The organism is Exiguobacterium sp. s28 (assembly GCF_018618135.1).
Taxonomy (GTDB): Bacteria; Bacillota; Bacilli; order Exiguobacteriales; family Exiguobacteriaceae; genus Exiguobacterium; species Exiguobacterium mexicanum_A.
In genome coordinates, this window is the sequence record NZ_JACSLL010000005.1 from 1 (window position 1) to 113,374 (window position 113,374).

General features: G+C 52.9%; 118 protein-coding genes, 1 other RNA gene, 3 pseudogenes and 2 riboswitches. Of the genes and pseudogenes, 56 read left to right on the forward strand and 66 right to left on the reverse strand.

What is annotated here, in order from left to right:
- Positions 1-215: 215 nt before the first annotated feature.
- The 13 genes and pseudogenes from KNP78_RS07040 to KNP78_RS07100 all read left to right on the forward strand — a co-directional run bounded on the left by KNP78_RS07040 (position 216) and on the right by KNP78_RS07100 (position 8,714).
- Entirely contained in the window at positions 216-650 is a 435-nt protein-coding gene (locus KNP78_RS07040; protein ID WP_214823509.1) for a hypothetical protein, read from the forward strand.
- Between the two features lie 92 nt (positions 651-742).
- Positions 743-1,429 (forward strand): hypothetical protein, encoded by a 687-nt coding sequence (locus tag KNP78_RS07045; RefSeq protein WP_214823510.1) that lies wholly within the window; start codon positions 743-745, stop codon positions 1,427-1,429.
- Between the two features lie 25 nt (positions 1,430-1,454).
- Complete coding sequence (locus KNP78_RS07050; protein WP_214823511.1) at positions 1,455-1,736, forward strand: hypothetical protein; 282 nt, start codon at positions 1,455-1,457, stop codon at positions 1,734-1,736.
- A gap of 14 nt (positions 1,737-1,750) precedes the next feature.
- Positions 1,751-2,527, forward strand: a complete 777-nt coding sequence (locus KNP78_RS07055) for a TetR family transcriptional regulator (RefSeq protein WP_214823512.1) — start codon at positions 1,751-1,753, stop codon at positions 2,525-2,527.
- A gap of 240 nt (positions 2,528-2,767) precedes the next feature.
- Positions 2,768-3,010: pseudogene (locus KNP78_RS07060) on the forward strand (DUF2750 domain-containing protein); the annotation flags it as partial.
- 54 nt (positions 3,011-3,064) lie between these two features.
- A complete protein-coding gene (locus KNP78_RS07065; RefSeq protein WP_214756637.1) occupies positions 3,065-3,598 on the forward strand; it encodes a DUF2199 domain-containing protein in 534 nt (177 codons plus the stop codon).
- A gap of 90 nt (positions 3,599-3,688) precedes the next feature.
- Positions 3,689-4,372, forward strand: a complete 684-nt coding sequence (locus tag KNP78_RS07070) for a hypothetical protein (protein WP_214756636.1) — start codon at positions 3,689-3,691, stop codon at positions 4,370-4,372.
- Positions 4,373-4,397: 25 nt separating this feature from the next.
- Positions 4,398-4,907, forward strand: coding sequence for a GNAT family N-acetyltransferase (locus tag KNP78_RS07075; RefSeq protein WP_214823513.1), 510 nt, complete (start codon positions 4,398-4,400; stop codon positions 4,905-4,907).
- A gap of 606 nt (positions 4,908-5,513) precedes the next feature.
- On the forward strand, positions 5,514-6,308 hold the full coding sequence (locus KNP78_RS07080; protein ID WP_214756632.1) for a hypothetical protein: 795 nt from the start codon (positions 5,514-5,516) through the stop codon (positions 6,306-6,308).
- Positions 6,309-6,320: 12 nt separating this feature from the next.
- Positions 6,321-6,803 carry an SRPBCC family protein gene (locus tag KNP78_RS07085; RefSeq protein WP_214756630.1) on the forward strand — a complete coding sequence of 161 codons (483 nt, stop codon included), beginning with the start codon at positions 6,321-6,323 and terminating at the stop codon, positions 6,801-6,803.
- A gap of 7 nt (positions 6,804-6,810) precedes the next feature.
- Positions 6,811-7,287, forward strand: coding sequence for a GNAT family N-acetyltransferase (locus KNP78_RS07090; RefSeq protein WP_214756628.1), 477 nt, complete (start codon positions 6,811-6,813; stop codon positions 7,285-7,287).
- A 19-nt stretch (positions 7,288-7,306) separates the two neighbouring features.
- A complete protein-coding gene (locus KNP78_RS07095) occupies positions 7,307-8,287 on the forward strand; it encodes a Gfo/Idh/MocA family protein (RefSeq protein WP_214756626.1) in 981 nt (326 codons plus the stop codon).
- 61 nt (positions 8,288-8,348) lie between these two features.
- On the forward strand, positions 8,349-8,714 hold the full coding sequence (locus KNP78_RS07100) for a hypothetical protein (RefSeq protein ID WP_214756625.1): 366 nt from the start codon (positions 8,349-8,351) through the stop codon (positions 8,712-8,714).
- Here the strand turns inward: KNP78_RS07100 and KNP78_RS07105 are convergent.
- The 3 genes and pseudogenes from KNP78_RS07105 to KNP78_RS07115 form a co-directional block, all read right to left on the reverse strand.
- Positions 8,708-9,004 (reverse strand): annotated as a pseudogene (locus KNP78_RS07105) (P-loop NTPase family protein); the annotation flags it as partial. The gene KNP78_RS07100 and the pseudogene KNP78_RS07105 sit on opposite strands and share 7 nt — an antisense overlap.
- Positions 9,005-9,277: 273 nt before the next feature.
- Positions 9,278-12,658 (reverse strand): dynamin family protein, encoded by a 3,381-nt coding sequence (locus KNP78_RS07110; protein WP_214823514.1) that lies wholly within the window; start codon positions 12,656-12,658, stop codon positions 9,278-9,280.
- 17 nt (positions 12,659-12,675) lie between these two features.
- The gene (locus tag KNP78_RS07115) at positions 12,676-13,296 is read right to left on the reverse strand and encodes an NAD(P)-dependent oxidoreductase (RefSeq protein ID WP_082665700.1); all 621 of its coding nucleotides are present in this window, start codon (positions 13,294-13,296) and stop codon (positions 12,676-12,678) included.
- Between the two features lie 172 nt (positions 13,297-13,468).
- Between KNP78_RS07115 and KNP78_RS07120 the strand changes: the two genes are divergently transcribed.
- The gene (locus tag KNP78_RS07120) at positions 13,469-14,560 is read left to right on the forward strand and encodes an FUSC family protein (RefSeq protein WP_214823515.1); all 1,092 of its coding nucleotides are present in this window, start codon (positions 13,469-13,471) and stop codon (positions 14,558-14,560) included.
- A 43-nt stretch (positions 14,561-14,603) separates the two neighbouring features.
- On the opposite strand, the gene KNP78_RS07125 is transcribed toward KNP78_RS07120, so the two are convergent.
- The 3 genes from KNP78_RS07125 to KNP78_RS07135 are packed head-to-tail and all read right to left on the reverse strand — an operon-like array spanning position 14,604 to position 17,283.
- The gene (locus tag KNP78_RS07125; protein ID WP_214802614.1) at positions 14,604-15,650 is read right to left on the reverse strand and encodes a DUF58 domain-containing protein; all 1,047 of its coding nucleotides are present in this window, start codon (positions 15,648-15,650) and stop codon (positions 14,604-14,606) included.
- A 5-nt stretch (positions 15,651-15,655) separates the two neighbouring features.
- The gene (locus KNP78_RS07130) at positions 15,656-16,582 is read right to left on the reverse strand and encodes an AAA family ATPase (RefSeq protein WP_214712781.1); all 927 of its coding nucleotides are present in this window, start codon (positions 16,580-16,582) and stop codon (positions 15,656-15,658) included.
- A complete protein-coding gene (locus KNP78_RS07135) occupies positions 16,582-17,283 on the reverse strand; it encodes a hypothetical protein (RefSeq protein ID WP_214712779.1) in 702 nt (233 codons plus the stop codon). The genes KNP78_RS07130 and KNP78_RS07135 overlap by 1 nt, the downstream gene beginning before the upstream one ends.
- 188 nt (positions 17,284-17,471) lie before the next feature.
- On the opposite strand from KNP78_RS07135, the gene KNP78_RS07140 reads away from it, so the two are divergent.
- The 3 genes from KNP78_RS07140 (at position 17,472) to KNP78_RS07150 (ending at position 20,228) form a co-directional block, all read left to right on the forward strand.
- Positions 17,472-18,143, forward strand: coding sequence for a WGR domain-containing protein (locus KNP78_RS07140; protein WP_214823516.1), 672 nt, complete (start codon positions 17,472-17,474; stop codon positions 18,141-18,143).
- Positions 18,144-18,216: 73 nt separating this feature from the next.
- On the forward strand, positions 18,217-18,726 hold the full coding sequence (locus tag KNP78_RS07145; RefSeq protein ID WP_214823517.1) for a PH domain-containing protein: 510 nt from the start codon (positions 18,217-18,219) through the stop codon (positions 18,724-18,726).
- The gene (locus tag KNP78_RS07150; protein WP_214823518.1) at positions 18,723-20,228 is read left to right on the forward strand and encodes a PH domain-containing protein; all 1,506 of its coding nucleotides are present in this window, start codon (positions 18,723-18,725) and stop codon (positions 20,226-20,228) included. The genes KNP78_RS07145 and KNP78_RS07150 overlap by 4 nt, the downstream gene beginning before the upstream one ends.
- A gap of 134 nt (positions 20,229-20,362) precedes the next feature.
- Here KNP78_RS07150 and KNP78_RS07155 read toward each other — a convergent pair whose 3' ends face one another.
- From KNP78_RS07155 to KNP78_RS15745, 4 genes are all read right to left on the reverse strand, one after another.
- Entirely contained in the window at positions 20,363-21,505 is a 1,143-nt protein-coding gene (locus KNP78_RS07155) for a sensor histidine kinase (protein WP_251128485.1), read from the reverse strand.
- Complete coding sequence (locus tag KNP78_RS07160) at positions 21,495-22,175, reverse strand: response regulator transcription factor (RefSeq protein WP_214823520.1); 681 nt, start codon at positions 22,173-22,175, stop codon at positions 21,495-21,497. Before KNP78_RS07160 ends, KNP78_RS07155 begins: the two co-directional genes overlap by 11 nt.
- A gap of 20 nt (positions 22,176-22,195) precedes the next feature.
- Entirely contained in the window at positions 22,196-22,756 is a 561-nt protein-coding gene (locus tag KNP78_RS07165) for a VanZ family protein (protein ID WP_214823521.1), read from the reverse strand.
- A 370-nt stretch (positions 22,757-23,126) separates the two neighbouring features.
- Complete coding sequence (locus tag KNP78_RS15745; protein ID WP_256440867.1) at positions 23,127-23,249, reverse strand: hypothetical protein; 123 nt, start codon at positions 23,247-23,249, stop codon at positions 23,127-23,129.
- 286 nt (positions 23,250-23,535) lie between these two features.
- Here KNP78_RS15745 and KNP78_RS07170 point away from each other — a divergent pair, with 286 nt between their 5' ends.
- The 8 genes and pseudogenes from KNP78_RS07170 (at position 23,536) to KNP78_RS07205 (ending at position 30,008) form a co-directional block, all read left to right on the forward strand.
- Entirely contained in the window at positions 23,536-24,798 is a 1,263-nt protein-coding gene (locus KNP78_RS07170) for an NCS2 family permease (protein WP_214823522.1), read from the forward strand.
- A gap of 63 nt (positions 24,799-24,861) precedes the next feature.
- Complete coding sequence (locus tag KNP78_RS07175; RefSeq protein ID WP_214823523.1) at positions 24,862-25,470, forward strand: Imm64 family immunity protein; 609 nt, start codon at positions 24,862-24,864, stop codon at positions 25,468-25,470.
- A gap of 77 nt (positions 25,471-25,547) precedes the next feature.
- Complete coding sequence (locus tag KNP78_RS07180; protein ID WP_214823524.1) at positions 25,548-26,033, forward strand: DUF3916 domain-containing protein; 486 nt, start codon at positions 25,548-25,550, stop codon at positions 26,031-26,033.
- Positions 26,034-26,647: 614 nt separating this feature from the next.
- Positions 26,648-26,941: a hypothetical protein gene (locus KNP78_RS15695; RefSeq protein WP_251128486.1), complete on the forward strand. Its 294-nt coding sequence runs from the start codon at positions 26,648-26,650 to the stop codon at positions 26,939-26,941.
- A pseudogene (locus KNP78_RS07190) lies at positions 26,938-27,725 on the forward strand (AAA family ATPase). Before KNP78_RS15695 ends, KNP78_RS07190 begins: the two are co-directional and overlap by 4 nt.
- A 2-nt stretch (positions 27,726-27,727) precedes the next feature.
- Positions 27,728-28,789, forward strand: coding sequence for a DUF58 domain-containing protein (locus KNP78_RS07195; protein WP_214823525.1), 1,062 nt, complete (start codon positions 27,728-27,730; stop codon positions 28,787-28,789).
- A gap of 29 nt (positions 28,790-28,818) precedes the next feature.
- Positions 28,819-29,280 (forward strand): DinB family protein, encoded by a 462-nt coding sequence (locus KNP78_RS07200; RefSeq protein WP_214823526.1) that lies wholly within the window; start codon positions 28,819-28,821, stop codon positions 29,278-29,280.
- Positions 29,277-30,008 (forward strand): hypothetical protein, encoded by a 732-nt coding sequence (locus tag KNP78_RS07205; RefSeq protein WP_214823527.1) that lies wholly within the window; start codon positions 29,277-29,279, stop codon positions 30,006-30,008. Before KNP78_RS07200 ends, KNP78_RS07205 begins: the two co-directional genes overlap by 4 nt.
- Positions 30,009-30,242: 234 nt before the next feature.
- On the opposite strand, the gene KNP78_RS07210 is transcribed toward KNP78_RS07205, so the two are convergent.
- Positions 30,243-30,953: a GntR family transcriptional regulator gene (locus KNP78_RS07210; protein ID WP_214823528.1), complete on the reverse strand. Its 711-nt coding sequence runs from the start codon at positions 30,951-30,953 to the stop codon at positions 30,243-30,245.
- 162 nt (positions 30,954-31,115) lie between these two features.
- On the opposite strand from KNP78_RS07210, the gene KNP78_RS07215 reads away from it, so the two are divergent.
- Both KNP78_RS07215 and bglA read left to right on the forward strand, forming a co-directional pair.
- Positions 31,116-33,005, forward strand: a complete 1,890-nt coding sequence (locus KNP78_RS07215) for a beta-glucoside-specific PTS transporter subunit IIABC (RefSeq protein WP_214823529.1) — start codon at positions 31,116-31,118, stop codon at positions 33,003-33,005.
- 12 nt (positions 33,006-33,017) lie between these two features.
- The gene (gene bglA / locus KNP78_RS07220) at positions 33,018-34,472 is read left to right on the forward strand and encodes a 6-phospho-beta-glucosidase BglA (protein WP_214823530.1); all 1,455 of its coding nucleotides are present in this window, start codon (positions 33,018-33,020) and stop codon (positions 34,470-34,472) included.
- Positions 34,473-34,522: 50 nt separating this feature from the next.
- On the opposite strand, the gene KNP78_RS07225 is transcribed toward bglA, so the two are convergent.
- Together KNP78_RS07225 and KNP78_RS07230 are read right to left on the reverse strand one after the other, a co-directional pair.
- The gene (locus KNP78_RS07225; RefSeq protein ID WP_214823531.1) at positions 34,523-35,389 is read right to left on the reverse strand and encodes an AraC family transcriptional regulator; all 867 of its coding nucleotides are present in this window, start codon (positions 35,387-35,389) and stop codon (positions 34,523-34,525) included.
- Positions 35,390-35,478: 89 nt separating this feature from the next.
- Positions 35,479-35,694: a hypothetical protein gene (locus KNP78_RS07230; RefSeq protein WP_214797489.1), complete on the reverse strand. Its 216-nt coding sequence runs from the start codon at positions 35,692-35,694 to the stop codon at positions 35,479-35,481.
- A 109-nt stretch (positions 35,695-35,803) separates the two neighbouring features.
- Between KNP78_RS07230 and KNP78_RS07235 the strand changes: the two genes are divergently transcribed.
- Positions 35,804-36,067, forward strand: coding sequence for an excalibur calcium-binding domain-containing protein (locus KNP78_RS07235; RefSeq protein ID WP_214797490.1), 264 nt, complete (start codon positions 35,804-35,806; stop codon positions 36,065-36,067).
- Positions 36,068-36,100: 33 nt separating this feature from the next.
- On the opposite strand, the gene KNP78_RS07240 is transcribed toward KNP78_RS07235, so the two are convergent.
- Together KNP78_RS07240 and KNP78_RS07245 are read right to left on the reverse strand one after the other, a co-directional pair.
- A complete protein-coding gene (locus KNP78_RS07240) occupies positions 36,101-36,640 on the reverse strand; it encodes a hypothetical protein (RefSeq protein WP_214823532.1) in 540 nt (179 codons plus the stop codon).
- Entirely contained in the window at positions 36,637-37,497 is an 861-nt protein-coding gene (locus tag KNP78_RS07245) for an alpha/beta fold hydrolase (RefSeq protein WP_214823533.1), read from the reverse strand. Before KNP78_RS07245 ends, KNP78_RS07240 begins: the two co-directional genes overlap by 4 nt.
- Before the next feature lie 194 nt (positions 37,498-37,691).
- On the opposite strand from KNP78_RS07245, the gene KNP78_RS07250 reads away from it, so the two are divergent.
- On the forward strand, positions 37,692-38,450 hold the full coding sequence (locus KNP78_RS07250; RefSeq protein ID WP_214823534.1) for a glucose 1-dehydrogenase: 759 nt from the start codon (positions 37,692-37,694) through the stop codon (positions 38,448-38,450).
- 32 nt (positions 38,451-38,482) lie between these two features.
- Here the strand turns inward: KNP78_RS07250 and KNP78_RS07255 are convergent, their stop codons facing one another.
- Complete coding sequence (locus tag KNP78_RS07255; RefSeq protein WP_214823535.1) at positions 38,483-39,283, reverse strand: helix-turn-helix transcriptional regulator; 801 nt, start codon at positions 39,281-39,283, stop codon at positions 38,483-38,485.
- Between the two features lie 140 nt (positions 39,284-39,423).
- Complete coding sequence (locus tag KNP78_RS07260) at positions 39,424-39,684, reverse strand: DUF1294 domain-containing protein (protein ID WP_232939616.1); 261 nt, start codon at positions 39,682-39,684, stop codon at positions 39,424-39,426.
- Positions 39,685-39,892: 208 nt separating this feature from the next.
- On the opposite strand from KNP78_RS07260, the gene KNP78_RS07265 reads away from it, so the two are divergent.
- Positions 39,893-40,675: a LysM peptidoglycan-binding and 3D domain-containing protein gene (locus KNP78_RS07265; protein WP_034777617.1), complete on the forward strand. Its 783-nt coding sequence runs from the start codon at positions 39,893-39,895 to the stop codon at positions 40,673-40,675.
- Positions 40,676-40,798: 123 nt separating this feature from the next.
- On the forward strand, positions 40,799-42,265 hold the full coding sequence (cls, locus tag KNP78_RS07270) for a cardiolipin synthase (protein ID WP_214823536.1): 1,467 nt from the start codon (positions 40,799-40,801) through the stop codon (positions 42,263-42,265).
- A 46-nt stretch (positions 42,266-42,311) separates the two neighbouring features.
- On the opposite strand, the gene KNP78_RS07275 is transcribed toward cls, so the two are convergent.
- The 6 genes from KNP78_RS07275 to KNP78_RS07300 form a co-directional block, all read right to left on the reverse strand.
- Complete coding sequence (locus tag KNP78_RS07275; RefSeq protein WP_214797495.1) at positions 42,312-43,289, reverse strand: hypothetical protein; 978 nt, start codon at positions 43,287-43,289, stop codon at positions 42,312-42,314.
- Positions 43,286-44,314: a DUF58 domain-containing protein gene (locus tag KNP78_RS07280; RefSeq protein ID WP_034777619.1), complete on the reverse strand. Its 1,029-nt coding sequence runs from the start codon at positions 44,312-44,314 to the stop codon at positions 43,286-43,288. The genes KNP78_RS07275 and KNP78_RS07280 overlap by 4 nt, the downstream gene beginning before the upstream one ends.
- Position 44,315: 1 nt before the next feature.
- Entirely contained in the window at positions 44,316-45,224 is a 909-nt protein-coding gene (locus KNP78_RS07285; RefSeq protein ID WP_214797496.1) for an AAA family ATPase, read from the reverse strand.
- A 109-nt stretch (positions 45,225-45,333) separates the two neighbouring features.
- Positions 45,334-45,507, reverse strand: coding sequence for a hypothetical protein (locus tag KNP78_RS07290; RefSeq protein ID WP_214823537.1), 174 nt, complete (start codon positions 45,505-45,507; stop codon positions 45,334-45,336).
- A gap of 110 nt (positions 45,508-45,617) precedes the next feature.
- Positions 45,618-46,313: an amino acid ABC transporter permease gene (locus KNP78_RS07295; RefSeq protein ID WP_214707772.1), complete on the reverse strand. Its 696-nt coding sequence runs from the start codon at positions 46,311-46,313 to the stop codon at positions 45,618-45,620.
- Between the two features lie 6 nt (positions 46,314-46,319).
- The gene (locus KNP78_RS07300) at positions 46,320-47,168 is read right to left on the reverse strand and encodes a transporter substrate-binding domain-containing protein (RefSeq protein ID WP_214797497.1); all 849 of its coding nucleotides are present in this window, start codon (positions 47,166-47,168) and stop codon (positions 46,320-46,322) included.
- A gap of 592 nt (positions 47,169-47,760) precedes the next feature.
- On the opposite strand from KNP78_RS07300, the gene KNP78_RS07305 reads away from it, so the two are divergent.
- Positions 47,761-48,156 (forward strand): hypothetical protein, encoded by a 396-nt coding sequence (locus tag KNP78_RS07305; RefSeq protein ID WP_214797498.1) that lies wholly within the window; start codon positions 47,761-47,763, stop codon positions 48,154-48,156.
- 71 nt (positions 48,157-48,227) lie between these two features.
- Complete coding sequence (locus KNP78_RS07310; protein ID WP_214823538.1) at positions 48,228-48,770, forward strand: GNAT family N-acetyltransferase; 543 nt, start codon at positions 48,228-48,230, stop codon at positions 48,768-48,770.
- Positions 48,771-48,927: 157 nt separating this feature from the next.
- On the opposite strand, the gene KNP78_RS07315 is transcribed toward KNP78_RS07310, so the two are convergent.
- The 3 genes from KNP78_RS07315 to KNP78_RS07325 are packed head-to-tail and all read right to left on the reverse strand — an operon-like array spanning position 48,928 to position 50,737.
- Entirely contained in the window at positions 48,928-49,377 is a 450-nt protein-coding gene (locus KNP78_RS07315) for a GNAT family N-acetyltransferase (protein WP_214823539.1), read from the reverse strand.
- Positions 49,378-49,394: 17 nt separating this feature from the next.
- The gene (locus KNP78_RS07320; RefSeq protein ID WP_214823540.1) at positions 49,395-50,111 is read right to left on the reverse strand and encodes an MBL fold metallo-hydrolase; all 717 of its coding nucleotides are present in this window, start codon (positions 50,109-50,111) and stop codon (positions 49,395-49,397) included.
- Between the two features lie 14 nt (positions 50,112-50,125).
- Positions 50,126-50,737 (reverse strand): NUDIX hydrolase, encoded by a 612-nt coding sequence (locus KNP78_RS07325; RefSeq protein WP_034777626.1) that lies wholly within the window; start codon positions 50,735-50,737, stop codon positions 50,126-50,128.
- A 166-nt stretch (positions 50,738-50,903) separates the two neighbouring features.
- On the opposite strand from KNP78_RS07325, the gene KNP78_RS07330 reads away from it, so the two are divergent.
- Positions 50,904-51,410, forward strand: a complete 507-nt coding sequence (locus KNP78_RS07330) for a DinB family protein (protein ID WP_214823541.1) — start codon at positions 50,904-50,906, stop codon at positions 51,408-51,410.
- 60 nt (positions 51,411-51,470) lie between these two features.
- Here the strand turns inward: KNP78_RS07330 and parC are convergent, their stop codons facing one another.
- The 3 genes from parC to KNP78_RS07345 all read right to left on the reverse strand — a co-directional run bounded on the left by parC (position 51,471) and on the right by KNP78_RS07345 (position 56,378).
- Complete coding sequence (gene parC / locus KNP78_RS07335) at positions 51,471-53,876, reverse strand: DNA topoisomerase IV subunit A (RefSeq protein WP_034777628.1); 2,406 nt, start codon at positions 53,874-53,876, stop codon at positions 51,471-51,473.
- Positions 53,877-53,878: 2 nt separating this feature from the next.
- Positions 53,879-55,846, reverse strand: coding sequence for a DNA topoisomerase IV subunit B (gene parE / locus KNP78_RS07340; RefSeq protein ID WP_214753285.1), 1,968 nt, complete (start codon positions 55,844-55,846; stop codon positions 53,879-53,881).
- Between the two features lie 127 nt (positions 55,847-55,973).
- Positions 55,974-56,378 carry a CoA-binding protein gene (locus KNP78_RS07345; RefSeq protein WP_138859418.1) on the reverse strand — a complete coding sequence of 135 codons (405 nt, stop codon included), beginning with the start codon at positions 56,376-56,378 and terminating at the stop codon, positions 55,974-55,976.
- Positions 56,379-56,730: 352 nt separating this feature from the next.
- On the opposite strand from KNP78_RS07345, the gene KNP78_RS15805 reads away from it, so the two are divergent.
- Together KNP78_RS15805 and KNP78_RS07355 are read left to right on the forward strand one after the other, a co-directional pair.
- Positions 56,731-57,786, forward strand: coding sequence for a GGDEF domain-containing protein (locus KNP78_RS15805; RefSeq protein ID WP_214823542.1), 1,056 nt, complete (start codon positions 56,731-56,733; stop codon positions 57,784-57,786).
- A 15-nt stretch (positions 57,787-57,801) separates the two neighbouring features.
- Entirely contained in the window at positions 57,802-58,812 is a 1,011-nt protein-coding gene (locus tag KNP78_RS07355) for a tyrosine-type recombinase/integrase (RefSeq protein WP_214823543.1), read from the forward strand.
- A 63-nt stretch (positions 58,813-58,875) separates the two neighbouring features.
- Here the strand turns inward: KNP78_RS07355 and KNP78_RS07360 are convergent, their stop codons facing one another.
- From KNP78_RS07360 to KNP78_RS07370, 3 genes are all read right to left on the reverse strand, one after another.
- Complete coding sequence (locus KNP78_RS07360; RefSeq protein WP_214823544.1) at positions 58,876-60,012, reverse strand: hypothetical protein; 1,137 nt, start codon at positions 60,010-60,012, stop codon at positions 58,876-58,878.
- Positions 60,009-61,220 carry a hypothetical protein gene (locus KNP78_RS07365; RefSeq protein WP_214823545.1) on the reverse strand — a complete coding sequence of 404 codons (1,212 nt, stop codon included), beginning with the start codon at positions 61,218-61,220 and terminating at the stop codon, positions 60,009-60,011. Before KNP78_RS07365 ends, KNP78_RS07360 begins: the two co-directional genes overlap by 4 nt.
- A gap of 69 nt (positions 61,221-61,289) precedes the next feature.
- Complete coding sequence (locus tag KNP78_RS07370) at positions 61,290-62,462, reverse strand: MalY/PatB family protein (RefSeq protein ID WP_214823546.1); 1,173 nt, start codon at positions 62,460-62,462, stop codon at positions 61,290-61,292.
- 116 nt (positions 62,463-62,578) lie between these two features.
- Here KNP78_RS07370 and KNP78_RS07375 point away from each other — a divergent pair, with 116 nt between their 5' ends.
- Positions 62,579-63,235: a M48 family metallopeptidase gene (locus KNP78_RS07375; RefSeq protein WP_214823547.1), complete on the forward strand. Its 657-nt coding sequence runs from the start codon at positions 62,579-62,581 to the stop codon at positions 63,233-63,235.
- Positions 63,236-63,273: 38 nt separating this feature from the next.
- On the opposite strand, the gene KNP78_RS07380 is transcribed toward KNP78_RS07375, so the two are convergent.
- The 5 genes from KNP78_RS07380 to KNP78_RS07400 form a co-directional block, all read right to left on the reverse strand.
- Positions 63,274-64,179: a methyl-accepting chemotaxis protein gene (locus KNP78_RS07380; RefSeq protein ID WP_034777642.1), complete on the reverse strand. Its 906-nt coding sequence runs from the start codon at positions 64,177-64,179 to the stop codon at positions 63,274-63,276.
- A gap of 203 nt (positions 64,180-64,382) precedes the next feature.
- On the reverse strand, positions 64,383-64,787 hold the full coding sequence (locus KNP78_RS07385) for a hypothetical protein (RefSeq protein WP_214797511.1): 405 nt from the start codon (positions 64,785-64,787) through the stop codon (positions 64,383-64,385).
- Positions 64,788-64,821: 34 nt separating this feature from the next.
- Positions 64,822-66,078, reverse strand: a complete 1,257-nt coding sequence (locus KNP78_RS07390; protein WP_214797512.1) for a hypothetical protein — start codon at positions 66,076-66,078, stop codon at positions 64,822-64,824.
- An 11-nt stretch (positions 66,079-66,089) separates the two neighbouring features.
- On the reverse strand, positions 66,090-67,382 hold the full coding sequence (locus KNP78_RS07395) for a hypothetical protein (RefSeq protein ID WP_214797513.1): 1,293 nt from the start codon (positions 67,380-67,382) through the stop codon (positions 66,090-66,092).
- Positions 67,383-67,487: 105 nt separating this feature from the next.
- Positions 67,488-67,871, reverse strand: a complete 384-nt coding sequence (locus KNP78_RS07400; protein ID WP_034777646.1) for a DUF302 domain-containing protein — start codon at positions 67,869-67,871, stop codon at positions 67,488-67,490.
- 171 nt (positions 67,872-68,042) lie between these two features.
- Here KNP78_RS07400 and KNP78_RS07405 point away from each other — a divergent pair, with 171 nt between their 5' ends.
- Positions 68,043-68,438: a Spx/MgsR family RNA polymerase-binding regulatory protein gene (locus tag KNP78_RS07405; RefSeq protein WP_021067479.1), complete on the forward strand. Its 396-nt coding sequence runs from the start codon at positions 68,043-68,045 to the stop codon at positions 68,436-68,438.
- Positions 68,439-68,465: 27 nt separating this feature from the next.
- Here KNP78_RS07405 and KNP78_RS07410 read toward each other — a convergent pair whose 3' ends face one another.
- From KNP78_RS07410 to KNP78_RS07430, 5 genes are all read right to left on the reverse strand, one after another.
- A complete protein-coding gene (locus KNP78_RS07410; RefSeq protein ID WP_034777647.1) occupies positions 68,466-69,128 on the reverse strand; it encodes a methionine ABC transporter permease in 663 nt (220 codons plus the stop codon).
- The gene (locus KNP78_RS07415; protein ID WP_214823548.1) at positions 69,100-70,134 is read right to left on the reverse strand and encodes a methionine ABC transporter ATP-binding protein; all 1,035 of its coding nucleotides are present in this window, start codon (positions 70,132-70,134) and stop codon (positions 69,100-69,102) included. The genes KNP78_RS07410 and KNP78_RS07415 overlap by 29 nt, the downstream gene beginning before the upstream one ends.
- A 9-nt stretch (positions 70,135-70,143) precedes the next feature.
- Positions 70,144-70,965: a MetQ/NlpA family ABC transporter substrate-binding protein gene (locus KNP78_RS07420; RefSeq protein WP_214823549.1), complete on the reverse strand. Its 822-nt coding sequence runs from the start codon at positions 70,963-70,965 to the stop codon at positions 70,144-70,146.
- Between the two features lie 72 nt (positions 70,966-71,037).
- Positions 71,038-71,142: riboswitch (SAM riboswitch) on the reverse strand.
- Between the two features lie 40 nt (positions 71,143-71,182).
- On the reverse strand, positions 71,183-72,199 hold the full coding sequence (locus KNP78_RS07425; protein WP_214792039.1) for an iron-containing alcohol dehydrogenase family protein: 1,017 nt from the start codon (positions 72,197-72,199) through the stop codon (positions 71,183-71,185).
- Entirely contained in the window at positions 72,196-73,371 is a 1,176-nt protein-coding gene (locus KNP78_RS07430; protein ID WP_214797515.1) for an aminotransferase class I/II-fold pyridoxal phosphate-dependent enzyme, read from the reverse strand. Before KNP78_RS07430 ends, KNP78_RS07425 begins: the two co-directional genes overlap by 4 nt.
- A gap of 77 nt (positions 73,372-73,448) precedes the next feature.
- Positions 73,449-73,549, reverse strand: a riboswitch (SAM riboswitch).
- A gap of 175 nt (positions 73,550-73,724) precedes the next feature.
- On the opposite strand from KNP78_RS07430, the gene KNP78_RS07435 reads away from it, so the two are divergent.
- The 3 genes from KNP78_RS07435 to KNP78_RS07445 all read left to right on the forward strand — a co-directional run bounded on the left by KNP78_RS07435 (position 73,725) and on the right by KNP78_RS07445 (position 77,972).
- Complete coding sequence (locus tag KNP78_RS07435; protein WP_214797516.1) at positions 73,725-74,825, forward strand: AI-2E family transporter; 1,101 nt, start codon at positions 73,725-73,727, stop codon at positions 74,823-74,825.
- A 264-nt stretch (positions 74,826-75,089) separates the two neighbouring features.
- Positions 75,090-76,334 (forward strand): MDR family MFS transporter, encoded by a 1,245-nt coding sequence (locus tag KNP78_RS07440; protein WP_214797517.1) that lies wholly within the window; start codon positions 75,090-75,092, stop codon positions 76,332-76,334.
- Between the two features lie 144 nt (positions 76,335-76,478).
- Positions 76,479-77,972 carry a peptide MFS transporter gene (locus KNP78_RS07445; RefSeq protein WP_214707724.1) on the forward strand — a complete coding sequence of 498 codons (1,494 nt, stop codon included), beginning with the start codon at positions 76,479-76,481 and terminating at the stop codon, positions 77,970-77,972.
- A gap of 49 nt (positions 77,973-78,021) precedes the next feature.
- Here the strand turns inward: KNP78_RS07445 and KNP78_RS07450 are convergent, their stop codons facing one another.
- Positions 78,022-79,317: a glutamine synthetase family protein gene (locus tag KNP78_RS07450; protein WP_034777655.1), complete on the reverse strand. Its 1,296-nt coding sequence runs from the start codon at positions 79,315-79,317 to the stop codon at positions 78,022-78,024.
- Positions 79,318-79,509: 192 nt separating this feature from the next.
- Here KNP78_RS07450 and KNP78_RS07455 point away from each other — a divergent pair, with 192 nt between their 5' ends.
- The gene (locus KNP78_RS07455) at positions 79,510-80,547 is read left to right on the forward strand and encodes an SDR family oxidoreductase (RefSeq protein WP_214797518.1); all 1,038 of its coding nucleotides are present in this window, start codon (positions 79,510-79,512) and stop codon (positions 80,545-80,547) included.
- Between the two features lie 38 nt (positions 80,548-80,585).
- On the opposite strand, the gene KNP78_RS07460 is transcribed toward KNP78_RS07455, so the two are convergent.
- Complete coding sequence (locus KNP78_RS07460; protein ID WP_034777657.1) at positions 80,586-80,909, reverse strand: YflT domain-containing protein; 324 nt, start codon at positions 80,907-80,909, stop codon at positions 80,586-80,588.
- Positions 80,910-81,013: 104 nt separating this feature from the next.
- Positions 81,014-81,241 carry a hypothetical protein gene (locus KNP78_RS07465; protein ID WP_157964157.1) on the reverse strand — a complete coding sequence of 76 codons (228 nt, stop codon included), beginning with the start codon at positions 81,239-81,241 and terminating at the stop codon, positions 81,014-81,016.
- A gap of 112 nt (positions 81,242-81,353) precedes the next feature.
- On the opposite strand from KNP78_RS07465, the gene KNP78_RS07470 reads away from it, so the two are divergent.
- Both KNP78_RS07470 and KNP78_RS07475 read left to right on the forward strand, forming a co-directional pair.
- Complete coding sequence (locus tag KNP78_RS07470) at positions 81,354-82,412, forward strand: GTP pyrophosphokinase (protein WP_214823550.1); 1,059 nt, start codon at positions 81,354-81,356, stop codon at positions 82,410-82,412.
- A 90-nt stretch (positions 82,413-82,502) separates the two neighbouring features.
- Positions 82,503-82,940: a MarR family winged helix-turn-helix transcriptional regulator gene (locus KNP78_RS07475; RefSeq protein ID WP_034777659.1), complete on the forward strand. Its 438-nt coding sequence runs from the start codon at positions 82,503-82,505 to the stop codon at positions 82,938-82,940.
- A gap of 107 nt (positions 82,941-83,047) precedes the next feature.
- Here the strand turns inward: KNP78_RS07475 and KNP78_RS07480 are convergent, their stop codons facing one another.
- The 5 genes from KNP78_RS07480 to KNP78_RS07500 all read right to left on the reverse strand — a co-directional run bounded on the left by KNP78_RS07480 (position 83,048) and on the right by KNP78_RS07500 (position 88,474).
- Positions 83,048-83,686, reverse strand: coding sequence for a class F sortase (locus tag KNP78_RS07480; protein ID WP_353048154.1), 639 nt, complete (start codon positions 83,684-83,686; stop codon positions 83,048-83,050).
- Entirely contained in the window at positions 83,634-84,431 is a 798-nt protein-coding gene (locus KNP78_RS07485; protein WP_034777661.1) for a DUF4397 domain-containing protein, read from the reverse strand. Before KNP78_RS07485 ends, KNP78_RS07480 begins: the two co-directional genes overlap by 53 nt.
- A gap of 252 nt (positions 84,432-84,683) precedes the next feature.
- A complete protein-coding gene (locus KNP78_RS07490) occupies positions 84,684-85,397 on the reverse strand; it encodes a glycerophosphodiester phosphodiesterase (RefSeq protein ID WP_214823551.1) in 714 nt (237 codons plus the stop codon).
- 11 nt (positions 85,398-85,408) lie between these two features.
- Positions 85,409-86,875 (reverse strand): carboxypeptidase M32, encoded by a 1,467-nt coding sequence (locus tag KNP78_RS07495; protein ID WP_034777664.1) that lies wholly within the window; start codon positions 86,873-86,875, stop codon positions 85,409-85,411.
- A 66-nt stretch (positions 86,876-86,941) separates the two neighbouring features.
- On the reverse strand, positions 86,942-88,474 hold the full coding sequence (locus KNP78_RS07500; protein ID WP_214823552.1) for an FAD-dependent oxidoreductase: 1,533 nt from the start codon (positions 88,472-88,474) through the stop codon (positions 86,942-86,944).
- Positions 88,475-88,675: 201 nt separating this feature from the next.
- On the opposite strand from KNP78_RS07500, the gene KNP78_RS07505 reads away from it, so the two are divergent.
- Both KNP78_RS07505 and putP read left to right on the forward strand, forming a co-directional pair.
- Positions 88,676-89,653: a D-alanyl-D-alanine carboxypeptidase family protein gene (locus tag KNP78_RS07505; RefSeq protein ID WP_214823553.1), complete on the forward strand. Its 978-nt coding sequence runs from the start codon at positions 88,676-88,678 to the stop codon at positions 89,651-89,653.
- A 356-nt stretch (positions 89,654-90,009) separates the two neighbouring features.
- Positions 90,010-91,491, forward strand: coding sequence for a sodium/proline symporter PutP (gene putP / locus KNP78_RS07510; RefSeq protein ID WP_214823554.1), 1,482 nt, complete (start codon positions 90,010-90,012; stop codon positions 91,489-91,491).
- A 151-nt stretch (positions 91,492-91,642) separates the two neighbouring features.
- Here the strand turns inward: putP and KNP78_RS07515 are convergent, their stop codons facing one another.
- The 6 genes from KNP78_RS07515 to KNP78_RS07540 all read right to left on the reverse strand — a co-directional run bounded on the left by KNP78_RS07515 (position 91,643) and on the right by KNP78_RS07540 (position 96,148).
- Positions 91,643-91,936 carry a hypothetical protein gene (locus tag KNP78_RS07515; protein WP_233004283.1) on the reverse strand — a complete coding sequence of 98 codons (294 nt, stop codon included), beginning with the start codon at positions 91,934-91,936 and terminating at the stop codon, positions 91,643-91,645.
- Between the two features lie 14 nt (positions 91,937-91,950).
- The gene (locus tag KNP78_RS07520; protein WP_034777669.1) at positions 91,951-92,505 is read right to left on the reverse strand and encodes a hypothetical protein; all 555 of its coding nucleotides are present in this window, start codon (positions 92,503-92,505) and stop codon (positions 91,951-91,953) included.
- A 79-nt stretch (positions 92,506-92,584) separates the two neighbouring features.
- Positions 92,585-93,406, reverse strand: a complete 822-nt coding sequence (locus tag KNP78_RS07525) for a YihY/virulence factor BrkB family protein (protein ID WP_034777670.1) — start codon at positions 93,404-93,406, stop codon at positions 92,585-92,587.
- A gap of 107 nt (positions 93,407-93,513) precedes the next feature.
- The gene (locus KNP78_RS07530) at positions 93,514-94,932 is read right to left on the reverse strand and encodes an alanine/glycine:cation symporter family protein (protein WP_034777671.1); all 1,419 of its coding nucleotides are present in this window, start codon (positions 94,930-94,932) and stop codon (positions 93,514-93,516) included.
- A 59-nt stretch (positions 94,933-94,991) separates the two neighbouring features.
- On the reverse strand, positions 94,992-95,897 hold the full coding sequence (locus KNP78_RS07535; RefSeq protein ID WP_214823555.1) for a Gfo/Idh/MocA family protein: 906 nt from the start codon (positions 95,895-95,897) through the stop codon (positions 94,992-94,994).
- Between the two features lie 68 nt (positions 95,898-95,965).
- A complete protein-coding gene (locus KNP78_RS07540; RefSeq protein ID WP_034777673.1) occupies positions 95,966-96,148 on the reverse strand; it encodes a hypothetical protein in 183 nt (60 codons plus the stop codon).
- 279 nt (positions 96,149-96,427) lie between these two features.
- On the opposite strand from KNP78_RS07540, the gene KNP78_RS07545 reads away from it, so the two are divergent.
- Complete coding sequence (locus KNP78_RS07545) at positions 96,428-97,303, forward strand: DNA/RNA non-specific endonuclease (RefSeq protein WP_214823556.1); 876 nt, start codon at positions 96,428-96,430, stop codon at positions 97,301-97,303.
- 162 nt (positions 97,304-97,465) lie between these two features.
- Here KNP78_RS07545 and KNP78_RS07550 read toward each other — a convergent pair whose 3' ends face one another.
- Positions 97,466-98,629, reverse strand: coding sequence for a THUMP domain-containing class I SAM-dependent RNA methyltransferase (locus KNP78_RS07550; protein ID WP_114166232.1), 1,164 nt, complete (start codon positions 98,627-98,629; stop codon positions 97,466-97,468).
- A gap of 105 nt (positions 98,630-98,734) precedes the next feature.
- Positions 98,735-99,102, reverse strand: an RNA gene (gene rnpB / locus KNP78_RS07555) — RNase P RNA component class B.
- 121 nt (positions 99,103-99,223) lie between these two features.
- Between rnpB and KNP78_RS07560 the strand changes: the two genes are divergently transcribed.
- Positions 99,224-99,628 (forward strand): hypothetical protein, encoded by a 405-nt coding sequence (locus KNP78_RS07560; RefSeq protein WP_214823557.1) that lies wholly within the window; start codon positions 99,224-99,226, stop codon positions 99,626-99,628.
- 38 nt (positions 99,629-99,666) lie between these two features.
- Here KNP78_RS07560 and KNP78_RS07565 read toward each other — a convergent pair whose 3' ends face one another.
- Both KNP78_RS07565 and KNP78_RS07570 read right to left on the reverse strand, forming a co-directional pair.
- Positions 99,667-101,148, reverse strand: coding sequence for a S8 family peptidase (locus tag KNP78_RS07565; RefSeq protein ID WP_251128488.1), 1,482 nt, complete (start codon positions 101,146-101,148; stop codon positions 99,667-99,669).
- A gap of 78 nt (positions 101,149-101,226) precedes the next feature.
- Positions 101,227-101,634, reverse strand: a complete 408-nt coding sequence (locus KNP78_RS07570) for a hypothetical protein (RefSeq protein ID WP_214753251.1) — start codon at positions 101,632-101,634, stop codon at positions 101,227-101,229.
- Positions 101,635-101,802: 168 nt separating this feature from the next.
- Here KNP78_RS07570 and KNP78_RS07575 point away from each other — a divergent pair, with 168 nt between their 5' ends.
- From KNP78_RS07575 to KNP78_RS07595, 5 genes are all read left to right on the forward strand, one after another.
- Positions 101,803-102,693 (forward strand): hypothetical protein, encoded by an 891-nt coding sequence (locus KNP78_RS07575; protein WP_034777683.1) that lies wholly within the window; start codon positions 101,803-101,805, stop codon positions 102,691-102,693.
- Positions 102,694-102,754: 61 nt separating this feature from the next.
- On the forward strand, positions 102,755-103,420 hold the full coding sequence (locus KNP78_RS07580; protein ID WP_214823558.1) for a response regulator transcription factor: 666 nt from the start codon (positions 102,755-102,757) through the stop codon (positions 103,418-103,420).
- On the forward strand, positions 103,417-104,763 hold the full coding sequence (locus KNP78_RS07585) for a sensor histidine kinase (RefSeq protein WP_214823559.1): 1,347 nt from the start codon (positions 103,417-103,419) through the stop codon (positions 104,761-104,763). Before KNP78_RS07580 ends, KNP78_RS07585 begins: the two co-directional genes overlap by 4 nt.
- A gap of 79 nt (positions 104,764-104,842) precedes the next feature.
- Positions 104,843-105,850 (forward strand): ABC transporter permease, encoded by a 1,008-nt coding sequence (locus KNP78_RS07590; protein ID WP_138859379.1) that lies wholly within the window; start codon positions 104,843-104,845, stop codon positions 105,848-105,850.
- Positions 105,847-106,515 carry an ABC transporter ATP-binding protein gene (locus tag KNP78_RS07595; protein ID WP_214823560.1) on the forward strand — a complete coding sequence of 223 codons (669 nt, stop codon included), beginning with the start codon at positions 105,847-105,849 and terminating at the stop codon, positions 106,513-106,515. Before KNP78_RS07590 ends, KNP78_RS07595 begins: the two co-directional genes overlap by 4 nt.
- Before the next feature lie 21 nt (positions 106,516-106,536).
- On the opposite strand, the gene KNP78_RS07600 is transcribed toward KNP78_RS07595, so the two are convergent.
- A complete protein-coding gene (locus tag KNP78_RS07600) occupies positions 106,537-106,965 on the reverse strand; it encodes a hypothetical protein (RefSeq protein ID WP_034777688.1) in 429 nt (142 codons plus the stop codon).
- A 189-nt stretch (positions 106,966-107,154) separates the two neighbouring features.
- Between KNP78_RS07600 and KNP78_RS07605 the strand changes: the two genes are divergently transcribed.
- On the forward strand, positions 107,155-108,054 hold the full coding sequence (locus KNP78_RS07605; RefSeq protein WP_214823561.1) for an alpha/beta hydrolase: 900 nt from the start codon (positions 107,155-107,157) through the stop codon (positions 108,052-108,054).
- On the opposite strand, the gene KNP78_RS07610 is transcribed toward KNP78_RS07605, so the two are convergent.
- Positions 108,011-108,709, reverse strand: coding sequence for a CPBP family intramembrane glutamic endopeptidase (locus KNP78_RS07610; protein ID WP_214823562.1), 699 nt, complete (start codon positions 108,707-108,709; stop codon positions 108,011-108,013). The two genes, KNP78_RS07605 and KNP78_RS07610, sit on opposite strands and share 44 nt — an antisense overlap.
- Positions 108,710-108,787: 78 nt before the next feature.
- On the opposite strand from KNP78_RS07610, the gene KNP78_RS07615 reads away from it, so the two are divergent.
- Both KNP78_RS07615 and KNP78_RS07620 read left to right on the forward strand, forming a co-directional pair.
- Positions 108,788-109,480, forward strand: a complete 693-nt coding sequence (locus tag KNP78_RS07615; protein ID WP_251128489.1) for a lytic transglycosylase domain-containing protein — start codon at positions 108,788-108,790, stop codon at positions 109,478-109,480.
- A 34-nt stretch (positions 109,481-109,514) separates the two neighbouring features.
- Positions 109,515-110,102 (forward strand): DUF1643 domain-containing protein, encoded by a 588-nt coding sequence (locus tag KNP78_RS07620; protein ID WP_034777694.1) that lies wholly within the window; start codon positions 109,515-109,517, stop codon positions 110,100-110,102.
- Positions 110,103-110,113: 11 nt separating this feature from the next.
- On the opposite strand, the gene KNP78_RS07625 is transcribed toward KNP78_RS07620, so the two are convergent.
- From KNP78_RS07625 to KNP78_RS07640, 4 genes are read right to left on the reverse strand one after another with little or no spacing between them, the layout of a single operon-like run.
- A complete protein-coding gene (locus tag KNP78_RS07625; RefSeq protein ID WP_214753245.1) occupies positions 110,114-110,851 on the reverse strand; it encodes an energy-coupling factor transporter transmembrane component T family protein in 738 nt (245 codons plus the stop codon).
- On the reverse strand, positions 110,848-112,179 hold the full coding sequence (locus KNP78_RS07630; RefSeq protein ID WP_214823563.1) for an ABC transporter ATP-binding protein: 1,332 nt from the start codon (positions 112,177-112,179) through the stop codon (positions 110,848-110,850). The genes KNP78_RS07625 and KNP78_RS07630 overlap by 4 nt, the downstream gene beginning before the upstream one ends.
- Positions 112,172-112,747: an ECF transporter S component gene (locus KNP78_RS07635; RefSeq protein ID WP_034777699.1), complete on the reverse strand. Its 576-nt coding sequence runs from the start codon at positions 112,745-112,747 to the stop codon at positions 112,172-112,174. The genes KNP78_RS07630 and KNP78_RS07635 overlap by 8 nt, the downstream gene beginning before the upstream one ends.
- Complete coding sequence (locus KNP78_RS07640) at positions 112,740-113,333, reverse strand: YkoF family thiamine/hydroxymethylpyrimidine-binding protein (protein ID WP_034777701.1); 594 nt, start codon at positions 113,331-113,333, stop codon at positions 112,740-112,742. The genes KNP78_RS07635 and KNP78_RS07640 overlap by 8 nt, the downstream gene beginning before the upstream one ends.
- Positions 113,334-113,374: the final 41 nt, after the last annotated feature.

The following is a 113,374-nucleotide window of genomic DNA, read 5'->3' on the forward strand; positions in this document are numbered from 1 at the left end:
GGCTACCGAAACCTCGAACGTTTCTTTTTGAGATTACGCTTCGAGCTTGGTCGTTAAAATAGCAACCACGTGTTATGGTGATGAGCCAATGATTATAGCGTGTGATAGTTGCGGAAACAAATCGAGGATTCTTCGTTCCATCGCGCTAGGTTTTAAACGGAAATGAATGAAAAAAAGAGCGTTGATGAATCATCAAGGAAGGGGCAAGCGTTCAAATGAGCCTGAAAAAACAACTACACAAGGCGATCCTCTCAAATGACCGAGCGACCGTTCAATGTCTAGTGAAGCCGCTCGCTCACGAAGTGGTGTTAGATACATTTCTTGAAGTTGCGTTTGATACGGATGATTTAGCGGTCTACGAAATCGTATGCGATCAGATTCAAGTTGAGCAGACTGCGGATTGGGAAGAGGCTGCGTCGCTTCTCATGAGCCAACCGTTCTGTCACCATCCTCATGCCTATGAACGGGCCTACGAACATGCGAAACGTGCTGTTGTGCTTGATTCTAGTCGCATAGATCTAAAGGAATACTTGCTCTTTTTCAATGCGATTCCCGACAAATTAATGACGGATGATGAAGCGAACGAATTAGCGACCGAGATTCTAAAGCTGCGGCCAACAAGTCAGGTCGCTAAGATGCATCTTCTGTAAAACGATGACTAGAGTCGTGCTGAATGATTATTCCAAGTGGAAACGTCCAATGATACAATGTGATGTAAGTCATCCCTAGAGGAGGCGACAACATGCGTTGGATGATTCGGCTTGGCTTGACCGCAGTGCTGACGGTAGGGATGGTCATTGTCGGAATACGTCTCATCTCATATTTAATCGAGTGGTGGTATCGTCCTCCGACATCGGGATTGAAGTTGCGACCGACACCGGCAGAATCTGAGTATTTGATGGAGTCGTCCGAAGGAAAGATGAGGATACCAAAAGAAGAAGAACAGTCTCGTCTGAAACTGGATTATTTGGATTATACGATCGATTCCGTGACGACCGTCATCGAACGAGGCGATGGCCTCTTCTATTGGGTATTGTTGTTAGCCTGTGTATTGCTTAGCGTACTGATTTTTGCCGCTAACATTCGTTTTCAGCACCGCAAGCGAGCTGACGAAACAGCTTCGCTCATGACAAGGACGTTCTCGCGTCATCCAGTCCCGAGCTCGATGACGAGTGTCGAGGAACCGGCTTGGACCGGTGTGACGATTCGGGACGCTCTCATCGCATTCAATCAGGCGTTGCCATCGGCGAAGAAATGGTTGCCGACGGAAACGGTTTTAGAGTGGGCACGACGCATCGAATTGACGGACGTCGATTTCAAGCCGTATTTGGACGAGCGCTATGGAATGACCGATCCGGTGACGCCGGAACAGGTTGTGCGTTTTCGCACGACGCTCGAACAGTATGAGAAGACGAATTCAGTCGAATAGATGAATCAGGACAGGGGATTAAGGGATGGCTCGAATCAAATCATTTACGTTTTGGCTCACACTTTTTGCGGTGCTGATTTGTCTCTATAATGGGAGCGGCGCTGATGACAAATCGATTCTCTTCTTTCTGACGAGTCCTCCGTTTTGGGTCATGGAGACGCATTGGTTCGTCGAGACGTTCACCCACCCTTCGAATATCACGATGTGGGTCAAATATGTGGTAACGATCCTATTTTGGGCGGTGGTCGGTACAGGGCTTGATCGTCTATGGCTAAAGGGGAGAAAGCGACAGCTAAGTAAGGGTTAGGAGACGTGAATCAAATGAAATTGCACATTAAAACGTTACACCAAACGAAAGATTCGCGAATCGTTGATGCCGATGTATTCGGGGATGACTTGATTGTTCTGGTGAATCAGGGTGGCCCTGTCGTTTATTGGAACGAGCGGACGCTGCGACTACCGTTTCAGTTGAGTTCACCATTCATCCGTCTCCTTGATTCAGAGACGTTTCTGGTCGTCGATGTGACGCTCGAGGAGACTCCTGTCAACGTCTGGGTCATCGATGAGCGGGGTAAGATTCTTCATTCGTTCCATGCGGGCAACGCCATTGGAGCGGTCGCCGTCAACGACACGGGGATTTGGATCGGCTATGTCGACGAGGGGGTGTTCGGCGAAGGGATTTCTACCGAGGCACTCGTCTGTTTCTCGCAGACAGGTGAAGTGTTACGACGCTATCAGTCCGATTTGGTACGTCCGCCGACCATCGTCGACTGCGAATTACTGCAAGCAAATCGAACCGGGGTCTGGCTCTGTCCGTCGATTTGGTATGACTTGATTCATATCGAGGTGACCGGGCGACTTAACAAGTATAAGACACCGAAGCTTCTTCACGATAGCTCGGCGCTAACGGTCCGAGGCCAGGTCGGCTACTTCTTGAAAGACGGACTGTTGTACAAATGGCCGTTCGGTGCGCGGAAACACCCTGACGTTGTAGCTAAGTTTTCGGGAGCGGCTAGAGGGTTAGGAGAGGGCACGACCTTCCACTTCATTCAAATCGGTGATTATGAAGTGAACGGCGTTCAGTTCGTCGATGAGTGATGACGCATCTAGGTGTCGTTGAATCGACTAAGAAGTTACTGGTTACAACCGAATGATGTCTCGTGACGATGGACCTGATGTACAGGTCCTTTTTACATTCTCAAACGATTAGCGCGATAGAATCGCGTTAATCATTGTATCAACTTGTCGGAATCAATTCCCTCTTTTTTGTAAATTCAGTATACTCATGTTATTGATGTTAGAAAGAGGGCGATGAGATGAGACTTCGATGGATGGGCGTACGCACCATCGCACGTCGAGGCGACAGACGTGTTGTTATTCTTTTCGTCCCGAGAGCTTGCGCTCGCTTGCCGGGCTGAAGAGTGGGCCGACTATCATGTGATTGAGTTGCCGGTCGACCTGTTCCTCGAACGCTGGTTGCCGAACATGTCGGATGATGAGCTGCTGTGCGGCCTCGATTGGTCGAGCGATCTGGTTGGATTGGAGTATGACCCAGAAACCATTCTGGAGTATTTCGAATAAATTTATTTCACATACCGTTAATATAATATTTTTAAAGAAAAGAGAGCAGCAACTATGATAAATCCTTTTTCCCAAAAACGCGATCATCTCGACAATTGTCCGTGTTCAAACTGTCGCCAGGAACTTGAAACCCCGATAGGTTACGGTTCTGTCATGCCGGTAAGCATCGAAGGCTTCACGAAGAAACAGTTGAAGCGACGCGTCGTACTGACCGATGACCTTTGTGTCGTCGATGAGGCTCATTTTTTCGTCTACGGCTGTGTGGAACTCCCGATTGTCGGAGAAGATGAGATTTTTTCTTGGAACGTCTGGGTGTCACTTAGTGCCGACAATTTTTTCCGCATGCTCGACTTGTGGGATGAGCCGTCCCGCATCGAACTTGACCCGATGTTCGGCTGGTTCGCAACCGAACTACCTGGCTATCCGGACACCCTTAATTTAAAGACGAACGTTCATACCCGAGAAGTGGGGATGCGGCCGTTCATCGAATTGGAGCCGACCGACCATCCGCTTGCCGTCGAACAGCGGGAAGGGATCACCCGCGAACGGATTGAAGAACTGGCGCGCATCGTGGAAAGCGACGCATGAGAGGAGAACACATTTTTGAATGATTAGGCTATAGGGAATATTTTTGAGCTGTATTCAGGAAATGAAAAACTTTCAGCGGAACAACAAGCGATGAACGATCGCATCGACGCCTACGTTGAGGCAGAACAGTTTAAACAGCTCGAACAGTACCTTCAACAGACCCGAGGCATCGAACAGATGTTGATTGACCGCGTGATGATGGACCCGACCGATCACAGCCGCTGGGACTTGCTGATCGGGTATGAGTTGATAAATACCATCGAAGATTTTGCCCGGGTGAACAGCTTCGGTCTCACTGCCTATACGTTTCATCCGGATGACCCGTTCTATTTCGCGCTCGCCTTATATTGGACGGGATGGAATGACTTTGTCATCACGGACGAACACGTCGCCTTGGCAGCGTCACTCATCGAACAAGGGCCAGAAGAAGTGAGCGGCTTGCTGTGCATTGCGTTGGCAAAAGAATTCGGCCATTTGAAGCACAAGTATTTTCAACTCGCGATTGAACACTGCCCATGGGCACCTGAACCGTATTTGTGGCTCGGGAAGCGCCGCCTTTATTCTAATCCGGAAGAAGGAAAGATGCTTATCCAGCAAGGACTAGACCGGGTGAAGTATACGTGGGGATTTGATCAGAAGGGGCGCTGGTTCGACACGGGCTCACAGTATTTTAATCCCATCACGTGGCGGCAAGACACAATCACGGAGCTGTTCGGTCTAAGTATGAACCAAGACGAGTACATGAAATATGAGCGAATCATCAATCCGCAATAATCACCTTCAAGAACGGAGCATTGGAATGATCACAATCGCATTAGCCAAACCATCAGATGTAGATGCAATCGAACGACTGTATCTCGCCTGTAAAGACGATTTGCTCGCCCGACAGATTTTTCAATGGGACGACACGTATCCGAACCGCGCCTATTTTGAGGAGTGTATCAAAGACGATTCTGTCTATATCATGAAAGACGGTGAGGAGTTGCTCGGAGTCGTCGTGCTCGATGAATGGCAGTCGCCGGAATGGGAGGCGATCGACTGGTGTCACGCTCGGCCACTCGTCATCCATTCTTTGATGGTGCATCCGGAGCAGCAAGGTCAAGGGAGCGGAAAAGCGATGTTGCGTGCCTCGGAACAGTTGGCGAAAGCAGAAGGCTACACGAGCATCCGACTCGACAGCTTCTCAGGGAATGAGGCCGCCTGCAACTTTTACAAACGACACGGCTACGTCGAACGCGGAAGCGTCCATTTCGATTCAAAACCGAAAGGGCATGAACGGTATATTTGTTTCGAGAAAGCACTCGATTGAACAATCCAACTTCGAGGTCCAACTCTGGAAAGGAGTCCTATGCTAGAATTTGTCCGTGATTCGCAAACCATCGTTAACTTATTTTATCCCGCCTCGAAACGTCTCGTAATACATCGCCAGTTAAGTCAGTGCCTAGAAGGTTCAATCGAATCGTTCGATGTCATGTATAAGACGCATGGTTCAGGTGCCTCTCAAATTCAAACACGCCTAACAGTGCAACGCGGTGATCGATCTTCGCTTCAGATTGAGAAAACGTTAATCACGCTGACATTGCCCGAAGTATCGATTCAAACGTGGATGAACGGACTTGCAACCGAGTCCAATATGTATCGTGACTCTGCTGTCCCGGCCGTATATATAGAAACGTCAACCCTTGCTCGAATCGAGTGGCTGATATTAAACAGACGTTCATCACTCTAATCGTCCACTGACAAGGACGACGAATAGGTCGAACAAAATCTCACTACAATGAATAGAGGAACTAAGAAGCAACCAATCGAAGTGTTTACCTAACAGCTGACAGTTCTCGTGCCGAGTGAATAGACGTTTATTTGTCTAGCGTATGACGAAAAAATCATCAGCAAGACAAAAAGGAGAGATTCAACGATGTGGCACAATACAACGACATTACTCATGAAAAAGGCAAAGAAACATAAGAAATGGACCGAAGGGGCTTTTGTCAATCCAGTCTATTGGATGGTAAATGGAACGCCGTATTACATGGCAGGCTTTACGCGAAACAATCAACCGGTAGCAAGCGCCTACTTTACAATCGGGGAAGAGGTCGTGGACGAAGTGCTGATTGCGCAGCCGAACCTGTCTTATTTTGCCGATTTAAGCGGCAACCTGTCGCGTATGGCGACAGAGCGCTCAAACATTCCAATCTCTTATTACACGAAACCGTTGGACATACCGGTTGTGGATGCAAGCCCGCAAGTTCAACAGGGGAGAGACGCGTTTGCTCACTTTTGGGAGATTCAGCAAACGTTCAATCAGATGCTTCAAGACTATACGGCGTATTATAACGATGACGTATTAATCCGAAAGCACATCACGGACACAGATTTGTCTAAGATGAAAGAATTCGCCGTGCTAGCAGATATCTATCAACATCAAACGTTGAAGATATTAACGAGTCAGGGTGAAGATATTCAAGCGTTCGCGGCGTTTCTCGAAAATTCACAAGAGTGGTCAAGTCTGTCTCGACAAGAAAAGAAGTTCATCAAAGGAATTGCGGTCGGCAAAGAAAAGATGCAGAAGAACATGGAGGCGTTAGACGTGCTCGAGGCCACTGATTTTGACCAAATGTTCAAGTTGAATTACGACCACTTGATCAATAAGAATAAGGCAATCATCGAGGGGCAACGCCAGTACATCCGTTATCCAAAAGGGATTTCTTAAGGGGGATTTGATTTGAAACAACTTGAAGTGGCTACATATACGATGACAATCGACGCACCGATTGACCACACGTTCGCTTGTCTCGCAGAAGACGAACATATCATCAAATGGAACGACCATTTGATTGAGAACATCTACGAGGACGGTGACGCCTCACTCGTGACGGGAAAACGGTTCATCTCGGTCCAACAAATGGATAAGAAAGAGATTCGGGTCGAATCAATTTTAACATCCGTCAATCGTCCATATGAGTGCGAGGTACAGGCGATGACGAATCAAGGGGTGTCGACGGCGACATACACATTGAGCGAGACAGCAGACGGGACGGACGTTACGATTCGCATCACACTCGCACCGTCCTCATGGCTGTATACCCTATATGTAAAAGCGTTCCGCTGGGCGATTCGCCTGATTTATGATGAACAGTTCAAACAGTTCCGTATCTACGCCGAGGCGAGTGCGCCAAAACCGTCACCTGCCCGAGAGGCGGAGTGATTCGACGATGATTGAATCGATTACCCCTTCGAAGCGTGACGCGGTCCGCGCATTCTTTATCGATGCCTGGGGCTCATCTGAGATGGTCATCTCGACCGGGACGTATGATTGCGCCGCACTTGACGGGTTCGTCTGGTCGGAAAGGGACGTGATCATCGGGCTCGTCACGTATGTCATTCGAGCAGACGAGCTTGAAATCATCTCGCTCGACAGTTTGCAGGAGAAGCGTGGCATCGGCTCGGCACTCCTCGATGCCGTGGAGCGAGTGGCCAAGCACTATCAGCTTGAGCGGCTGTCGCTCATCACGACAAATGACAATCTGCGGGCGCTCGCGTTTTACCAACGCCGAGGCTGGCGCCTCACACGGATCATCCCGGGCGCAGTCGATGCGGCCCGGATCCATAAGCCGTCAATCCCCGTCATCGGGGAGTACGGCATCCCGCTCCATGACGAAATCATGCTTAGCAAAGTCATCCCAACCTAAAGAAAAGAGGAATCTTCCCATGATTCGATTCGGTATCATCGGCACGAACTTTATCACCCGTTCTTTCATTGAAGCGACCCATCAAGTCGCAGGCGCGACCGTGTCCGCCGTCTATTCTCGGACAGACGAACGCGCGACGGCGTTCGCTGAAGAATTTGATATTCCAAACACGTTCACCTCGCTCGAGGAGATGGCGTCCAGTGAGGTGATTGATGCGGTCTATATCGCGAGCCCAAACTCGCTCCACGCCGAGCAGAGCCTGCTGTTTATGCGCCACGGCAAGCACGTCCTCTGTGAGAAGCCGTTCGCCTCAAACGTTGAGGAAGTGAGACAGATGCTTGAGACGGCGCGCGAACATGACGTCGTCTTGCTCGAGGCGCTTCGCAACTTGTTCATGCCGAACTTCAAGGTGTTGCGTCAAGAGCTCCATCGCGTCGGACCGGTCCGGCGTGTCATCTTGAACAAGTCGCAATATTCGTCACGCTACGACTTGTATAAGCGCGGGGACAACCCGAACACGTTCAATCCTGCCTTCTCGAACGGTTCACTGATGGACCTCGGCGTCTATTGCCTCGGCCCGGCCCTGAAACTGTTCGGACGACCGGGCGGCGTGCAGGCGAACGCGGTCAAGCTCGAGTCAGGCGTCGACGGTAGTGGTTCGGCCATCTTGTCGTATGACGGCATGGACATCATCGTGCTCCACTCGAAGATCCATGGCACGGACGCCCCGTCTGAAATCATCGGGGAAGCGGGACGCATCGTGATTGACGATATCGGTTCGCTCGACCGGTTGACATTCGTTGGCCGCGACGGGACGACCGTCGAACTCGGTTTAGAACAGGCGAGCCATATGACGTATGAGATTCAGACGTTCGTGAAAATGATTGAGGCAGGAGAGCGGGAGACCGAGGTCCATTCAATTGACGATATGCTCACACTCGCGGACGTCATAACCGACATCCGGCAGCGCATCGACGTGTGGTATCCTGCCGACGTATAACAAATGAGCCTCGAGCATGTGCTCGGGTCTCTTATTCTAAAGAGAAGGTGCGGAACAAAAAATGAATGCACAAGAGATTCTAGATGAATTTGAAAAGATATATTATTGGGATGCTCGAGTTCTCGGGTTTGATTGTCGGTATTATGGAGATGAAGTTTCAGTTAAAATTGAGGAAGAAAATGAGGATTATCATCATCTGATTGAATTTTTAGGGTGTATCAAAGTCGACATCTCTGCTCCTTTGAACGACCGCGTGGCACCTATAAAAGAATTAACGAGACTACAGCTACCTTACTTCATGCACGATATCGCTGTCTCGAGTTACATGTTGGACGGAACCGAGGTATTCGTATGTAACCTGTTGTTCCCGCCGGCAAGCGCTGAAATTCATTTCACTAAAATTAGAATCGGGAAGGAATATCATTGATGCTGATCCCGCTTTAACGCATTCATCACCATCGCGATACGTTCCTCGGTCGAGTAGTCACCCTCAATCCTTAGGATGGGACAAGCCAGTTCAGCCAGCCATTGTTCATGCAACGTCTTGCTTCTGACTTCTGTCCCGGCTTGGTCGTAAAGGGCGGCCCAGCTCAAAAACGCTTGTGATTGCTCGTATAGGCTGCCGCCAGCGAGTGCCGCCGCTCCATAGCGCTCGAGCTCCCGTTGTTGCAATCGGGCCAGTCGGACGTCGGGCGGAATCCATAAAAAGATGACTAAAACGGCTATTCGTTCTGGGAAGAGATCGACATGCCGGACGTATATAAAGTGACGTTCGACAACGATGAACTCGTGAGCGTCGAAAAGCTTTGGGACCGTCAAGTAGTGGTGTGAAAGCCGTTCATGCTGTCATAAAAAAGGATGGGGCCGGTCTCGACCCCATCCTTTAAAGTCTACTCTCTATTCAGATACAGGTGGCGGATAAACAAGCCGAGTGCGACCGTCATAATGACGGCCGGAATCAAGCCGACGAGCAACAAGGAACCCATGCGTTCAGTCCTTTCTGAGCGCAGCGAGGCGCTGTGTCATGTCTTGGAACGATTGACCGTCCGAGAGCATGCTCAATTCGCCGGCGACGAGGTCGTTCACTTCACGGTCCCAGTTCTGGCTGAGCGTCGTCTCGAGCGCGGCAAGCTGCGTCGCCGTCCGTTCGACTTGATGACTTCCGACGCGCGCGAGTTGCTCGCGCACCGCCGTCTTCAACAGGGCACTCAAGTCGTCGCGCAGTTTCGTCCGGCCGTCGCCTTCGAAGAACTGGTTCGCGTTCTTATAGTGCTTCAAGACGGGACGGAACGGAGCCGCCTCGAACGTGACCGGGTCGACGGCGTCACGGAACCAATCGATGTCGCTGTCGTCCTCAAACGACAACGTTGGCAGGAGCGGACGCAGTTTGAGCGTCTCGCGCTCGATCAAGCGTTCCGTCTCTCGTTTCAAGAAGCGCTCGAGTCGATATTGGAACACTTGCAACTCTTGATGGATGTCATACGCATACTTGTCGAGCGTCCGGGTGAGGGCGCGCTCGAGGCTCGCTTTCGACCCATCGACCTCGACCGGGTGGAACGTCTCTTTGACGAAGTCCGACAGCCGGAAGAGCGAGCGAGTCTCGAGGTGGGCGAGTAGCTCGTCCGTCTCGCGCTTGAACGGGTCTTCGAGCGTCGTGACGTTGAGACGATTGTCAGACGTGCGCACTTGTTCGAGTTTGCCACGACGGGCTGCCTTGACGCTCGCATCCGCTTCGGCCTCGCTGACGACGTCCTCGAACGCGGCGACGAGGGCATGTGCCTCATCTTTGATGCGGACCGCGTTCGCCTGACGCAAATCGTGGTCGACGAATTGCTCAAGTTTGGCCGAGAATCGGTCGAACCCGGCATCCGTTCCCTGGATGGCGTTTCGGCTCGAGATCGGCAGCACCGTCGGATGACGGACACCGAGCTTCGTCAACTGGTTCGACACATAATCGGTGACGGCGAACCGTTCCGCTTCATCCGCCGCCAAATCTGACGCGTTGACGAGGAAGAACATGTGATGGTCACCTGTCCCTTGGACGCGTCCGAGCTGGATGACGAGTTCTCGGTCGGCCTCGGTGAAGGCGTGATTGTAATACGTCACGAACAAAACGGCATCGGCGTCACGCATATAGCCGAACTGCACCTCGCTATGACGGTTGAACTGCGAGTCGGCACCCGGCGTGTCGACGAAGATGATGCCGCGCTCGGCCCAAGGGGAGTCGATGGCGAGCTCGATCTCTTTGACGATACAGCTCTTCTCTTCCTCCGTGACGAACGAGCAGAACGTGTCATAGTCGACCGTCTCCTGGCTGCCGAGATAGGATAGGGGAGCGTTCTTGACGGCGTTGACGAACGAGTGGTCGAGATGGAGCGCGTCGAGTGACGCCCCGTAATCGTTCAGCTCCGCCTCGAGCTCGGCACGTGTCTTGAACGTGATCAACGCACTTTTGTTGGCACGGCCGTTCGGCGGCACGATTTTCGTGATCGACGCCGTCAGTGGGTTCGGTGACGTCGGGAGCACCGTCTCACCGAGCAACGCGTTCAACGTCGACGACTTGCCGGACGAGAACGCACCGAAGATGGCGAGCGTGTACGTCTCGGATTCGGCCCGGGCCAATTTATGACGGAGCGATTTGACGCGTGACTTGAATAACGGATGGTCCTTTAATATTTCACATACCGCATATTCATACGAAAAATCAAGAGACAAAGCAGTAATATCATCCACCAAAAGCGAGGTCGAAGCAACTTCTTGTTGCTGATGTTCGACTTGTTTCTGCGGCAATTGGTCGGCCGTGACGTAGTGACGGGTCTCAAGGTCCGTCATACGTGAATCAGAGAGGTCACGTGTCGTGTAATGGGTGAGCTCGTCTCGTTGTTCGGAGAGCTGACGTTGTAGCGCCAACGTGTCGAGCATGTCATACAACTCATCTTGCTCGGTCTCGATGGAATGGATTCGGTCTTGGCCTTCAACCTCAAGATACGTTTCGACGGACGTGACCCACGGTTCGGACACTTTCGTCACCCAAGAGGCGAGCGCCGACTCGATGTCGCGGCTGAATTGAAGCACCGTGTCACCACTGAGCGATGCGCCAGACTTCACTTGGTCACTGATGAGCGTGCTCGGTGCGGCCGGTAACGTGTCAGGACGCGACAGAATCGCCTCGGGCAGTTTCAAATCGCGGACGATGTCTTCGGCGTACTTGATCAAGTGGGGGCGAAGGTTCGTATCAATCAATCGGTTGAACTCCTTGACGGCAATGTCTTCACGATGCAGCCGTTCCTGGCGCGTCTTCTCTTTTGAGAAGAACAGGCCGACCTTGAACTCCGGCGCACAACTCTCGAGATAGTCCCGCAACAGTTCGCGGAACTCGTAGTTCATGATCGGCGCGCTCGCGACAATCGGTGTCTGGTGTTTGAAGAACTCGCGGCGGAACGCGGTGAGCCATATCGATTTTTTGTCGAGACGTTGCAGGCGGGCTTGAATCTCCGTCGGCTGCTTCTCGATGACCGGCAACTCGTTCAGGAGCGCGTCGTTCGCACGTGTGGACCGGGCGAGCAACGTGTCAACGAGCAAATCGGCGCGTGCTTCCGCATGTTCCCGCGCGGCGTCGATGACGGTTTGGACGTACGTCCGGAGGCGTTCGACCTCATTTTCCGGGTGATCGAGCTCACGGAGCGAGATGTAAAACATATCGTCCGGATTGATCGCATGGCGGGTGAAGGCGGTCTCGAGCGAACGCTTGAACGTGCTGAACGGAAGCTCTCCTTCATCGTGCTTATCGATTTGGTTGATGATGATCGAGTAGGGACGTCCTTCGGCGCTAAACTGTTTCATCAGTTTAATGTTTTGTTCGGACTGGACGTGATTGTAGTCCATCATGAAGAACAGATGGTCGGCGAGAAAGAGCGAGCGTTCTGTCGCTTGACGGTGCCGTTCATCGGTCGAGTCGATCCCAGGCGTGTCCATAAGGACGACGTCGCTTCCGAACGGGAAGCGGGGCAGGGCGTACTCGACTTCTTTAATCTCTTCGATTTTGCAGTAGTCGCTCAAACGGTCGAGCTCATTCGGCGCGAGTCGAATCCAATCTGTATCGTTGACGGCGACGGATGCCCCGATTTCCCCATGTCGAAGCGTCACGATATTCGCACTCGTCGGAATCGGGCTCGTCGGTAACACACCGTTCCCGAGCCAATTGTTGAGGAGCGTCGACTTCCCGGCCGAGAAATGGCCACAGACCGCGATCCAAATCTCATTTTGTGTCACTTTTCGGAGCCCGGTCTTGGCGAGACGAGCTGACTCGGTCTCAGTTTGCATGTCAAATACGTCGGTCAATTGCGCGAGGCGCATACGTTGTTCGTTCATAAATCCCCATCCCCTACTTATGATTCCGTCGTGATGCCGACGCGGTGTCTACGATATGTGTTGTTTTCCCAGGCTTGAATGACGAGATCAGCCACATCGTCACGCGAGATTGGTCCCGAGTTTTGCGTCCCGAGCACGTCAGCTGTGATGACGATGTTCCCGACGGACGCATCTTCAATCAATTGGGTCGGGCAGACGATTGTATAATCGAGCGGCGATGCATCGAGCAGTTCATATGCCCGGGCGTGATCCTCGGCCGCGGTCGTCATCGACCGTTTCGACTCGCGGGTCTCGAAACGATAGTTGTCAGAATCATGTGCCTGCAAGATGCCGGCCGTCCCGACTGTCAGGATGCGCGTAATCCCGGCTGCTTGCATCGCTGAGATGATGAGCGGCGTGAAGCGGGACAAGACGTCCTGCTTATCCGTACCGAGCGCCGACATGACGACGTCGGCCGATTTCACCGTTTCTGCGATGGCATCCGCGTCGGTCGCGTCACCAATGATGACCGTGAGACGATCCCTCGGTTCGACCTCGCGACGTGACAACAGTCGGACGTCGTGGCCGTCTTTTAACAAACGTTCAAGCAACCGCATCCCCGTGCGGCCGCTCCCTCCAAATAAAGCAATGGTTGACAAGTAAACCCCTCCCAATCAAGATTAAAGAAAATATCCAACGCCATCATACCACGGAAGCGCTATCGAAACAGGAGACAACGGCTTGAAGTTGTGAGGTTTCAGGGCAGGGTAAGTGGGATACAAAAAGTTAAGACGTGTATAAGGGAGGAAGACACTTCGTTGTCGACACCGCATGAGATTTGGAGCTAGAACCATCAAGACCGGGATATCCGTCGCCTTGGTATTGCTCATCGCCGAGGCATTTCAATTTCAACAGATTGTCGTACCGGCACTCGCGGCCTCGCTCGCATTATTGCCGTCCGTTTATCAGACGGGTGTCCGGCTATTAGAAGAACTAAAAGGGAACTTGATCGGGGCTTTGCTCGCCGTCTTCTCATTAATGTTGACGCCGAACCCGACACCGATCGCCATCGGCGTCGTCATCATCATCGCCATCTCGATCCTTCTCTTCTTGAACCTCGAGTCGACGACCCGGACCGTCATCTTGACGACGATTCTGATTATGGAAGGGGCCAGCCAATCGGACATGCCCGTCTGGATGTTCGCCGGGGAGCGTTACTTGCTCATCATGATGGGGATCACGGTGGCGCTTCTCGTCAATGCGCTCTTGTTCCCGCCGCGCTATGAGCGGAAGCTTGAGGACGAGATCGCGACCGTCTCCCAAATGGCCGTCCGCATCGCGCGACTGTTCTCGGAAACAGAGGGAGGACGCTCGTCATTTGAGTCACTCGATGAGACGAAAAAGAAACATCGAGCCTCAAAGACGACGTACGACTTCTTTGAAGAAGAGATTAAAGCCAACCGCTGGCTCGAGAAGAAGACGCCGATTTATCGCCGGGCCGTCTTGAAGTCGAAGATGATTGATACGAACAGTGCCGCTATCCACGTGCTCGACAAGCTGCATGACGATTTTCTGACACTCGAACATCTACCACCTCAGCTCGAGGACGAATTGATGCGTCATATGCGGCACTTGCTCAGACGGCATGAGCGTCTATTCTCGGCTTATGAATTAGAAAACGAGCACATCATCGACCGGGAAGAGGATTTAATCCATGAGAACTTCGACTTCGCGAAGTTGATGATCGAGAAGATGCGGGATGAAGAGGAAGACCTCATCCTGACCGTCGTCCCGCTCGTCGCGACGATGACAGATTGGGTCAAGGCGATGAATGAGCTCGAACGCTACCTCATCACCGAGATGAAGAAGCACGGAGACAACCTGAAAGTGGAACCGCGTAAGAAGTGGTTCTTTGAAGACTAAAAAAGGTAAAAAAATAGCATCACCTAACTGGGCTTTTAAAAAGTCAGTTAGGTGATGCTATTTTTATGAGCTGAGCTTGCTTGTTTTTTATTTTCGTCACGTAAGGCGAGAAACGGGTTGAACCCATATAGTGATCTTGCTCCGATAGACTAGAGAGTAAAGCGAGGATGTTTTTAAGCTGCTTCGCCCCTTCTTGGATGCTCAAGTGATTGACATGTCCCTTTTGATCTAATCGGTTCACAAACAGCTCGACCTTCCCGCCGCTTTCAATCAATTCCCGACTGACCAATGCCGTATCCTCTATCAACTCTTCGAACTGATGATGAAGGCCGATTCCATTCGAAGCCGACAAGTCGAGATACACCGTGAACATGTCTTGATTGACCGGCTGGTACAGTTTCGTTTGCAAAGTGGATTTCTTCGCCGTCGCATACCAGTCGATTTGTCTAGACGGTTCATCCTCATAGGGCTTCGAGGAGATTTGTAGTAACCGATCCTTAATTGGAGAATATTTAGAGACGCGCTCACCAAGCTTCAGGTGTGATCGGATACGCTGCGCATGAGTACTTGAAATCGATGGATAGACCGTCCAACGTAAAGGGGGAGCCAAATAGAGTGTCAACGTACCTAACGATAGAGGCAAGTTAATCGTGATGGAGATTTCTGCTATTTCGATGGGCCCCCTTCGATTACCTGTAAGTTCGAAGACGAAATCAGACGGCAGCTCGTCCAATTCGATGATGGTTTCCGTATGCCCCTCTAAGTTTACAACGTAAGGTCCATCCTTTGGCGTACGTATATACGTTTTCGTGCTCATTTCGTTTAAGAGGTGCACGTTCGTCAGTTCAAGGGTGAACTTACAACTTTCGTCCTTGAACAGAATCGAGTCGAACTGTCTCCACGTGACGTCCATTTGTGCAGTCAGTCGTTTCGTGTAACGCTCGATATAAAGACTTGCTGCCAAAAAAACAGCAAGAACGAATGAAAAAATCGAGAGGTACGGCACGAACAACAAGATGACCATCACTGAAAATAAGACGATTTGGATTCGTTTTTCAAGCAAGAAAAATACATTGGTCGTGATGTTCATCGGAGTCACATGCCCATCTCGACCGGGACCGGGACGGTCGCCAAGAGTTCTTCCATGACCACGGCCTTCGAGGACTTGATCTCGCCCTCGAGCGTCAGTGTCAATCGATGTGCGAAAACGTATGGGGCCAAGAACTTGATGTCCTCTGGTGTGACATAGTCACGATTTTGGATATAGGCATAACTTTGAGCGGCTTTCGAGAGCGCGATCGTCGCACGAGGACTGATCCCCGTCTGAACATTCCGGTGACTACGTGACGCGGTCGCGATCGAGACGATATAACGTAACACATCTTTCGAGATGTGGATTTTCATGGCATCGGCTCGATATTGTAGGAGTTGCTCGAAATCGACATTCGCCAGTACCGCCTTCCGAGTCTCGGTGACGGATTCCTCCAACAATTGAAGTTCGAATTCTTCGGTCGGGTACCCTGTATGTAGACACATCATGAACCGGTCAAGCTGCGCATCAGGCAAAGAAAAGGTACCAGATGATTCAATCGGGTTTTGCGTCGCGATGACGAAGAATGGGGTAGGAAGGTGATATGTCTTGCCCCCGACCGTCACCTGTCGTTCTTCCATCGCTTCGAGCAATGCGGACTGGGTACGTGGGACGGCCCGGTTGATTTCATCGATGAGCACGATGTTGGCGAAGATCGGGCCTTGCTTGTTTTCAAACTCTTGCGTCTTTAGATTGAAAAAATCTGAACCGACAATATCTGACGGTAATAAGTCGGCTGTGAACTGAATTCTTGAAAAGTCGCCGTGGAAACTCGTCGCTAACGTCTTGGCCAACATCGTTTTCCCGGTGCCCGGTACATCTTCTAAGAGCACATGTCCGTTTGCCAACAGCGACGTCACACACAACTCTACTACTGTCGGGTTGCCCAAATAGACTTGGTTGATTTCCTCAATCATCGTACGAATGTTCATCAAGATTTCTCTCCTTTGTAGTGTTGTATATACTGTCTGACAGATACTTTGAAATCATGAAGTGAGCGCTCGTCGATCACGTTCAGTTCTCCATATCGCACATCGGCATAAGGTTTCACAGATTGTTCGAATCGAATGCGTGCAAACCACTCTGAGACGGTCTCGTGAGGTTTTCGTTTTTGAGTGTCGCTCAAGGTGTCATTCAACTCCACGAGTAGTTTCCCAAGCTCAGTATCAGAGGCATAGAGAAAGATTGGTGTGGTATTGGTCACCGTGTTCATGTTGGCTCGATCTGAGAATGGTCTTTCGTCAGCTGAGGACGGTGTCGCTTTGCGTCGCCGCTTATCCCACCAATCTCGTACTCGCTTGTAGTACTTGAGAAATAAAATGAGCAAGAAAGCTATAACTGCCCATTTTAGGACATCTGAAACAGTCTCTTGATCTTCGCCAGACGTCTTCTTCTCAAACCGTTCTTTCGACAAAAGGTCATACCACTTCGGTATATCATTAGTATCCTCTAGATTCTCTGTTTTATCTTTAAAGGTTGCCAATTCACCGTCGATGTACCTTGGATTTCCCGACATGTCTTGTTGGGTCGGGCGATCTACAATCATTGTATAAAGGAAAGTACCCCCGATTTTAAATAAAGCGACGATGATTAAGGTCGATATGATGAAATAATACATTTTTCTTTTCTGCATAAGCCCTCCTTCATCGATAAGTCTCTATGATAACTTAGTCTTCTTAAAGGAATTCAATGTATACTTATATATTCCTTTATAATAAAAAAATGTTAACAATTGAAAAATAATACACTAAAAAGCGAATCACCAGATTGGCTAATTCACCGTATAATGAAAACATAATAAATATTATTGGGGAGTGGCAAATGAAGGTCCATTTACTGCACACTACAAAATTTTGGAACATCCGCGTCGGCACAGACGAGTTCGTCGTCCAGTATGGAAAGCTCGGTACGGTCGGTAAAGTCCAACTAAAGTCTTTTGATACAGCAGAAGAGTGTAAGAAAGAAGCCGACAAACTCGTCCGTCAAAAACTAAAGAAAGGGTACGTTGAGGTCGAGTACGACTGGGACAACCATCTTTACTTAGATGACCCAGAGATCGGCCCGCATCCGTTGACGGCCAACCCGGCGTTTATGCAACATTTCCAGGAAGACTTTTATTTAGACTGTACGGACGAGTTCGCGCCGTTCGGGAGCGATGAAGGGGCCGACGTCCTCGACATGTTCGGAGAAGCGCTTCGAAAAGAGCAGGACTTCGATTTTCTGGAAGGGGCGTATGCCGTCCTGTCTGACTGGCTCGAGGAAGACATCTCGACGCCGGACGACTGGATGTTGAACGGAGATCGTTTCGTGTGTGACGTCGTCATCCTCGTGAGCGCGTTCGCTTCAATCAAACTGACCGGACGAATCACGGATGCGTTGAAACGTTCTGCCCATGAAGCGTTAACCACAATCGTCGAGGAAGTCGAGCCTGAGGATACGCATCGGTTTCAGCTAATCAACGAACAGCTCGCCACTTTCCCCGTGTCGAAATGAAACTTTTTCAGAAAAACGGCGTATACTAAAGAGAGAGAAGGACAAACGTCCGAACGAATAGGGGGAAACACCAATGTCAGACATAGAAACAACACCGATATCATTCAGTGGCACACTGCCGATCGAGGCCCGTACCGTCTTCCGACTGTCGAGCGCCATCTTTTATCTCATCGGCCTCGTCATTACAGGAGGGCTCGTCGCGGCCGCGCTTTATTTTGACTGGCCGACATGGCTTCAATATACGATGTACGCCTTACTCGCTATCGACCTCATCTATAGTGTGATCGATATCGTCGTCTTCCAAAAATGGAAGCAAGAACGGTTCACGTATGATGTAAAGCCGCTCGAGATTCGTTTGCATCACGGCATCATCACGACGCACGATGTGTTGATCCCGATGACGAAAGTACAATACGTCCACGCCCAGCAAGGCCCGCTGCTACGAAAGTACGGCTTGCAGACAATCACAATCGGGACGGCCGCCGGGTCACATGACATCTATGCGATCGAGGAATCGTTCGCGAAGTCGCTTCGGGAACAGATTGCCGTCTATGCCCGCATCGAAGAGGAGGATGTCGTATGACGGAAGCCGCCCTCACGTGGCATCGACTACCGAGTCGCGTCCTTATGCTTCGAGTGTTAGAGGTCATCAAGTCGTTCGCCATCCCGCTCGTGCTCTTGTTCGTCTTGAACAATGACTGGGAGTCGACGTTCGGCATCATCCTACGCGTCGGGATCTTGCTGTTCCTCGGACTCGACATCTTGCAGAAGTTCTTCGGTTGGCTCAACTTCCGCTATGCGCTCGATGAGAAGACGGTATATGTCATCGACGGCAACTGGATCAAGAAAGAGAAGTCGCTCCCGCTCTATAAGATTCAGAGCGTCCACTCGAACAGCCCGTTCTTGTACAGGTTGCTCGGGGTCGTCGAATTGACGTTCGATACAAACGCGAACAGCGACGACGCCTCGTTCAAACTGGCCGGCGTCTTCCCGAACGAGGCGAAGCGGCTCGAGGACATCCTGGACCAGGTCCGTCACCGCAAGACCGAGTCCGATATACCAGTAGAAGGAGAGACGGACACGACAGCTACACCGGTGGTGATTGAAAAACCGGCGAGCCGTTTGCTGTACGCCCTCTCGACCCGAGAGATCATCATCGCCTCGCTGACATCATTGTCGGTGTTCGCGATCTTCCCGGTCGCCTCGACGATCATCTCGTCCATCGATGACTTCATCAATCTCGACGGGACGTTCGATACGATCGGCGATTGGGTCGTCCACGCGTCGATTATCGCGATTGGCCTGCTCGTCCTGACGGTCCTGATATTGTCGGTCGTCATCGGCATGGTCATCAACTTCTTGAAATACGGGAACTTCCGGCTCGAACGTCGCGGGGACCGCATCCGCGTTGAGAAAGGACTGCTCAACCGTTCCGCTAAAGAGATCCCATACGAGAAGATTCAAGCGGTCCGGGTCAAAGAGACGTTCATTCGGCGCTGGTTCAACATCGTCGGTGTCGAACTCGTCGCGGCCGGGACGATGGACGAGTTGAAAGACGAATCGTCAACCATCCTCCCGTTCGTGAAACGGGAGCGGGCGATGACCGTGTTGAACGAGCACTTCGACCAGTTCGTCTGGTCTGACACGCTTCATCGCTTGCCAAAACGTTCGCTCTGGGTCAAACTGCTACGCATCAGCTGGGTCGGACTCATCGTCTCGGGTGTCGTTTTGTATTTCTTCCGCGATTACGCCTGGTGGCTCGTCCTACTGTGGGCCATCATTATCGGCGGTCGCCTATTGAGCTATATGACGACGCGCTACGCTCGCAACGGTCAGTTCATCGAGCTGCGGACAGGGGCCTTCAACGTCAGTTCATTCTTGACGGACAAGCCGCGGATCGAACAGGTCCAAGTGACACAGACGCCACTCCAACGCCGTTTCGATGTATGTAACGTCCTGTTCTCGACACGGGGTGGCTTGCTATCGAATGAGATGATCGAGGACATCCCGAAGCAAGAGGCGGACGCCATGATGAACTGGTTCTCCCGCTATACGGTAGAGGAAGATATGAAAACACCGGGCTAACGCCCGATTATCGACGAGCCCAGTCGCGTAGTGCGATTGGGCTCGTCGATAATCCTCTTAATGCAATCGCACGAACATGAGCTTGAAGTTGATCATCTTTTGTGTGAGCACGAAAAAAGCATGGCGCGTGTAGGTCACACGGGCCATGCTTTCTCATGAACAGCATTTGGAGAGACTTTTGGGAGAATGATTGTGAACGTCGTTTCTCTTGGTTGGCTCGTCACGTGAATCTCGCCCTCGTGTAAATCGATGATGGACTTGGCGATGGCAAGACCGAGACCTGATCCGCCGGTGTAATGCGCGCGTGACTGTTCCACTCTAAAAAATCGCTCAAACACGTAAGGGATGTCACGGGAGGGGATGGCCTCCTCGCCGTAGTTCGTCATGTTGATAAGAACCGCTTCATCCGTATCGTCGATGAACATATCGATATACGTTCCGTCACGCCCGTAACGAATCGCATTCTCAAGTATATTCTCAAACACACGGACGAGCTTTAACGCATCCCCTTCCACGATGGGACGTTCGGCTGAGGAGCTGAATCGAGCTTCCATTCCAACTTCCGAGAGACGTAACGTCGACTGCATGATGAACTGATTGAGCAATTCATCGAGACGGACCTCGCTTGTCTGGAGGGCGATCCGATCGTTTTGTAGAAACGTATAGTCAAAGATATCGTTAATCAAGCCTTTCAGATGGGTCGCGTTCTCATGGATGACGTGGATGTAATGTCGCAATTCCACCTCGTCCCGATAGCGGTCGCTGTGAATCAAGTCAAGATAACCCGTGATCGACGTGAGCGGGGAGCGCAAGTCGTGGGCGACGTTCGTCACGAGCTCATGTTTCAAACGATCCGCTTGAAGCACTTCTTGCTCCGCTTTTGCCGCACTGTCCGAGATGGCGCGAACGGTTGCCATCAACCGGTCTAGCTCTGGTGGAACAGATCGTTCAACCGAATCGCGGTCGGCATGGAGTTCTTCGACAAGTGACGTCATCCGCTCAATGTGAAACTGTAAATATCGTTTGCGCTCATATTGATAAATCAACACGAGACAAACGATGACCACCAGACTGTAAAACATGACGATGACACCTTCCCGGAAATACGACAACACGATGATCAGACTCTCCACAAATCGTGATGACTCTTCAAAGTACCAGACGGCAGGCAGTAACAACACACCGCTCAATGTGGCGACCCCGAAAGCAATCACTACATACAGCAGACGTTTCCATATCGGGATGAACGTTATGACGCGCCATATATTATGTCTCAATTTTATATCCCACTCCCCACACCGTATGAATGATGACCTCATGTGGCACGACAGCATGTAATTTCTCGCGGATGTTACTGATATGAACCATCACCGTCTGATTCGACCCGACGCCATGCTCTTGCCAGACCGTCTCAAATATCTCTTCAGAGCTGTACACCCGGCCTTTATGTTTCGCCAGTAAATACAAAATCTCAAATTCACGTGCCGTCAATCGAATCGTCTGATCTTGCATCGTGACAGTGTGACTGGCTCGATCGATCAGAAAGGGACCAGCTTGCACACTTGAGGACTCGCTTGGTCGGTTATAGTTTGAACGGCGCAGCAATGCTTTGACACGTGCCATCAACTCGAGCGGATTGAACGGTTTGATGATGTAGTCATCGACCCCTGTCGTTAATCCCAATATCTTATCCAGGTCACCCACTTTGGCACTGACCATTAGAATCGGGATTTGGCTCGTCTGACGCACCCGCTTACAAAATTCAAGCCCATCCATCCGAGGCATCATCCAATCTAAGATGATTAAGTCAAACGGCTCTCGATTGAACAAGGCAAGCGCCATTTCCCCATCGGTTGCCAGCGTCGTGAGATACCCGTCATTCTTTACATATACATTAATCAGTTCTGCGATTTGGACATCATCATCCACTAACAAGATTTTTGTCATGCCTGAAACTCCCTTGCGAATTAAAGTTGGAAATTCTGATATAAACGTCGGAACGGGGCAAATTGAACGATGAAGCGAACGAGTAGGAACCCTAAGAGTGCGCCGAACGCATTTGCCAATAAATCATTCACATCTGTGCTTCGTCCACTGCCTAGTGTCGTACGTACCAATAATTGCGTCAGTTCAAGGATTAGACTGAATTGAAAACCTCGTAGGAGGACTTCTTTTTTCGTGATCGACGGTTTCAAAAATGGAAGATAGCAGCCGAACGGGAGGAACATGACGACATTCAGCACAAATGAATACACATCGATGGTCAGAATCGGAATAACATTAATCGTTCTCCACCACGGGACTTGATTCGCATACTTTCCTACATTGACGTCAATCGGGAAGAAGACAAAGTGAAGGACACCTAATACGTATATCCCGAACGACAAAAGCAAAAGAGTTTGCGCGACCTTTACATGTTTCTTACGAAACGACCAGACGAGTAACGTGATGAGACCGAGAATCGCGAGCGGTATAAGAACGACCCCTGATTCGATTGTGAACATGACTGAATAATCTTTATTATACATGGTTATGAACCTCCTAAGAATTTGAACTGTCTTCAGTGTAGATGGCAGACTTAAAGAATTCTTAAAGGTGTCATAAATGAAATCTAAATAAGGCAAAGCGCTTCGCTCTGCCTCGAACTGTTGAACAACGGGCTTAGAAACTTGGTCTCTGAATGATGTCGGACGGCCAGCTATCATTCGTCACGTCAACTTCACCGTTTTCGCGTTTCTGTTACTGAAAAATGGGAACAAGTATGGTATGATGCAAGTAGAAAGAGACCGGTGCTGGACACACCGGCCTCTGGCTTACAGGCTACCACTTTAAGAGTGGTCTCAGCCGCCACAATGGTTAGTGAATCAGAAAGTGACCCATCTCATTGCGCCGAGGGGGTCATTTTTTTGTGCGTTCAGACGTTGCACGACCGGATGTTTGGTGTAACACCAAATGAACGATGATCGGAGCGAGGATCGGGACGATCACATAATCGCCGACCCAGGTCCATAGTTGTTCCATCCGCACCACCGCCTTCCTCCATTGTGGACTTGGCGGCTGACCCCACTATTGCTGCGTTAACCTGCTCCTTCATTATAGCAGATTCCCTTCAAAAAAGATGCTAAAAACAGGAACGTTTGTTCTTATTTTAGAAATTGAACCTTTCGTCCGAATAGGTCTCATGACTGGGTCCAAAGATGGATTTGAACCAATAATAGCTTGTATGTCAGAGGTCAGACAGGATATAATCAATCTCGTGTGTATAACCACATGGGTGGGTGAGGGTGCCAATAAAGGATTGATTCCTATGGCAAAACAAACAGAATGGAAAACAGAAACATACGGGGGTGTGCTGAACTTTCTGGCGACAGCATACATCCCGGCCGTTCACGCGGCAATCTTGACACAAGCCGGACTCCCGTTCGAGGGAGCGCTCGTCGGAGCGATTTTGACAAGCATCATCGGAACGTTCATCGCAGGGCTGTTCAACTTGCCGCTGCTCCTGTTACCAGGGATGGGCATCAACGCGCTGTTCACGTACACGCTCGTCCTGCAGATGGGGCTGAGTTGGCAAGGCGCGCTCGCCGTCTCGTTCGTATCGGGGGCGCTCGTCGTCCTGCTGACGGTGACGAAGGTGGCGAGGAAACTCGCGAACGCGTTCCCGCCAATCATTCATGACGGATTGACGGTCGGGCTCGGCCTGTTCCTCATCTTGATCGGGCTCGAGGCGGCGGGGATCGTCTCGGGCGGTGGCGGGGCACTGCTTCACATCGGAGACCTTGGGGAACGACCGGTACAGGTCGCGTTCCTGTCGCTCTTCGTCGCCATCCTGCTCTTCTTGAAGATGGGACCGAGCAGTTTCTTATGGACAATCGCGTTCGGGGTCGGCCTGAGCGCCGTCATGGGAACGCTCGACTGGACCGGCGAGTTCGCGCTCACGCCGTTCTTCGAGTCGTTCGGTACCGTGTTCGGCAACGTCTCGTTCGCCGAGTCGGCGTCACCGATCTTCCTTGTCGCCGTCGGCGTGTTGACGCTCGTCTTGCTGATCGAGAACATCAGTCTGATTCAGAATCAGACGCGCGCCATCGGCAAGGATGCGGACGCACCGAAAGGGCTCGTCGCCCAAGGGTTGTCGACGATGGCCGGTGCCATGTTCGGCTCGAGCCCGACCGTCTCGACGGTCGAGGTCGCGGCCGGCATCTCGGTCGGCGCACGGGGCGGCATCGCCTCGTTCGTGACGTCAGGCCTGTACGTCGTCTCGCTCTTGTTGCTGCCGCTGTTCGCGATCATTCCGGTGACGGCGATTGCGCCGGTGTTGGTCATCATCGGCATGATGATGTTCCAGAACGTGAAGCATCTCCCGCTCGACAATTGGGAGCATGCCTTCCCGGCGATTCTCGTCATCATCATGATTCCGTTCACGTATTCCATCGTCGATGGCATCGGGCTCGGATTCATCGCCTACACGATGATCGTCTTGTTCAAGAAGGGCTATCGGTCGCTCAGTCCGGTCGTCGGTGTCTTGACCGTATTGTTCTTGGTTTTCTTTTCTTTACCAGTCTGGCTGTAAGATAGTGCGGTACCGTGTATACGGTGCCGCTTTTTTGTATGATGAAACAAAGGGGGAGGGTTTATGAGGAAATCAGGAGGATTCGTTTCAATCGGAATCGCGTTCACAATTGGGAGTGGGCTGGTTCGCAACCTTCAAATTGTTTGTGACGCCTTGATGCAAGATGGTGGGGAGGTTGATCACATCTCCTACAGTCAAGACGAAGACGGAACAGAATGGGTGACGATTGAACCGACCGGGTCAGACCTCGACTTGTCTCAAATCCAGTATTACGGTTCCGTCACCCTATCGACTGCCCGTTTCGGTCGACGTTACCAAATCGTGACCGTGTCAGTGAGAGACGAAATCGGCTTTGAAGGTCTGCTCATTGATTTGGACTGGGAGGACTTGTTCGTAGACACGAATATGACGGAATCGTTTGTCAGAGCCACAGCCAGTGTAGAACGACTGCTTATAGACGTATACCGAAGCGCATCCTTCGCCTATGCGGTAGCAGGGCACGAGATTGAGCTGGACTGGGCACCTAAAACTTTTCTTCAAGAGCGTAACCTCATCGAAAGTCTGTCTCTCTCTGTCATACCGATTAAGGACGGACTTAAGCTGGTTCATGGGTCAATCGCACTCGATGGGATGACGTCACAACTCAGCCGAACGTATTTAATTAGTGTATAAAGGATTGCATCGACATGGTATAATTTCCTTAATTTAGAAATAAAGGAAGTTGAATTTCAAATGGATGAGCATGCGATATGAATCATGAACGAAAAATACGCGGGATGCGTCGTAAATTGTATCAAATGGTCGACCATGTCGAGGGGACGACGTCATCGTTCCCAACGACGTTCGTCAAGGGGTACTGGAACAGCAAAGTCCCGATCGGCCAACCCGTCCTGTTCTCTAGACGGTTCAAGCTGCGCGGGAAACGTCTCGTTATAGACACATTGCTGGATGGAGCAATCCGCTTGAAACATCTTCGACCTGATGAGGCTTATCGAATCGTCGTGTTATTGGACATCCCTACGCTTTGGTCGTCTGAAATCATTGTCTTTCAATCGGACGCAGCTTATCGAGCATTTCTTCTTCACCAGGATTGGACTCTGGGGTCGATGCACCGCGAGGAGCATGAGATCTTGATGCGGCAATTACGTGGCCACATGGAACTGAATCGGTACGTGTCTTCAATATGTGACGAGGATGGGCAGTTTGAAAGTGAGGTTTGGCTACTACATGTCTAGTGGCCATCGCACGCCTAAAGAATACTGAATATTTCGACATTTTTCTTTTTACACGCAGAATCGAATTTGTCGTTCACTTTAAATCGAAAGGAGCCGTTGGAAGGTATGAAGTCCAGTCTACAAATATCTGTACGGATCATTACATGAAAAAGGGCAAAGTTATTTTTCTATCCGTATCCTTGCTTTCCTTACTGGTTGTCGCACTCATTTCATTCTCAGGTCAACTCGCTTATACATACTTCAAAGGATTGGACATCTCAGGGAGCCCCATCACTAATTGGGTCACGGACTGTCATGACAAGCGAAAGTTGTTTGGAATCATTGAGGTTGTCGACACGGATTTTTGGTGTGGCGATGGTAGTGACGTAGATTCCGGGCCCGGTGTTTCTGAAGAAGGGGCGATTGTTGGGCCATCAGATGATGAAGGAGGCACACCAAGGGAAGATGAGAATGACTCGTCTCCGTCATACGGCCAACCATCCACAAGTGAATCCAATCGCCTTTCCCTGTTACCTTACATTTCCAGCGCAATCCTTCTCGTGATTGGCTTATGGATGTGGCACAGACGCCGCTTTAACAAGAAAGTGAGGGAATCCATTTCGACAGACGAGAGGATGCCAGAGACAGACGGAAGGTCCGAAGAGGAAAAACGTCTCGAACATCCGTTGCCGGATTCACCGTTACGGCAACATTTGATTCAATTCGAACAAGCGCTGCCGCCACAAAAGCGTCGACGGACGTTCGAGACGTTATCCGCATGGGCGAGCCGCATTCAACTCGACGCCTCACTTCGTAGCTATTTAGAGACCCGGTATGACCAAGTCGAGATCACCCCACAACGTGAAGAAGCGTTCAAACAACAACTTGATGCCTACTTACTTCGCTTAGAAAAGGAGTCTACCTCATGACCATCAAACACGTATTGGATCAGTTAGACCGAATTTATCTTGGAAAGCCTGAAATCACGCGTCTCTGTTGTACAGCACTCTTGGCAAACGGACATATTCTACTCGAGGACGTACCAGGTACAGGCAAGACGCTCCTCGCTAAAAGCATCGCCAAAAGTTTCGAGGCCGACTTCACACGAATTCAGTTCACGGCCGATCTTCTGCCGACCGATATCATCGGAACAGACTTCTTCAACGTTCAGACACAGACGTTCGAGAACAAGACCGGGCCCATCTTCACGAATATCTTGCTGATTGATGAGGTCAACCGGGCCGTACCCCGGACGCAATCCGCTTTGCTTGAAGCGATGGAGGAGCGGCAAGTCTCAATCGGCGGTGTCACATATAAACTGCCTGAACCTTTCTTCGTCATCGCGACACAGAACCCGATCGAGTCAGCAGGAACATACGCACTACCTGATGCGCAGCTCGACCGCTTCTTGATGGCGCTCCAAGTCGGCTATCCCGAGGCTTCAGAAGAGCGTAATTTGATTCTCCAAACGATTTCCAAGACACGACATGCCGTGCACGCACTCATGTCGAATGAGTCATTCTTAGCGGCCCAAGCAGAAGTCGAAGACGTCCGTGTCCATGAAGATGTCGTCACGTATCTGCTTGCACTCGTTCAAGAGACGCGAAGTCACATCGATTGACGTTGACGCTCGAAGGGGACGTGAAATCGACGAAACGGAACGTGCTAGCAGATATACTTGAACGAGTCGACGTGCCTGTCGAGAAGGTATGACCATGAACCGCGTCGAACTGAGCACGCCAACGTGGTTGGAAGAAAAATTATGGCCCGCGTACACTGGTTTAATGATCTTTACGATGTGGTTCCCATATATCTGGCCAGTTGCCTACGTCTGCGGGATCATCCTCGGTCTGATGCTGGCTCGGAAATGGTTGACGCATATAATCTCCACTTCCATATGCGTGTCGTTCCATCAAAAAGAACAATTGCTGTTCATCGATGATGTCGCCACGTTACGAATGACTGTCCACGGCTTAAAACAAATGACGACGCTCGGAATTCCACTTTCTGTCCGAGTCACGCTCGGACGAGGCATCACCTTTGATAATGGATCAAGCACAAAGACAATTAGCATCGAGCCAGACGAAGCGGATGTTCCGTTGACGATTCAGGCTGAGAAACGAGGGCCAGTCAAAATGAACGAATGCATTGTCAGCGCGAGGCTACCATTCTTTCTTGGTACCGTACTGCTCGTCGACGCGGTCGAGTCACTTCCAGAGTGGACGGTACTCCCGTCAATCAAGAAGATGAACGTGTCCGAATCGAAACATTATCGCGTGGGAGATCGGCTCGTCAAACATTCTCCACTCAAAGATCAGTTGATGATTCTAAGCTCGAAATCGTATGAAGCCGAACCTACGAAACAAATTGATTGGTATGCGTCGGCCAAGACAGGTCGTTTACAAGCAAAAGTATTTCAACGACAGAATTTGGATACGTTCACCTTGGTGCTCGATTTGAATACACCTCAAGGGAGCGGACTGCACGCCAGATTCGAAGAATTGATTCAACAAGCCTCCTATCTCGTTTCTTACTTGCTGAAGGAAGAGTGCAAAGTCGAATTATTCATCAATCGCCTAGATCACATCAACCAAATCGATCATTTGGTCATGAACGAGGGGAGGAAGCAACTCCGCCTCTCACTCATTCGATTGGCGCTCGTCAATGAGCAGGATCATTTCATCGCTTCGAAACGGTTCTCACGAATCGTCGAAAACCGGAAGCACGCCCAAAGTGAGCTCATCACCATCAATCACGAGGTATTGCTCAGTTCTTAATCACTAGCTGAACGAAAGGAGTCACTCCTATGCCTGATAAAACGAACACCCTTCATTTGTTTTCTACATATTTAGAATGGCTCGACTCACTGATCGACATCGATGAAGCCACGTGGGACACACCGCTCGCAACTGGGAAATGGTCCATGAAAGCCATCATCCTTCATATGACAAACTGGGACGACTATCTCATGCGAGAGACAGTCCCTGCGCTTCAAACTGGGAGGGAAGTGGTGTTCCCGGAGTTCGATGCATTCAACCAACGTGCCATCGATCAAGTGGAGCGTGGCATCTCATCACACGACGTGCTTGCGGAGGCAAGGTCGACACGGCAAACGTTGATCGAGTCGATTGAGCGACGGGGCACCCTATCGGCAGACGCGGAAGCGACACTGTTTCACATCCTCGAAGAGTTTATCGAGCATGACCGGCATCACGAACACCAAATCGACACGTTCCTACATCGGAGCGGACAGGAGAAACCATCATGAAACAACGACTATTCCGTCTCGGTGGCATCCTCGGACTCAGTATCGCCCTCATGACTACACCAGCTCACGCAGCGGAGACCGAGAAGACACCTGAAGCCTATGCCGACCAGCATTTTGAAGACATCGTGCTCGATCACATCCAAGAGAATCCAGCCCAATATGACATGACGACGAGTGAGAATGTATCGTTCGGACCGCTCCATTCCGTTATGATCCCGTCTCAGATGTACATGACGTCTGAAGAGACGTTACCGCTCGGAGAGGCGTTCGAGTTCTCAGACGAGTACATCGCGGTCGTCTATCAAGATGACGTCCCGGTCAATGTGATTGGCACGTATGAAGTGGCAACGGACAAGTATGGCTTCTCGACGTTCGGATATGGGAAAGAGCTGGCGGTCGCACTTGATGCGTTGGACGACCAAAAAGGCGACATTGTGCATGAAGCGCAGAAAAGTGCCTGGTTCGAAGTGAACGGTGAGATGATGACAGCGTTGACGCCGGTAACGAAGACGTTTGTCGGGGGAGATACAATTTCACTGAGCTCGTTCAAAGAACTGGCCGGAGAAATGTACGCTCCACCCAGCGAACCGAGCGATAGCGACCTGGTCGGTGAGGAAAATGGTACAGATGAATCAGCGACACCACAAGTGCTTCGACGTTATGGGATCGTCGTTTTAGCGTCAATCCCGCTCATCTATCTCGTGTTCCGTCGGCGAATCCATGGATAAAACCGCTGCAATCTTGACATTTACGCCAATCGATTCGACTGTCGATCAAGCCACCATTACGGCATTCCGAAACGACGCCCATCGTTGCAGCTATGGAGAGACGCTTCCGTTCGAAGAAGATTCCTACCTGAAATGGATAGAGACGCGCGTTGCTCGATTTGAAACGCAGGCCACTCGTTTAAGTTCAATATGCGTTAACCGACAAGCCCCCATGCGCATGCATGAGGGCTTGTTTTACATATATGGCCCGTTCGCCTGGACGACGAACTGCGAGTGCTCGTAATGATAGGTGATGCGAGAGTAGTCGAACGGCTTCCCATTCGAAAGATGGAAAATCGTCTCGATGCGGAGCGTCGGGTCATCCTTCTGCAAACCCAGATAGCCGGCTTCCGTCTCAGCCAATCGTCCGACCTGCATGTACATGTCCGAGAAGCCGATTGTGACACCAAGTGCGCCTTGGACGTAATCGAAAATCGAGTCGGCGACGATTTCCCGGTTTAAATACGGGACGATCGCCTTCACGAAGTACGACTCCTCATGACAGAACACCTCACCGTCGACAAAGCGGACCCGCTCGACACGATAGACGTCATCCGTCACGTCAATGCCAAGGTTCTGTGCGACCGTCGCGTCCGGTTTCGTGACCGAGACGTCGAGCACGTCCGATGTCAATACCCGGTCGCCGAGGTTGCTCTTGAACCCTTGCGTCGAGAACAGGCTCATATAGCCCGGACGGTTGTGGCGCCGGACGAAGATGCCGCTACCCCGCAATTGGAAGATGACGCCTTTCCGCTCCAGCAACTCGAGCGCTTTCGTGATCGTACTCTTGCTGACGGCATATTGGCTCATCAACTGCTCGAGGACGGGAAGTTTATCTCCTTGCTTCAAATCATGTTGATTGATGTACTGTTCAATCTCTGCTGCCACTTGTTGATATTTAAGCACGCTCATCCCTCATCTACTTGAAAATGTTGCCTTCATTATACCACACACATGTCTACGAAACGTTCACAAACTATTTATTGTATCGCTATTGATTAATTGTACCGGTACAATTATAGTAAGAGTGTACAAAATGTAAGCGTTACATCAAAGGAGGGTTTTCAGTTGAGTAAAGTTCGGGATTATTCAAAGTTGGCTCGGGATATTTTAGAGGCCGTCGGAGGGGAAGACAACGTCATCAATGCGGCGCGCTGTGCGACGCGACTCCGTCTCGTCTTGAAGCGGTCGAATCCGCAGGCGAAAGAACAAGTCATGGCGATGCCGGGGGTCATCACGGTCGTCGAAACGGGCGGCCAGTTCCAGGTCGTCATCGGGCAGCATGTCGGGGAAGTGTTCGATGAGTTCACGAAACTGGTGCAAATCGAAGGGTCGGAGGTGGAAGACGGAAACAAAGGGACCGTCCTGAACCGCATCATCGCGACGATGTCCGCCGTGTTCGCACCGTTCATCTATATCTTGGCCGCAGCCGGGATTTTGCAAGGGGTACTCATTATCACGACACTGTTGTTCGACGGGTTCGCTGAGACAGGGACGTACGAAGTGTTCAGCTTCATCTCATGGGCACCGTTCACGTTCTTGCCGATTTTCATCGCCATCACGGCATCGAAACACTTTAAGACGAACACGTTCATCTCTGTCGCAGCCAGTGCGGCCTTGGTCAGTCCGACATGGGCCGAGATGGCGGCTCGCATCACGTCAGGGGAGACGATCAGTTTCCTCGGTATCGCCTTGTCAGGTACGACGTATACGTCATCGGTATTGCCACCGCTCTTCCTCGTCTGGATCTTGTCTTATGTCGAGCGGTTCTTGAACCGACACATGAACGAGGTCATTCGTCCGTTGTTCGTGCCATTCTTCAGTTTGGTGCTCATGGTGCCACTCACGATTCTCGTCATCGGACCAATCACGACGATGGGTGCGGTCGGGATTGCCAACGGCTACAACTTCTTAGCGGAGAACGCCCCGATGCTCGCCGGTGCAATTATCGGTGGTCTCTGGCAAGTCATCGTCATCTTCGGGGTCCATTGGGGTGTGACGCCGATGGTGCTCGCAAACTTCGATTTGTATGGCCGTGACTCGTTCCAGGCATATCAGACGATTGCCGTCATCGCCCAAGTCGGCGCCGTCCTCGGTGTCATCTTGAAAGCGAAGAGCCAAGAAATCAAAAAAGTCGGTGTGTCGGCCGGGATTACTGGACTATTCGGAATCACGGAGCCTGCCATTTATGGGGTGACACTCCGCTTCAAGAAACCGTTCATCTTTGGATGTATCTCAGGGGCGATCGGAGCCATCGTGGCCAGTTTCTTCAACCCGTATTATTTCGCTTACGCTGGTCTCCCGGGTCCGCTCACCCTTGTGAACGGAATCAGTGAAGACGTGCCGACCTCGATTTGGGGACTGTTAATCGGGACAGCAATCGCCATTATCCTTCCGGTCGTCTTGATTCAAATCTTCGGATTCGGAGAAGACACGGCCAAACAAGTGACAGAAGTGACGGAAACACCTGCGACGGCAGAAGCGAGTGCGACGCTCGTCCAGGAAGAGACGATTGCTTCACCGCTCTCAGGAAAAGTCATCGCCTTGAGCGATGTTCCGGACGATGTATTCGCCTCCGGGGCGATGGGGAAAGGTTATGCCGTCGATCCAGACGGGAATAAGGTCATTGCACCGTTTGACGGGACGGTCGTCATGGTCGCACCGACGAAACATGCGATCGGTCTCCGTTCGAACACGGGAATCGAGTTGTTGATCCACGTCGGTCTCGATACGGTGACGCTCGACGGGAAACCGTTCACCGTACACGTCAAGGATGGAGACAGCTTCAAAACGGGCGATGTGTTGACGACGTTCGACCGTGACATGATCGCTGCACATAATATTTCAAGTATCACGCCTGTCATCGTGACGAACAGCGCGACATACGCTGACGTACTCGTCCAAGCAAGTAATCAGACAGACACGACGACACCAATGCTCACGATTGTTAATCAATAAGGAGGAACTACGATGAAGACATTACCGAAAGACTTTCTATGGGGCGGCGCACTCGCCGCTCACCAATTTGAAGGCGGCTGGGACGCCGACGGCAAAGGACCGAGCGTCGTCGATGTGTTGACGGCGGGCGCCCACGGCGTCGCGCGTCGCATCACGGACAAGGTCGAGCCGGACGAGTTTTATCCGAACCACGAGGCGATCGACTTCTATCACCGCTATAAAGAAGACGTCGCGCTCTTCGCCGAGATGGGACTGAAATGTCTCCGCACATCAATCGGTTGGAGCCGGATCTTCCCGAACGGGGACGATGCGGAGCCGAACGAGGCCGGTCTCCAATTTTATGACGACTTGTTCGACGAGCTGTTGAAGCACGACATCGAGCCGATCATCACGTTGTCCCACTTCGAGATGCCGCTCCATCTCGCACGTGAGTACGGCGGGTTCCGCAACCGGGCCGTCGTCGACCATTTCGTCCGTTTCGCTGAGGTCTGTTTCGACCGCTACAAAGACAAGGTCAAATATTGGATGACGTTCAACGAAATCAACAACAAGATGGACGTCAATAACCCGCTCTTCTTATGGACGAACTCAGGCGTCATCGTCGAAGATGGGGAGAACGCTCGTGAAGTGATGTATCAGACGGGGCACCACGAGTTGATCGCGAGTGCGCTCGCCGTCTCGAAAGGAAAAGCGATAAACCCAGACTTTGAAATCGGGGCGATGGTATCCCACGTGCCAATCTATCCGTTCTCGTCGAACCCGGACGACGTCATGCTGGCCGAAGAGATGATGCGCCAACGTTACTTCTTCCCGGACGTGCAAGTGCGCGGGGTCTATCCGAGCTACGCCTTGAACGAGTTCGAGCGTGAAGGGTATTCAATCCCGTTCCTTGATGGGGATGAGGAGATTTTGAAGAACGGGACCGTCGACTATCTCGGCTTCAGCTACTATATGTCGACGACCGTGAAGAGTGACGTCGTCGCCGACAACAGCGGGGACATCGTCAACGGTGGTCTGCCGAACGGTGTCGAGAACCCGTACATCAAGTCGAGCGACTGGGGCTGGTCGATCGACCCGGTCGGTCTCCGCTACGTGCTCAATCGGTTGTATGACCGCTATCAAATCCCGCTCTTCATCGTTGAGAATGGATTCGGTGCCGTCGATGAGATCGTCGACGGGAAGATCCATGATGCGGCCCGCATCGACTACTTGAAGGCGCATATCGAGCAGCTGAAACAAGCGGTCGTCTATGACGGCGTCGACTTGATCGGGTACACGCCATGGGGCATCATCGACATCGTCTCGTTCACGACGGGCGAGATGAAGAAACGGTACGGCATGATTTATGTCGACCGTGACAATGAAGGCAACGGCTCGATGGAGCGGATGAAGAAAGACTCGTTCGATTGGTATAAGCATGTGATTGAAACGAACGGGGAAGCGCTCGCGTACGAACCTACGAAGTAAACGAAAGCACCTCCGGAAGATAGTTGTCTTCTGGAGGTGCTTTGCTGTGCTTACGTCGTTTTCGGTTTGACCGCCACCCAGACTTCGCTATAGACGTTGTCTGATGGGCCATTATGCTTCGTGAACGAGATACTCGGTAAGTCTGCCAGTTCGTAGCCTGACGTCGGCAGCCATTCGGCATACGTCTTGGCCATCGTCTCCTGAAGCGTCTCCGGGAAAGGGCCGGCATTCGGGAAGACGGCCCATAGGTTCGACTCGATCGTGATCTGTTCAAGGTCCTCGTACGGATTAGCTTGTGTCGTCGCGAAACCGATCATATGCGTCAGCGACCCTTTTTCGTCCAAATACCCTTCGTCGAAGTCGTACGACACGTTGAGCACTTGATTTGGATAAAGGTCCGCCAATTGATGCATCTCGCTTCGTTGTTGTTCCGTAATTGACTGCGCCAACTCGACGATGTCTTGATTCACGCCTTCGAACTGAATCGGGACGCGTTTAGACACGCCGACGACGTTAAATGAAGATTTGTGTTCTAATTTGAATTCCATCGAGATTCCCCCTTTGATGTCAATGAAGAAAGTGAATTTCGGGAATGACTTTTGAATCTTGTTCTTGATGACTTCTGACGGTAAAAAGCCACACCAGTCTCGAAACGCTCGCGAGAATCCGTCGACGGATTGATAGCCATACGTATATGCTATGTCCGTGACTGATTTCCCTTGAATCAAGTCCTTGTTCGCTTCTGACAGCCGACGGTTTCGAATGTATTCATTGAGCGTCATCCCGGCCATGTAGGAAAACATGCGTCGAAAATGATAGTCGGAGACCCCGACGATGCGGGTGATATCCTGACTCGTGATGTCTTCTGTTAAATGTTGATCGATGTGGTCCATCAATCGGTTCAATGATTCAAGCATCAGCATTCCCTCCTTTCTGCATTCATCATACTTCGAACGTCGTAGGGGCACTCGATGATTTTGATACGGATATCATCGGATAGAAGGCATCACTGGTTGTAGCCGATGAACATCGTGAACATGATGAGAATGATCGATGACGTCATGAGTAGAAACGCAAGCGAGCTCGCGAACACGAGAAATGTTTTGGAGAAGTGGCGTCGTCGTTTCCAAATCCCGATGACGAACACGACGTTCAAAATGAGAAATAGTGCGAGCAGTAGTAACGGGAGAGCCCGGTCCTGTATCAACATAAGTAAGTCCATAGATGGTTACCTTCCTTTAACTATTTTAAAAATCAGGGTATTCGTCATAACTCCCCTTATAATAATCAAGAATTAGCACGCATATCGTTTGTTACCTAGGAGGAAAACTATGAAAAAGCTACTTCGTGCGACCATCGCGGGCATCGCGTTGTTCACGCTGAGCATCGCGCCGTCAGAAACCGCGGACGCTGCACCGAAAAAATTTAAGAACTGCACCGAACTGAATAAGACGTACAAGGGCGGTGTCGCCAAGACGAAGACGACGAAAAACAAAGGCGGCAAGACGAAGTACAAGCCGTATGTCAGCGCCACGCTGTATGAAGCAAACAAATCGAAAGACCGCGACAAAGACTTTATCGCCTGCGAACGCTAAGAGATGAGAGGACAGCGGTCCTCCGTCTCTTTTTTAGTTATTAAAGCGGTACGATATATCCCCTTCAGCATCGTAGCCAGTGATTGACTCAATCGACTCGATTTGGTCGACGAGCACGAACCAGACATCATTCCCAGCCTTCGTCTTCAACAGTTCCGGTTCGAACCGTTCCCCGTTCAACTCGACGACGACTCTTGTCGTCTCGCCGTGGTTCATCCCGTAAAGGATATCGTACGGGGAACATGCTGACGGATCTCCGCACGATTGGCCGAAAGTCGACCAGGTGAGACCTGCCTCGGACAGCGATTCAGATGTAACCGACTGAACCTGATTGTCGACAGTAAGTTCAAGACCTATGCCTTGCGCAACCGGCTCTTCACTCCATTCCTCGACGGTGTAACTGTTCGTGAAAAAGCGAAGACTCATATTACGGTCATCAACAGGGTAGGTGAGAATCGGTTCCGCTCCCTCGGGCAATTGTGTCTGCTTCGTCGAATCAAATGCCCAGGCCACTCCGGCTGATACCAACAATAAGCACACAAGAATGAGGACAATCTTTTGCTGACGGTTCATGACAGACTGCTCACTTTCTCAACTTGTAAAAACTGTCGCACCTGTTCAATCGGGAACGCCGGGTTCCAATGGACGAAGTGGCCGCCTGTCATTCGTATATAAGTGATTGGCAACTCATGCCGTTGCAGGTCCATCATGGCTGACTTCGTCAATCGGGCTTCTTTGTCGTCTAATCCGACAAAATCGCCGTAAATAAGCAAGGTTGAAACTTGCAATGAACGTATGAGCTGCGGCACGTCAAGGTGATAGAAGCCGAACAACAGATTCAATCCGCCTTGCCCGAGCTTGGCCGGGGCGTCCAACGCACGTCGAATCTCGTCTCGATCAGAGAGGCCTGTCTGTGCGCAGAAAGCCTTAACCTGTTCCTCTGTAACTGGAGATGTACCTTCATCTGAAATGACCTTCGTCTCGATTTTCCGGACGATCCGATTTCCAAGTAGACGGTATAGTCCGCTCAGGAGCGGGACGGCAAGGCCGAACACGCCATACTCTCTCAGCGGAATGCGAGGGAACGCCTTATGGCCTTGATCGAGCAAGACGAGCCGCTCCACGTGCTCGGGATAATGCGTGGCGAAAGCGAGAGCGATCGCACCTCCAAGTGAATGCGCGATCACATGGACGGGTCCGAGTCGATGTGTGACGACGTAGTCGTTGACCCAATCCGCCAACTGTTCGGACGTCACGGCCTGCTTAATCCCTTCACTTCGCCCGAACCCTGGCAAATCCAGCAAATGCACCTCGAAGTCGTCGCATAGCACCTCAGCGAGTGAACGGCCTTCTTCTCCGGTGAATCCTCCAGCCGGTAAAAATATAACGGGTGTCCCGCTTCCCATCACTTCTGCATGATAACGATTCAATTGAATCCCACCTTTCAACTCCCAATATCTGTATCTTTCCATTGTACGTGACTAGTGATTGGAACAGAAGCAGATTCTTTCAAACGGAGATACGTTTTCACCCAAATCCGGGTATAGACTAATGACACGTGAGCAGGTTGCACTTGTCGTTTTCTCTGTCGCTCTTGAGTTGTCTCAACAAGGAGGAATGCGGTGTGAAATTATCGGGTAAAACGGCACTCGTCACCGGGGCCGGGTCAGGGATGGGTCGGGCCATCGCCAAACTGTTTGCCGAGGAAGGGGCACGCGTCGTCGCCGTCGACATGAACGGGGACTCGGTCGAAGCGGTCGCCTCAGAGATTAAAGCGAGCGGCGGGGAAGCCGTCGGCGTCTCGGGGAACGTCACGAAGCAGGAAGATATCGACAAGATGGTCGAGACGGCGACGAGCACGTTCGGCTCGCTCGACATCTTGGTCAACAACGCGGGCATCATGGACAACTTTTTGACCGTCGGCGAAGTGACGGACGAGATGTGGGACCGGGTCATCGCCGTCAACTTGACCGGACCGATGAAACTGGCACGGGCCGCGATCCATGTCATGGACAAACAAGAAACGGGCGGTGTCATCATCAATAACGCCTCGGTCGGTGGTTTGTTCGGGACACGCGGTGGCGCCTCGTACGTCGCCTCGAAACATGCGCTCATCGGCCTGACTAAAAATATCGCCGCCACATACGGTACGTTCAACAAGATTCGGGCCAACGCCATCGCACCGGGCGGGGTCAATACGAATATCGGTGCCACAATCACCGCGCCGAGCGAACTCGGGATGCGAGCCATCCAAGGGGCAGGGGAGGCTCCAATGGGTGAACCGGAGCAGATTGCCAAGGTCGCGTTGTTCCTCGCCTCCGATGATTCGAGTTTCGTCAATGGCGACGTCTTGAAAGCAGACGGCGGTTGGACCGCCCGTTAACGAGAAAAAGCCGACACGATCGTCGGCTTTTGTTATGTCTGTCGCTTTCGGTACGCCAATGGTGTCACCGCATGGACTTTTTTAAACGATTGCACGAAATGGCTCACGCTCGTGTAGCCGAGACGATGCGCTAGATCGGCGATCGGTTCCTTCGACTCCTTGACGAGGCGCGCCGCACGATGCATGCGGACGTTCTGGACGTAGGCGAGCGGCGATGTGTCGCCCCATTTTGTAAAGTAGCGGCAGCATTCCGCCCGGCTCAGACCACCCGTTGCTGCGATGTCTTCGAGCGTCAGTTTCATCGTGTCATGGTCATGTATGTAGGCGAGCATGAGACGCATCCGTTCCTGAACATGATGTTTCGTTCCGCTTTGCGGCTGTTGAATCCAATAGCGCCAAATGACTGCGAGCTGTAAGCTCGCATCGAGCAACGCGAACGAGGACTTCTTCTTCAGGCTGCGAATCACTTTGTCGATTATGTCGAGGACGGGCTTATCTCCTGGTTCACCGGGATGCAACACTTTACTACGCAACGTCTCGGCGTGCGGTGTCACGTACAACTCCGCAAGCGACGGAGAGAATAGGTCAAACGGCTCGACGGAGATCACGACCAATCGAAATGGCTCTCCCTTCGGTTCAACTTTTACGATTTGTCCACGGTCTAAGATCAACGCCATCCCGGAGCGGAGCCGAGACCGTGTCCCATTGACGAGCAGGTCGAGTTGTCCGTTCGTGATTAACCAGATTTGAAACTGCGGATTCACTTTGATCGTCGTCTCAATCGTCGTTTCAGTCCACTCTTGGATATCAATCAGATTTTCTTCAAGCTTCATCCGAACACCTCAATAATTGAACATTTATTTCGTTTTAACACCGGATGGACACACTTCTTTTTCACCACGAAGCGTCTATCAAGACATTTCATCGGGATTTTCTACGTGGTGATTGAACAAGTTTCTTCTATATAATGGCGTCAAAAGATGAACCAACCGGTGACACCCGCATGCACTAAGATGGCGATTGGAACACCAATGCGGAATTTCGGCTTCAACGTCTTATGACGGAAGAACCGCATCGCGAGATAGGCCCCGAATGCGCCACCGATCCAAACGAGAATGAGTAACGTTTGTTCCGAAATGCGCCATTCCCCTGATTTAGCACGACGTTTATCGAGGTAAAATGACATAAACGCTAGGAAATTAGTCACAATGTAATATAGCAGTAATAGTTCCAAAGACTAAAACCTCCTTTCTCTTCTCTTTAGTATAGCTGAAAATGGCTCAACTAAGCCATTTGTATTTGGATTGTAAAAATTCAGATTCCTCTCATCTCGCTGAAAGCTTCTGTAACTGAACTGATATCACTCTCATATCAGCCTGTAACGGCAGTGAAATATACAGGTGTTACAGTAAGGGGGCGTTAGAAAAGGGAGGAATATTCTTATGAAAAAACCACTATTGACACTAACGGCACTCGCTGGCCTTAGTTTAGGAGTCGCTGCTCCAGCTTCGGCAGCATCAACACACACAGTTCAGTCTGGAGATACACTTTACCGTATCGCCGTGAACAACGGTGTATCAGTTAATGACATCAAACAAGCGAACGGCTTAAACTCTAATATGATTTATCCAAACCAAGTATTGAAGCTTGCGAAGTCAGAAGCTAAAGCTTCAAGCGCTTCAAAAACGTATACAGTAAAATCAGGTGACACGTTGTATCGCATCGCGACAAACAACGGCGTATCTGTCAAACAGTTGATGACATGGAACGGTCTTAATTCAGATCTCATTTTCCCTGGTCAACAATTCTCTGTAAAAGGTGCTAAAGCAGCATCGGTTGCGAACAGCGCACCAGCCGCTAAACCAAAAGCATCAACATCTGCACCAGTGACGAAACAGTCTACGTCTACAACGCAAACCCAAGCTCCGGCTTCAGGTAAGACGATGACTGTGGAAGCAACGGCTTACACGCCATACTGTGCAGGATGCTCAGGAATCACGGCAACAGGAATCGACGTCCGCTCGAACCCGAACCAAAAAGTCATCGCGGTTGACCCTTCAGTCATCCCACTCGGCTCTAAAGTATGGGTTGAAGGCTACGGCGAAGCAATCGCTGGAGATACTGGTGGCGCCATCAAAGGTAACAAAATCGATATCTTGATGCCGACACGAGAGCAAGCGCTCAACTTCGGTCGTAAATCAATCACAATCAAAGTCTTAAACTAATCGATTTACCCCAAAAACACCGCAGGCGCGGTGTTTTTTTTGTGTGTCTATCCCTTTACCTGCAAACGAGCATTTCATTCTTACGAAGAATGGGTAAACAAGAGACAAAAGGAGGAAATCGAGATGGTCACGACAGAATTCATTCTAGGCATACTCGGTATCGTATTGGTCATCCTCAACGTGACGTTTGCGGTCACCATCATCTTCTTCGAACGGCGCGATATCGGGTCGACGTGGGCCTGGCTACTTGTTCTATTCTTCGTGCCGCTGCTCGGATTCTTCATCTATATCTTCTTCGGACGCTTGATCAAATCGAATAACTTCTACCAAGTCGACGAGGAACGACGGCATGAATACGCGGAACACGTCCATAACCAGTTAACTGAGCTCGACGACCATGGCGGCTTGTTCGCCAGTGATCCGCTCTTATCCAAGTATCGTCGCCTCGCCCGCTTGAACTTATCCTCCACGAATGCGCTCGTGACGTATCATAATGCAATTCAAGTCATCCATGACGGCGAGCAGAAGTTCGAGGCGTTGTTCCATGACATCGAGGTGGCAACAAAGGAAATCAACATCCAATACTATATCATCCAAAACGACTCGCTCGGTCAGGCACTCATCTCGGCCTTGACGCGACGGGCCAAGGAAGGGGTCAAGGTTCGTCTGCTCTATGACGCCGTCGGCTCACGGGGATTGCGACGTTCCCATTTCAAACAGCTCCTCGCGCACGGTGGCGAGGTCAAATCGTTCTTCCCGTCACGCCTCGGTATCAACTTCCGCGTCAACAACCGGAATCACCGGAAACTATGTATCATCGATGGGGAGATCGGCTATATCGGCGGTTTCAACGTCGGGAATGAATACCTCGGGACGAACCGTCAGTTCGGCTATTGGCGCGATGTGCATCTACGGATGAGAGGGGAGGCGGTCCGAGAACTGCTCGAGCGTTTCCTCCTCGATTGGAACCGTGCTGTACCGACGAAGCATCGGGCCGAGAAAGAGGATTTCATATGGCCGTCCGTCCTCATTGAGACGGCCCAATCACCGGTGCAAATCGTCACATCGGGCCCGAACTCATCGACCGAGCACTTGAAAAACATGCTCGTCAAGATGATCACCGAGGCGAAAGAGACGATTTACATCCAAACCCCTTATTTCATCCCTGACGCCAGCTTCCTCGACGCCTGCCGCAATGCGCTCATGTCCGGGACGAAGATCCGCCTGATGATCCCGAACAAGCCGGACCATATGTTTGTCTACTGGGCGACGTATACGAATGCGGCCGAGCTTGTCCGCTACGGGGCCGAAGTATATACGTATGAAGGCGGCTTTTTGCACGCGAAGACGCTCGTCATCGATGGCGAGGTCGCCTCGATCGGCACGACGAACATCGACGCCCGCAGTTTCCGACTCAATTTCGAGATCTCGGCGCTCGTCTATGACGAGGTCGTGGCCCAGTCTGTCATCGATGCATTCGATCGAGACCTCGCATGTGCTGACAGGTTAACAATTGAGCGTTATGAGACACGAACGAAATGGATTCGCTTCAAAGAGAGCGTGTCGCGCCTGTTGAGCCCAATCCTCTAAAAAAGACCAGTCAGGTGTCCCGGAAAGTCCGGTCATCTGGCTGGTCTTATTGTTTGAGCGTCTGTTTGACTTGCCGTTCGAACGCCTCGACGATTGGAGCCGGCGCTTCTTTCTCTCCGTACTCGGCCGCCTCCAGCCATGTGGCAAAGCGATTCCCTTCGGTAAATCCGATTCGTTCGAACCATTCCGAAACAGTCTCTTCGCGCTGGCGGGGATGCGCTTGTTCGAGACGTCTCCCGGCATCAAGCAGACGGACGTGCCGTGGGGCCCGTGTCGAGCGGCGAACCGAATCGGCCGCTTGATGGCGTTGCTTCGGCACCGTCACATCCTCATGGATTTCTTTTCGGCGTTGCACATAGATGAATAAAGCGATGACGCTGACGAGAACGACGAGAAACGTCACGACCAAGAATAGCGATTGATTCGTCGCCGATTCGAGTAACGTCTCGTTTGAAATCGTCTCGGCATCGATGTTCGGATTGTCCGGGACGAGGATACGGTTGACGCGATCGGTCGGATCGAGATTGACTCCGTCGAACCAACCGCCGATCCAAATCAGGATGGGCTGAATCCAGGCGACGAGATTGCCGAACAACAGCTCTTTGATGGTCCGGATGATTATCGCCAAACCGAGGCCGACCCCTAGGGCGACGACGAGCGTGGACAACATCCGTTTATAGTCACGGCGATAATACAGGCTCCGTTGCCAAAACAAGAACAAGAACGGGAAGACGATCATCGCCAGCGGCTGAGACGCCGGCGGGAACAACCAATCGACAATGAGGAAGAGCACACTTGCGATCGCGTAACGGTCCGTCCAATCGAGAGTTCGGATAAAGGCGTGGACGTACGTGAACAACAGTAGCGTGATGCTCATCTCATACGAGAACAAGAGCGCGGCGATGCTCAGGGCCGTCTGCACCCCGAGCTGCCAGTTGCGCGGCAAACGGAGCGTCAGCAGAAAGACGAGCGGAAACACGTGACCGACATAGAACGCGGCGAACACCCACCAGAGTAGTCTCATCGTCCGTCACCTCCCAGTCGTAAAATGGATTGGCTGCCGCCGTATTTGGCGACCTTCCGTTCGAACAGTGACCGGGCGAGCGGGAAATCCCGTTCCGACAGACAGGCGAGTGTCGTCATGACCTTGCGGAAATGCGTCTCACCGCTCCCCGGGGCGAGGTCATAGGTGATGCCTTCCTTCGTCAGGGTCGGGACGATCAGCCCATAGCTCGCGTTCTCTTTCTCGAAGTCGCGGCATAGCGCCGCCGCCTGCGAGATCAACCGTTCCATCTGATGGGTGAGGGCGCGCCCGTCTTTCGTCAACAAGTCGAGCACGACGACATATTCGTTCGCCTGGACGGGTTGCTCGGTGCGGGCGAGCAGTTCACCTGTCTTCGCGTAGGCCGACCAATACAGTTGCCGCATCGGCTGTCCGTGATACGGGGCCACCGACTGGAACGTCTCCGGGTCACGGTAGGCGCTATGACGGACCATCTCTTCGCCTGGTAACGTCGGCGGACGTTTCGGGATCGGATAAGGCAGGAATTCGGGGAAGACATACCCGATGCGGTCGAGCGGATCTTCTTTATAAAGTGAGAACATACGGAGTGGGTCCCGAATCTCCATGCCGATCGCCTCCATGCGGATCGGACCACGCTTGATTGCCTTGAGTGGAAGCGTGTAGGCGACGGCCGCCTCACGACCGACAAAGTTCTCTTGGCGCCAGAAGGCGTGCGCCTCCGACTCGACGGTCGGATGGAGATAACCCGACAATCGGACGACGCCAAGGGGCACGGGCGCCGTCGAAATCAATTTGAGCGTATACGTCTCTTCATCGTTCGGGAACAGCTTCAGTTCGTCAGTCACTTCGACGTGGACGTACTCAGCGAGTCGGAATAATAACTCCGGCATGATGAGCGCATACAGGCTGAACCCGATAATCACACTCGCGAGGAAGACGTTCCCGTATAGGGCGGTGAACACCCCGACGACGAACAAGAGCCACATATACCCGGACTCGAGGTAGCGAGGGCTGACGAGTTGCATGTCACACCTCTGACGGGACCGGGATGGTCTCCAAAACGGACTTGATCAATTTGGACGGCTTCGTCTTGAGCGACGCCTCCACCGTCAACACGATCCGGTGGCCGAGGATGGGCAGGGAGAGCGCGCGAATGTCTTCCGGCGTGACGTAATCCCGTCCGTCCATATAGGCGTGAGCCCGGGCTGCCATCGTATAGGCGAGCGTCGCCCGTGGGCTCGGTCCGACCTCGATGTCACGGTGATGACGGAGTGCCTCGACGAAATCGAGAAGGTAGTCTTCCATCGCCTCGTGAAACAAGACGTCACGGACGGCTTGCTGCATCTCGACAAGCTCGGTCTGTTGCAACGTGAACGGAGCCGCACTCAAATGCTCATTCCGTAGCAACCGGCGTTCCGACTCTCGTGACAGCGGGGCGAGTGACAGTTTGAATAAGAAGCGGTCGAGCTGCGCCTGAGGCAACGGGAACGTCCCTTGCCCGTCGAACGGATTTTGCGTCGCGATGACGAAGAACGGGTCCGGTAAACGAAGTGACACCTCACCGAGCGTCACTTGCCGCTCCTGCATCGCCTCTAACAGTGCCGACTGCGTCCGTGGTGTCGTCCGGTTGATTTCATCGACGAGTAAAATCGACGTGAAGATTGGGCCCGTTCTCCGTTCGAACGTGCCTGTCGTCGGATTGAACAGTTCCATCCCTAAAATGTCACTCGGCAACGTGTCCGGCGTACACTGTACGCGTTGGAATGCGGCCGATACCGAGGTGGCCAGGCTACGCGCGAGCGTCGTCTTTCCTGTCCCCGGTCGGTCCTCGAGCAGGACGTGTCCCCCGGAGAGGAGGGCGATCGTCGACAGCTTGATCGCCTTTGACTGCCCGATCACTTGATCGTTTAAATGTGTCGTCCATTGTTGCACCATAATAAAATTCCCCCGTCTATTTTCTGATAATTAAGAAAATCATAGCACACTCGCGGTCCGAGATGGAACGCTAAAGACCAGCGCTTCAAAATATGTACGTCACGTGTGGTCAATTTGAAGAGGCCGCCTTCGCTCTTTTCCGGCTCGGGAACTTAAAAACCAAGTAATAAAGGACAATCATACTCGTGTATGGGTTTAAGGCACTGACCCATGCCGGTCCATCGAATAAAATATACGTGAGTGCGATGAGGCCGGATGCGACGAATAATAGCTTTGAGAACATAGGTGATGTCTCTCCTTTGAAGCGAAATATAGAATAAGTTGACTATACCATGTCACTTTTGCAATAACCGCCCGACAAAAAAACTGACCTGCCTGTAGGAGGCAAGTCAGTCATCGCTTCGGTGTATCCAAATAGCGTTCAAAATGACGTTCGAGCCAATCTTGGAAGAACGACATGAACGTACAGATGCCCCAGTAGATGAGGGCGACGACCAGATAGACGGTCATATAGTCGAACTCCCGGCCCCCGACGATCTTCGCCTTGTTGAAAATTTCCGGGACGGTGATCATGGCGGCGAGCGAACTCGCTTTAATCAAATCGAGGAACACGTTCGAAAGCGGGGGGAGCGCGATTCGCGTCGCCTGCGGCAAGATGACCCCTTTGAGCGTCAGCCACTTGTTCATCCCGAGCGAGCGGGCCGCCTCGACCTGTCCCGGATCGACGGCACGGATCGCCGACCGGATAATCTCAGCGATATAGGCCGCCGAGTTCAGACTGAACCCGATGACCGCCGCCGTCAGCGCCGCGAACTCGATGCCGATGAATGGAAACCCTGAATATAAGATGAACAGGATAATCAAAATCGGCACGCCCCGCATGAACGAGATATAGAACGTCGACGGGAACCGAAGCATCCGGGACGGTGACAGTTTCCCAAGGGCAAGCACGAGACCGAGCAACAAGCCGAAGAGCATGCTGACGAATGAGATCCAAAGCGTGTTCGGCAAACCGCCTAGCAGATAAGGGAACGAGCGCACAGCCAGGTCGACGTCGAAGATTGCTTCCCATTTCACACCTTCGAACATGACCGCTTAGTCCAATTCGACGATCGTCGCGTCGACGTCCGGTTCTACCGAGACATCGGCTCCGTTATAGAACGTTTCCGACAATTCTTTCACCGTACCGTCTTCAAGCATCTCGCCAAGGACGCGGTCGATGTTCTCTTGGAGCTCTGCATTCTCTTTGTCCATCAAGAACGCGACTTCCTGTGGGTTATAGGCGATATCCGGGTGGATCGTGATATCGAAGTCCGGGAAGAAGGCGAGGGCGAGTGTCTGAAGATAGTAGTCGTTCAAGATGACGTCGGTCCGTCCTGTCGAGACGTCACGAAGGTACTGGTCGTTCGTCGCGTTGTCATAGATGACTTCCTCGGCTCCGTATTGACGTGCCACGTCCATAAAGACGGTCGTCGCTTCACCAGCGGCCTTTTTGCCTTTCAAATCCTCAATTGACTCGATGCCAGACAAATCGCTCTTGCGAACGATGGCCGTCCCGTACGTGTACTTGTACGGTGTTGAGAAGGCGAACTTCTCTTTCCGGTCCTCTGTGACCGAGATATCGTTCGCTGCGACGTCAACTTGTCCGTTTTGGACGCTCGTCAACATGTTGTCGAACGCCATCTCTTTGAATTGGACCTCGAGGTCGAGGCGTTTCCCGACCTCTTTCATGAGCTCGACATCAAACCCCGTCAACGTATCGCTATCCTCTTCCCGGAATGAGGCAGGATAGAGTGTACCGGCCGTACCGACCGTGAGTGTACCGTCTTCTTTGATTTCGTCCCAGCGCGAAGTTTCGGCCTGATCGGTGCTAGAATCACCACACGCCGCGAGCGGGACAGCCAATAATAGGGATGCTGTCAAACCTTTTGTCATACGTTTCATTCAAGTTCCTCCTTAAGTTATCATCTGTCTAAAAATAGCATGACATACGCTTACAGGCAACTCCTAAGAACTGAAAAACAGAGTTGAATTTATATTTGAAACATAAATCCATAAAGCGTTATCATGTCCTTGAATTAACGATTCAGTTAAGTGATACAGTTTACAATTTCCAACGAAACAGTTGTGGACATGTATATAAATAGTTGTGCGGATGGGAAAGGGACTTTGTCCAACAATGAATGAAGTTGAGTTAAGGAATCGTCGATGTTGGCCATGATGTATCAAACAGAAAGAGGAGTTTCATAGCAATCTAGCAAATCATATAAAAGATGAGTTGTGAATGATTAGAAGTCATCTTAAAAACCAGTTACAATAATCTAGCTACGGGAGATGGACCAACCATGACCTTTATGACCATGATCATCGTTTTAGCAATAGGCTTAATTACACTATTGATTGGACTATTTACAAAGAAAAGATGGGTGACCATCCTGTCGCTCATTCCACTAGGATTGTCACTTTGGAATTTCATGGCCCTATTCTCGATGGGTATGTAATGTAGAGATAATGAGAGTAGAAGAAGGAGATACACGTGGAGAAATGGGAAAGATGGGCCGTTAACCCAGAGATACCGGCTAAGCTGGAACTGCAGGCGCTAATTGATGACAAAGACGGATTAAGACTCGTGTTTATGGATGCGGATGAGAACACCTATACGTTCTTGTTTGACGGACTTGTGCAATCGTATCGAAATACAGACGAAGGAACGCTTTTCAAAACGCTAAAGCATTTATATAAACATTATGACCCTGATTTTTTTAGCGACTGGACACTCTTTAAAGTGAGCGATTCCAGCTATTTAAAATGGTTAGCTGAAGAGTCGGAGAACATTTACGAAACGGTTTATGATATTCAACATTACGTGTTCCTGACATCAAATGATGTGGTCGAAGTGATATCAACAGAGCCGCCAATCCTGATTTCATAACCATCACTGTATGGCTAGTCTGGTGAGACGATGTAAGAGCGGTCATGACATATCGAAAGGAGAATGCTGCAATGGAAGATGCACTAGACATCTCGATTCAAGCGTTGAATGAGGAGTCTATCAACGTCGTGAACGAAGCAAACGAACCGTTTCCAATCCTCGGGAAAATCATTCCGAGCTTTTGTGACGGGGTTTGGACGTACGAGGAACAGTTATATGAGAAAGCCCGTGTGACGAGCTTCCCGAACGATTCACTGGACTGGCATGAATACATCAACAGTGAGGACAAACAAGTATTCTTGGCATTCGACGAGACGACATGTATCGGACAGATCCGTGTGGTGAAAGATTGGAACCGTTTTGCGTATATCGAGAACATCGCGGTCCGTAATAGCTATCGACACAGCGGGATTGGCCATTTGCTGATACAAGTTGCAGAGACGTGGGCAATCGAGCACTCGTTGCTTGGATTGTCGCTCGAAGCGCAGAACGATAACGTGATCGCGTGTCGATTTTATGCGAAAGAAGGGTTCGCACTCGGAGGTATCGATACGCTCAAACAGACCGGCAATCCGAACATCGATATGACGTTGTATTGGTACAAGATATTCTGATTTTTTTTCGAGAGGAGAGACCTCATATCTGGCATCGATTTTCTTAACTTTTCCCTTAGTTAACATAACATATATTATCAGTAAAAATAAAACTCCGTCTCAATTCTTTAGTATACTTAAAGTAGTGAGACGGAATGTGAAATTTGACGAAAGGGATTCAAGTTCGCGTAAAACGGATCAATGTGACGCCCGGTTCGGGTTCAAACTCGGCACTCGGTTCGAACCCGAGCTTCGTGTACAGTTTCTTGGCCGGTCCGTTATGTTTGCCGGTGTGCACATAGACGAGTTTGTCCTCGTGCAAGCTGAGCACGTGTTCGAGCAACGTCGTCGCAAGTCTCGCCCTGAAATATCTAGGGTCGATGCACAGTTTCGTGACCTCGACCGTGTTCTCAGCCGCTTCAATCGTGATAAAGCCAATCAACCGCCCGTCGTTATACAAACCAAAGCTCGTACCGGGCAGATTCTGGATCACCTCGACCGTCTCATAACGCGCTGGGATCTCATCGAAACCGATCAGCTCGGCCTCGACCGCATAAGCGTTTCGTTGAATCTCGAGCATTTGCTCGGCCAGTTGATAATCTGTCGTCTGAATCTCGCGTAATTCCACCTGTGAGCACCCCCGGATTATCGTAAAAATAGACGTGCTTGCTTGCGTTTGGCCCGCTTCAGTGCCAAATAGAGCCGATGTGTCCCGGCGACTGGTTGCCCATGACCGACGAATGTACGTTGCGGTGCGAGATCGATTAACTTCTCCGCATGCTCTAACGCTGCACGCTTATCCCATGTTGCGATACCCGGCAGCGGGAACAACGGACGGACGTCCCCTGCCACGGCGACTCCCCCACGCGTCTGAAATGCATCTCCCGCAAACAAAATCCGCTCTTTCTCATCGAAAAAAGCAATCGAACCAGGGGTATGACCCGCTGCCGGATAGACCCGTAAGCCGAACAGCCGCTCACCTGGGTCAAGCAATTTATCCGGCAAGGAGTGGATGTTCGGGAGAGAACCCTTCAGTTTGAGAGCCCGCTCGTCCGGGTCAGTCGTCCGGTCCCCTTCAAGGAGACGGGCGTCGCGCCTCGAGACGTACAGCTCGGCATGAGGATGGGCTTTCAAAATCGTATCGACACCGCCGACATGGTCCCTATGGGCATGCGTCAACAAGATAGCGAGAAGCGGGCGTTCGAACGTCTCGATATACGCTAAAATCGCTTCCGCGTTCTGCGCGAGCCCTGTATCGATCAAGACAAGCCCGAGCTCACGTTCAATCAGTTGGACGTTGATGGGTAAGATGGGTGCGAAAAACGTCAGTTGATGGACGTGATCAAAACGTGTGACTTTCATGGAATCCCCTCCCCTTAATCGAATAACGTGGTCCAATCTTCTTGCCAACGGGCCTCAAAACACATATAGAGCTGCTCTCGCGTGTTCCGCGCAAGTGACAAAGGTGGTAAGGCGTCTCGTGTAAAGAACGCAACCTCGCTCGTCTCATGACTAATTTGCGCCTCTCCACCAATCAACTCGCATTCGATAAACAGTTTATAGTAATGCTGCGACAACGGCGGATGGTCGTGATGATGCATGTCGAACAAAGCAAGCAGCCGAATCGGTGCGACATCGAAACCGGCCTCTTCCTCGATTTCTTTGATGATGTTCTCTGCCGGGGACAGTCCGATCTCACAAAAGCCACCCGGGAGCGTCCAAAGTCCGTCTGACCTTTCCTTGACGAGTAACACTGCGTCATCCTTGAAGACGACGCCTCGGACGTCGAGCTTCGGTGTCGGATAACCATCGACGTGGGTCAATTCGGTGATTTCATGCAAAGCAAGATTAGATTGTTGCTCGAACATCTCGGTCGCGATTCGTTGGAGTTCGAGGTAACGTTCTCGATCGAACTCGTCTTTCGTAAACGTCAAGCCAGCCTGTGACAGCGCCTGTAGCCGCTTGGCCCAATCGAGCCACTGTGACATACGTATCCCCCCATGATTTGTCCTCCTGTCCCATTCGCCAAAAGGGATCGTTGTTCCTTTTAGAAATACCCGCTCCTAAGAGAAACTAATGTGACATGGAGTTGAAAAAATCAGCTGATGCCCCCGTGTTATACTGGATAGAGAATCAAATCGAAGGAGGTTGGACATGCCGATTTCACTGTTATCCCAGTTCAAAGCAGACTTGGACGGCTATACCGAGCGGCAGCTCCGTTATCAGGCAGCAGCAGACGTCTGGTCAATCGGACAGATGTACGACCATATCATCGTGGTGGCCGAGGAATATGCGGACGAGATTGACCGGTGTCTCGCTTCCACTGAAGAACAACCGCTCGGGAAGACCGAGTTCGGTGAACGATTGTTCCGGATGGGTGGTTTCCCACCGGTCAAAATCCGCTTACCTGATGAGATGAACCACCCCCCGAACAACACGGACAAGCGCGAGACGCTCGAGCGACGAATCGACGAGTTATCTGCACGCTTGAACCGCCTTGAACCGCTCGCCCGCGCGGCAAACCCTGACGTCAAAGCCCGACATGGCGGTTTCGGTTGGCTGAACGCCCAGGAATGGTACGACCTCATCGAGATGCATAGCCGTCATCATTTGCGCCAACAGGCCGATTTGGAGCGCTATCTGATAAAGGCGGAGCTTTGAATCCATAAGAAAAACCCTGTAGCAAAGACAATCGTCTCTGGTACAGGGTTTTGTTCGATCTCAATCGAGGTACACGTCCTCAATCTCACCGAACGTCTCTTCATCAAACACGAATGAGCCGTTGGCGTAGCGGTCCAAGAGCGTCAATTGCTTCGTCTTGACCGTCTTCGCTTTCTCTTTCCCGATGATGTGGAGCGTTTCATCGTCATGCACCGGGAGCACACGACGAATCTGGTGCGGTTTCGATTTGACTTCGCGGATGAGCATCGTCCCGCGCAAGTTACGGTTCGTGCAGTCGAACTGATCCTCGAGCTTCATCTTCTTGACCGCTCCACGTTGCGTCACGAGGACGAACAGCGGCGGTGTGAAGAAGGCAAAGGCATCGGCGACCACATCGCCATCTTTCAAGTTCATCGCTTTGACGCCGGCGGCACGTTGGCCGACGACCGGAACATCGTCTTCTTTGAACCAGAGGCCATAGCCGCGCTCAGAGACGAGGAACAGTTGTCCTGGACCGTCACTGATGCCAGCGAAGACGACCTCATCGTCACCTTTTAACTTGAGCGCCATGAGCGCCTTCGACTTGCGTTGGGCGTCATAGTCACGGAGCGGCGTCCGTTTGACCATGCCTTCACGCGTGACGAACAGGCAATGCGCGTCGGTGTCGAACGTCGAGACGACATCGGCCGAAACGACTTGTTCGCCTTCGATCGGCACGAGGTTGGCGACATGTTGTCCGGCGTCTTTCCATTTCGACTCTGGAATCTGATGGACCGGGATGAGCAAGTAGCTGCCTTTGTTCGTCCAGACGAGCAAGTGGTCCGTCGTCATCGCCTGGGTGACGAGGACGGGACGGTCTTTCTGCTTCATCTCCGGCATCTCGTCGCTCGAGGCGCCATATGAGCGCATCGATGAACGTTTGACGTACCCGTCGCGGCTGACGAACACCATCGTCTCTTCGACGGCGATCATGACCTCTGTCTTCAGTTTCAACTCTTCGACTTCCGATTCGATGACCGAGCGCCGTGCGTCGCCGAACTCGTCACGGAGCGCGGTCAACTCTTTCGAGATGAGCTTCCGTTTCGTCGCGTCGACGTTCAAGATGTTGGCGAGGCGAGCAATCTCTTTTTGGAGCGCCTTCGCCTCTTTTTGGAGCTCGACGATATCCGTGTTCGTCAACCGATAAAGTTGGAGCATGACGACCGCTTCGGCTTGACGGTCCGTGAACGAGAACCGCTCCATGAGCTTCTGTTTCGCCTCGGACTTGTCTTTGGCCGAACGGATGAGTTCGAGCGTCTCGTCTAGGACCGAGATGGCCTGTTCGAGCGCGTCGACGATCTCGGCGCGTTTCTTCGCCTGATCGAGTTCGAACGTCGTGCGACGGGTGACGACTTCTTCGACGTGCTTCAAGTACGCGTCGATGATCGACAAGAGACCCATCTGTTTCGGTGTCCGGTTGACGATGGAGACCATGTTGTAGTTGTAGGCGAGTTGCAAATCGGTATGCTTCAAGAAGAAATGGAGCACACCTTCCGCATCGGCTTCCTTCTTCAATTCGATGACGACGCGGACGCCGGTCCGGTCGGTCTCGTCACGGACTTCGGCGACACCTTCGACTTTGCGGTCGAGACGGAGCTCTTCCATCTTCTTGACGAGGTTCGCCTTGTTCACCTCATACGGGAGTTCGGTGATGGTGATCTGTTCACGGCCGCCCTTAAGTGGCTCGATGACCGATTTGGCACGGATGATGACCTTGCCTTTTCCGGTCTCGAACGCCTTCAAGATGCCGTCTTTGCCCATGACGATCCCGCCAGACGGGAAGTCAGGTCCTTGCATATAACGGAATGCGTCATTCGTCGTCTCGACCTCACCTTTCAAGCGGGCGATGGCGAGATTGAGCACCTCGGTCAAGTTGTGCGGCGGAATCTCGGTCGCATAACCGGCAGAGATCCCCGTCGTCCCGTTCATGAGCAGGTTCGGGAGGAGTGACGGCAAGACGAGCGGCTCTTCGGTCGAATCGTCGAAGTTCGGCGTATAGTCGACCGTATTCTTCGAGATCGATGTCAGCATGACGCCGGCAATCTTCGACAGACGGGCCTCGGTATACCGCATCGCGGCGGCCGAGTCGCCGTCCATCGAGCCGTTGTTCCCGTGCATGTCGATGAGCGGGTAACGCAACTTCCAGTCCTGCGATAGGCGTACCATCGCCTCATAGACGGAACTGTCACCGTGCGGGTGATAGTTACCGATGACGTTACCGACCGTCTTGGCCGATTTGCGGTACGGTTTCTCGTTCGTGTTGCCTTCATGGTGCATCGCATACAGGATGCGGCGTTGAACGGGTTTGAGCCCGTCGCGCGCGTCCGGGAGGGCCCGGTCCTGGATGATATATTTCGAGTAACGCCCGAAGCGGTCACCGACGACCTGTTCGAGCGACAAGTTTAAAATATGTTGAATCGTCGACATCGTTACATCACTTCCTCAATCGCTTTAGTCACGTGTTCATTGGCGATGATTGAATCATCTTCCTGGAGGCCGAAGGCGACGTTCTCCTCGATCCATTCACGGCGATGGGCGACATTGTCTCCCATGAGCACCGAGACACGCTTGTCGGCGACGGCAGCGTCGTCGACCGTGACGCGGATGAGCGTCCGTGTGTCGGGGTTCATCGTCGTCTCCCATAGCTGGTCGGCGTTCATCTCCCCGAGACCTTTGTAGCGCTGGAGGATATAACCCTTCTTATACACTTTGACGAGCTTCTCGAGCGCCTCTTCGTCCCAGGCGTACTCGAACTGTTCCGACTTGCCTTTCCCTTTCGAAATCCGATAGAGCGGCGGCAAGGCGACGAACACTTTGCCGGCCTCGACGAGCGGACGCATATAGCGGAAGAAGAACGTCAACAGGAGCACTTGGATGTGGGCCCCGTCTGTATCGGCATCGGTCATGATGATGATCTTGTCGAAATTGCAGTCTTCAAGGTCGAAGTCGTGGCCGACCCCAGCCCCGATCGCGTGGATGATCGTGTTGATCTCCTCATTTTTCATGATGTCCTGGAGTTTCGACTTCTCCGAGTTGATGACCTTCCCGCGCAGCGGCAGGATGGCCTGGAACGTCCGGTCGCGGCCCTGTTTGGCCGAACCGCCGGCCGAGTCACCCTCGACGAGGAACAGTTCGTTCTTGGCGGCGTTCTTCGACGTCGCCGGCGTCAGTTTCCCGTTCAAGATGCTCGAACGTTTCTTCTTCTTGCCGTTGCGCGCCTCTTCCCGGGCTTTCCGGGCGGCTTCGCGGGCCTGGGCGGCGCGGATCGCCTTCTTGATGAGCATCGTCGCCATCTGCGGGTTCTCCTCGAGGAAAATCGTCAGTTGTTTGGCCATGACACCATCAGCGCTCGTACGGGCCTCGGGCGAACCGAGTTTCGATTTCGTCTGCCCCTCGAACTGGAGGAACTCTTCCGGGATGCGTACCGAGACGATGAGTGTCAAGCCTTCGCGGACGTCACCGCCGTCAAGGTTCTTATCTTTTTCTTTCAACAATCCGTTCTTACGGGCATACTCGTTCACGATGCGGGTCATCGCCGTCTTGGCGCCGACCTCGTGCGTGCCGCCGTCACGAGTCCGGACGTTGTTGACGAACGAGAGGACGTTCTCAGAATAGGCGTCCGTGAACTGGAAGGCGAGCTCTAGCTCGATATCGTTCTCTGTCCCTTCGAAATAGACGATCGGATGAAGCGTCGCCTTATCGTCGTTCAAATATTGGACGAATTCGGCGATCCCTTCCTCGTAATGGAACGTCTCTTCTTTGGCAGAGCGCTCGTCCGTCAGCGTGATCGTCAATCCTTTTAATAGGAAGGCTGATTCACGGAGACGTTCGGCGAGCGTGTCGTAGTTGTATGTCGTCGTCGAGAAGATCGAGGCATCCGGTTTGAAGTAGACGCTCGTCCCCGTCTGGCGCGTCTTGCCAGTCTCGAGGAGTGTCGTCTGCGGAATCCCGCCATCGGCAAACGTCTGCTCGAACACCTTGCCGTCGCGATAAATCGTGACGAGCACCTTGCTCGATAGTGCGTTCACGACCGAGGCACCGACCCCGTGGAGTCCACCCGACGTCTTATAGCCGCCTTGGCCGAACTTCCCGCCGGCGTGGAGGACGGTGAAAATGACCTCCGGCGTCGGTTTGCCAGAAGCGTGCATCCCCGTCGGCATGCCGCGCCCGTGGTCACGTACCGTGATGGCATCATCTTTATGGATGGTCACATCGATTTGGCCACCGAATCCGGCGAGCGCCTCATCGATCGCGTTATCGACGATCTCATAGACGAGATGGTGCAACCCGCGATGGTCGGTCGAACCGATATACATCCCCGGACGTTTCCGGACAGCAGTCAGTCCTTCGAGCACCTGAATGGCGTCTTCATTGTAATTAAATAGATCTGTTGACATCTTCGTCACCTCAATTTCGAACACACGTTCGTTTTTCTATCCTATTGTATAGCTGTTTTTGGATTCTGGCAAGCCTCCCCGCGAGCAAGGCTCGTGAAAAAAAGGAGACCTACCAAGGAGGTAGGTCTTAACCGAGAAGGCGGGCGTGCTCGACATAGATGCATCGATTTTCGATGTAGTCGAGTCCGGCATCGCGAGCGATTCGCTCGGCGTCCGGGCTGGTGAGCCCGAGCTGGTTGAAGACGAGACCGACATCCCCATGTCGGACCGCATCTTCGGCCACGCCGGCCAAATACTCATTGCGTCGGAAGACGTCGACGATATCGACGCGTCCCGGGATGCTCTCGACCGTCGGATAGACTTTACGTCCGTTCCACGTCTCGAGCGTCGGATTGACAGGGATGACCGTGTAACCTTGTAACAGCAGATAGTCTGCGATTTGGTTTGCGGTCTTGTTCGGGTTGGCTGACACGCCGACGACAGCAATCGTCTTCGCCTCGGTGAGCCATTGTTTCAAACGTTGATCGTCCATCCTGAAATCCCCCTTTTGTTTACGTACTCAGTGTACCTTTACCTGAATCACCGTTTCAAGCTTTATTTTCTTTTATCATACAACTGTAACTCTTTCAAATTTTTAAAACAAATCAATTGGTTCACCATAACTTATTATGTAAACCGGATTATATGACGTTATTTCTCCGGTTCACAGGTCGATGTGTGTCTCGGATGAAAATGCAGTGTGAACGAACATTGCGTGAAATATCTATTTCACGCAACTATACGTACGATTTAAAGGCGTTTGTGCGTGTCAATTTTAATCGATTGTTGGATAGGCATGGGCAAATGAGGATGGGTTCGGTATACTGAAAAAAGGAGGTGTTCGCGTGGGAACAGCCTATGAGGAACGTCGCGGTACACTATATAATTACCGCATCACTTTTTATGGGAACGTGTTCGCTTGGCTCATCCATGTCGTGTTCTTGATCACGTTTTGGCGACTTGACGTAACCGTCCTTGCCTGGTCGAACGTACTCAGCGTTCTCTATTACACATTGTCTTTTTATTTTGTACATAAACGATATTATCGGACGTTCTTCATCGGTCTCTTCGTCGAGGTCGTCTATAACGCCATCATCTCGACAATCGTCCTTGGCTGGGGCGCGAACGTCCACTACTTCATCCTCACGGTCGCCTATGGCGTGTTCTTCATGCCGAACGTGAGCCGGGCCATCCGGATCGCCTCGAGGATGCTCGCCATGGTAATCTATGGCTATTTATATGTGAACGTGACGGACGGGACATCGCCGCTCGGCCCGACCCTCGAGCAAGTCATCGGGGTGACGTGTTTACTCGCGACGATCGCCTTGATCGCCGGGCTGTCATTCATCTTCGAAGGGGCGGTCGTCGAGGTGACGTCCGAACTCGAACAGACGAACGAACGGCTACATACCCTCGCCTCGCGGGACGGTCTGACCGGTCTCTATAATCGTACGACCGGATACCGTTTAATCGAAGAGGCGATCCGTGAAGCGGTCTTGTCGGGACACCCGTATGCGGTCGTCTTGGCCGACATCGACCATTTCAAGTCGTTCAATGAACGGCATGGCCACGACTGCGGCGACCTCGTGCTCAAACAAGTCGCCTCTGCGCTCACGCGGACCGACGGCATTGCCGTCCGTTGGGGCGGCGAGGAGTTCCTCTTATTCTTGACGGACCAGTCAGAGGACGAGGCGGCGCAAGCGATCGACCACCTGAGACAGCAAATCAAATCTCTCGAGACGATTTATGAGGGACGACGGCTCAGCGTGACAATGACATTCGGTGTCACGACACACCGCGGGTTCAAGCCCGTCGACACGCTCGTCAAAGAGGCGGACGACCGGCTCCGGGCCGGGAAACAGGCCGGGAAAGACCGCATCGTCACGTCAATCCATCATTAAGCGAGGAGCGATTTTTTGAGTATATTCCGCCAGCTCGGCCAATCACCGACGAAAGTCGACGCGAGACGTTTCAACTTGAGCGGCTATGAACGCATGCCGGGCTTCATCCAACGGTTCTTGAACCACATGGCCGCCAAACACTACTCGGAGCAGACCGCGCAGCGCTATCTGTATGATTTTTTGGATTTCTTCCGCTGGGTCGAGACCGCGAGTGCATCCGAGGTCGACCCGTCATCGGTCGAAATCGAATCGTTCGTCGAGTTCGACCATGCCGGGGCTGAGGCGTACGCGACGTACCTCGCCCTCGAGCTCGACAACGCACCGAGCGTGATCAACCGCAAATTGTCGTCGATGCAGTCGCTGTTCAATCATCTGATTGAGACGGGCATCACTGCGCACAACCCGTTCCAGGCCGTCGAGCGACCGAAGCGCGCCAAGCGCAACCCGGTCTATTTGACCGAACAGGAATGGCTCGACTTCTCGACGCTCGTCCGCAGCAACGTCGGCATGTCCGACCGCGAAGCGAGCTGGTACGAACGCAATCGGGACCGGGACTTCCTGATGATCCAACTGCTCGGGTTGACCGGGATGCGTGTCTCTGAACTTGTCGGTCTTGATTGGAACGACATCGACCGAGAGAACGGGACGATCCGTGTCATCGGCAAAGGGAACAAGGAACGCGTCATCCCGATCGCCTCCCCGCTCGAGCCGCTCCTTGACGGATATCGTGGTCAAGGCGCAGGTCCCTTGTTCTGCTCCGAGAAAGGCAAACGGATCTCGGTCCGCACGGTGCAGCACGCGTTGAAAGGGCACATCGACCGCTTGAAGCCATATCTGCCATTTTTGACGCACAAGCAGGTCACGCCGCATAAATTGCGACACACGTTCGCCTCTCGTCTCGCCATGAGCGGGGTCGACGTCTTGACGATCCAACAACTGCTCGGACACGAGTCGGTGGCGACGACGCAAGTATATGCCCATATCGGTGACGAGAAGAAAAAACAAGCGCTAACCGGTTTACGATAACTTATTATGTAAACCAAGATAAAACACCCGAATCTATCAACAGGATAGGTTCGGGTGTTTTTGTCATAACTGTTTTGTCGAGAGGATGACAATCGTCTCATCGAGCACTGTATAGTAGGCGTCCTCGAACGTTTGACGTTCGTTCGTCTCGAGGTTGAAGATGCTCACGCCGCCCCCTCCTTCAGCCGATTCATGGATGAAATAGGTCGAAGCGAGTACGCGCTCGAACGGAGCCGTATCGAGGAAGCGGGCACCGGTCGTCGCGTCAATCAGTTCGGTGTGATCTTCCGATTCCTCGACTTTGATAAAGACCGTCGAACTGACATCATCATACGTGAAGTCGATCGGTTCATAGGCCCCCCAGTCGACGACCGTGACCTCCCGGAGCACGTCCGGTGCCGCCAACTCATAAATCGTCTCCTCATTCGCTGCATCGACGAACGCAGAGAACCGCAGTTTCGCGTCCCGTTCCCCGAGATATTGGACCGTGTCCCCTTCCCCATGGAGCCGAATCAAGTCCTCGAATGGGATCTCCCCTTGTCGGTCCCGGATAGCCTCGACCGCCTCGTCGAGCGAACAGATGAGGATTGCTTCCGAGTGGTCGATCGCATCGTCTGGCGAGACCCGTCCGTCCTCGAGCGCCTCGTAATAGGCGAACTCGTCCAATCGGGCGTTACAGACGATATAAGGGACCCCGTCCAGCTCGGTCGTGAACAGATACAGCTCGCGGAACTTACCGGCATGGCCGACGAGCCGTTCGTCACGGATCCGTTCTTGGAACGACGTCTCGGCATCATACAACCATGCCTCGTCCGCATCCCCGAAACTCGTCAAGAACAGGAAGTAACGATCGGCGAGTACCCAATAGAGCGTGCTGTTGCCTCGCTTCTCGAATGTCGCGAGCACTGTCTCCTGTCCAGAGCGGTACTCGAAGGCGATCAGTTCCGTTCGGACGACACCGGTCCGGTCCGGTGTCTCGTTCAAGAAATAGACGCGGTCCTTACTGACGAACAGTTTCGAGATTCCGTAGTCTTCATACACACGACGGCCGACCGGAGTGACGGAACCGTCTTCTTCGTCATAGCGGAAGATCGAGAAACTTGTCTCACCCGACTTTTCGCGGTAATAGACGGACGTCTCGGTGACCGCGATCAAGTCCTCATGGCTGATTGACATGGCACGTGCATCAACGATTCTCATAGCGCACCTCTCTCATAAGAAGATTCGACCGGTTCGACGGTGACGATACCGGGTGGTCGTTTCGGGAATGAAATCCGCAGATGGGCGAATTCGATGACGGACTGGCGAGGGTCGGCCTTCTCGATCCAGCGAATTCGTTGCCGGTTCGCCAAGGCATGACCAATTTTTTCTTCGATTTGGAACTGCGAGATGCCGCGATAGGCGACTTCTTGGATATACGTCGTCTCGTCGGCTTCGAACTGTTGCCAAATGCCCATGACGAGCTGCCCGAGTGCCGAGACGCGTTGTTCCGGTAATCGGACCGCCCGTAACGTCTTTTCGACTTCTTTCAAACATTCGAGCGGATCGTCAGCCACCGCGAACAATCGCTTCGCCGAGTTGTTCATGACCCGATAACGTCGCTTCCCGCTCTCCAGCCGGAGTACTTGCGCGTATGGCTCGACCGGTACCCCGTGAAAGAACGTGTCCACCCCACCCCAAGAAAATCCGAAGGCTGGATCGAACTTTTGGATCGTCTTCATGAAGGCGAGCATGAAATCCTCGACCTCCCGACGCTCGAGCCGTAACCATTCGGCGAGCGCGAGCGTGCCTCGGTCTTTCTGAATCCGGTGCACCGGGAAGAACAAGTCCCCCTCCGCCAGGCGATGCGGTTTTAGTTCGGTCCCGTCGGCGCGATAGTCCGTCGCCGGACGGCCGCTCCGGCCCGCATAGACAATCCATTCGTCTTCGGTGCTCTCAAACGCGTAGGCTTGGTGCGCCCATGGTGGCGTCACGTATAATGCCGGATACTCTTCATACGTCTCTAAGTGCAGGTAGGAGCGGTCGGTCCACAGTTGCGCGAGCAAGCGGACGATTTCCCCGGTCTCCGAGTCCTTCGGTGCGATATAGTTGCCCGTGTTACCGATGTACGTCAAAACATGGAAGTCATAGGCGTGATACAGATGGCGGACGATGCGCTCGAACACGGCGGCGATCATGCGCTCGAACAGCGGATGGTCCTCGTTCCGGTCGACCGAGGTCGCATCGACGGTGCACATGAGCCATCCCATACGCACGTACAGCCGAATCCGGAGCGGATACGAGATCAACGGGGACGAAGATGCATGAATCTCCGTCAGACCAAGGTTGGCCATGTTCTCGACCTGTAACGTGAATCCGCTACGCCTCAGTTGTTCTTCCATCTTCTTTTTCCAATTGATCGTCTCCATCGCATTCACTCGCTTTCTGTTGCCATGTCAGCTTTGTGGCTCATTGTGAAATTTTTCCCGTTTCTTGATTCATACAAACGCCTTTCCACCGGCATGTTCTGTCAGGCGCTTGAGTGCCTCGTCAAGCACCGGTCGTGCCGTCCCGAAATTGAGCCGTTCGAACGTCGTCCCTGACGCACCGAATGGGAGGCCTGGTGACAAGAACAGACGGACTTGCTCGTGCAGCCACTTCTTCCGCGCTTCCGGTTCAAGACCGAGCCCCGCGAAGTCGATCCAGAGGAGATAACTCGCCTCGGGCATGAACGTCTTCAATTGTGGTAGTTCTTCCTGGAGCCGCTCGACGAGGTACGTCGCCTGCTCTTCGAGTTCGGCCGTCAACTGGTCAAGCCAACGCTCGGCGCGCGAATCCGTGTAGGCGGCAATGATGGCCGTGTTCGCGAACGGTGTCGGCAGGACGTGATGTTTGTTCTGGACTTGGATGATTCGTTTACGCATCGCATCATCCGGACAGATGATGTAAGAAGCGAACAGTCCAGCGATATTAAACGCCTTCGACGGCGCACTCACCGTGATGACCGAGTCATCGAGTCGATTGAGGGCAGTGTGCCGTTGTGACGGGTACGTCAAATCAGCATGGATCTCATCAGTGACGAGGATGACGTCATGGCGACGTGCCAGCTCGACGACTTGCTTCAGCTCGGACTCGGTCCATACCCGTCCGACCGGGTTGTGCGGCGAGCAGAGCAAGAACAGCTTCGCCTTGCGCATCTGTGTCTCGAGCGCATCGAAGTCCATCTCGTAGCGACCATCGACTAGACGAAGCGGGGCGTCGAGCAACTCCCGTTTCAACCCGGTGACCAGTTCATGAAATGGCGGATAGACGGGCGACTGGATGACGACCCCATCCCCTTCCTCCGTCAACGCCTCGACGATATGCGTCAATCCCGGTACGACTCCACTCGAGAACAAGACGTGATTGGCATCGACGTTGAGCCCGTGACGGCGGTCGTACCATGAACTCACGGCCGCTTGCGCCTCTCTAGAGAATAATGTGTATCCGAACTCGCCTGTCGCGGCCCGCGCCGTGAGCGCCTCTGAGATGGACGGGGCCGTGCGGATATCGATGTCCGCCACCCAAAGCGGCAAGACGTCATCTTTCAAATGGAACCAGCGGTCGAGCCCGTCCCATTTCACCGAATCTGTTCCGGTCCGGTCAAGCGATTGATGTAAGATTGATTTCATGTTCATCCCTCCTACTCCTACTGTAACAAAAAACGGACGTCCGAGTCCGCAAAACGATGGCGGATTCGGGGCACGTCGGCTATAATCGACCGAGATACTACAAGGAGGTGAATCTGATGGACGTGACCGTCATCCGTCATAAACGCCGGAAACGGGCGGCTTTCTTCGTGACGCCGGACGGAATCGAGCTGCGGATTCCAGCTAGGCTCCCGAACCGGGTCGTTGAGACGATTTTAACGGAGCATGCCGGCTGGATCGAAGATCGCCTCGCCGCATTGCCGAAGCGTGACATCTTACCAGCCGACAGACTGCTTTTGCACGGAGAGACGTTCCCGCTCGTCAAACGTGATACCGAGACAAGGTTCCGTTTCGACGGCGAAAACTTTCACTGTCCCGCTGCATGGGACGAGTCATCGCTTCGGAAAGCGCACGAAGCTTGGCTCCGCGAGCGGGCTCTCGCCTACGTCACGAATCGGGCGCCCCACTATGAACGTCAGCTCGGTGTGAAGGCGAGCCGAATCCGCATCGGCCACCAAAAGACGCGCTGGGGGTCATGCAGTTCGACCGGGACGATCTCGATCAACGTCCGGCTCATGCTCGCCCCGCGGGACGTCATGGACTATGTCATCGCCCACGAATGGACCCATCTCGTTCATTTCGACCACTCGAAAGCGTTCTGGTCGAAGCTAGCGTCAGTGTATCCAGACGTCGCCGGCGCGATGGCCTGGTTGAAACAGCATGGCCATACGCTGCAAATCAAAAAAACCAATTGAACGTGTCCCTTTTCAGGAGGCATGTCCGATTGGTTTTTTTAGATGGCGGAGGTGAACCGCTCGGCTGTCCCGTTCAGCGATTCGGCCGACTGTTCGATATGCTCGAACCGCTCGAGTGTCTGTTCCATGATGCGCACACTCTCTTGAATGTCTGCACTGGAGCGGGATACACCGTCGACGATCGAGACGAGCTCTTTGTTCATCCCATCCGTGTTCGAGCGAACTTCGATGACGGCGCGTTCGACGAGACGTGACAGGTTCCGCACCTCGGTCGCAACGACGTTGAAGCCGAGACCGTGCTCACCTGCCCGTGCGGCCTCGATGGCGGCGTTGAGCGACAACAGGTTCGTCTGGGCGGCAATCTCTTTGATCGTACTGGCGATTTTCGTGATCTCGCCCGCCTGCTCTTGCAAGTTTGCGAGCGTCTTCAAGTTCTGATTCGAGTCCGCATCAAGGCGTTCGATCGTCTGTTTCAACTGTTGACTCTCTTCCATGCCGCGTTGGGCCCGGGTGTCGAGGTTTTCTGCCATGTCACGAAATGAGCGCGCGTATTCTTCGATCGTCTGTTGGCGACTCGTGATGTCGGAGGCGATTTTGACGACGCCGACGACTTCGTCCTGTTCATAGATCGGCATATAGGTGGCCTCGAGCCAAATCGAATCGCCACGGGCGTCGATGCGCTCAATCTTGTCGGCCGAACTGAAACCGTCGAACAGCTTGTTCCAAAACGCTTGATAATCCGGGCTGCTGACGAAACTTGGCGTGCAGAACAAGTGATGGTGCATCCCGATCATTTCGTCACGTTTATATTTCATTGCCTTGGCGAAGAGGTCGTTCACATCGACGACGCGTCGTTGACGGTCGAATCGGATCATCGCCACGTTGGCCTCGAGGGCACGGAGCACGTCAGGGGATGAGAGGCTAGCGGTCTTTGTCAGTTCCATTCCGATTATTCCTACCTTCTTTTCTCGATTTCCTTTAGTGCTTTATTCCTGGAATGTAGCGGAATTCTAGTGTACCCTGTGTGAAAAGTCCTGAATAGCGTCGGTTTTTGAAATCGAGTCAATATCTTGAATTTGAAGTGTTTTCCAGTTGGTTCACTGCTAAGTCCATGAACAAAGGACCCGTGCCATGCACGGGTCCCCTATCATTCCTGGTCATCGAATATTGATTTGAACAGCGTGACTTGGTCGGCCGTGAGTTCACCCCGGCTGTCCTGCGGCTCGATACCGCCGATCATCCGCTCATCGAACCAGATTCCGAAGTCGAGCGAACGTTCGGGCGCATCGTCCGGCGTGAACACGAACGTCGCTTTTACATCCGGGTCACGATCGATTGGGACGGGCTGGTCTTCCCATTTGATTTCTTCGGTCGTTCGGTCAAGCTCGGCATTCGTCTCAGCGTCGGTAATGGTGCGTGTCGACCCGTAGTCCCCATCAGTATGTATCGTTTGGTACTCGATACGAGACGGATCCACGTCTTCCTCGCTACTGGCACAACCTCCAAGCAACAGTCCCGCGCAGATGACATATCCAGCTAACATGCGTTTCAACAGCGCATCCCTCCCTGATTCACGTCCAATCTGTTCATTCGAAAGCTTGCGGGTACAGTTCTTGGAACGTCTCCGCCCCGACGCTCGACAGTTTGAACACTTCCCCGGTCTTCACGTCTTTCACATAGACATCGACTTTTTTCGAACGTTGCTGGTAGCTGACCTCGAACTGTTGCCCAAGATTTCCACGCAATAGCGTCAAATACTTATAATCTTCCGTTTCACCGCTCTTCGTCGACGGGCGCGCGGTCTCGATGGCTTCGACCAATCGATCATACGCCTCGCCACTCACGCTGACGGCGTCCGGATAAGGGAGCGGGACTTCACGGTGGTACGGATACTTATGGAGGTAAGCAATCGAAACCTTCTCTAACTCGGTAGAATCACTGAGCAACGGGATCGGTTTGAACCGCATCCACAAGGTCTTCGTCACCATCTGTCCGTCCACCTCGACCGTAATATCGTAAAGCGGAATTTGTTTCGACGGTTCCATCGTTCCACCTTCGAATACCCGACGGAAGGTCAGACTGTCTGCCCCATTGAGCAGGTCGGTATCTTGAAGAATGGATGAAGAGTAGCGAGCCCCGTCCCCGCCATAGGACATGAGCAGATGAGGCAGGTTCGTCTCCGTATCCCGCCCTAGTGCGATGAACACATCAAACTGTCTGAGGTTCGGCGAAAAGTCGAAGGATGGGTTAAAGAAGCCCCATTCTCCAATCCCAATCTCGACCGTGCCGTTAAATCCGGGGGACATCCTCATGAGCGTGACCGGATACGGCTCGATGTCTTGTCCATTCTCGTAGAAGGCGTCCGGCTCATGTAGCGAGGCCCGCTCGTTCTCCGTCGCGACATGGACGGTCGGAAGGAACGAGACTTCAGTACCAACTTCGTCTTTTAAGAAAGACGGCCGTGCCTCGAGCTCGACGGCTTGGTACCCTGGTATCCCATCCATTTGATGCGACCTACAGAGCGCATAGACCGCATCCCCTTCAACATATGTCACTTCGTCGAAGGCATATCCATCATAATCTTCAGTTATAAACGGGGCCCGGGTCGCATACGCCATCCCGAGCACCGAGAACGTCTCTTCGTCTAGTTCGGCCAATCGTTCTTTGTCTTCACATTGGTTCAAAATTGTTTCGGCATTTACTTCCGGCTCTTGACTGTTTATCGTAACCCGTTCGGCTTGCCAGTGCTCCTCGATATGGCCATAGCGGACGACGTCCACGTCTTCCGAGCAGCCTGCCGTCAACCATAACAGTGACAACGCCATCAACGCTCGTTTCTTCATGTTGATTCCACTCATTTCTTCTTCAAATCAGGGAAGTAAGACAAGAACGTCTCGGCCCCTTCGCTCGTCAGTTTATATGTCTCTTCGGTTGATCGGTCGGTCACGTAGATATCCAGCTTCTTCGATCGCTGTTTATACGTCACCACGAACTCTTGGCCTTTGAGCCCGTCGACGATTGTGAGGTAACGATAGTCTCCTTGATTGCCTGTGCGCTTTGTCGGCTCAGCCGAATCGATTGCTTGAATCAGGTCGTCCATCTCGTTACCTACCGCACGCAAAATGGTCGGATACGTCAAGGTTGACTCGTGATTGAATGGTTGTTGGTGGAGATAAATCAGAGGACCGCTCACAGACGGCATATACTGCTCTTCCGGATTGTCTTTGAGCGCCTTTTGTTCAGAAATCGTTAACAGTTCAGAGGCACGATATGTAATGGTCGCGATTTCGGTCACCGCTTTCCCGTCACGGGTATAATTGAACTCATACAATGGATAGGATTTGTCGGGTAATAGTTCCGAACGAAGTGGCAGTCGTTTGACTGTCAACTCTTCATACGACTGTTCTCCTTTTACCGGGTCGATAAGTTCATCTAGCGGACTCATTGTGAAATAGAGGTCCGCGAGCATCAATAAAACATAGGGTTTCTTTTCATCGGGATGATATCCGATTGCGATTTTTACCTCATCTATGTGTGCCATCATCGGGTCGAACATAAGCACTGGGAAAGCGAGTTGTCGATCTCCAATGGTCAATTCCACCTCGCCGTGGAAGGCCGGTATGAACGTGACGATGGTATCAGGAAAAGGTTCGACAGCATTATTCGGCTCCAATAATCCATCCGTATCGAGGAATTCTGCTTGAGTAGTTTCGTCGGCAGGTTTGATGAAAGGGTTTCGTTGAATTCGCTTCCCGTTCTGTGTATCAACGAATGGGGGGAATGACTCAATGACCTCGGCTTGAAAGCGTTCCGAGAGCATATCGCGACAAAGTGCATAATGCTCATCGCCTTTGATGTACGTCACCGATTTATATGCATATTCATCTCCCGTATCGGTCATCTGATGGCGATTCGCGATGACCGTATCGTAAACCGTCAAGTCTCCCTTCAATTCAGTCGTCAATTCCCCGGTACAGGCCTGTAACGTCTCACCGACCGATTCGAGGGCTTCCGGTTGCTCTAAGGAATACTTGTTAACGGTCCAATGCGCATCGACATACGACAAGTTCACGACGTCTGGCTTTTCCCCACCGCAACTGGCCAATAAGCCCATGGATAATACGAGTGCACTGGCTAACTTTTTCAAATCATCCGCCCCTTAAAATCTATTTGTACCAATTTTACCATTATATGACTTTAAGGAGGAACAGGAAAAACCCGTCCACTCTCATGGACGGGTTCGCTCATTCAATTATACGGCTTGATCAATCGCACGCGTCAGTCGCGTCTCGACGTCGTGGGCGATCGATTGAAGCGACTCATCCTCAATCAGCTCGATCAGTTTCGTCGGCTTCGGCATCCCGACATGGGTCGCCCCGTCTTTCGTGAAGACAGCGAGCTTACAAGGCAGGAAATAGCCGCCTTCCCGATGTGCCGTGATGACTTTCTTCGCTTCTTTCGGATTACATACTTCAAGGATGCGATAGTCCCCGTCGATCGCTTGGCCTTTCTCTTCGAGCGTCTCGCTCAAATCAAAGTCCCAGAGCACTCCGAACTCTTCTTCCTTGAGCGTCGCTTTCAGCTTCTCGACGACCGCTTCGACCGTCTGGTCTGTCTTGACCGTGTAATCAAACATGTAAATCCCTCCTCGGTTATGGTCTCTTTCGTCATGTACCCGAACTGACTGACGACAAATCGTCCGATGGCGATAAAAAGTATATGTGATTTGAAACATATTTCGCGTTCGAAACGTATGAATGAGAGAAAATAGAGAAGTCCATACTTACGTAAAGGAGAAGTGGTTGCCGTGACGGTCACCGTATTCACACATACAAGCTGCAGTTCTTCCCGTAAGACGATTGATTGGTTACGCGAACAGAACATCCCATTCATCGAGAAGAAATTGACCGATCAAGGGATGTCGTTCACCGAGTTCAAAGACATGCTCCGCCTTACCGAGAACGGGACGACCGACCTGTTGTCCGTCCAAAAGAGCGTGTACAAACAAGCGGCGGACCAACTTGACGAGATGTCGCTCCGTGAGCTGTACAGCTTTGTGGCGTCGCACCCCCAAATCTTAAAGAGTCCGATCGTCGTCGACGACAATCGGATTCAAATCGGGTTCAGCGAGAAAGAGATTCGTACGTTCATCCCGCGCCATGACCGAATCGCCGAATTGAAACGATTGCTCGACAACAAATAAGAGCCCTGCCGAAGCAGAGCTCTTTTCTTATGCTTTCTTGAGTCGGGCCGCCAAGCGGTTACCGAACGATTGAATCGATTGGACGAGCAGGATCAAGACGAAGATGGTCACGTACATGACCTCCGGCTCGAACCGGAGATGCCCGTATTGGTAAGCGATATCACCGAGTCCGCCTGCCCCGACGAGTCCTGCCATCGCGGTCGCCCCGATCAAACCGATCGTCGCGATCGTCAAACCGAGCACGATCGATGAGCGGGCCTCCCGGATCAACACGTACCAGATGATTTTACGGGTCGAGATGCCCATCGCCTCATACGCCTCGACGACCCCGCGGTCGACCTCGAGTAGCGCCGACTCCATGAGCCGGGCGATATACGGGGCCGTGAACACGATGAGCGGCAACAGGACGCCTTGGACGCCAATCGTCGTACCCATGATAAAACGGGTGAACGGGAGGATAAAGAATAAGAGAATGATGAACGGGATGGAACGGACGACGTTGATGACGCTCGATAAGATGCCGTAGAAATAACGGTTGGCGAGCCGGCCGTTCGGTCGCGTCAAGACGAGAAGCGTCCCGAGCGGCAGTCCGATCAACGTCGAGATGACGAGCGCGATGCCGGTCATCGTGAGCGTCTGGATCGTCCCCGTCCAAATCAAGTCACCCCAATTTTCCCAAAACTGAAGCATGGTTCGTCACCTCCTTCACTTTCACACCGCTCGCCTCTAAGAAGCGGACGGCTTGATCGGTCTGGGCCTTATCGCCGTCCAAATGGACGAGCAGATTGCCGACGAGACCGCCTTTTAGCTTTTTTATGCCGCCCCCGATGATATTCGGGAGCAAGCCGAACCGTTTCGTCAACTGGGCGAGCACAGCCTGTTCACTCTGATGACCGATGAACGACAAGTTGACGAGCATCCCGTGCGTGCTCAACTCATCAACGACCTCTTTCGGGACATCGAGGTTCGTCTTCAAGAACTTGCGTGTCGTCGCATGCTGCGGGTCCGAGAACACGTCGAGCACGTCCCCTTCCTCGATGATCCGGCCGGCCTCGATGACCGCGACCCGGTCACAGATGCGCTCGATGACTTCCATCTCGTGCGTGATCAAAAAGATCGTCAGTCCGAGCTCGCGGTTGATGTCGAGCAAGAGGTCGAGGATCGACTCGGTCGTCTCCGGGTCGAGCGCGCTCGTCGCTTCGTCGCTGAGCAGGATATCCGGCTCGTGCGCGAGGGCCCGGGCGATGGCGACACGTTGCTTCTGTCCGCCCGAGAGTTGCTCGGGATAGTGTTTCCGATGGTCCGTCAAGCCGACGATGTCGAGGTATTTGTCGACGCGAGCACGGATCGTTGCCTTGTCGAGACCTTCAAGCCGGAGCGGGATGGCGACGTTCTCTTCGACAGTCGCCGTCTTGAGCAGGTTGTAGTGTTGTAAGATCATTCCGATTCGATGGCGGAGTTTTGAGAGCCCACGTTTGTCGAGCTTCGTGATGTCCTGTCCTTCGATCTCGACCTGGCCCGACGTCGGGCGTTCGAGCAGATTGATCATGCGGATGAGCGTGCTCTTGCCGGCCCCGCTTCGGCCGATGATACCGAAGATTTCGCCTTTCTCGATCGTGAGCGAGACGTCGTCGAGTGCGGTGACGGCACCTTTGTTCACCGTGAACGTCTTCGTGATTCCTTTAAGTGCGATCATAGGACCTCCTTAAAACGCCGGGACGATTGAGCCGTTGAACGTCTCTTCGATGAACGTCCGGACCTCGTCCGAGTGATAGTATGATTTGAGTGTCGCGACGACTTCGTCATCCTTGTTATCGGTGCGGACGACGACGTAGTTCGGATACGGGTTGTCGACCGTTTCTTCGTTGAACAAGGCGTCCTCGTTGATCGACAGGCCGGCACCCATCGCGAAGTTCGTGTTGATGGCCGCGAGTGCGACTTCCGGGAGCTGGGTCGGGAGCTGAGACGCCTCGAGCTCGATGAATTCGAGGTTGAGCGGGTTTTCAGCGATGTCGCGTTTCGTCGCCTTGTCCGTCAAGCCTTCCTTCAGCGTAATGAGGCCCGCTGTCTCATACAGACGGAGTGCGCGCAGTTCGTTCGCCGGGTCGTTCGGGACGGCGACCTTGTCGCCTTCTTTCAAGTCCTCAATGTCGGTCAACTTTTCCGAGTAAAGACCCATCGGGAACGCGACGGTCTTGAACACATCGTCGATCTTATAGCCTTTGTCGGACTTTTGCAGTTCTAGGAATGAGAGCGTCTGATAACTGTTCACGTCGAGGCTACCCTCGGCGAGCGCCGTGTTCGGCGTATTATAGTCATTGAACACTTTGATATCGAGTTCGAGGCCGTCTTCGGCCGCGAGTTCTTTCACTTTCTCGGCGATCTGTTGGTGCGGCCCGCCCGTGACGCCGATCGTGAGCGACTCCGTGCTGAGCGCCTCGCTCGCGTCCGATTGTCCGCATGCCGAGAGCGCGATGGCGGCGAGTAATGATGTTCCTGCAAGTACTGTTTTCTGTTTGATGTTCATTTGTTTTCCTCCTCCAAAATGAAAGCCCGCTACTCATTCAGAGTGGCGGGCACGACAAGTCAAAGTCGGACACGCTCATCTCCCAGACGATATCGTCTGTTGGAATTAGCACCATGATCATTACGATCTGGTTGCCGGGTTTCACAGGGCCAGTCCCTCCACCACTCTTGATAAGCAATCGGTCTATTAAGTTGTTATCATCTTACTTTTAATTCTTTTAATTGTAAATAGAAAATTGTAAATTTTCAAAAATTATTTTCAAAAAGTCTTTATCGAGTGGTTCCGGCAACTGTTGCAGTTCGGTTTCCGTCATGACGGAGTCGACCAGTACCGGGATGTCGCCCGACCCGACCCCGAGCGCCTCGAGCGTCGTCGGTGCACCGAACCGTTTCAACCAGGCCTCCAAATACGGAGCATCGGCCGAGCGACGCAACCGCTCCTGGACGATTAGGCCGAAGCCGACCTTGTCTCCATGCAAGAAAGAGTGGGTCGACTCGAAGCGGCTGAGTGCATTATGGACCGCATGGCCCACGGCGACGCGTGTCCCGGCGTCACCAAATCCTCCGACGGCACCTCCAATGGCGAGCACGTGATCGACCGCGAAGCGGACGTCGTCACTATACGACTCAAAAGCGTGCTCGCTCAATTCAAGTTCGACGAGACGCCCGCACTGCTCGGCCAAGACGAGTCCGGTGTTGACGCCGGCGTCAGCTGAGCTGTCACCACTCAAATAACGGGCCTCGTAAAACTTCGCGACCGTGTCGATGACACCGGCCCGAAAGTATTCATATGGTGAGCGCGAGATGACCCGTGAGTCAACGATGACCCGTTCGATGACGACGCGGAACATGTCGTAGCGGTCGTAGCTCCCGTCCTCCTGATAGACGACGCTGAGCGGTGTGAACGCCGCACAGTTCGAGGCGAGCGTTGGGACGACGATGAGCGGGACGTTCCGTTGATAGGCGACGAGTTTGGCCGTATCGACGAGCTTGCCGCCTCCGACGGCGATTAACACGTCGGCGTCCAACGGTTTGAGCCGTTTGACTTCCGAGTCCGTGCACTCCCCGCTGAACCTTGTTGCCGGATAGTCCGCGATGGCCGGAAAGATGGCTCGGACGACGTCATACCCGTTCTGACCGTGCAGGACGTGGGCACGTCGGCCGTCGACTAAGTCATCAAGACGGTCGAGCGCGTCATCGGCGTGGTCATATTCAAGGACGGCCTGACGAATCATGCGCGCACCTCCTCATAGGCGGCAAACAACCGCTCGATTCGTTCGACGGCCTCGTCAATCTTCGGTTCCGGTGAGACGAGACCGAAGCGGACGTATCCGTTCCCTTCCGAACCGAAGAAATAGCCCGGGGTGACGGCGACACCGGCTTCATGCAGCAGTTTCCGCGAGAACGACTTGGCATCACCCTCAGGCACTTTCGCCCAGACGAAGAACGAGCCTTCCGGCGGTTCGACGGCCCAGCCGGCCCGGTTCAACCCGTCGATCAGGCGATCACGCCGTGCCTCGTACAGTCGTGCCAAGTCATCGCGAATGGTACGGGGCGCCTCGAGCGCAGCGACAGCCGCCGCCTGGATGGCCGAGAACACGCTGACGTGGACGTGGTCCTGATACGTGTTGATCGCCTCGATGATGTCCGCGTTCCCGACGGCGAAGGCGACGCGCCAACCGGACATGTTGAACGCTTTCGACATCGTATATACCTCGATGCCGACTTCTTTCGCCCCTTCCGCCTGCAGAAAGCTAGGCGGGACATGGCCATCGAATCCGATGCTGCCGTATGCGAAATCGTGGACGACCATCAAGTCCCGCTCCCGGGCGAAACGGACGGTATCGTCAAAGAAAGCGGGTGAGGCGACGGCTCCCGTCGGATTGCTCGGGTAGTTCAAATACATGAGTCTTGCATCTTGCGTATCGAGCGTCTCATAGTCCGGCAAGAAGCCGTTCTCTTCCCGGAGGACGAGGTCACGGACGACGGCACCGGCGAGTCGTGCCCCCGAGATGTAATCAGGATAGCCGGGATTCGGTAGCAAAATCCCGTCGCCAGGTTCGAGCACACATTGCGGCAACGTGATGAGACCAGATTTTGAGCCGATGAGAATCGCTACTTCTGTCTCGGGATCAAGTTCGACTCCATACTCATTCAAATAGAACGTCGCCACTGCTTGCTTCAGGCGGGCCTGACCGCGGAACGGACCGTATTGATGGGTCGAGGCATCAAGGAGCGCCGTCTGAAGCGCGTCACAGATCGGCTCAGGCGTCGGCAAATCCGGCGTCCCTTGACCGAGTCGGATGATATCGCGACCGGCCTGTTCAAGTGCTGCGACTTCATCGGCGAGTCCGACAAAGTGTTGGGGTGGTAAAGTTTTAAGTAAGTGTGAGCGTCTGTCTGTCATGAATAGTCCTCCTATGCAAAAAACACCCCTTTCCGCGGAAAGGGGTGTCGAGATACGGACGTATTCAAACAACCACCTTTCCATCTCTCAAGGTCACCTTGCTGGAATTAGCACAGTATTGGAACAATCTGTTGCTGAAGCATCATCGGGCCAGTCCCTCCGCTTCTCTTGATAGAAAGTGTTTTTATATGCGATTTGTCTTTTTGTAATATGTCACTTAGTTAACCAAACGTTACCAATCTTGTCAATCCTTTTTCGAAAATGGGTGTGGCCTATTGAATCCCGATAAAAAAAAGGTCATAGTACAAAGTGAACACTATTCTACAAAATTTAAAAGATGAGGGGATGGACCTTTGGAATTAAATCGTCAATTGATTTGGAAGTTGAGCGTGATCGGATTGATTCTGCTCGTCCTATGGAAAGTCATCAGTGAACCGGACACGATTTCTAGTGTGTTGCACTACACGTTCCAGTTGCTGACGCCGATTATCATGGGAATTGCCATCGCGCTGCTCCTGAATACCGTCCTGTCCTATATAGAAGAACGGTTTCAATTAAAACGCTATCAAGGTTTGCTGATCCTTTACATCGTCTTCATCGGGATTCTTGTCATCTCCGCTGTGACATTGTTCCCGCGCATCTACTCGAGTGTGGCCTCACTCATCGAAGAGCTCCCGTTCTACATCCGACAGATTGACGGGTTCCTCGCCCAGTTGAACACGTACTTGAAAGAGTACAACGCGACGATTGCCCAAGCCATCGATTTCAGCCGCTTCGAGGAACGTTACTCGGGCTGGGTCGAGACCGCCGTCTTGTCGTCGGTCAGCTACGTGTCGAGCTTCACGATGACGCTCATCAATTTCTTGATTGGGATCGTCATCTCAATCTATCTGTTGAAAGACAAAGAGGTTTTTGCCCGCATGTTCAAGCGGCTGTTGTATGCGATGTTCCCGGTCGCGTCGGCTAAGACGACGATCGACATCTTTCAAGAGATGGATTACATCTTCAAACGCTATATCATCGGGAAGTCGATCGACTGCCTCATCATCGGGGTGTTGGCCGTCGCCGGTCTGTTGATCATCGGGGCACCTTACGCGCTTCTACTCGGCGTCATCGTCGGCGTCTTGAATTTTATCCCGTACGTCGGTCCGCTGCTCGGGATGATTCCGGCGTTCATCATCACCTATTTCTATGACCCGTTCACGGCGCTCATCGTCCTCTTGTTCATCTTCTTGTTGCAACAATTCGACGGACTCTGGCTCGGCCCGAAGATTCTCGGCGACAGCGTCGGCATCACCCCGTTTTGGGTCATCACGTCGATCATCATCGGGGGTAGCCTGTTCGGTCTCGTCGGGATGTTCATCAGTGTCCCGGTCACGGCGATGATTCAAGTCGTGTTCTCTCGGTTGATCGACTACCGGCTCAGCCGAAAGAATTTGAACGAATTATTATGACACATTGACGATTTATGTTGACACATTTCACGGAAATATCATAATCTTGAAGAGAAGACAGTCCAATGCAGAAAGGAGAGGTACCGATGTCAGTCATTCAACGCTCGCACGTCCAAGTTCATATTGACCGGCAGGCGCCTCTCCGTGATTTGAATCCGTGATGTCGCCTGCCTTCCGAGGCATGCCTAAGATCGTAGGGACGCGTATGCCTTTGTGCATGCTGCGTCCCTTTTCTTATTCTATCAACTAAAGCAGGTGACCTTAATGATTCAATCACTCAAACAGCTCGACCGTAACATTTGGATCCGCTTCCTCGGAGAGACGATCACCGGTGTCATGATGTTCATGATCGCACCGTTCCTCGTCCTCTACTATAGCGACAAGCTCGACAGTTATATCCAGGTCGGGGTCATCATGGCGACCGGACCAATCATGGCGCTCATCGGATCGGTCGTCGGTGGACGGCTCGCAGACCTGTATGGCCGCAAACCAATCATGATGGCTGCCATTCTTGGCGACGCCCTCGCCCTAGTCGGTTTCGCCTTCGCCGAAACGTTTTGGCCGCTCCTTTTCTTGAACGCCATGCTCGGTTTGACGAACTCATTGTTCCACCCGGCCGCAAGCGCGATGGTAGCCGATGTGACCGAGCCCGAACAGATGAATGAGGCGTTCGGTCTGTTGCGGATGGGGCACAATATCGGGGCTGCATTCGGCCCGCTCCTCGGGAGTGCCGTCCTCTTTATCGACCGGCAGTATATCTTCTACTCGGCCGCTCTCGTCTTCGTCTTGTACGCACTCGTCCTCGGTCGCTTCATCCGGGAGTCACTCCCAGAGACGACCGATGTCGACACGCCATCGAACCGGGATGTCCTGCGCGTGTTCTACAATGACAAGGTGTTCCTCGTGTTCATCTTTGCCGGTGTCTTCATCTCGATGGGCTTCTCGCTCATCGAGAGCATGCTGCCCCTCTTCTTGAGAGAGTCGATGCCATCGTACACCGATCGTGAGAACCCTTTCGCCTATATGCTCGCCTTGAACGGCATCATGGTCGTGTTGTTCCAGTTTCCGATCGCTTCGAAACTCGGCCGCAAGTCGTTCGGCAACGTCATGCTCGCCGGGGCGACCATCTTCGGGGTCGGCATGATTCTGATCGCCGTCATGCCGCGTCTCCTCTATTCACTCGGGACACCGTACCTCGTTCTCGTCAGCGTCTTGCTCGCGGTGTACGCCTTCTATACGCTCGGCGAGATGATCATGTCCCCGGTCCAACAGACGTTCATCGCCTTGATCGCTCCGGAGAATATGCGCGGTGCCTACAACGGGGCCGCCAGCATCCAATGGTTGATCGGCGGGGTGACCGCACCGATCATGGCAAGCTTGTTCTTCGACCAACGCGCCGGACATATCGCGTTGATCCTCGTCGGGGCGGCCAGCTGCGTGTCGGGATTCATCTATTGGCAACTTGGACGCCGCGTCAGCGCAGCCGAAGCGAAACAAAAGACAGCTTGACTTATAAAACCACACTGAACCTAGTCGTTTAGTGTGGTTTTTGATTTCGTTCGAACATCATTAAATTTTGAATTTTTCATTCGTTTATTCTTTACAAACATAATGATTCTTTTTTATGATGATACGGTTAAGGAGGGATCTTTCATGGAAAGGATCGATAAACAGAAAATTGTGGACAGCGTGCCACAAAAAGGTTTTTTCGGACAGCCTAAAGGCTTGTTCACGCTATTCTTCACTGAGTTTTGGGAACGGTTCTCGTATTACGGGATGCGCGCCATCCTCGTGTTCTACATGTACTACGAGGTATCTGAGGGCGGTCTCGGTCTCGACCAGAATGTCGCCTTGTCGATCATGTCGGTATACGGCGCACTCGTCTACATGTCGGGGGTCATTGGGGGATGGCTCGCCGACCGTGTCTTCGGGACGTCTCGGGCCGTCTTCTTCGGCGGCGTGTTCATCATGCTCGGTCATATCGTCTTGTCGATTCCAGGCAGCCTGACGTTCTTGTTCATCTCGATGGCACTGATTGTCATCGGTACGGGCTTGTTGAAACCGAACGTTTCAAGCATCGTCGGTGACCTGTATCACGAGACGGACCGTCGTCGTGACGCCGGGTTCAGCATCTTCTATATGGGGATCAACCTCGGTGCCTTCATTTCACCTTTGATTGTCGGTGGGGTCCAAAAGAGCTACGGCTTCCATTGGGGCTTCGCACTCGCCGCGGTCGGGATGTTCATCGGTCTTGTCGTCTTCCTCGTCACGAAGAAAGGCAACCTCGGTCTTGCCGGTTCATATGTGCCGAACCCGTTGACGCCGTCTGAGAAGAGAAACGCGATCAAGTATACGACGATCGCGGTCGTCCTCATCGGTGGCCTGTTGGCCGTGCTCATCCCGCAAGGTTTGTTCACGATCAACACGTTCATCGGCCTCGTCGGTGTGTTCGGGATCGCCATTCCGACGATTTACTTCATTATCATGTATCGCAGTCCGAAAACGACGGAAGTCGAACGGTCACGGATCATCGCCTACATCCCGCTCTTCATCGCCTCGGTCATGTTCTGGGCGATTCAAGAGCAAGGGGCGACGATTTTGGCCAGCTATGCCGATAAGCGGACCGATCTTGAATTTTTAGGAATCACGCTCTCACCGGCCTGGTTCCAGTCGCTCAACCCGCTGTTCATTATCATGCTCGCACCGGTGTTCGCATGGCTTTGGGTCCGACTCGGTGACCGTGAGCCGAGCATCCCGACGAAATTCGCGTTCGGGATCTTGTTCGCAGGGTTAAGTTTCTTGGTGATCTTGCTCCCGGCCTATTTCGGAGGCCCGGACACGCTCGTCAACCCGCTCTGGCTCGTCCTTAGCTACTTCATCGTCGTGCTCGGTGAGCTCAGCCTGTCGCCGGTCGGTCTGTCGGCGACGACGAAACTCGCCCCGGCCGCTTTCTCGGCCCAGACGATGTCGCTCTGGTTCTTGTCGAACGCTGCGGCGCAAGGGATCAACGCTCAGCTCGTCCGTTTCTATTCACCGGAGAACGAGATGCTCTACTTCGGGATTATCGGTGGCGCGGCCATCGTCCTCAGTCTGATCCTGTTCGCACTCGCCCCGGTCATCAAAAAGTATATGCGCGGCATTCATTAAGCGTAAAAGCCCATTCCTCGGCCGAGGAATGGGCTTTTGTATGCTTTGCTTATTTACGGACTTGGATGAGCGACAAGTAGCGGTCGATCAAGTCATGGTTGAAGTAATCGTGGAACCGGTCCGACTTGAGCGATTGAATCGACTCATGGAAGGTCGCCGGGAGTGACGAGATGCCTTGACTCTCGATTTGTTTGGCCGAGTACTCAAACAAGTCGTCCTCGTTCGGTGATGACGGCTCAAGCTGTTGCTCGATCCCTTCGAGTCCAGCGTAAATCAGGGCCGCGAGGGCGAGATATGGGTTGGCGCTCGGGTCTGGGTTACGGACTTCGACGCGTGTCGCACTGCCGCGTGACGCCGGGATTCGAATCATCGAACTGCGGTTCGACGGGCTCCAACAGATGTTGACCGGTGCCTCGAAGCCTGGAACGAGACGTTCATATGATTCTGGGAGCGGGTTCGTGAAGATGGCCGTCGCACGGGCATGCTTCAAGATGCCTTCGATGAAATGACGAGCTGTGACCGACAGGCCGTAATCCGACTCCGGCTCTTCGAACGCGTTGACCGTCGGATTGCCGTCCTTGTCGTTCTTCCAGACCGAGATGTTGAGGTGCATCCCCGAACCGTTCACGTCGCGGAGCGGTTTCGGCAAGAACGACACTTTCGCGTTTTTCTCTTGGGCTGCCAACGTGACGATTTCTTTGAAGAACTGGATGTTGTCGGCCGTATGCAACGCGTCATCGTACTTGATGCCGATCTCGTGCTGGGCCGGTGCCACTTCATGGTGGACCGCTTCGATGTTGAAGCCGACATCGCTCAACCGGTTGGCGATATGTTGACGTACCTCATAGCCTTTGTCTTCCGAACGTGTCGAGAAGTATCCGGCCTCGTCATAGAACTCTCCGTTTTCGTCGAAGATGAAGAATTCCGGCTCGGCACCGACGAAGATCGAGTATCCGTCACGAGCAGCGCGCTCGAGGGCATCCTTCAAGACGTTACGCGGGTCGAACTCATACCGTTCCCCGTCTGGTGTGCAGACGTCACAGAAGAACGCGAGGATGCTCTCGTCCCCGTCCTGTTCGTAGCGTGGACGATCTAAATCCGGTCTCAAGAATAGGTCTGAGTTTTTGATGGAAGAAAAACCAGCGATGGATGAACCGTCAAACATCGTCTTCCCTTCAAAAACTTCCGGCAACAATTTTGCAGAGAGAGTCAATAGCTTCAAGTCTCCAAGCACGTCGGAGAAGTACATGTGGATCTGAGTGATCCCTTTCTCCTGAACCGTTTTTTCAATCTCTTCTTGCTTCTTCCTGTTGCCATCCTTGTCAGTTCCGAATAGATTAGCCATGATTCTAAAAAACCTCACTTAAGTTATTTGACAGATCAACACTGTCATGACGCACCTTGCGTACGCTTCTCCTTAAGTCATAACCCACTTTAAAAAATGTTAAACCCCTAATTTGAAACATCGGGCTGAAAGTGGCTCATTCCGCCGTCGCTTGTTATGATGGGGAGAGACTGAAAAGAGAGGAAGAACGCTGTGAACATTTTTATGACCGGTGCGACCGGATTTTTAGGAGGACGGCTCGCCCGCGAGTTGATTCATCGAGGCCACACGTTATGTGTCCTCGCCCGCACGCCTGAAAAAGTGGAGGCGATGTTCTCGCAGGACGAACGCCGCTCGATGACAGTGCTGGCCGGGGATTTGACCGCCCCGTTCCTTGGAGCGGACGATGAGTTTATCAAAAAACATGAGCGGAGCTTCGACTTGGTGCTCCACATGGCCGCGCTCGTCAAATTCGACGAGGAGCTCCGCGATGAGCTGTTCGAGACGAACTTGACGGGGACGCAGCAAGCGCTCGCCCTCGCGAAAGCTTTGCACTGCCCCCGCTTCTTCCACGTCAGTACGGCCTATACGCTCGGCGCACGCGAGATCGGAGATGAGTCGCTGTATGCGACCGATCAGACGTTCCATAACCCGTACGAGGAGAGCAAGGCCCATGCCGAACAAGCCGTCTGGGAAGCCCGGCATGACCTGGCCGTCTCCATTTTCCGGCCCGCCATCATCGTCGGCGACTCGAAGACCGGCGAGGCCGATTCGAAGTTCACGATGTACGGCTATATGCGGGCCCTGGAAGTGTTCAAGCGTCGACTCGAACGCAAAGGCGCGCCTGTCGGTCCGATCCGACTCCTCGGCTCCGAGACGGGCACGTCGAACCTCGTCCCGGTCGACTACGTCGCCGACGTGCTGCTCGCGGCCATCGAACACGCCAAGCCGGATACCATCTATAACGTGACGAACGATGCCCCGCCGCGCAACGAGACGATGCTCGAATATATGAAGCAGGCGCTCGAGTTCCCGCATTTGAAAATCACCGAGACGGCGACGTCCTCGTTGAGCAACGTCGAGCAGACGTTCAACGAGATGGTAAAAGTGTTCAACCCGTACTTGAACCGCAACATCTCATTCCAGGATGCGAACACGAAACGCCTGTTGCAGGACGCCGGGTTCAAACCGCTCGATTTGAATGAGCGCTCGCTGCGCCGGATCGTGAACGCCTATTACGAGACGAAATGACAACAGCCGGGACTGATCCGTATCAGTTCCGGCTGTTTTTATGATTTGTCGCAAACGAGGACGATCTTCCCGGCTTGGATTTCACTTTCGAGTGATTCGACCATCTCTTTCGTCAGACCGAGGCTCTCGAGCTGATCGATGCGGTCATCCGAGTTTTTCGTGAACTTCGACATGAGTGATTCCCACAATCCTTTTTCAGTGATGCGGTATGGTTGTACACCTGCTTCTGCGGCAAGACGCACCGTCAATTCTTCATCTTTGGCAAATAAGTAAATGTTCTCGTTGACACATCCGCCTGACACCATTCCATTCACTTCATGGTCGACCGAGGTCATATCCCGCACGATTCTTGTTTCTAACATATTCATCCTCCTAAACGTCCGCTGTTCTAAAATCGAATAATATACTATTCCCGAAAAATGAGTCGTAAAACCCATTTTCCGTCAGCGATTTGAAAAAGAGGGACTCAAGAAAACGTGGCGGTCCAGTCATCGATTCCAAAATGATCGACGATGCCTTGGATTCGTGCCCGTTCCTCCGGTTCAGACGAGACCCCTTCACGGCTGAGACGGACGATATTGACCCCGGTCTGCCAATCGATCTTCCCCGCCCGATAACCGGCCTGTTGCAACAGGCCGGCGACGATCTCGAGCTTCTCGCGCTCCATCGATTTCAATGTATGGCTCACTCTCACATGCGACACTCCTTCCCGTTCCAAGCCGTATTGTATCATAGGGACGGCAGACAGGTGCGACAGCGATTTCAATGATGCTATACTACTTATAATGAGACAAGGAGTGATGTAGATGCCGAGACAGGATATGAATACGATCATGCTCGACTATATGAATGAGAAAGAGGATTACGAGGCGTTCGCCGCCAAACTGAAGTCGCTTCTCAGTGAACTATTGAATGACGCCGGGATTCAGTTCCACTCGATCGTCGCCCGGGCCAAGGAAGCGGAGAGTCTATATGCCAAACTGTCCCGCAAACCGTACCAATACCGGTCATTGCGCGACGTCCAAGACTTGGCGGGGATTCGGATCGTGACCTATTTCCATGACGACGTCCGGGCCGTGGCCCAAATCCTTGAGGACGAGTTCCGAATCGACCGTGAACAGTCGATTGATAAATCCACCCTGCTCGACCCGAACGAGTTCGGCTACCTCTCGGTCCATTACGTCGTCGGTTTGAGTAACAAGCGGCTCGCCCTCGGAGAGTATCGCCGCTTCGAAGAGAAAGAGGCCGAGATTCAAGTCCGGTCCATCTTGCAACACGCCTGGGCCGAGATTGAGCACGACTTAGGCTATAAAAACCCGAACGCCGTCCCGCCGGAGATCAAACGCAGTTTCAGCCGTGTCGCGGGACTGCTCGAAATCGCTGATTCCGAGTTCGTCAACATCCGCAAGCAACTGCGGACGTTCGAGCAGGAGACGGTCGAACGGATCGTCGAGTCACCGGACAAAGTGAGCATCACCCGGGACAACTTGAACTATTATATCGCCAATGACGTCACTGTCGAGAAGCTCGATAACGCCATCTTCCAGAGCGACTGGTTGCTCGACACCGACCTGTCGACGATTATCGAATTGACGCGCATGTTCCATTACGCCGAGATTCGCACGTTCCAGGACTTGAGTGACACGCTCGACCGTTACTTCAACCGGGCCATCCAATGCGCGACGCTCTTACCGTCGTCATTGTTGCCGCGGCAAGGGATGGGCGTTGTCTACGCTGTCCTCGCCAAGCTGCTCGCCGAAGGGGATGACCAGCAGATCGAGTTCTTCTTCCGCCGCTTCTATCCGGACTTGAAACATTACGATGAAGTCATCCAAGAACTTCGCATCCGTGAAGAGCCATCATAACTTTACAGACTTCATGTTTTTGTTGTAGAATGTTTTTATGTTCTGAAATATATGCAAATAATGATATTTACCTAGGAGGTACGCTTGAGGATGACAACACCTGTACAAACAGCATCCCGCCGTCAGCTCGTCGCTGATGCTGAGCGAGGGATTCGCATGAACTATCGCGGAGTGAAGAAAAACCTCCGGTCGATGTTCTCTCAATACTTGACGCGCAACGAATTCTTCATCCTTCGTTCGCTTTGTCAAAACAGTCCTCAAATCGCCTCGGCCTTATCGAACGAGTTTCAGTTCTCGGCTTCGATGATCACGGCACTCGCAGATGAGCTCACGAAAAAAGGATTGATCTCACGCGAACGTAGCGAACGCGACCGCCGCGTCGTCGAGTTACAGGCGACCGAGGAAGGTCGTGCCTTGTTCGAGACGTTAGAAGATATGAAAATCGAGTACTTGATGGACGTGTTCGAAGACTTTTCAGATGACGAATTGATTCTTCTGTCCAAATTGCTTGATCGAATGGACGCATAAAAACGACTGGGCCCGATTCATTTCGGCCGCAGTCGTTTTTCTTGTGTCGTCCTACAAACGAAAAAACCCTCGGTCAAGGCAGTTGCCTTGTGCGAGGGTTTTTTCGTTCATGCTTTGGCGATTGCCGTGACGACGATCCGGTCACGATATCCGTGTTCCGGGTCATATGGGCCCGCACATGTGATGAGCTGAAGCCGTGTCGCTTGGGTCGCCGCAAAGATCGAGGCGAGCGGAACGTCTTCGAGTCGGTACCGTTCGACGGAGACGACTTCATACTCGATCACCTTTTTGCTACGCTGGAGCGTCACCGATTCTCCGAGGCGCAGTTCGCCAAGGTTTGCGAAGATGGCCGGTCCGCGAAGGTCATCGAGATGACCGGATAGTACGACGTTACCCGTCGCACCCGCTTTGGCCCCGTAACGATACCATCCGACCTCATCAGCGTCTGTCGGCGTATCCATCCGGTCGAGTCGGTCTTTCCCGACCGGTTGGATGACGGCATCGACATCAATTGACGGAATCTTCAGTCGTTTTGGGACGAACGTATCTGTGTGAAAAGATTGACGATCGATCTCGGTCGCTGACAGGACGAGCGGGTCGGCGAAACCGACGGTCGTCAGTTTCGAGTCCGCGTCCGGTGCGTCCGCGCCCGGTGCGATCATAAGGAACGATAGCGTTCCGATCAAGAGAAGCTTAAGCGTCTTGCTTCTGACGACGAAAGACGTAGAAGCCAGCTGCTGCTGCACCAAGGACCGCTGCTGCGAGCAACCAGTTCATTGATGCTGTCTGAGCGAGACCGCCTTGTCCTGTTTCTGGAGCTCCGGCCATTTCACCGCCGTCTGCTGCAAGGAGGACTTCAAACGCTGGTTCGCCTTCAAGGAGTCCGATGGCGAACGCCGTATAGTTTTTGCCGCCTTCGAGGGCAACACCGTCGAGCGCCTTCACGACGTCAGTCGCGCCGGCCGGACGAACTTCGAGGTCATACGTGCCAGCGTCGAGTGTGCCATAGTCGCTGACTGCTTTGAACTCAAGGTTCGAGAAGAGCGGGTCGCCACCTTTAGGGGCTACATCGACTGCCGGTGCGTCAGGTGAGAAGTGAGCGACACGGACTTTCGATTTTCCGTCTTCAAAGTTCGCATCGTCTTCCATTGCTGCGATCTCGATGTTTTCAAGTTGGCCGATTGCTGCCGCTGTGTAGAACTTGCCTGCTTCGATCGAGAGGTCTGCCGCAACGACGACCGTCTCGGCATCACCTGCCGGCTTGATCTCAACATTGTAATCTCCAGCCGGGAGTGTCAAATAGTCGGTGAGCGCTTTGAACTCTGCGCCTTCGACTGCGACTTCACCGTTGACGTAGACATCTACCGCCGGTGCATCAGGTGAAGCATGGAGTACACGTACCATCGCGTTCTCGTGTCCATCCGCACTGACCGGTACGATGAGTGCAAACGCCAAGGCGAGTGTACCAAGTAAAGACATCAATTTCTTCATGTGAAATTTCCTCCTTTTTCTGCTTGGGTTGACCGATTGACTGCGTACGACAAGTTTGATGCGTGCTGCAAAGTATGCTACATCTGATTGCTATGTAGCTGGTGACATCTTAAATTTAAGACAACGGAGCAACGGCGTAAAGGTGACGGTGTGCTCTGAATATGCCGCTGGGCACATCGAGAAGAAACCGCTTTCTTTACATTACCCACACTTCCCCTTCACCTTAATTTAAAAACCCCGCAACGCGTAACGTTACGGGGTTGAATGTGCTTTGGCCCAGTCGATGTCGTTTACGAACACCGCATCGACCCCGAGCCGGCGAAACCGTTCGAGGTCATGCACCGTCTTGACGGTATAGGGACGCACGGCGAGCCCTTCTGTTTGAAGCTGTAGGATTTCCTCATCGGTCATCGTCCGGACGTTCGGATGCACGGCGGTCGCCCCGACCTTCGCACAGTACGCCACAAGGTCATAGAGAGGTTGGGCCAAGAGCACCGCACACTCGATGTCTGGCGCCAACCGCTTCAAACGTTTGAGCGTCGCATGATTGAATGAAGAGAACACGATTTGTTCAACGGGGACACGTCGATTCCGGATTGTATCGACCAGTCGCTGCTCAATCCCGGCATACCGTTCGATATCGGTCTTGACCTCGAGGTTCAGTACCACCGACGTCCCTTGACACAAATCGAACAGTTCATCTAACGTCGGAATCTGCTCGTGGACCGCGAACGTGACGCCCGCGTTGACCGCTCTCAGTTCTGATAGCGTCATATCGGCGATCCGCCCTTGACCATCTGTCGTCCGATCGATCGTCTCGTCATGGATAAGAACGAGACGTCCATCTGTCGTCATATGAACGTCCGCTTCAATCCCATCTGCCCCGGCCTCGAGTGCAGCCCGGAACGCTGTCATCGTATTTTCGGGATGGCGGGCCATCACTCCTCGATGCGCGAAGAATCTCATCTGTATTCGCCTCAGTTCGTTTTATATTTGCTCGTCAAGTAGCGGACGAGCGGACGTACCGAGATGTCTTCCCCGGTCACTTGTTTGATCAACTCGTTCGGGGTGAGCGCCTTCCCATGACGATGGACATTGTCTTCGAGCCACTGTTTGATCGGGCCGAACTCGCCACTGCTGACGAGCGATTCAAACTCTGGATGGGCATCACGGAGCGCCTCTGTCAATTGGGCGGCATAGACCAAGCCGAGTGCATAGCTTGGGAAGTAACCGAATGAACCGCCGGCCCAGTGCACGTCTTGCAGGACGCCTTTCGCATCACTCGGGACATCGACACCGAGATATTCCTTATACAGCGCGTTCCATGCCTCTGGTAATTCCTCGACCGAAAGATCGCCTTGGATCAGTTTCTTTTCGAGCTCATAGCGGATGATGATGTGCAGACTATACGTCAACTCGTCCGCTTCGATTCGAATGAGAGAGGGTTTTGCCTCGTTCACCCCGGCATAAAACGTCTCGAAAGAAACGTCCTGAAGCGCAGGGTGTTCTGTTTGAAGACGCGGATAGACGCTCTTCAGGAACGCTTCGCTTCGCCCGACAAAATTCTCGAAGAATAGCGACTGTGATTCATGGATTCCCATCGAGGCCCCGCCTCCGAGCCCGAGCTCGTCGAGTTCCGAGTCGATTTGTTGCTCATACGTGGCATGGCCCGCTTCGTGCATCGTCCCGAACAAGGCGTTGCGGAAGTCGGCCTCGTCATATTTTGTCGTAATGCGCACGTCGCGCCGGTTGATCGTGATCTCGAACGGATGGACCGTCGCGTCGAGTCGGCCCCGTGTCAAATCGTAGTCGACGACACGCATCCAATCCTCGCACAACCGCTGTTGGACCGACTTGTCCATCGCCCAGTCGAGTCCTTGTACAGGTTCCGGCAATTCGCGGATGAGCGGGACGAGTTCGTCCCGGAGCGTCTGGAACAACGCATCGAGCTGTACGACCGTCATGCCAGGTTCATAGTCGTACAGCAAAGCATCATACGGGTGAGACTCGTAGCCGAAATACTCGGCGAACTTGCGTTGGAACCCGATGATCTTCTCGAGATATGGGGCGAACATGTGCCAGTCATCCTGGTCCTTCGCTTTCTCCCATGCCGTCTCGGCTTCAGAGACGAGCGTCACGTACGCCTGATATTCCGATGAAGGGATTTTAGCGTTCCGCTCATACTGCGTCTTGGCGACGGCGACCGATCGGACTTCAATCGGCGTCAATTCCTCGGTCTCGGTCATTTGCGCGAGCAAGTCTTTGAACGACTCGCTCGTCTGGCGCTTGAACGCCTCAGTCGACAGATAGCCGATCGTCTCGGCCCGAAGCGGTGCCGATTGTTCCGGCATCTGGGTGCGCATGTCCCAGTATAGTAAAGAAATCGCCTCATCGAAGGCACGCAATTGTTTGAAATGGTCACGCCACTGCTTTGTTAGTTCCATTCTGATTCCACCCCTATGACAGTTATATCGTTACTTCTTTACTTTAATATAGACGAAGGAAGTTGCCTATTCTTTCGACACATCGGTTTTCCGCTCATATGAGAGCGGCTTCGTCGCCGGTCCCTCCAACACGTTCCCTTTCGTATCGAATCGTGACCCGTGGCAAGGGCAATCCCACGAGCGTTCGGCGTCGTTCCAATTGACCGTGCAGCCCATATGCGTGCACCGTGTCGAGACGAGATGGCATTCGTTGTCGAGGTCGCGATAGGCGCCGACCTTCTTGCCGTCGACTTGGACGATGCCTCCCTCGTCCAGCTGCAGGTCGTCGAGCGTACCCGGTTTCTCGAGTGAACCTTTGACGAACTGGGTCGCCGTGTCGAGGTTCGTTTTCAAGAACTGACCGACATCCGCCGGCTTGAACTTGGAACGAAGTGGATTTAATAGTTCTCGGAAGCGATTGTCCTGACCGGTCAACAGATCAGCCAAGAGGAGCCCCGAGGCGATCCCGTTCGTCATCCCCCACTTGGCGAATCCCGTCGCGACGAACACATCCGGCTCCCGGCTAAACATCTGTCCGACATAGGGGAGATGGTCCAGTGTGATCAAGTCTTGTGAGGACCAACGGAAGCTGGCCTTCTTCGTTTCGAACGCGTCATGGGCGAACCGGTCGAGCCGGTCATAACGCGAGCGCGTCTCCGTCACGTGACCACTCAAGTGACCCTCCCCTCCGACGAGCATGTACGTCTTCTCCCCTTCCTGGAACGTACGGAACGACCGACTCGGTGAATCGACGCTCAAATACATCCCCTCAGGTACGCTTTGCTCGGTCTCGCAAGCGACGATATAAGAGCGTTCGACCTCGAACTTCGAGAAATATAGTCCCCGGATATCATTGAACGGGTAATGGGTGGCGACGACGACTTGGTTCGCCTGGACCCGCCGCCCCGTCGATGTCGTGACGATCGGTCGGGGTCCGGAGCTGATCTCAGTCGCCCGCGTCTTCTCATGGAGTCGACCGCCCGCCTCAACGAAACGAACGGCTAGCTCGTTCAAGTACTTGACCGGGTGGAATTGGCCTTGGTCCCGGATGACAAGGGCCTGTTTCACTTGGAGAGGGAGCGCGGCATTCACTTCCTCCGTCGCGTCCCCGCCTGCGAGGTCGAGCTGCTCATATGCCTCCCGTTCGGCGACGAGTTGACTCGATCCGTCGATAGAATATAAGTAAGAATCTTTCGTCTCGTAATCGATGTCGAAACCGTCCGCGACCTGGTCCTGCAAATAGCGAAGGGCCTCTTGATTGAACTCATAATAAAGTCGGGCCGTCTCATGATTGAATGTTCGAATCAATTTGGAGTAAACGGTCCCGTGCTGCACGGAACATTTCGCCGTCGTATGACCGGTCGTCCCCCGTCCGACCTCGGCCGCCTCGAGCAGGACGACTTGTTTACCGCGTCGCTGTAGTTCGTAGGCTGTCACGAGCCCGGCGATGCCCGCTCCAATGACGACGACGTCACATGAGACCGAGCTTTCTAACTTTGGATACGGGACGGTCTCGTCGTGTTGACGCCACAGGGAATTGGTGAATGGATAACGATGCATGAAGGTGCCTCCTTTAGTGGGTTGAGTGTCTGTTATTGTGTATACCCATTCCACTTCATTTCATACGCGTCAATTATTGACCTGATTCTTTATTTTGATGACGATTTCAATAGGCTCCATCCATTATGGTAGAAAAGTAAACAATGAAGGAGCGATTACATAGTGAAACGAAACCGCAGACACCGTAGAAAGACGTACATCATGAGGCGATTGACCGTCGGCCTCGCCCTGATCGGACTACTCGCCATCATCCCTGCCCTAATCGGCTTCAAGCAAGACTCAGAACCAAAAGCAGAACCATCCGCTCCGGTAGCCGTCCCCGTCAAATCCGGACCGACTTTCCCGGAGATTCCAATCAAGGAATGGACACATCAACCGATTGCAGCAGCCGAGAAACCGGATCTGCTCGTCGGATCGATGGCGTTCGTCAATTTGACGGACGGTCAGATTTTAGTAGATAAGAACGCATCGGAACGCGTCTTTCCCGCCAGTACGACAAAACTGATGACTGCCCTCCTCGCTTATGAGACGGCAGTCGACAAAGATGAGCTCGACAAAGACGTGGTCACCGTAAAACAGTCGACGCTCGATATCCCGTGGGACAGTCACATCGTCCATCTCGCAGTCGGTGACCGGCTCACCGTCCGCCAGGCGCTCTATGCGACGTTGCTCGAGTCGGGGAATGACGCCGCCAATAGCCTCGCCGAATACGTAAGCGGTTCGACATCCGAATTCGTCGACTTGATGAACGCCCGTTCGAAAGTACTCGGGTTGACCGGGACCCAATTTCGGAATGCGCACGGCTACTCCGACCCGGAACACTTTACGACTGCACTCGACATGGCTAAAATCACCTACGCGTTCGGCACATATCCAGAGCTAGTCGACATCGCCGGGACGTACGAATACGAGGCGAAGTTTGTCGATCAGGCCGGAGATTTGAAACGACGTTGGTGGTATCACCTGGGGTCGGCCATCAACGAGCGGAGCATCCACTATTCGAAGCTCGTCACAGCAACGAAAACCGGATACACGGACGAATCAGGCTACACGATGGTGTTCTTGATGGAACGCGACGGCAAACAATACGCTTTGGTAACCATGCAAGCTAAATCGGGACAGACGTTCCCGACGATGCGTACGGTTGAACAGATTGCTTTTGGCATTACTCATGAATAAATGGACATCAACCACCCGCTCTTCCCTGTACCGGGAAGAGCGGGTGGTTGCGTTAAAGCATCAGAAATTAGACGAGTTATATGACAAAAAGATGACACAGGGATAACACCCATATGACTAATTGTCAGAATATTTAAACTTTAATCATGAAAAATATAGCTCTTATCCATTGATACAATGCGCTTTAGAGCCATTTTTATGAAAAGATGACAGTTTGCAATGATTGAGTAGGTCCGTTATGGTTAGTCACAAGTTCGCCGAATCACTCAAGTTTGACGCATTTGTGTGAGATTCACACATGATTGAACTACGATTGATAAAACGACAACAATTGAACACGTACAGGAGGTAATCAAATGTTATGGCAAGAATGGGTATCCATCGCGCTTTATCTCGTGATGATGCTCCTCATCGGATACGTCGCCTATAAGCGAACGACCGATTCATCAGATTATATGTTAGGTGGCCGTAAAATGGGGCCAGGTGTTACCGCCATGTCAGCCGGAGCTTCGGATATGAGTGGTTGGATGTTAATGGGACTTCCGGGCGCAATGTACGCCACGGGATTATCAGCGATTTGGTTAGCCGTTGGATTGGTCATCGGAGCTTACTTGAACTACTTGTTAGTCGCTCCCCGTCTACGCGTCTTCACGGAGATGGCAAATGACTCGATCACGATTCCTGACTTTTTAGAGAATCGGTTCCGAGATCACTCGAACTGGCTACGGATCCTGTCTGCATCCGTTATCATCATCTTCTTCACGTTCTACACGTCAGCCGGACTTGTGTCTGGCGGGAAGTTGTTCGCAAGCTCGTTCGGGCTTGACTATCAGATGGGCGTCATCGTGACGATTAGCGTCGTCATTCTTTATACGCTCTTCGGTGGCTTCACAGCCGTCAGTTGGACAGACTTTGCACAAGGTGTCATCATGTTCCTTGCGCTCGTACTCGTCCCAATCGTCGCTTTGACAGACGTCGGTGGTGTTTCAAACGCCGTCAACACGGCCACGACGCTCAACACAGATTTGTTCGACCTCTTTAAAGGGACGTCGACGCTCGGGATTATCGGTCTCCTCGCTTGGGGACTTGGTTACTTCGGTCAACCGCACATCATCGTCCGCTTTATGGCGATCCGTGATGTGAAATCATTGAAGACGGCACGCCGTATCGGTATGGGCTGGATGACAGTCTCGATCATCGGTGCCGTTATGACAGGTCTCGTCGGAATCGCCTACTTCCGTGGTCAAGGGAATGCCCTGGCTGACCCGGAAACGGTGTTCATCCGCTTCTCAGAAGTATTGTTCCACCCGTTCATCACTGGATTCTTGCTCGCTGCGATTCTAGCGGCGGTCATGTCGACCGTATCGTCACAGCTTCTCGTGACATCGTCAGCGTTGACAGAAGACTTCTATCGCAAGTTCTTCAATAAAGAAGCAAGTGAGAAGACGATGGTTCTCGCCGGTCGAATCGGTGTCTTAACGGTCGGAGTTGTCGCGACTCTCATGTCGCTCAGCCCGTCGAACACGATTTTGACGCTCGTCGGCTATGCGTGGGCAGGCTTCGGCTCAGCCTTTGGTCCAGCGATTCTCTTGTCGCTCTATTGGACGAAGATGACGCGCCAAGGTGCCCTCGCCGGTATCCTCGTCGGTGCCATCACGGTCATCCTTTGGATCGTGACTGGACTCTCGAGCGTGATTTATGAGATGGTGCCAGGCTTCTTCCTCAGTATGCTTGCTATCGTTCTCGTCAGCACGTTCACGAGCCAACGTGAACAAAAACGAATCAACCGTGAATTCAGTGATATGGAAGCTGAACTCGCCGTTGCGAAAAAAGAATAACATCAATCAAAAACGCGGGCCGAACGGCTCGCGTTTTTTTGTTGCGCACGGTCACTTATCTTTACTCTAACTCGGCTTGTATTATAGAACACCGTGATCAATGCATTAAAGAAAAGCCCGCAGATATGATATCTGCGGGCTTGAGACTCGATTACATCGCTCTCGCCATGAACCATAATTGAATGAAAAATGGCACCAATACGAGGACGAGCATCGCATTGCGCATCCATCGGTTACGGTTCCAGTAGTACGCCATCAAGACGAACGGATGTAGCGCCGTCAGCTGATATGGGTTGAACCAGAACCAGGTGAGCATCAATACGATAAAGAAATATAACACAGAGCGTTGTTTTGTGGTGCGCCATTCGCGCCACATGTCGAACGCCCCTTTGAAGAATACGATAAACGTCACGATCCAAAACACCATCACAATGATACTATTCAATGACTAGACCACCTTCATGAGACATTTTCAATATAGAACCCGCCCCAGTAAATATGTCGATACGTGTATTCTTTTCCACTCTCTGCCGTGATGATGATTTCATCCTCAGTCAATACGAGCACATGGACCGGAATCTCACCTTTTCGTAACATCGGGCTAAACAGTTGAAACTGTTTGTTCAACCATTTCCGCTCCGAGAAATCACGGTAATGATGCAAGGCGAGCGACGGATGAACCAAGAACACACCAATGATCAAAGCGATGGCTCCCGGTGAGGCGGCCACTTCAAGCAGTAACGAGAGGACGAGCAGAAGTGATAAGACCGCATAACCGAACTCGAGGAGCTCCATCAAAGAGGCTCGACTGGCAATCACGTACTGCATGACGCGGAAGGCCACGTACAGTAACAGACTGACCATCACATACTGGGTGAACGGAGCGCTACTCATCTCAACGTCCAAATAGAACAAGATCGGCAGTAACATGACCCACTTCCATAATTGTAAGGCGAGGTAAAACAATGTTTGATCGATGAAACGACGATTGTGTACGAGCCGTTGCATATCCATGTTTCCCACCTCCGATTAAAAGATGTGATCTTATCGATATCATTCCCTGAATCAAAGATTGATAACAACGATTTACACGTCAACCGGATATTTCTTTTTGTTCGATGAGCGTGGCGTTCAGAAGTCCCCCGAGAAGGATGACCGAGGCCGCCAAGTAGAACCAGATCAACAAGATGATAAAGGCACCGAGCTGACCGTAAAACTGTTCATAGTTTGCATACTGTGAATAGTAGCTGAATACGTTCGAAACTGTCAAGATGCCGATTGTCGCAAAAGCCGCCCCTGCCCAGCTGTCTCGGAACGTGCCGCGATGGCTCGGCAACCACTTATAGACGAGCAGGAAGACACTGAACAGGATGAGTGTCCCGATGATCCAACGGAAGTAGAACCAAATCTGGGCATATCGGGCGACGATGTCATCGATAAAGATGATATGGGTTGCCAACTCTCGTAGCGCCGTCTCGATGACCGGGACGAGCAACGAGAACGGCAGGACGAACATGAGCGCGAGCGTCACGGCGATGTCTTGCAACACCCCGCGCCAGAACGCTTTGTTTCGGATCAGTCGATAGGCGTCGTTCAAGGAGCGAACGAGCGATTGGACGGCCATCGACGAGATCCAAAGTGCCGGTAAGATGCTGAGCGAGGCCAAGCGCAGTCTCGAATCATCAAAAATGGCTTCGATGTTCCCTTGTAACAATCGATAACTCGCTTCGGGCATCACCAAGGACAACGCCGAGATGACGTCTCCGCTCGAGAACGGCAGCCATCCGACGATGCCGAGGACGAACAATAGAAATGGGAATGTGGACAGGATGAAATAGTAAGCCAACATCGCGGCTTGATCGAAGAATCGTTCGGCAAAAAATCGTTTGAATGTGTGAAGAAATGGTTGTATCATATCGTGCGCTCTTTTCTATTTTTATTATATAAATGCGGTATGTGAAATAAAAAAGTTTCAAAAAGGAAAGGCAGGACTGGCGCTGTACGTCAATCCTTGCCTTACACTCAACTAATATTCTCTCGTTTCGCTTCCCATGCTTCGACGTGCTCTTTCCCTGGCAGCTCGACGTCGTCCCGATTGAACACCGGATCGCGCCCTGCTCGTTTCTGGGCCACGTAATCATCAAGCAACAGTTTCGCGACTTTACTGAGTCGGAAGATGGCGTACATGTTCACGAGTGCCATCAGACCCATGAAGATGTCGGCGATCGACCAGACAAGCCCGGCCGAACGGACCGAACCGAACAATACCATCCCGATGACGGCGATCCGGTAAATGACGAGATACACTTTCCGTTCCGAGATGAACTCGATGTTCGTCTCCCCGTAATAGTAGTTCGCCAAGATCGAGCTGAAGGCGAATAATAAAATCGCGATCGTCATGAGCGATGTCGCGACCGGCCCGATCTCGGTGAGGAGCGCCTCTTGGGCAAGTTCGATGCCTTGGAAATCTTCAGAACCCGGCACGCCAGAAATGAGGACAATCATCGCCGTCGCCGTACAGATAAAGAGCGTATCGACGAACACGCTGAGTGACTGAATGAGACCTTGCTTGACCGGGTGACTGACCTCGGCGGTGGCAGCCGCGTTCGGGGCCGACCCCATCCCCGCCTCGTTCGAGAACAAGCCTCGGCGAATCCCTTGCAAGACGGCCGCACCGACCGCTCCGCCAAGCAGTTGTCGGAACCCGAGCACGCCTTCTGAGAAAATGGCTGAGAATACGGCCGGGACGACCTCCAAATTCGTCAAGACGACCCACAGGGCGAGCAAGATATAACCGCCAGCCATGATTGGGACGATAATCCCTGACAGTGTCGAGATGGAACGGATCCCCCCGAAGATGACGATCCCCGTCACGACGGCCAAAATAATCCCGATCCAAAGCGTGTCGATCTCGAAGACGTTGTTGACCGACAAGGCGATCGTGTTGGCCTGGACCGAGTTGAATGCAAATCCAAACGCGAACGTGATCAGAATGGCGAACACGATACCGAGCCATCGCTGACCGAGCGCCCGTTCGATATAGTAGGCCGGTCCGCCGCGCCACGCCTTGCCGTCATGCACTTTGTACACTTGGGCGAGCGTGCTCTCGACGAACGCTGACGCCGAACCGATCAACGCGATGAGCCACATCCAAAACACGGCACCCGGTCCCCCGAGTGCGATCGCGGTCGAGACGCCGGCGATATTCCCGGTCCCGACCCGTGCTGCCGTCCCGATGGCGAACGCCTGGAACGACGATACTTGTCCTTTTTCGTGCTTGATCCCTTTGACGAATAACAGCTTGAACATCTCGGGCAACATCCGGAACTGGACGAACCCCATCCGAATCGTGAAATAAAGCCCACCGGCAATCAATACGAAAATGAGTACGTACGTCCATAACAAATCATTCGCCTGCATGACGAGCTCGCGAATGTCCATGCGCATCCCCTCCTTTTACGGAGTTATTACCCGCTCGACGGACCGCAGAAACGAGACGGTCAGCGCGAAGCCTCTTCTAGTATGCGTTCACAGAGCGCATGCGTCGTCAGACTATCGGCAGCGAGCACCGACTCGTTCGGTTCGCCGTTCAGTAGCTTGATGAACGCATCGATCATCGTCGTGAAGCCGCGACGCATAAGGTTCGACTCCCACGGACTCAGAGCCCGCTCGAGCATGCCGTCGCGCGTGAAGTCATACACGCGCTCGACGTCGCGGGTCACCCGCTTCAGACGCGGAGACATCACTTCCATCACTTCTTCCGTACAACCGTTGTCGCGGTTCATGATCCCGAGCGCTTCGATCCCACCCGCCGTGAATTGAATCTGCAACTGTTTCAGCGTCTCTCCTTCATAGCGCGTCCGCACCGACAAATTCTCAACCGGTGCGAGCCCCGTCAAGTAACGGAGCGTGTCGACGACGTGGACGAAATCCTCGATGATGAACTCTCGGAGCGTCGCCGGTTGATACGTGCGATTCTTTTGAATGAGGACGAGGTTTTGGTCCGTGACTTCCTTCAAGGCCGCCGTCGCCGTCGCGAAACGACGATTGAAGCCGGTGACGAGTTCGACCCCGTTGTCTGCCGCGAGCCGCACGAGCCGCTCCGTCTCGTCGAGCGAGAACGTGACCGGCTTATCGATGAACACATGGACGCCCCGCTCGAGCACGTAGCCGACCTGGTCCGCGTGGGCCGACGTCGTCGAATGGATCAACACGCCATCCACCTCGTCGAGCGGCACGTCTTGTAACGACCGGTAATGGCCGCTGAATCGGTATTTGTCGACGAGCTGCCCCGCTTTCGCCTCATCTCTTGAAACGAGATAGACGTCCACCCCTTCTAATCCGGCATAAACCGGTAAATACGCTTTTTTCGCGACATCCCCTAACCCAACAACTACGATCTTCATTTCAACATCTCTCCTCTTCGATGGACTGAACAAAACCCCATGGCGTACGCCCGGGGTCGATGGTTCACTTAATGGACGGCAAGAATCTCAAAACTCGTGATCGGCTTGCGAATCGCATCCGACACGATTTGATATAGGTCGGCGAGTTGCTCATTATCCTTTAAATCTGGCGTCCGGTCGAGCTCGACTTCACACGTTCGTGTCGTTTGTTCCTTATCTTGAAACGCATATTCAATCGTATATGTCTGCATGACACGTCTCCTCTCAAGCGATGTATACGTATGTATAGCCTGAAACGAAACGATTGAAACGCCTCGGGTGTGCGACACAAATCGCTCGAGAGCCCCCTGTTCGACCCGCGCTCCCCCATTGTACCATTCGTACCTAGGGCGACGCCTCCTCCATCTGTGACAAAATCTGTCTCGTTTGTCGGAAGCACGATTAAAACCGCTTTCAATCCGTTTGCTTGTAAATGTGGGCGAAGATTCCTAGAATGGACAAGTATGCATCAAAGACATAGGAGTTTTAACATGAAAAACAATCTTACTTATCTTGCCTTCCCGCTGGCCATGCTGTTGTTGGCCGGTTGCACGAACGAGACAGAACCGAATCCCGAGTCGAAGACGGAACCTAAAGGACAGGTCACCGTTGAGACGGAGCCCCCTGACCAGACCGAAACGAACGATCACTTCACGGGCTACGACTTGATTGAAGTCGAGGGTGGAGATTTGTCAGGCGACCGCGAGCATAATGTCGTCGTCGATATCGGGTACGGGGAACGCGAGTATTGGGCGTTCACGAACGAGCACGGACAACTCGTGAAAGTGATTGCGGACGAGATCGTGCTGCAGGATGACGACCAAGAAGACGTGACCTCGGATGGTCGATACTACGCTGACGAGGCGAAAGTGCCCGGGGTCGAACATCGCGACCTCGACGAAGGGCACGTCATCGCCGATTCGCTCGGCGGCGTCTCGAACGCTTTCAACATCACTCCGCAAGACAGCACGCTCAACCGCCACGGGGACCAGGCGTACATGGAGAGCGTGATCCGGAGCGCAGGCGGGGCCACCGACTTCGAGGCCATCATCACCTATCCGGATACTGAGACACAAATCCCTACACACTATGAGTACACATACACTGTCAAAGGAAATGTCATTACCGATTCGTTCGACAACGTGAATCCGGACGACGTGAACGAGTCGCTCGGGCTGACCGAGAGTGCGACTGAAGCCGAGACCGTGTCTGAAGACGGTGACGTCGCGAGCATCGATATGAACGGAAACGGCCAGGTGACGATCCAAGAAGCGAAAGATGCCGGGTTCAGCATGCCGATCACCAGTGATCATTGGCTCTATCCTTACATGCATGACAACGATGGCGACGGGATGGTCGGGGAATAAGCTATCGGGATCACCCACAACGATATGAAAGAATCATAGACTTCACGCTCTTCCTGACCAAAGGGAGAGCGTTTTTTTATGGCGCGTCGATATGAGATTGTAAGACATAAAATCAAGCAAAAAAGGACCATAGACGAGTGTCTACGGTCCTTCGACCAATTGTTATTTTGAGTCAGTCGACTCAACAGGGCGTCTCGGTGGACGTTTACCGAAGAACTGGTAGTACTGCGTCTCAATATTTCCGTTGTACAGCTTACGGCGTTTCGTCGCCGGACGGCCGTACGCTTTCTCGAAGTCCTCATAGCTCGTCAACATGTAGACGCTATAGCCCGGATACTTGGCGAATTGTTGTCCGATCCGCTCGTACAGGTCGATGATCTCTTCCTCGGTCTGCAACCGTTCGCCGTATGGCGGGTTGCCGATGATGACACCGTACTCTTCTTTCGGCTTCAAGGCAGCCGCGTCACTGTGGACGAACGTGATGGCGTCACGAACATCAGCGAGCTCGGCGTTGTCCTTGGCGAGCTTGACCATGCGTGGGTCGAGGTCGATGCCGTAAATTTTGAGCGGTTTGTCCCACTCCGCTTTCTCGTTCGCTTCATTGATCGCCTCATACCAAGCCTTCTTCGGCACGCACGGCCAGTCTTGCGAACAGAACTCACGGTTGAGACCAGGCGCGATGTTGCGACCGATGAGCGCCGCCTCGATGGCGAGCGTCCCAGAACCGGTGAAGACGTCATAGAACGGCATGTCCGGCTTCCAGTTCGTCAGCTGGATCATCGCCGCGGCCATCGTCTCTTTGAGCGGTGCCTGTGAGTGGAGCTCACGGTACCCGCGACGGTGAAGCGCGTCACCTGACGTGTCGATCGTGATCGTCGCCACATCTTTCAACAAGGCGACTTCGATTGGATAGTACGCGCCTGTCTTCGGAAGCCACTCGCCCGGCTTGTCGTATCCGCGTTGCATCGCGTCGACGATCGCCTTCTCCGTGATCTTCTGACAGTCGCGGATCGAGAACAACTTCGACTTGACCGAGCGGCCGTCGACGATGAACCGGGCGTCCCACGGCATGAGATCCGTCCAAGGCAGTTCGACGACACCGTCGAACAGTTCCGTGAACGTCGTAGCTTTGAACTCGGCGACGACGAGCTTGACGCGGTCGGCCGTCCGGAGCCAAAGGTTGAGACGTGGAATGTCCTCCATCTCCGCGTCGATATAGACACGTCCGTTCTCGACCTCACACGTGTAGCCGAGGTCACGTACTTCTTTGGCGACGAGAGCCTCGATGCCCATCGCCGCGGTGGCGATCAGTTTACGTTTTGCCATACTATCCCTACTTTCTATAGTGTAACTCCTAAAATGGTCATGTAAAAAGGAGCTCAAGTAGGATTGCTTGAACTCCTGGTCAATGTTAAATGAGAGACTATGCTGCCCTGTAAGCCATGTTCTGTACTCCGGTGCTCATAACGGTCTCCCTGGCACGATGGAGTGACAATCATCTATCTGCGCCGATTGGCGCCTTCCGTCCCGTTCGGTTCCAGTCAGGAAGTTCCCCTACCATAGTTTGGGTTTCTCGCTCGTGGGGTTTACCTCGTTCCACTCTGAACGTTTCCGATCAGACTCCGTCACTGTGGCACTTTCAAGAAGCTTGCACCATATCCGAGGACTTAGGTGCTTCTTCTGCCGTCAACTTGCGTTGCCTACACTTATCTTTTCGTGTAGCACGATCACTACAGCCATCACAGGCTGTGCGAGCATGGACTTTCCTCAAGACTTGCGTCCCGCGATTGCCCAGACCTCATAGTCACTTTATCCATTGTAGCGGATAACACGAGAAATGACAACCGAGAACCTGAACTTGATTTTCATGGGCGTCAGCGCTAAAATAAGGCGTGTTCCATTGAACAAGGAGGGATTTTGATGCGTCAAGATGCAAAAAACGGTTGGATTCAACGACTGACCTATGTGATTGAAATCGATGACATTAAAGCGCTCCACCCGAACAACGGCGTGTTCGCCTTCTACCGGAATAATCGACTCGTTCGAGGATTCGAGCCGTTTGACATCAAAGCACCAAATGAATTGTCCAAACGTCCGTATCACTTCGACCATCATAACTTGGCCCACTTACAGGAACGTTTTCCTGAATCAATCCCGACGTTCGACGCGTCGACACAGACACGTCGTGCCTGGAGCGACGACGTCCGCGTCGGCCTCTGCGAGATCATCGTCGACGGGAAACTGAGTTTTGAACATATCGACGATAACGGCAACGTCTTAGAAGCGAATATCCGTTGGAGTGGTGAAGCCATCACGAAAACATAAATCAACACCCGAAGCCAGCACTGGCTCCGGGTGTTTTTTTATGTCGATTCCACCGAAGTATCCGTCTCGACTTGAACCGGTTGCGGCGCATATTTGACCGTCACCACTTTTTCAGTGACGTCGGTCGGCTTCAACAGCACCGTATAGGCCGATCCCGTGTCACCACGAACGGGGAACTTGCCCGGTACATGAAGCGCCTCATAGACGACTTTCTTGTTCGCGTCGAGCACGGTGACGACGCCTTTTCGGGACGTGGTCAACTCGAACGTCCCGGCATCGGCCGCTCTGACCGTGACTAGCGGCTTGACGGCGTTCACATAGGTGAACGAACGATTGACCGAGCGTTTGTGTTTCCCGTCGGTGACGGTGGCATTCAGGCGATATTTCCCGCTCGGTAACCAATCTCCTCCGGCGTACATCGTGAACATCGATTTCCCGGCTGAGAGTGTCTTCACTTTACGCGTTCCTTGATACAACGTATACGTCGTCTTCAAGTTCGACTTTTTCATGACCGTCAGTTTCGCTTCTTTCACATAGCGGCTCTTGAGCGTCGATGGCGCGGAGAGCGCGACCGGTCGTGGTGTCGCATCGATCAGCCGCTTCGTGTTGAGCTCGGTATACGTCTTCCCGCTCGCACGTGGCATTTTTTGAAGCAAAGCATCGATGTCGGCCGGCGTCAGGAACGGGTTGACCGATTTGACGAGCGCGATCCCAGACGACACCATCGGCGCCGCCATCGATGTCCCGTCCATGTAGACGAAGCTATTTTTCACGCCGAGCGACAAGACATTCACCCCGGGCGCCACGATTTTGACTTGGCTGTCCATATTGCTAAAAGGAGCGACACGGCGGTTTGCGTCGATCGCCCCGACCGCGATGACTTCTTTCATATTGGCCGGGAACGACGTTTTCTTCTTCCCGTCATTCCCGGATGAGGCGACGATGACGACACCTTTGGCACGGGCGCGACGAATCGAGTCGGCGAGGACGCGGTCATAATCTTGACCTCCGAGCGACATGTTGATGACGTTCGCCCCTTTCGCGACCGCCGTGTCCACCGCCTTGGCGACCGTCCAAGAATCCGTGTACTCCGAATTTTTGCCGTAAAAGACGTTATAAAAATGATAACGCACGTTTGGAGCGAGCCCTGCCATTCCGAACTTGTTATGGCGTCCGGACATGATGCCGGCCGTGTGCGTGCCGTGATAGTCGACACTATACGGGCCTTTCATCGAGTTGACGACACGCGGGACGTTATACAGCTCTTTATGACTCCGGTCGGCCGATGAATCGATCAATGCGATGACGATGTCCGACGCCCCTCGGGTCGTATTCCACGTCAAGTCGGTACCCGTTTGCTTGATATAGTATTGATGACCGACCCTAGGCTCGGCCACGACATAGCCGTGCTTTTCCAACAGCACCGGTTTAGCCGCGTCCACAGACGTCGGGACAAGCAGCGCGAGCGCTGCTGCAATCATAATTTTTTTCATCGCCTTCCGCTCCAATCCACACTTCATAAGATGACCCCATTATCTCAAATCACGCGGTCGATTTCCCTTTTTTTCAAAAAATAGATTGTGACATTTTTGCGACGCTTACCAATAGTCCGGCTGGTCAGGGTCGTTCATCTCGTATTCAACGATTTTTCCGATCGTCAAATACGTGTAATAGCGCGCCAGCTCCGTCCGATACGGGTCAGGTGTGAATCCGTCCAAGTCCTCGCCGAGCGGTGAGCCGTCGATCGTCTCGAACTGTTGACAGAAGAACGATTCCGTCTCCTTGTCCCAGACGATATTGTCGCCGATATAGCCGCTCCCGAACCGGATATAATCGATGATGGAAGGCACGATCACCTCGGCCGGAAGCCGCTCACTCATGCGGCCGACCAATTCATAGCGGTCCCGATCGGCATACTCGGCTTGGTCGAGGGACGTACATTTCAAGACCTCTTTATTGATTTCAATCAAGACGACATAGTCCCCCGGATCAATCGATAGCTTCATCTCATCACCTCATCTCAACTTCCACATAGCTCTATCTTAACAAATATTCGGAACGAAACCGCGAAATCCTGTATGCCTGTAAAATTTTCCATCTGGTCGATTCATACAACATGACGAAATCTGTTTTTGGTATACTGAATGAGATGACATGAAGAGAGGAAGTGCAGTATGGCCAAACGCCCTTTGACCCCTCGCGAGAGTGAATTGATCGCCACGGCCTTGTTCGTCGTCGGGAACGTCCCTTACGTCGGGCACATCGACCGGCTCGAGTCGATCACGCTTCGGGATATCGCAGACGACTATTTGAGTGGGAAAAATTCCGTCGCCGACGCCGTCGAGGCGCTCGACCAATACATCTATGTCCGACGACACCGTTTCAAAAACGTCACGCCGAACAACCTTTGGACGCTTGACGATCGGACCGAGCAGGAGGCACTCCGCTATATCGTGCGCCGGCCTGAGCTGAAGAAAGGCGAGACGCTCAGCAAAAAGGATCAACCGTTCACTGTGGGCCAAGATATCGAGTTCAAGGTCGATAAACAGCTCGACCGCGGCCAGTTCCGGATTTACATCGGTAAACTGAACGGCTACACGGTGAAAGCCCAGTCGAAAGATAAGGAAAAACTCAAATCGGTCAAAGGATGGATCACCCACCTCGACCGGAAAGACCGACTCGTTTTTGTCAACATTTCCGAGTTCGGGCGCGAACCGATCGACCCGGCCGCCAAAGTCCGGCTTGAGGCGATGAGCGCCGCGCTGCTCGGCTGGTTCGCCACCGCCACGTTACCAACCGAGGATGAAGCGATGACGGCCAAACAGATGATTGCCACGCTCCAGCGCCGTGACCAACCGTACTGGTTCACGTTGACTGTCGCGATGAACCATCCGAAGCCCGAGCACGTCAAGCGTTGGGGCACAGTCGTCAACCTGCTCGTCAAGGCGAGCGCCGGCGACGCTTCTGCTCTTGAGACACTCGAGGCGCAAGAAGACAAGTATTTCAAAGATGCCTTTTTGCGGGCGCTTCGGGCCTTGCATAAAGAACTGACCAAAACGACATAACATGCAGGTGACCTGCCACGGGTCACCTGTTTTCGGTGTCGTGATAGAAAGGAAGAGAGCGATGCACGTACTGATTGTAGAGGACGATTTGGCTATCCTTCACCTCGTTGAGACCACGCTACAGCGAGCCGGACATACGGTGACAGCGGTCATGGATGGGGCCGACGCCGAGCGACTGTTTATGGCGAACCCTGCCGATGCCGCGATCATCGACATCTTGCTGCCCGGCCTCGACGGACGGACGCTCTGCTCACGTCTGAAGCAACTGACGGACATTCCCGTCATTTTATTGACCGCCCTCGGGGAATGGGAAGAAAAACGAAGCGGCTTCGAACACGGAGCCGATGATTATATGACGAAACCGTTCATCCCGGAAGAGCTGCTGTTCCGCCTTCAAGCCGTCGCAAAACGTTACGCCAAAAATGCGGCCACACTCGTCACAGTCGGACCGCTCAAGCTCGACTTGCGCGATTATCGCCTTGAACTGAACAGTGAGACGATCCACCTGCCGAAAAAGGAGTTCGAGCTGCTCTATCAGCTGGCGGCGTTCCCGGGCCGGGTGTTCACCCGGGATGAATTAATCGAACAAGTATGGGGCCTTGACTTTGAGGGCGATGACCGGACCATCGATGTGCACATCAAACGGCTCCGAGGCCGCTTGCATGACGACACGATCACGATTCGAACGGTTCGGGGCGTCGGCTATACGCTCGAGGTCTCGCCATGAAGACGCTCTATACCCGGATCGTCCTGACCGTGTTCATGATTTTGCTCTTGTCCGGCGCCATCGCCCTTCTCGTCAGCAATGTCGCCTATTACGTCTGGTGGCAGCCGTCCTACAGCGAAAAGACCGAACAGACGGCACAAGCCGCCCTTGACTACTTCGAGACACATACCGACGGTGAGCCATCGGCCTTTTATCGTTTGCTCGCTCAGACGGGCTATCAACTCCTCGTCGTGCGTCCTGACGGTGAGATCGACCGCTATGGAGGTTCGTTCCGGGACGAGCAACTCGACGAAGCCGTCATCGCCTCGGTCCGGTCCGGCGAACGCTACGACGGGATGCGCGCTTATCCGTTCCACTTGTTTTGGCTCGGCTTGTTCGACAATGAAGTCATCAACACGTATGGCTTCAACCTGGACGGGGAAGATGCCGTCTTCATCCGCCCCGACCTTGGCGCCCAAATCCGAGAATTGCACTTGTTCGTCGGCTTGTTCTTTGCACTCCTGACCGGGCTCGCCTTCATCTTGATCGCCCTATCGACAAGCCTGATCGTCCGACCGGTGCGCACATTGACGGATGCGACTCGCTCCGTCGCATCCGGGGCCCGTCCGCTCGATCTCCCGACCGAGCGCAACGATGAGATTGGAACCCTCGCCCGTCGTTTCTCTGACATGGTCGACTCACTGGAGAAATCCGAGGGTGAACGGCGTCGCTTTGTCTCAAGCGTCTCGCACGAATTCCAAACACCGCTCACCTCAATCAAAGGCTACGCCTCGGAACTGGCCGCCCGAACCGAAGGGGACGCCTTGATGTATGCCGGGATCATTCGTGACGAGACGGATCGCCTCTCGGATTTGACAAAACAGTTGCTCCTGCTCGCCCGGCTCGACGAGTCGAACGTGTCGCTCTCCGAACAAGTCGATGTGAGCGCATCGATCGAGGACGTCATTCGTCGCCATGCGTTCCAGCTGGATGAGAAAGGGATCGCCGTCGCGACAGAGCTTGACACATCGCTCGTCGTGACCGGCGACCCGCTCTTATTGGCCCAAGTCTGGACCAACTTGTTGACGAACGCGATTCACGCCTCTCATGACGGGGGGCTGATCACCATCAAAGCGTATGCAGCCGATCGTCCGACCGTCTCGATTCAAGATGCCGGCGTCGGAATGGATGAGGCGACGCAGGCACGCCTATTCGAACGTTTCTATAAAGGAGATGTCTCTCGGACCGGCCGGGGCACCGGTCTCGGACTTGCTATTGCCCAAGACATCGTCCGCCTGCATGGCGGTGAGATGACGGTCGAATCCCGTCTCGGGACAGGAAGCACCTTTTACGTCCGGTTTTAGTCCGGTTTTAGTCCCGTCCATATTCTGTTCATATCCGTCAGTTATGCTTCCTTCATCGCTATGAAGGAGGCTTTTTTGTATGAATTTAGCATTTAAAGAAATGTGGCGGCAAAAACGAAAATTTTCATTAATTTTTGTCATCACCCTACTCATCGTCTTATTGTCGACGCTGATCACCGGGCTTGCCGATGGGCTCGCCTATGACAACGGGGCCAGTTTGCGTGAACTCGACACCGAGACGTTTCAGTTGGCTGAGGATGCGGACGGGCAACTGACCCGCTCGTTCATCGAACTGCCGACGCCAGAAACGCTTACACCGCTCGGGGTCAAACCGTTGACACTCGTCGATGGGACCGTGAAACAGGACGCCACGCTATTCACGTTACCACGGGATTCTGACATCGGGCCCGCCCTCGACCTCGCCGTCGGCGAAGTCCTCGTCGATCCAAGCTTTCTCGGGGACTTTAAACTCGGGGACACGATTCAAGATTTCACGACCGGCTACTCATTCACCATCGCGGGGACGACGGACGGACGTTACAGTCATGCACCCGTCATGTGGGCATCGATGGAGACGTGGGAGGCGTTCCAGGCAGACAGCGGACAACCCGAATACGTCTCGGCCTGGCTCGGGGAAACTGAGACGTCGCTCGCAACGCTCTCCAAACAAGACGTCGTCGAGGCCGTACCGGGCTATACAGCCGAACAAGGCACGTTCACGATGATGCGCGGCTTCTTGTTGTTCATCGGTGCGTTCATCTTGACCGCATTCTTTTATATGTTGACGCTCCAGAAACTGCCAGAACTCGGAATTTTGAAAGCGATCGGGATTCGCCCTCGTGTGATCGGCACGGCGCTCGTCACGCAAGTCATGGCAACGGTGCTCGTCGCGAGCCTGTCGGCAGCCGCCTTGACGGCCCTCGTCGCCTCGTTCGTCCCAACCGATATCCCATTCCGTTTCGATGCGGGACATGTGCTGCTCTACAGTGTGATCATGTTCGGGCTCTCACTCATCGGTACGTTGTTACCGCTTTGGAAACTGCGTCACCTTGACGCCGCCGACGCTTTAGGAGGGACATTACAATGAAATTGATGAACATCAGCCACGCCTATGACGGACAATCTGTGTTGCGTGGAATCGATATGCAGGTCGATGCCGGGGAATGTATCGGCATCATCGGACCGAGCGGCAGCGGGAAAAGTACCTTGCTCCAAATTCTCGGACTATTGAAACGACCGGTCTCGGGACAGGTCGAGCTCGAAGGACGAGACTTGCTCGGTGCCACTGAAGAAGAGCGACGCCTCTTGAGGCTGAACGAAATCGGATTTGTGTTCCAGCAAGCACATCTCGTCCCTTACTTGACGGTCCGGGAACAACTCGAGCTCGTCCAGGCCGAGAGCGAGTCGAAACAAGATCCGATTCGGCTGCTCGACGCGCTCGGTTTGGGGCATCGTCTCGACCAGTTACCAGGGCAACTGTCCGGAGGGGAACGTCAACGTGTCGCGGTCGCTCGGGCCTTGGTCAATCGCCCCCGACTGATTTTGGCCGATGAGCCGACGGCGAGCCTCGATTATGAGAATGGCCGACGGGTGATGGAGTTGCTCGTTACTGAGGCACGGATGAGTGCGCGACGGGTCATCGTTATCACCCATGACGAACGGATGCTCGACGTCTGTGACCGGGTCCTCATGCTTCAGGACGGCCTGCTCCAACCGTCGCCCCGACATCAAAACAGGGAAGACCGCGATTGAGGCGGCCTTCCCTGTTGTTTGTCAGATGACGTGCGCATGAAGTGGCTCCTCAATCGATGCACTTACGAGTTTTCCTAAATGATGCGTCAACCAGGCGTTGAAACCGATGATGAGTGTCATGTTCCCATGCTCGTCGATTCCGGCCGAATCGACCCGGATTAGTCTTTCCTCGATATGTTGCGAGACGAGAGTGATGCGGGCGAGCGCTAGGACTGATTGGAAGACCTCGTCCGCCGATGACCCAATCGCTTGCGCCACGTCCGACACGGACAGTTCGATCGGTCGTGCCGGCTCAAGCACATAGCGGTCAATCAGCACATCGAGTACCATCGCATGCTGACGATGGCCGTTGACCGGGGCACGATAGAAGGTCACCCCTTCGGCGGTCTTGTAATCCACCTGCCCCGTCAAGCACGCGTGCAGCAACTGATCCATCACCTCTCGCCCCATCGCTTCGTCTCCTCCCGCTTCACCTTGATGATTGTCTGGTTCCATCATAGCAAGACGATACTGCTCAAACGAACGGGACAATCATCGGTAAGTCCCTTGCTTAACGGCATGAACCCGCCGTCAAACCGACACTGCGCGTGAACTATCGTCACGTTTTCGGGTACAATAATAAAGAAAGGAGCGGTTCAGATGCAGAAGAGATGGAAAGTTGGACTTGCAACACTATTCACCGGCTACTATGCCATCAGTTATTATGCGTTCAAGCGCATGACGCGAGGCAAACGCAAGACGCCAGAAATGCTCTTGGCCCCGTATACGAAAGAAGATCAATCGTTTTATCATGACGTGCCGTTCGAGCACGTCTCGCTCCGTTCTCAGGATGGCTACCGGCTGTATGGACGCGTCTACCGCAATGAAGGGTCGACGAAATGGATCGTGTTCGTTCACGGCTATACCGCCTCCCACAGTTTCATGGCCCCGCATTTGGCGATGTTCCATCGCCTCGGGTACAACCTGCTCGCTGTCGACTTGAGATCGCACGGTGAGTCAGAGGGCGTATACGCCTCTTATGGTTATCACGAAAAGCATGACATCACCGATTGGGTCGACTGGTTGCGGGCCAATGAAGTGGTCACGGAAGTCGGGTTGCACGGTGTCTCGATGGGAGCTGCCTCGATCTTACAGGCCGGACCGTTAACCGACGTCGACTTCTTGATCGCCGAATGTCCGTTTGACGATATGAGACAGCTCATGCGCCATCAGCTGAACGTGTTGCACCGGTTGCCCGGGGACCTGCTCTTGCCAGGGATCAACTATTTCTTGTGGACGCGGGCCGGTTTCCGGATGCATCAAGTCCGGCCCAAACACGATCTCGCCGCGATTGACGCGCCCGTCTTGTTCATCCACGGGACGAAAGATGATTTCGTGCCGACGTGGATGTCGGTCGAGATGAACGCGCTCAACCGGCAAAACGAGTTAGCCCTCATCCATGGGGCCGAGCACACAAACTGTATCTTGAAAGATCAACCCGCCTATGAGGCGGCCGTCAGTCAGTTTCTGAATCGACGACATGAATCGGCCCGGCGATAAGGTCGAGCAAGGTATGGACGACCATCACTGGCCATAATACACCCATCGCCAAGTACAAATAGCCGAGTCCCCAGCCGACGATCCCGGTGACCAGGACGCCCCTGACACCTTGATAAGCGTGGGCCAACCCGAACAAGGCGCCGCCGATGAAGGCGAGTGTCAGGGATGAGACGTCAAGATAGAGACTGACGGTGTAGAGGAGCACACCCCGGAAGATGAACTCCTCGGTCACACCTGCCGTCCACGAGACGGCGCTCCAGGCCTTCGCCTCAATATCCGTCCGCGGCAAGAGCAACCGCTCGATTTCGAGCTCATAGTACGGACGTAACCGCCGCCGTAACCGAGACGAGGTTTTGACGAGCAAGTAAAACGCCAGCAGCACGCTGATGAGAATGGTCGTGAAAAAGAAAAACTTCCAAGCGGACATGTCCCCTTCGAGCGGGGCGAATCCGAGACCGACCATGTCTGGCGGGACGCCGAACAAGAAGACGAGGGCGAGCAAAAGCAGGCTGAGCCCCCACGACGACTTGACTGTCTGTTCATAGACACGTCCACGACCGAGCGTTTCGATCATCGGCTTCATCAACCGGGCGTTGAACAATTGAACGATCAACAAATACATGAGAATGATGGTAAAGACGGCCTGTTCGAGCATCTATATCCACTCCTGTCCTTCCTGTTAGCTATATGCTACACTATTCGGGTATTGTCTAGAAAGCTAGGAGGCGGAATCTTGAAACGATTGATTTTGCGACTGACCGGTCTCATGCTTGTGATCGTGCTGTGCCTCGGCGCAATCGGCTGGTTTGGTCAACATGATAAAGTGAACAACGCCCTGTACCGGGCCTATTACGGGGACCATGGCGTCCCGTCCGTCCATCGCGATGTGTATGAGGATGCCGCGGCCACGTATGACGTCGATTGGCGCTTACTTGCCGCCGTCCATCGCGTCGAGACGATTTTCTCCCACAGTTCATCGATGCGTTCATCGGTCGGGGCGATTGGACCGTTCCAATTCATGCCGCGGACGTGGCTCGGCTGGCAATATGACACGGACGATCAAAAAGGCGATGTCCCTGAGGACGAAGTCGATTTGACGGATCTCGCGCTCATTGAACAGTACGGCGGTCTCGGACGCGATGGCAACAATGATGGCAAAGCCGACCCGCACAGTCTCGTCGACTCGGCCCATACGGCCGCTTACTATTTGAGCGAGCACGGCGGGACGAAGGCAGACACGACGGACTCGATTCGAAACGCCATCTTCGAGTACAACCGCAGTGAACAGTATGTCAATGATGTGATGTCGTTTTATGAGTCATATCAAACCGATGTGTCTTATTTACCGGATGACAAGTCGTCGGCAACCCAAAGTGTCGCGCGCTACACAATCCGCTACTTGGAATGGTTCGCAGGCTGGGTCTGACCCGGCACTATTTGATTAAAAGTGAGGAAACCTTATGAACACCCATATCGAGGAAGTGACGATTCGTGTCAAGTCGGTCTTCAATGAGGACAAGACGAAGCGCTACTTGCGTTCGTACGAATTCACAGATGTCGTCGACGGCGTCATCTGTGCCGTCATCATCTACTCGCCCCGGATGAGCGATGCTTTCTTGTCCGGTACGACAACGCAGCGGGCGTATATGCTCATGCGGAACCATCTCGATCAACCGATCCGTGAGATGCGCGTCATCAGCCTCGTCCCGACACTCGCCATCAATGACAATCTGCCGTACGTCGAATCGCAACTCGACGAAGTCAACTTTCATTACGTTGAGGAAACGCTCGACGAGGTCGAGGCGAGCGGAGGTATGATTATCGTCGGCTGGGGCTCTCCGGGACGCTTGATGCATCATGCCACCCCGTATAAGGCGCTCTTTGCCGACCATGAGGCGCATATGTTCTGTATCGGCACGACTTCCAAAGGCGAGCCGCAACAGATTCGTATGGCCAACGAGAACACCGTGCTCGAGGCGTTCAATAACGAATCGATCAAACCGAAATTTAGAATTGTGAAAGAAACGAAACAAGACGACTCCGAGTGAGTCGTCTTGTTTTAACGTACGCCAAGCCACACGCTCACTCCAAACAATAGGAGCAAAAGCGACGCCAACAGAAAGTCGTTCCTGGTGACGGGCACAACCTCGTACGTCGCTCGAGGTTCCCCCGTAAACCCACGTGCTTCCATCGAGAACGCGATTCGTTCCGCTTGGCGGATCGATCCAGCAAGAAGCGGAACGATTAATTTGGGGACGTGGCGGATGTGATCGAGTCTCGTCTCCAAACGCACGCCTCGTAACGCATGCGTTTCATACAGTTGCATCAGTTCTTTTTTTAGAATCGGAAAGAAACGAAAACCGACGAAGACACTATATGCGATTTTTGGTGACAGCTTTCCTTGTTGCATCAAACTGTAGACGAACCGTTTCGGGTCCGTCGTCAGCGTGAACAGAAGCGACAAGGCTGTGAATGCCAACACACGTAAGGAGAGCGTCGCTGCTAGCATCACATTCTCGTCGGTCACATCATTGCCAAACAGCTTGAACACGACATCTCCGCTTGATTGCTTTCCAAAGACGAGCGTCGTCCACAATGTCCCGAGCGCGGTCAATAAAAATGGGATCATGAACAACCCCCATCTTCTCCAGCTCACAGCAGAGAATAGCGTTTGAAGTGTAACTGTACCGAGAAAAACAGCAAGCGGAGTCCAAGGGTTATACATGAAGGCGAGACCGAACATGAGACATGCCACGGTCAGAAATTTAATCGTCGGGTTCATCTCATGAAATGTCATCGCGATTCCTCCATCAATAAGCCGTGGGTGCGTAGTAATTCTTTTTCATCCCAGAGTGAAGCGTCATATGGCCCACTCAAGTCGCCGTCACACATCAAATAATATGTGTTCGCAATCCGCGCGAAGCTGAGGTCGTGCGTCACAAACAAAATCGTCTGGCCGGATCGTGTTCGTTCGACCATTAAGTCATAGAGCGCACGAAGCGATACCTCGTCTTGTCCGGCAGTCGGTTCATCAAACGCAATCAGTTGTTTATTAGACAGCATCATCACTCCGATGGCGAGCCTTCGTTTTTGACCGTGACTAAGGGAGAGTGGATGGTGGTCACGCACTGATTCGAGCCCGAGCCGCGTTAAGACGTCCTCAATCGGGCGATTATGGCCATATGCGAGTTCTCGGGTCACATCATTCGTAACGAATAGATGCGCCGGTGATTGCGGGACGAGGCCGACTTCACGATGTTTCCGGGCTAGTCTTCGCAGCCATGTCGACTTTCCGCTACCATTTCGACCGAGCACCGCAATGAGATCACCCTCAGCGACCTTTAACTCGCTCGCTGCTAATTGAAATGTTTTTCGTTTTAATTCCGGTATGTGAAATAACATTTTCTCTCCTTGTTCAACTTTAATTGGAAAGAACGCATAATCTGGTCGGACGATGAACGGTCCATCATAGTCGATGCGCCCACTCACGAGCTTTATTTGTCGGTCAAAAAAATCACCCCATATGTATGGCCGATGCTCGATGACGACAACGTTTACGGTCTGTGCGACGCCGTCGAGCCAACGAACGAAATGATGGGCGGTCTCAGGATCGAGGTGAGCGAGCGGCTCATCGAGGAGGAGCCACTCGGGACAGCCAATCAAGGCACAAGCGACGGCAATTTGCTGCTTCTCACCCCCCGATAGGTCATGAATGGTACGGTGACGATAATCGGTCAAATGCAACGCCTCTAACATTGTGGTGACACGGGCCATCATCTCGTCTCTCGCGACGGCAAAGTTTTCGAGCGTGAAAATCAATTCTTCTTCGACCGTCTGCATGACGAACTGACTGTCCGGGTCCTGAAAGACCGTTCCGACGCGCCGGTTCACTTCGCCAGCTTCATACGTATCATAAGAGCGATCGAACAAGTGCAGTCTGCCCGTCACGATGCCATCACAATTGTCCGGATAGAGACGATTCATCAAAGCGAGCAATGTTGATTTTCCCGACCCACTTGCCCCTGTAATGACCGTTCTCCCTTTTGTTAGACGTAGTGTGATATCCGTCAAGACATCGCATTTCTTGTTCGGATAACGAAATGTCAGATGTTCTGCCTCAACCATGCATACGGTCCTGTCGCGCGAGGGCATACCCATCAAGCGCGCCCGTCCGAAGCAACAAGTCGCTCAAAATCTTACCGCCCAGACCAGCAATCAACATCCCGCTCGTTGCGCGTAAAGCGAACATCGTAGCCACATATGTCGGACTGAGGGCATTGAGCCCTCCCATGACGTACGTATACGCGAAACTTGTCACAGCAGCACTGAATCCGGCGAGCATGAGCACCCAAAGATCATAGCGTTTATAACCCGTCAAAGCGAACGCCGCTTCGGCGCCGATCCCTTGAACGATCCCAACTAAAATGATGCGCGGTCCGATGGCGTTGCCAATCATCATCTCAATCGTCGCCGCAAGCACTTCGGACAAGAATGCAGCCCCAGGCTTGCGAATGATATAAGCTGCGATAATCGAGACGATGAACCATATCCCAAAAATCCATTCGTAGGCGATTGGTCCAATCAGACCGGCCCACAAGTTACCAGCATGGACGAACGCCAAATAGACCACCGCGAACACGACCGATAAAATCGACAACAAGACGATTTCTTTTAACTTCCACGATTTAAGCATCCATGCGTCCCTCGTGTGACGGGCTGTTCACGCTGAACGTCACCGTCATGACGACGTGGCTTGTCTTCTGTCGGACGCGATCAAACGTCGCCTCATAGAAAGCGAACACCGGCTCGATGTCCCCATGTATGCCTGAGGCGTAATGCATCGAGTCATTGAAGACACCCCGCTCTTTCGCAAAAGCGATTTCTTCGTAGATGATGTCCATGTAGTTCTCATCACCGAGCGGATAGAGCGCGAACTGTGAAGAGACATATTGCGGACCGACGGGACCATTAAGCGGTTCGCTCGACACAACGAGCACTTCATCTCCGGCCGTATCCCCTGGACACCCGACCGAGAACGTCCCGCTCATCGACACATGTTCCCCTGTCTTCGTCGCGTGTGACAGCACGGTCTTAGCCACATCGAATACATGCTCACTTCGTCCACGGATGACCGTCGACACGTCATCGGTATGTCGCCAGACGTTTTGTAAATCCGTCTCCTTCAACGCCCCTTTGATGATGCTCACGAAATCAGTCGTCATCGGGCTCAGTGTAAAGCGGAACCCGACGATCGGGCTCGTTCCACATTGTTTGTTCATGTTCTATTCCCCCTTATTATGTGTACACAAAAAAGCCGCAT

Bases quoted from the DNA above. Each gene is read 5' to 3' on its own strand.
- KNP78_RS07325 (WP_034777626.1), bottom strand. From the start codon at position 50,737: ATGTCACAGTGGCTCGATTGGGCCAAGCGGCTACAGGCGCTGTCACAG.
- bglA (WP_214823530.1), top strand. From the start codon at position 33,018: ATGAAGACATTACCGAAAGACTTTCTATGGGGCGGCGCACTCGCCGCT.
- parE (WP_214753285.1), bottom strand. From the start codon at position 55,846: ATGTCAACAGATCTATTTAATTACAATGAAGACGCCATTCAGGTGCTC.
- KNP78_RS07180 (WP_214823524.1), top strand. From the start codon at position 25,548: ATGAATCATGAACGAAAAATACGCGGGATGCGTCGTAAATTGTATCAA.
- KNP78_RS07410 (WP_034777647.1), bottom strand. From the start codon at position 69,128: ATGCTTCAGTTTTGGGAAAATTGGGGTGACTTGATTTGGACGGGGACG.
- KNP78_RS07375 (WP_214823547.1), top strand. From the start codon at position 62,579: ATGGACGTGACCGTCATCCGTCATAAACGCCGGAAACGGGCGGCTTTC.
- KNP78_RS07290 (WP_214823537.1), bottom strand. From the start codon at position 45,507: ATGTTCTCAAAGCTATTATTCGTCGCATCCGGCCTCATCGCACTCACG.
- KNP78_RS07390 (WP_214797512.1), bottom strand. From the start codon at position 66,078: ATGAAGAAACGAGCGTTGATGGCGTTGTCACTGTTATGGTTGACGGCA.
- KNP78_RS07380 (WP_034777642.1), bottom strand. From the start codon at position 64,179: ATGGAACTGACAAAGACCGCTAGCCTCTCATCCCCTGACGTGCTCCGT.
- KNP78_RS07500 (WP_214823552.1), bottom strand. From the start codon at position 88,474: ATGCATCGTTATCCATTCACCAATTCCCTGTGGCGTCAACACGACGAG.
- KNP78_RS07520 (WP_034777669.1), bottom strand. From the start codon at position 92,505: ATGGATATGCAACGGCTCGTACACAATCGTCGTTTCATCGATCAAACA.
- KNP78_RS07550 (WP_114166232.1), bottom strand. From the start codon at position 98,629: ATGGCAAAACGTAAACTGATCGCCACCGCGGCGATGGGCATCGAGGCT.
- KNP78_RS07400 (WP_034777646.1), bottom strand. From the start codon at position 67,871: ATGTTTGATTACACGGTCAAGACAGACCAGACGGTCGAAGCGGTCGTC.
- KNP78_RS07080 (WP_214756632.1), top strand. From the start codon at position 5,514: ATGTGGCACAATACAACGACATTACTCATGAAAAAGGCAAAGAAACAT.
- KNP78_RS07470 (WP_214823550.1), top strand. From the start codon at position 81,354: ATGCCGAGACAGGATATGAATACGATCATGCTCGACTATATGAATGAG.
- KNP78_RS07360 (WP_214823544.1), bottom strand. From the start codon at position 60,012: ATGAGAATCGTTGATGCACGTGCCATGTCAATCAGCCATGAGGACTTG.
- putP (WP_214823554.1), top strand. From the start codon at position 90,010: ATGTTATGGCAAGAATGGGTATCCATCGCGCTTTATCTCGTGATGATG.
- KNP78_RS07575 (WP_034777683.1), top strand. From the start codon at position 101,803: ATGGCCAAACGCCCTTTGACCCCTCGCGAGAGTGAATTGATCGCCACG.
- KNP78_RS07090 (WP_214756628.1), top strand. From the start codon at position 6,811: ATGATTGAATCGATTACCCCTTCGAAGCGTGACGCGGTCCGCGCATTC.
- KNP78_RS07165 (WP_214823521.1), bottom strand. From the start codon at position 22,756: ATGTATAATAAAGATTATTCAGTCATGTTCACAATCGAATCAGGGGTC.
- KNP78_RS07590 (WP_138859379.1), top strand. From the start codon at position 104,843: ATGAATTTAGCATTTAAAGAAATGTGGCGGCAAAAACGAAAATTTTCA.
- KNP78_RS07370 (WP_214823546.1), bottom strand. From the start codon at position 62,462: ATGAAATCAATCTTACATCAATCGCTTGACCGGACCGGAACAGATTCG.
- KNP78_RS07460 (WP_034777657.1), bottom strand. From the start codon at position 80,909: ATGTTAGAAACAAGAATCGTGCGGGATATGACCTCGGTCGACCATGAA.
- KNP78_RS07050 (WP_214823511.1), top strand. From the start codon at position 1,455: ATGGCTCGAATCAAATCATTTACGTTTTGGCTCACACTTTTTGCGGTG.
- KNP78_RS07230 (WP_214797489.1), bottom strand. From the start codon at position 35,694: ATGGACTTACTTATGTTGATACAGGACCGGGCTCTCCCGTTACTACTG.
- cls (WP_214823536.1), top strand. From the start codon at position 40,799: ATGGTCACGACAGAATTCATTCTAGGCATACTCGGTATCGTATTGGTC.
- KNP78_RS07560 (WP_214823557.1), top strand. From the start codon at position 99,224: ATGCGTCAAGATGCAAAAAACGGTTGGATTCAACGACTGACCTATGTG.
- KNP78_RS07570 (WP_214753251.1), bottom strand. From the start codon at position 101,634: ATGAAGCTATCGATTGATCCGGGGGACTATGTCGTCTTGATTGAAATC.
- KNP78_RS07125 (WP_214802614.1), bottom strand. From the start codon at position 15,650: ATGAACATCACGACCAATGTATTTTTCTTGCTTGAAAAACGAATCCAA.
- KNP78_RS07070 (WP_214756636.1), top strand. From the start codon at position 3,689: ATGAACGATCGCATCGACGCCTACGTTGAGGCAGAACAGTTTAAACAG.
- KNP78_RS07150 (WP_214823518.1), top strand. From the start codon at position 18,723: ATGACGGAAGCCGCCCTCACGTGGCATCGACTACCGAGTCGCGTCCTT.
- KNP78_RS07205 (WP_214823527.1), top strand. From the start codon at position 29,277: ATGAAACAACGACTATTCCGTCTCGGTGGCATCCTCGGACTCAGTATC.
- KNP78_RS07120 (WP_214823515.1), top strand. From the start codon at position 13,469: ATGAGATTTGGAGCTAGAACCATCAAGACCGGGATATCCGTCGCCTTG.
- KNP78_RS07275 (WP_214797495.1), bottom strand. From the start codon at position 43,289: ATGAGACTACTCTGGTGGGTGTTCGCCGCGTTCTATGTCGGTCACGTG.
- KNP78_RS07170 (WP_214823522.1), top strand. From the start codon at position 23,536: ATGGCAAAACAAACAGAATGGAAAACAGAAACATACGGGGGTGTGCTG.
- KNP78_RS07285 (WP_214797496.1), bottom strand. From the start codon at position 45,224: ATGGTGCAACAATGGACGACACATTTAAACGATCAAGTGATCGGGCAG.
- KNP78_RS07065 (WP_214756637.1), top strand. From the start codon at position 3,065: ATGATAAATCCTTTTTCCCAAAAACGCGATCATCTCGACAATTGTCCG.
- KNP78_RS15745 (WP_256440867.1), bottom strand. From the start codon at position 23,249: ATGGAACAACTATGGACCTGGGTCGGCGATTATGTGATCGTCCCGATC.
- KNP78_RS07420 (WP_214823549.1), bottom strand. From the start codon at position 70,965: ATGAACATCAAACAGAAAACAGTACTTGCAGGAACATCATTACTCGCC.
- KNP78_RS07040 (WP_214823509.1), top strand. From the start codon at position 216: ATGAGCCTGAAAAAACAACTACACAAGGCGATCCTCTCAAATGACCGA.
- KNP78_RS07490 (WP_214823551.1), bottom strand. From the start codon at position 85,397: ATGAGATTCTTCGCGCATCGAGGAGTGATGGCCCGCCATCCCGAAAAT.
- KNP78_RS07075 (WP_214823513.1), top strand. From the start codon at position 4,398: ATGATCACAATCGCATTAGCCAAACCATCAGATGTAGATGCAATCGAA.
- KNP78_RS07565 (WP_251128488.1), bottom strand. From the start codon at position 101,148: ATGAAGTGTGGATTGGAGCGGAAGGCGATGAAAAAAATTATGATTGCA.
- KNP78_RS07300 (WP_214797497.1), bottom strand. From the start codon at position 47,168: ATGAAACGTATGACAAAAGGTTTGACAGCATCCCTATTATTGGCTGTC.
- KNP78_RS07365 (WP_214823545.1), bottom strand. From the start codon at position 61,220: ATGGAGACGATCAATTGGAAAAAGAAGATGGAAGAACAACTGAGGCGT.
- KNP78_RS07475 (WP_034777659.1), top strand. From the start codon at position 82,503: ATGACAACACCTGTACAAACAGCATCCCGCCGTCAGCTCGTCGCTGAT.
- KNP78_RS07635 (WP_034777699.1), bottom strand. From the start codon at position 112,747: ATGCTTAAATCGTGGAAGTTAAAAGAAATCGTCTTGTTGTCGATTTTA.
- KNP78_RS07595 (WP_214823560.1), top strand. From the start codon at position 105,847: ATGAAATTGATGAACATCAGCCACGCCTATGACGGACAATCTGTGTTG.
- KNP78_RS07100 (WP_214756625.1), top strand. From the start codon at position 8,349: ATGAATGCACAAGAGATTCTAGATGAATTTGAAAAGATATATTATTGG.
- KNP78_RS07110 (WP_214823514.1), bottom strand. From the start codon at position 12,658: ATGAACGAACAACGTATGCGCCTCGCGCAATTGACCGACGTATTTGAC.
- KNP78_RS07095 (WP_214756626.1), top strand. From the start codon at position 7,307: ATGATTCGATTCGGTATCATCGGCACGAACTTTATCACCCGTTCTTTC.
- KNP78_RS07545 (WP_214823556.1), top strand. From the start codon at position 96,428: ATGAAAAACAATCTTACTTATCTTGCCTTCCCGCTGGCCATGCTGTTG.
- KNP78_RS07225 (WP_214823531.1), bottom strand. From the start codon at position 35,389: ATGCTTGAATCATTGAACCGATTGATGGACCACATCGATCAACATTTA.
- KNP78_RS07430 (WP_214797515.1), bottom strand. From the start codon at position 73,371: ATGACAGACAGACGCTCACACTTACTTAAAACTTTACCACCCCAACAC.
- KNP78_RS07485 (WP_034777661.1), bottom strand. From the start codon at position 84,431: ATGAAGAAATTGATGTCTTTACTTGGTACACTCGCCTTGGCGTTTGCA.
- KNP78_RS07235 (WP_214797490.1), top strand. From the start codon at position 35,804: ATGAAAAAGCTACTTCGTGCGACCATCGCGGGCATCGCGTTGTTCACG.
- KNP78_RS07620 (WP_034777694.1), top strand. From the start codon at position 109,515: ATGAACACCCATATCGAGGAAGTGACGATTCGTGTCAAGTCGGTCTTC.
- KNP78_RS07320 (WP_214823540.1), bottom strand. From the start codon at position 50,111: ATGAAAGTCACACGTTTTGATCACGTCCATCAACTGACGTTTTTCGCA.
- KNP78_RS07630 (WP_214823563.1), bottom strand. From the start codon at position 112,179: ATGGTTGAGGCAGAACATCTGACATTTCGTTATCCGAACAAGAAATGC.
- KNP78_RS07605 (WP_214823561.1), top strand. From the start codon at position 107,155: ATGCAGAAGAGATGGAAAGTTGGACTTGCAACACTATTCACCGGCTAC.
- KNP78_RS07495 (WP_034777664.1), bottom strand. From the start codon at position 86,875: ATGGAACTAACAAAGCAGTGGCGTGACCATTTCAAACAATTGCGTGCC.
- KNP78_RS07345 (WP_138859418.1), bottom strand. From the start codon at position 56,378: ATGGACGATCAACGTTTGAAACAATGGCTCACCGAGGCGAAGACGATT.
- KNP78_RS07255 (WP_214823535.1), bottom strand. From the start codon at position 39,283: ATGAAGCTTGAAGAAAATCTGATTGATATCCAAGAGTGGACTGAAACG.
- KNP78_RS07505 (WP_214823553.1), top strand. From the start codon at position 88,676: ATGAGGCGATTGACCGTCGGCCTCGCCCTGATCGGACTACTCGCCATC.
- KNP78_RS07530 (WP_034777671.1), bottom strand. From the start codon at position 94,932: ATGGACATTCGCGAGCTCGTCATGCAGGCGAATGATTTGTTATGGACG.
- parC (WP_034777628.1), bottom strand. From the start codon at position 53,876: ATGTCGACGATTCAACATATTTTAAACTTGTCGCTCGAACAGGTCGTC.
- KNP78_RS07440 (WP_214797517.1), top strand. From the start codon at position 75,090: ATGATTCAATCACTCAAACAGCTCGACCGTAACATTTGGATCCGCTTC.
- KNP78_RS07640 (WP_034777701.1), bottom strand. From the start codon at position 113,333: ATGAACAAACAATGTGGAACGAGCCCGATCGTCGGGTTCCGCTTTACA.
- KNP78_RS07175 (WP_214823523.1), top strand. From the start codon at position 24,862: ATGAGGAAATCAGGAGGATTCGTTTCAATCGGAATCGCGTTCACAATT.
- KNP78_RS07610 (WP_214823562.1), bottom strand. From the start codon at position 108,709: ATGCTCGAACAGGCCGTCTTTACCATCATTCTCATGTATTTGTTGATC.
- KNP78_RS07425 (WP_214792039.1), bottom strand. From the start codon at position 72,199: ATGATTCGTCAGGCCGTCCTTGAATATGACCACGCCGATGACGCGCTC.
- KNP78_RS07045 (WP_214823510.1), top strand. From the start codon at position 743: ATGCGTTGGATGATTCGGCTTGGCTTGACCGCAGTGCTGACGGTAGGG.
- KNP78_RS07240 (WP_214823532.1), bottom strand. From the start codon at position 36,640: ATGAACCGTCAGCAAAAGATTGTCCTCATTCTTGTGTGCTTATTGTTG.
- KNP78_RS07295 (WP_214707772.1), bottom strand. From the start codon at position 46,313: ATGTTCGAAGGTGTGAAATGGGAAGCAATCTTCGACGTCGACCTGGCT.
- KNP78_RS07160 (WP_214823520.1), bottom strand. From the start codon at position 22,175: ATGACAAAAATCTTGTTAGTGGATGATGATGTCCAAATCGCAGAACTG.
- KNP78_RS07445 (WP_214707724.1), top strand. From the start codon at position 76,479: ATGGAAAGGATCGATAAACAGAAAATTGTGGACAGCGTGCCACAAAAA.
- KNP78_RS07450 (WP_034777655.1), bottom strand. From the start codon at position 79,317: ATGGCTAATCTATTCGGAACTGACAAGGATGGCAACAGGAAGAAGCAA.
- KNP78_RS07055 (WP_214823512.1), top strand. From the start codon at position 1,751: ATGAAATTGCACATTAAAACGTTACACCAAACGAAAGATTCGCGAATC.
- KNP78_RS07525 (WP_034777670.1), bottom strand. From the start codon at position 93,406: ATGATACAACCATTTCTTCACACATTCAAACGATTTTTTGCCGAACGA.
- KNP78_RS07130 (WP_214712781.1), bottom strand. From the start codon at position 16,582: ATGAACATTCGTACGATGATTGAGGAAATCAACCAAGTCTATTTGGGC.
- KNP78_RS07200 (WP_214823526.1), top strand. From the start codon at position 28,819: ATGCCTGATAAAACGAACACCCTTCATTTGTTTTCTACATATTTAGAA.
- KNP78_RS07580 (WP_214823558.1), top strand. From the start codon at position 102,755: ATGCACGTACTGATTGTAGAGGACGATTTGGCTATCCTTCACCTCGTT.
- KNP78_RS07585 (WP_214823559.1), top strand. From the start codon at position 103,417: ATGAAGACGCTCTATACCCGGATCGTCCTGACCGTGTTCATGATTTTG.
- KNP78_RS07140 (WP_214823516.1), top strand. From the start codon at position 17,472: ATGAAGGTCCATTTACTGCACACTACAAAATTTTGGAACATCCGCGTC.
- KNP78_RS07600 (WP_034777688.1), bottom strand. From the start codon at position 106,965: ATGGGGCGAGAGGTGATGGATCAGTTGCTGCACGCGTGCTTGACGGGG.
- KNP78_RS07145 (WP_214823517.1), top strand. From the start codon at position 18,217: ATGTCAGACATAGAAACAACACCGATATCATTCAGTGGCACACTGCCG.
- KNP78_RS07280 (WP_034777619.1), bottom strand. From the start codon at position 44,314: ATGCAACTCGTCAGCCCTCGCTACCTCGAGTCCGGGTATATGTGGCTC.
- KNP78_RS07625 (WP_214753245.1), bottom strand. From the start codon at position 110,851: ATGACATTTCATGAGATGAACCCGACGATTAAATTTCTGACCGTGGCA.
- KNP78_RS07415 (WP_214823548.1), bottom strand. From the start codon at position 70,134: ATGATCGCACTTAAAGGAATCACGAAGACGTTCACGGTGAACAAAGGT.
- KNP78_RS07310 (WP_214823538.1), top strand. From the start codon at position 48,228: ATGGAAGATGCACTAGACATCTCGATTCAAGCGTTGAATGAGGAGTCT.
- KNP78_RS07195 (WP_214823525.1), top strand. From the start codon at position 27,728: ATGAACCGCGTCGAACTGAGCACGCCAACGTGGTTGGAAGAAAAATTA.
- KNP78_RS07265 (WP_034777617.1), top strand. From the start codon at position 39,893: ATGAAAAAACCACTATTGACACTAACGGCACTCGCTGGCCTTAGTTTA.
- KNP78_RS07540 (WP_034777673.1), bottom strand. From the start codon at position 96,148: ATGCAGACATATACGATTGAATATGCGTTTCAAGATAAGGAACAAACG.
- KNP78_RS07330 (WP_214823541.1), top strand. From the start codon at position 50,904: ATGCCGATTTCACTGTTATCCCAGTTCAAAGCAGACTTGGACGGCTAT.
- KNP78_RS07135 (WP_214712779.1), bottom strand. From the start codon at position 17,283: ATGCAGAAAAGAAAAATGTATTATTTCATCATATCGACCTTAATCATC.
- KNP78_RS07535 (WP_214823555.1), bottom strand. From the start codon at position 95,897: ATGAAGATCGTAGTTGTTGGGTTAGGGGATGTCGCGAAAAAAGCGTAT.
- KNP78_RS15695 (WP_251128486.1), top strand. From the start codon at position 26,648: ATGCCAGAGACAGACGGAAGGTCCGAAGAGGAAAAACGTCTCGAACAT.